We start from the raw sequence: 112942 nt of genomic DNA, 5'->3' as shown, positions 1-112942 counted from the left end.
TTTATCTGGCCCCGGGCGGCCGTTCTTCCGTGACGGCGGGCTGGCCGGCCCACGGATATCCGGAGTTCAGCAGGAATCTCGCGACCCGTGTGCACCCGCTGTCCCAGGCCGGGGCTCTGGACCCGCGCGGCTCCTACTACGTGTTCGGCTCGTCCGCGGACGTGGACCGGTTGGCGGCCGAGTTCGGCCGGCTCGGCCTCACCACGAGCGTGACCCACCCGCTGTCGTACACCGAGCTGACCGACCGGTACGCGGACGACCCGCTGCTGCGGGCCTTCTGGGTGGTCGCTCTCGCGGCGGTGACGACGACCGGCGCGAGCGTGCTGCTCAACGCCAGGACGTACGCGGTCCTGCGGATGCAGGGCATGTCCTTCGCCGGCATCCTCCTGCGCGACCTCCGGCAACTGGCACTTTTCTGGCTCGCGTCGGCCGGCACCGTGACGATGGTGGCCCTGGCCGCGCTCGGCCTCTACAACGGCTTCGCCTGGCTCGGGTTGTTCGCCGCGACGGCCGCGGCGGCCGCGGCCGTCCTGGTGGGCCTGGTGCTGGCGGCCCACGCGGCCGTGCTCGGGCTGACCTACAAGGTCGACGTGCTGCGCGCCCTCAAGGGCGAGCTGCCCGCGCGGGCCGCGTCCCTCAGCGTCTATCTCGTCCGCGTCCCGGCGCTGCTCCTCGCGCTCGCCATCGCCACGAACGTCACCCTCGCGGGCCGGGGCGTGCTGGTGCGCCTGGAGAACCAGAAGGTGTACGAGACGGTGGGCGACGCGGTCTCCATCAGCCTCAGCGGCGCCTTCGCCATGCACACGGAACAACTGGACCAGCACGTGGGACCGTGGCTGCGCCAGGCCGACGGGCGCGGTGAGGTCGTCCTCGCCGGCCGCAGGGACCTGCAGATCTCCGCCCCGGGCGCCGGGCTGCCGTCCGGCGAGTTCCTGATCGTCAACGACACCTATCTCGCCGAGCAGCCGGTACGGGATCCTGCGGGACGCCGTTACCGCTCCCAGGCCGGCCCAGGGAGGGCACCGGACTCACGCCCGGTACGGGTCATCGTTCCCGATTCCCTCGCCTCCCACCAGGCGGTCATCACGAAGGCGGCGTCCGAGATCGTCGACCCCCATCAGAATCGGCACATTCCGTTTGAGGTGCTGAGAGGCAGGTCGGGACAGCGCCTTTTCGGGTACAACACCGGCGCCTACGTCTACAACTCGGCACACGGCCCCGACGAGGACAGATCCATGCTGCGCGATCCGGTCGTCATCGCCGTGCCCAATGGTTCACGGTTTCTCACGGACGACGCATACACCACCTATGCGACCCAGTCGGGAGTCGTTTTCCCCGACCCGGACGACGTACTGAGAGCAATCAGGGCGAACGGGCTCCAGAATTACCTCATCGGAATGAGTCCCGTCGGGCAGAAAACCGCCCTGGATCTCAGGAACGCGGTCGGTGAACTACGGGTACAGGTGTTCAATCTCGTCGTTTCCGCCCTCGTCCTCCTCATCGCCGGTGTCGGTGTTTGCATCATCTACTCCCGCAAAAATGCACAGACGATATTCGCACGCCACATCAGCGGTTGGAGCTATGCCGCCACACATCGTTTTATCCTCGCCGTGGAACTGGCCATCGCGGTTGTGTTCGCCACCCGGGTGCCCTTCGAGGCATGGCAGCAGAACCAGGAGATGAAGAAGTTCGCGGCCGCCGGTGCACCCGCTCCCTTCCAGCCCACTCATGTCACCGCGCTGGATGCCGGTGTCATCACGGCGCTGGTCGCGGTCGAATTCGGAGCCGTGCTGCTCGCCCTCGCGTTCTTCCATCGCCGGGTCGTGAAGGAAGGGGCAAAGTCCGCGTGAACCCCGTCAGCACCGAAATTATTTCCAGCCAGCCGGAGCATATGGTGATCGAGGTCGAGAACCTGTCCAAGGCATTCGAGTCCCGGGTCCTGTGGCATGGTGTCGACTTCACCGTCGACCAGGGCGAGATGCTCGCACTCGTCGGCCCCAGCGGATCGGGCAAGTCGACGCTGCTCAACTGCCTGGGGCTGCTCGACAGACCGACCTCCGGGGCGATCCGGTACCGCGGCAAGGACATCACGCGGTTCGGCAGAGGACAGACCCGGCGCTTCCGCCGCGACAGCCTCGGCTACCTCTTCCAGGACTACGCCTTGATCGAGAGCGCCACCGTCGACGAAAACCTGGAAGTGGCCCTCGCGCCACGGCGCAGGGACGCGGACGACAGCCGCCCGAGCATCGCCGAGGCCCTCGGCAGGGTGGGCCTGGCAGACCGGGGCAAGGAGCGGATCCACCACCTGAGCGGCGGCGAACAGCAGCGCGTGGCCCTGGCCCGGCTGATCGTCCAGCAGCCCGCACTGGTCCTCGCGGACGAGCCCACCGGCGCCCTCGACGACGCCAACACCGCCGTCGTCATCGACATCCTGCGCGAGCTGAGCCAGGCCGGCTGCGCCGTGGTGCTCGCCACCCACGACGTCACCGTCCGGGACGCCTGCGACTCGGTCTTCGCGGTACCCCGGCAACCGGGCAGGCACCTCGTCGCCAACAGGTGACAGAGCAGAGCCAGTCCGGCGAAACGCCGCCCACCCCCGTTCGACGGGAAGCCCTTCCATTGCACGCTGCGGACCGCCAGTCTCTCCCCAACCGGATGTCATGTCCGGAACGAATCGTGGACCGACTGGAGCCCCCGATGTCCCGAACCAGGACCCACCGCCTCGGCCGAGCGGCCGCCGTCGTGGGCAGCGCCGCCGCGCTCACCATCGCCCTGCCGTTCAGCGCCTCCGCGGGCGTGCTGCAGAACCTGCCCGAGAACGCGACGACGTTCCAGAAGTTCTTCGAGCCGCTGTACGACTACGACACGGACAGCTGCTACCCCGCCGCCGCCATCGACCCCGACGGCAACCTCAAGCGGTTCAAGGGCAAGGCAGCAACGATGTTGACCTGAGAAGCATGGCCTGCAACCGGATCGCCGAGCGGGTTGCCGGTCTTCGCGTCCCAGCGCCGTAGAAACCCGGAGTCGACTCCGGACATGATCACGGCTTCCGACTCGGAGACGAACCCGAACCCCACGGACAGGACTGTCGTGGCATGTCCGAGTAGCGGGGGACCGAGTGGTTCACCACTGTCAGTATCCCATCGTTGAACCGCGCCACCGTGGCCGGCTCCCACGAGCATTGCCTGCCCGTTCGGCAAGGTTCCGGCCGCAAGGCTCCAGACAGTCGACTCCGCTGAGTACACGCCGCTCATCGGCTCTCCCGTCAGCGCGTTCCAGCGCTCCACCCCATCCTCTGTCGAAACGGCGAGGATGCACCGACCACGCGTCAGCGAGGCAAGAACGGAGCCGTGGCACCCCGGGAGCTCCTCGACGCTGTCCCAGAGGGAATCGCCACTACCGCTGTCCCAGCGGCGGATTTCCGGCCCGATCCCCCATGTCGAGAGGAGGATGACCCCCTCCTTCGGGTCAGCTGCCACCAGCGGATGCACCGCGTGCAGACATCCAGTACGAAGGGACGCCACCTCTCCAACTCGAACCATGGAAGAGTGTTCCTCTCACGACACGGGAACTCTGTGCCGGGCGTCATTTTTCCGCAGCCTCTTCCGCCGCCTCGACAACTAGTCGTTGCGGGTCAGGGCGTTGGTGACGGTGCATAGTGGTGGGCAAGATTGGTGGCGAGGTCGCGAAGGTGAGCCCTGACTTCGGTGGGGCCGTGCACAGTGATGGCGCTCCCGAACGGCAGTAGTGCTCGCACGTCCTCCAGATGCAGGAAGCGGATTGTCACCCTGCGGCCGGTGGCGGATTCTTCATGGCCGTCCCGCACGAGTCGCAGGCCAAAGATCCGTTGCGCGCGCTCGATCTGGCTCTGGTCGATGGTGGCGCTGACCTCTATCGCGTGGTTGTGTTCCCACTGAGCAATGAGCGCTGCAGCGACGGTGGCCAGGGTCTGGCTCTCACGGATCCGTCGTGGCTGGTCGACTTCTTTCCACGTCGTGATCCGTTCGAGTCGGTACATCCGTGGCACTCGGGCACAGTCGGCGACGAGGTACCAGATGCCGGCCTTGGCGAACAGCCCGTAGGGATCCACGACCAGGTCGCGTGGGTATGACTCGCGTGGGCTGTCGTACTCGATCCACAGCCGGCGACCTCGCCGCACTGCGCCGATCAGCGAAGCCGGAGTCGTGCCGAAAGCTCGTGCCTGACGCCAGGGACGGCTGTCCACGTGCACCACGTCGGTGAGCGGCAGGAGCTCATGAACTCGACGTGACTGTGCAGCGGCGATCTTGGAGAGCGCGCGCCGGCTTTCGACCGATGCGTTGAGTTCCGCACGTTGCTTCTCATCCAGCCCGGTGAGCGACAGATGATCCCGCTCGCCCGGTGTGAGTCGTGTGAGGTCGAGTCCGGATCCGGGCAGCATGGTCACGCCTCCGAGGCGGCCCCGGTGTGCGGTCACCGGCAGACCGGCGTCGCGGAGCCAGTTCAGATCTCGGGTGATGGTTCGAAGGGACACCCCGAGCGCTGAGGCGAGTTCCTGTGTGGTCACGGCATCCCTCGATGTGAGGAGCAGCATCAGGGTGAAGAAGCGGTCTGGGGTCACACACCAATTTTTTCAGGAATTTGCGACACGATGCGGCGCATATCCCGGTCAGGCTGGTGGATGCGTACCTACCACCTGTGAGAAGGAACAGCCATGACCACATCCGTTGTGTCCATCGTCTACGTGAACGCCGCTCCCGCCGCAGCTCGTTTCTACGGCGACCTCCTCGGCATGAGCCCCTCGTTCGAGACTCCGGGATACATCACCTTCGGCCTCGGGCCGGGCGCTGACCTCGGTCTGTGGTCTGGCCAGTTCGAGGATCTGTCGCCGGACGTCCCGCGCACCAGTGAGGTCTGCCTGGCCATCGACGGTGGACCCGACGAGCTCAACGCGACCTTTGAGCAGTGGAAGTCCAAGGGGGGCACGATCCTGCGTGAGCCTCATGATGCGGGGTTCGGGCTGACCTTCCTCGCAGCCGATCCTGACGGGAACCGTATCCGCGTCGCACCGCAAGACTGAAAGGCCGCAATGCGGCAGGCGCGCACGACAGGTGTCGCGCCTGCCGCCGTCCGACTTCGAGAGGACGACGAGTGCCCCACGCGAATGCGCCCCTGAGCCTCGAGGGCCGCAGTCGGCCCGTGAAGCGGTGCCAGACACGTCCCATCGCCGGTGAAGATCACCGCCCGCCGGCCCGGACACATGGTGCACCTGGATGTGAAGAAGGTCTGCCAGATCCCGGACGGCGGCGGCTGGCGGATCCATGGCCGGGACAGCGATCAGGCCAAGGTCGCCAGTCGGGCGAAGTCGGCCGGGGCGAAGCACGGCTACGTCTACCTGCACTCCGTCGTCGATGGTCTCTCACGGCTCGCCTACACAGAACCGCTGGGCGATGAGAAGGGCGCGACGGCTGCTGCTTCGTGAAAACTGACCCTCCAGGATTCCGGGAAAGTTGACCCCGGTCTTGTAGGACGGTCTTGCTGGGAACCGCCGGGGGTAGTGTGCGGCCGTGAGTCTTGAGCACTTGCGCGGCCACTGGTTGACGTCGATCGTCCTGCGCACTGATCTGGAGCCCAGCGAGGCTGTTGTCGTGCTGAGTTCGGAGGGGGCCAGCGTGACCCTCCGCCTTGCCGGAATCGTGCATGCCAGGGCTGACATCGGCACCCCGGACGGCGATTTCGTGGACCAGGCCGTCGTGCGGGAACTGCCTCAGGACGGCCCGTGGCCGGTCGATGCCTATCACCTTCTGCATCATCACAACAACCGTTCCGTGCTGCAGTGGCTGACCGTCACCGGTCCGAGCGAAGTGGAGATCGTCGCCGAGGAGCTCCGGGTTGAGTAGAGCCTGTCTCTTTGATGAGTCGGTCCTCTGATTGACCCCTCTTGAATGCTTGCGGCATCGTGCAGGGAAGCCTGTCCGCATGGACACATTCGCGGACCGATTCGACGGCGGGTGGATGCGGTGGGAAGCCGCCATCGAAGAAGCGCAGGAAGGGCACTGGGTCCGTGACGCCGTGGAACGGCAGGTCATCGAGGACATCGGCGCCGCCACAAACCCTCTATGTGGCGGGCGGATGGCCCCCTTCACCAAGGATTCGTGGCACGTTCGAATCGGGAGGATCGCGAACTGGGCCGCGGTGCTGCGACTCGCAGCCCGGTCAGGCGGATGGGTGCTCCAGCCAGTCGCCGGGCGCCGGCCGCCGCACCCTGCGGGCATGGCTGAGCTGCTGTCTGGCATCTACGCGGTCGGCGAGCAGGGAGAAATCTGCATGCGGCAGCTTCTGACGGGCGAGCTGCCACCGGCAGACGAGATCGCGAGGGCTGAGGGCTTCCTCACCGGGCCTGGATCCATGGAGGACCTAGAGCTCTTCTTCTACAACTGAAAGGCCGTCGCTTCATCGTCAGCGCCGTGACCGGGTGAAGATGGCGGCGAGGTGGAGTGCCGCCTGGTAGGCGATGGCGAGCTTGTCCGTTCACATGGCCAGGCCGCGCCACTGCCCCAGCCGGTTGATGCATCGCCCGACCGCGTTGCGCTGCTTGTACGCCTCGGCGTCGAAAGCCGGTGGGCGACCGCCGACGCGGCCTCGCCGCAGCCGGTGGCCGATCTGGTCGGACGGTTGGGGGATGACAGCGCGGATTCCACGTCGGCGGAGGTGACTCCGGATCGCGCGGGATGAGTGCGCGGTCTGCCAGGACCACATCGGGCCGGGTCCTCGGCCTTCCGGGCCCGCCTCGCGGAACGCGGATGGTAGCCATGACGGTCTCGAAGACCGGGGCGTCGCCAGCCAGACCTGCGGTGACGCGGAGGGCCAGAGGTCGCGCACGGCCGTCGCTGGCGAGGTGGACCTTCGCGCTCGGGCCACCGCGGGAGCGTCCGAGCACGTGGTCCTCGGGTTCGGCCGGGCCTGGAGCCCCTTTTTCCTGGCTCCGGCGGCGTGCTGGTGAGCCCGGCAGACCGAGGAGTCCATCGATGCGGTCCAGCTGATGTCGTCGGCCCTCTCGGCCGCTGCCAGGACCGTGGCAAGGATGCGTTCCCACGTGCCGACCACGGCTCATCTGATCAGCCGTTCATGTGCGGTCTGGAACGAGCCGAGCTTGTCCGGCAGGTCCCGCCAAGGCGAGCGGGTTCGGTACTTCCACGCGATGGCCTGCACGGTTCGGCGGTGATCGGCCCATCGCCGACCACGGACCGGATTGGCCGGCATCAGCGGCTCGATCCGGTCCCACATCGCATCACTGATCACTAATCGAACGGACACATCCGATCAACTGACCACCGATCCAGGAGACACTCTCCAGCTCTCAGTCCCGTCCGGCCCGGTCCTTCGCCAGGAGTTCGCGTCGTTGGCGGGTGCGGTAGGAGTCGCCGGTCAGGGTCAGGACCGCTGCGTGGTGGACCAGGCGGTCGATCATCGCGGCCGCGACCACGTCGTCGGAGAAGGTCTCTCCCCACCGCCCGAAGGGCAGGTTCGAGGTCACCGTCGCCGAGCCCTGCTCGTAACGCGAGGCTATGAGCTGGAAGTACAGGTTCGCGGCGTCCTGGTCGAACGGGTTGTAGCCGACCTCGTCGATGGTGCTCAACTTGTAGCGGCGGATCTTCTCCAACTCCGCCTCCATCCGGCCGGAGTGGCGGGCTTCGCCAAGCCGGGCGATCCAGTTGCGGGCCGTGTCGAACAGGACCGAGTAGCCGGCCTGGGTGGTTTTGACTCCGAGCCCGATGGCCAGGTGCGTCATCCCGATCCCGGGCGGCCCGAGCAGGATCACGTTCTCCGCCTTCCCGACGAACGTCCCCGTGGCCAGATGGGCGAGGACGTCACGGCGAAGCGAGGGTAGGTGCTCGAGGTCGAAGTCCTCCAGCGTCTTGACCTGCGGGAAGCGGGCCGTACGGATCCGCATCGTGGTGTCCTTGCTCTCCCGGTCGGCGACCTGCCGCTGCAGCAAGGCGGCCAGTTACTCCTCGTGCGACCAGTTCCGGTCGCGGGCCTGCTCGGCCAGCTCCTCCCAGAACGCACCGATGGTGGGCATCTTCAGCACCCGGGTCAGGCAGGCCGGCATCGACGGCGGGCCCCCTTCGGCGAGCCCGTCGCGGCCGGCTTGGGCTTGGTGGCTGTGCTCAGGTATCACTTCGCTTTCGTGGCAGGTGGGTTGAAGTCGACGCCGAACAGTGCGTCGTAGTCCGGCAGGGCCCGTAGAGCGACGGCATGGCCGTCCGTGTGCTGGCGGACAGGCGCCTGACGTCGTTGGCGGTCCAGCGCGAGGGCCTCGCGCATCCTCGCGGCGGTGGCCGCGTGGACCGGGTCGGTGACGACCTGGTGCTTGGCCCGGGACCGAGGATGCTCGGCGACGATGCGGCCGTCGCAGAACACAGTGACGGCCTGCGGGGAGGCGGTGACGTCGACGAACCGGACGATGACCTGCGGGTTCACCGAGTAGTCGACCGTGTCGACGCGACGCAGTAGTCCCGGCCGAGCCGGATTCGATGACTGAACCCGATCGGCGGCGCCACCGGCGGCAGCGGCGTCATCGCCTGGTAGTCGATCTCCAGGAGATCGACCGGGCGGCCCTGGACGGCCCGGACGGTTCGTGAGTTCGCGGGGCCTAGCCAGTCGGCCCGCTGCTGGTTGAAGTCGTACGGTGAGGCGAACTGCCGGCCGGGCAGGAACGAGGTCTCCAGATATTGGTTGTTCCGCTCGACCAGCCCCTTGAACTCTGGGTCCCGTGGTGGGGCCAACTGGATCCTGGCGGCCAGGGTTCCGGCGAACGCTGCCGCCGGGGCGGTCACCTTTCCGGTGCCGCCGATCGCAGCCTCGCGGTCCCAGACCGGCGTCTTCGTGACCCGGCCAATGCCGTGGATCAGGGACCACATGCCCGAAAGGATGCCGCCGGCCTGCCAGGAGAGGATCATCGCCGCGGTCATGAAGCGGGAGAACCCGAGCGTCATGACCAGCACCGGAAGAACGCGCTGCTGACCTGCCCCGAACTGCACCTTTGTCTCCGGGAACCACAGATCGCAGTGCGCGATCTGGCCCGGCTCGTAGACGACGCGGTCGACCGGGCCGATGCCGACGCGCTCGGGGCGGATCGGCGCGAGGCGCTTGCGCAGCGGCAGCAGCGAGTAGGGCCACCCGATCCGCTCGGCGATCACCGGCGCCGACATCCGCGGCCACGCCTGCAGCAAGTTCCGCATCTCGGCCCCGTAAGCGCCCGCGACCTGGCCGCGGGCCTTGCGTTCGTACCTCGGGGGACGGTCGGAGTTCAGCGCTGCCGGACCGTGTTCCGGTCCACCCCCAGGCGCCGCGCAATCTCCCTGATCGGCACCCCCTCCGCCCTGTAAAGTCGGCGTATCTCTGCCCAGTCCTCCCCTTCAGCACCCTCCAAGAGTCAGGAGGGGGTCAAGATTCACGGACTGTCTGGGGGTCAGTCTTCAGGAAGCGTCAACACGTGGCTAAGTTGGCGGCACAGATCCCCGCTGACCAGTCTTGGAGCAGTGCATGTCCTCGTTGGATGAGTTGCAGGCCCTGCTGGGCGAGCCCGTCGGCCGGCAATCGAATCCGGGTGAATGGAACGAAGTCGAGCAATACGTAGGTTCTGCTTTGCCCAGCGACTTCAAGACGTTCCTCAATGCCTACGGCAGCGGGTCCATCTCCGGTGAGCTCGTTGTTTTCCACCCGTATGGATCGAGTCCGTTGCTGGAGCGCATGCGCACGACGCACCAGACGTTCACTGAGCGTCGAGACAGAGCCCTGAGCATCGGAGACTCCGAGCATGTCCCGTACCCCTTTCACCCCGAACCCGGTGGGCTGATTTCGTGGGGATACGACCACAGCGGCGACGAGCACTTCTTCCTGCCCTGCGGCCCAGACCCGGACCGGTGGAAGGTCGTCACGATGGTCCATGAAGAGGGCTGTGAGACCTTCGACGGCCCGTTCTCGACCTTCGCGCTCGCGTTCGTGCGGCGGCTGCTCGACGTGGACCGCTACCACGGCATCGACCCGGAAGCCCTGGAGTACCTGGAGCCGGAGGACCTTGAAGAACTGGTCGCCGCCGGAGAGATCGGCCCCGTCCAGCCGAGCTTCGAGCCGTTCTGAACAAGGCGGCCCCGGACGACTTTCCGGACAGCGCATGGCTCTACAAGCGACGGGCCCTCGTCAGCTGGGGCGCTCGGTTACAGCAGTTGGCCTGACAGGCAGGCGAAGCCCCTGGTAGGTGGGTCCTCGACCAAGGAATCCCTCTCCACCAGAGGCTTCGTGTGCTTGTCTCTCCGTCCGGGCTGGACGTGTCCGGCTCCACCCTTCGCTTCCTCGCCGCCCACCTGAGAGAGCGCCGGCAGGCCCCGGCACCCGACGGCGGCGCCTGAGCGCGAGGCGGCAGGCTCTGCCCACCCTCACTCAACTCCGTAACGGCCACCCCTACGCCCAGCTCGGGGACGAGTTCGGCGTCGGCACCACCACCACCTACCGTCACATCACCGAGGCCGTCGGCCTCCTGGCCGAGCTGACTCCGACACTCACCGAGGCGGTCCGGACGGCCTCGATGAAGGCGTTCGTCCTGCTTGACGGCACGCCACTGTCCATCGACCGGATCGCCATCAACCGGCCCTTCTGCTCTGGCAAGCACAAGAAGCACCAAATGAATGTGCAGGGCATCGCCGATCCCTTCGGCCGCCTGCTGTGGGCGTCTCCAGCCCTGCCCGGGGCCGTCCACGATGTCCGCGCGGCCCGCGAGCACGGCATCGTCGACGCGCTCGCCCAGGCCGGACTCCTCCGCAAGCTCCGGTGCTCGACCACCCGCATCACACGTCTCGTTCAGGCTGTCCTCTGCCCACATCTGGCCAGCTCAGAGTGAAGATGGAAAGAGCTCATTCTGTCGTGGTCGGCACGTAGGGTGCGACCATGACTGTGCCTGACCTGGTTCCCATTCGGCATGAGCCGAACTATCGAACGTCCACTATCGGCCAGTGGGACGAAGGCCAGTTCTTCGCCCACGTCAGCGGTGTTTTCGCAGGCCGGGACGTCGATGGCCGGGTACTGCGGCGGTGGTACTCCGTGTTGCACGAGTTCGACGCCGCGGGTCGGCACCTGGACTCCCGGATCCGAGCGGCCGGAACGGTCGCCGACGGGGCGGCGAAGGCGCCGATGGTGGAAGCCGCACAGCGGCTCCTCTACGAGTGGCTGGAGGCGCTGCCCGGGCGGCACTTCACGGACATCGCGATCGCCCCGTTCGCCGTGGAGGTCGACGGCACTCTGTTCGGTCTGGTCAGCGAGTGCCACGGGGAATACCCGGAGGGAGAGGAGCAGGACGACTGGGCCGAGTTCTACCCGAACCGGCTCGGGTTCAGCGCGCCGTGGGACGGTTTGTACGACACATGAGAGGACGTGCGCTGTGTCAGCCGGGGGCGGGTGAGGGCGGTCGAGGACCTGGTCGGGTTGCCGGGCGGCCTCGGGTGAGTCGGCGGACCATGATGCCGATCATTGCCCAGCGGATGATGGTTTCGGAGCGGGCCGCGCTGGTCTCGTAGTCTCGGGCCAGGCGTCGGTGGGCGGTGATCCACGACGGCGTGCGCTCAACCGCCCACCGCTTGGGCTGGACCTGGAAGCCGCGCTGACCGGGGTCATTACGCACCATCTCCAGTTCGCGGCTGAGGACCTGGGCGGGTCCAGTCGACCAGACGGTCGGCGAAGCCCTGGTCGGCTCACATCATCCGCACGCTCGGGTGGTGGAGATGAATCGCTTGCGGCCCTTGACCTTCTTGCCCACGTCGAAGCCCCTGGCGGCAGCCGTGACGGTATCTGCTGTGCGGATGGACTGGCGGTCGATCGACCACGCCCTCGCCGCGGAAGTACGCCCATGGGCCTGCCGGACTCGACCACGCAGGGCGGCCAGTCGACTCTCACAAAGATGGTGCTACGGCTCTCCTCCATCGGGCGCCCAGGGCGCACGAACTGATTGTCAGGCTCTGCTTTCCTCGTATCGAGGAGTGGGGGGCTTTTCTCTTGAGCCGTGCCCAAGGACTCCCGGAAGTCGCCGGGGGCCTTCGTCGTTCTTCGGAGGCCGTTCTTTGCCCCTCCGTCCGCTCTTCCCGGCAGCGCCACTTTCGGCGTACCGATCTCGTTGGCTCTTCTCGGCGCTGTCTCCGTGGCAGTCATCGTTGTGCTGTGTGCTGGTATCGCCGTTGTGGCGCTGAACCGGACCGAGTGGCAGATGTCGCCCGGACACTGCTGGGGCTGAGCCACGTCGTATCGGCCCTGTCCGGGCTGCTGCCGTGGGGGCCGGCCGTCTTCGCTTCGCTCCCTCGCTGCTTATAGAGGGACGGACAGCGGACGGACACAGCAGCGTCCGGGCGGTGGCGGCCGGCCACCGTGCGGGCCGTGGGCGTGGCGCACTCTCCATGGGGATTACGGTTTGGCGATCTCTTGCCGGAGCCGGTGGGTGAAGCGGCGCAGGAGGTCCAACGTCTCCCGGAACTCTGCTCGGCGGTCGTCACTGCCGTCAGTGGGCCGGGTGCTCCAGACTCGACGCGCGAGAGTGTCGGCGAGATCGACGGTGTCGTCGGCGCAGAGCAGGTAGAGAGCCGAGCGTGCCTCCTGCAGCCGGTTCGCCAACTCGTTGGCTCCTGGACCGTCGTCACTCAGCCGTGTTTCCTTCAGGTAGTCCAGCAGCTGGACTACGGCCGTGTTGAAGCCGATGCCGGCTTTGAGCTTCTGTTCGCGGAGCCACATACGGTCCTGACGGCGTGCGGTGAACCACGAGCCGAACAGCACACCTATGAGGCCGGTAGCGGCCCCGATGGCCACGGACAGGATGTTCTCCACGGTCAGCTCCCCCGACGACGGACGGCGACGCCAGGCTACAGAGGCCGTCGGAGGCGCCGCGCTCGATGAGCACGCTCGTGTGCCAGGGGTTGGGTCATCCGAAGCATCCTCGGTCCGTGCCGGGGCAGCAGTCAGCACGGCGACGGTCACGGCGAGGGCCAGGCACCGTCGTGGATGGGCACCTTCCTCTGTGGCCGCCGAGATTCCTGCCTCATCTCCTGCTCAAGCCGGTCGGACGGGTTCCCGTGTGTCCCGGTCATGGGGTCCGGGCACACGGGAACCCGTCGGTCCGAGGCATCCGGGCGGGGCTGTCGACTACCCTCGCCGACGCCTCAGCTCGGCAGTTTCCAGTTCTGGGCCGCCGTACCGTTGCAGGTGTACAGCTGGAGTTGGGTGCCGTTCGTGGTCGAGGAGTTGGGGTCGTCCAGGCACAGGTTCGACTCGGGGTTGACCAGCGACCCGTTGGCGCCGGCGGTCCACTGCTGGGCGCCGGTGCCGTTGCAGGTCCACAGCTGGATCAGGGTGCCGTTGGTGGTGCCGCTGTGATCGGCGTCCAGGCATTTGCCGAGGGCCCGGACCGTTCCGTCGCCGGCGACGATCCAGTCCTGGGCGTAGGTGTTGTCACAGCCCCAGATCTGGACGTGGGTGCCGTCGGAGGTGCCGGAGGACGCGTCGTCCACGCACAGGCTGGAGGCCACCGCGGAGGTGAGCGGTCCGATCCGGGGCGATGCCGGCGCCGTGGTGTCCCCCGCGTACGAGGGCGGTGCCGCGGTGGCTGTGGTCGCCCAGGATGTGTTGGCGGCGGTGCCCAGCGTGAAGTCCAGGGTGCCGCCGGCCGTGATCGCCGTGGTGGGAGCGTAGGCGTTGTTCCACGCCGTGCCGTTCCATGCCGCGGACTGGACGTAGGGGGCGTTGTCGGCGGCGCCGTTGCCGTTGACCGTCAACGTGCTGCCCGAGGGGAGGGTGATGACGGCCTGCGTGAACAGCGGTGATCCCAGGGCGAGATCGGAGGTGCCGGGGGTCTCGGGGAACATGCCGAGCGCCGACCACACGTACCAGGCACTCATCGCGCCGAGGTCGTCGTTGCCGTCGGCCAGGCCGCCCGGGGTGTTCGACCAGATCTGGTCCTGGATCGCCCGCACCGTGCCCTGCGTCGTGTAGGGCTGCCCCGTGTAGTCGTACTCCCACGGCAGTTCGATGCTTGGTTCGTTGCCGACCCAGGCGTAGCCGTTGGCGCCGGTGTAGCTGCGCAGCACGGTGTCCAGGTAGTGGTTCATCGCCGTGTTGCCGCCCTTGGCGTGCGCCAGACCGCCGATGTCGAAGGGCACCATCCCGGTGTAGATCCACGAGTCGGCCTCGACCATGTCGGTGCCGCTGGTGGGGTCGAAGCCGCCGGTCCACGCGCCGTTGGCGTTACGGGGTTCCACGAAGCCGGAGGCGGGGTTGAGCACGTTGCGCCAGTCCTGCGCGCGGTTGGCGTACGTCTTCTGGTTCGCGGTGTCGCCGAGCGCTCCGGCCATCGCGGAGATCGCGAAGTCGGCGGTGTCGTACTCCAGGGTGGTGGCCACCGGGCCGTAGAAGTTGCAGCAGCCGTAGCTGCCGTCGTGCGGCATGTATCCGGGCGAGTTCAGGTAGGCGAGGCCGGGGCGGTCGTTGTTGGTCGTGCTCGCCTGTTTGACCATGTCGGCCAGGGCGGTCGTGGCGTCGAAGTTCCGGGCGCCGAAGGCGTGGTAGTCGGCGAGGATGGCGTCCGCCGGATCGCCGACCATGACGTACGACTCGCCGTTGTTCTCCGACCACTTGGGGAATATCCCGGTCTGCGTGTAGTCGTCGACCATCGACTGCGCGGTGTCGGAGGCGACCTGGGGTGCGACCAGGGCTTCGAGCTGGGCCTGCGAACGGTAGATGTCCCAGCCGGAGTAGTTCGCGTACACCGCGCTGTGACCGGCGTCCACGGTGTGTGTCTTCCCGTCGAAGCCGTAGTACTGGCCGTTGGTGTCACTGATCACGTTCGGGTGCAGCAGCGAGTGGTAGAGCGCGGTGTAGAAGGTCTGCTGCTGCGCGGCCGTCCCGCCCGCGATCTGCACCTTGCCGAGCGCGCTGTTCCACGCGTTCTGCGCCGCGGTGCGGGTCGCATCGAAGTCCCAACCACTGTTCTCCGCAGTCCGGTTGGCGACCGCGCCCGCGACCGACACGTAGGAGATGCCGACCTTGGCCTGTACAACCGGGTTGGTCGTGGTGTTGAAGGTGACGTAGCCGTTCGAGGCGGCGGCATCGGGGGCCGCGCTGTCCTCGGCGGACTTCGAGGACTTCGAGGACTTGGTGGACTTCGAGTCCGAGGTGCTGGGGTTCTTGCCGTGCAGCACCGGCTTGTTCGGCTTCTCGGCGGCGTTCTTCGACGCCTTGCCCGGCGTCGGGGAGGGAGCGGTCGACGTCTTCGCGACCGAGCTGCCCTGCGAGGCGAAGGGCTGGTCGAAGACCATGTCGAAGTAGACGGTGTACGTGTTCGCGGCACCGCAGAAGTGACCGCTGGTCACCTGTCCGCTGACCTCGGTGCTCGACACCTTGGTGAACCGTGTCGACGTGGCGCCGTTCTGACTGCCCGTCAACTTGAAGATCAGATTTGCCTGGCTGGTCGAGGGGAAGGTGAAGCGTGCCATACCGCTGCGCGTCGTGGCAGTCAGCTCGGTGGTCACCTGGTTGTTGAGCGCGACCTTGTACGACCCGGCGGACGCCGACTCGTTGGTGTGTGAGAAGGCGTCCGTCGCACCGGTGTTCACGGCCCCCACCGTGGGCAGCACGGGTATGTCACCGGCCGCGCCGCAGCCGGGTCCGGCGATGTGGGTCAGGCTGAAACCGGTGATCGACGAGTCGTTGTACTCGTAGCCCCCGCCATCGGGGCGCGACGGGGTGTCCGGGCTCCACTGCACCATGCCGAACGGGACGTCGGCGCCCGGGAAGTCGTCGGCCTGGTTCGACGTGCCGATGAACGGATTGACCAGAGCCGCCGGAGCGGTGACGAGCGCAGCCTTCCCGGCCGCCCACGCAGGCGTGCACAGCCCGGCCGCGGCCAGCGCCGCGGCGGCGAGGAGACCGATCGCCGCTGTTCCGGGAGGTCTCGACAGTCGTGTCATCACGGGGGTTTCTCCTCTACTCGGAAGCGAGGGCCGGTCGACAACGTTGTCTCCGCGTCGGGAACGCACCCCGGGCGATGAACGGGCTTGCCAAGATGCCTGGATCAGCGATGCTGACAACGTTGTCTGACCGTGGAGACGAGGTGCCTGGAATTCGAGTGCTTCGATGGGCCCCCTAGCGCTGCGGACGCCGGGGGCGCAGGGGAACTCCTCGCGAAGCTAGCCACGAGACAGGGACATGTCAATGATGTTGGCAAGGGGGCCGCACGAGAACGTGCCGACGGCCCGGATCGCGGACCTCAACCGCCGGGCGGGACACCGGACACCCGGCGGCCACCCGATGCCCAGCGCCTCCGGCACGACGTGCGCGTACTGCGCCGTGTCTGCCTGGGCCCACTCGTTGGGGTGCAGGGCGGGGCAGTCGGCCCAGCGCTGCCGACGACCTCCTGGTCTGTGTGCACATCATTTCTGCGGGCCGGCATCACACGACAGAGAGGACGAACCATGCGACGTGGACTGATCGTGGTGGACGTGCAGAAGGACTTCTGCGAGGGCGGCAGCGTCCCGGTGAAGGGCGGTGCGGACCGCGCGGCGGCCATCGCCGAACTGGTGCGGCGTTCGGCGGGCAGCGCGTACGCGCATGTGGTCGCTACACGCGACCACCACATCGACCCGGGTGGTCACTTCTCCGACCGTCCGGACTTCTCGACCTCGTTCCCGGTCCACTGCGTGGTCGGAAGCGAGGGCGGCGACTTCCACCCCGACTTCGCGCCCGTCGCCGCGGACGGCACCGTCGACGAGGTGTTCTACAAGGGCGCCCACTCAGCCTCGAAAAGCGGCTTCGAAGGCTCGACCGAGGACGGGACCCCGCTCGCCGACTGGCTGCACGCCCGCAAGATCGCAGCGGTGGACGTCGTGGGCATCGCCACCGACCACTGCGTGAAGGCCACCGCGCTGGACGGCGTCCGTGCCGGCTTCGCCGTCCGCGTCCTGCTGGACTACACCGCCGGAGTCGCCCCCGACACCACCCACGCGGCCGTCGACGAGATGAGGCACGCGGGCGTGCATCTGACCGGTCGTCCGGTCGTGTTCGCCTGATGGACGAACACCACGCGCCACCCGACACTCTCCGACAAACCTGACCCCCGCTCCGGGCCGCCCCGAACACCCTGCCACCGCCGCCGACGACGACGCAGCGGCGTCGGCGCGGGCGGTCTCGGGCCCAGTAGCCGAGGAAGAGCGGCATGCGCTTCCCCGGCGAGATCCACCGCCCCGAACGCGTGTCTCGCCGCCTGACCCCACTGACCAGGCCGCCCTCGACGGCACAACCAGCACGCCGGGAGAACGCATCCGCCGGCTCACCTCCGCCTTCGTACGAACCCGGATCACAAGTCGGCCATGACGCTCCACCACAACGAACCCGAGCCGAGCCGGGCCTGGTACGGGCGACATGGGTCTTCGGTCGGGGTCGGGGACGGGACGGGGACGGGGACGGGGACGGGGACGGGGACGGGGACGGATGAGAATGCGGCCGACGGGGCTTTTTCGGACGCCTTGCTCGCCAGGTGCGTGCCAGGGCCGCGGGCACCGCGGCTCCAGCACGCACCCGGTGGCATGGAATCGGCTTGATCACGGGCACTGGGCAGGAGGGGTGGGCTTCCTGCCGATCGTGATCGAGACCGCGGATCCCGGGAGCAGCACGGTGCCCGCACTCGGACTCTGCGAACTCACCCGGTTGATGCTGTCGCAGTCGACAACGCTGCCGACACCACCGAGCACGTACCCGGCGGCGGTCAGTGCCTGGCTCGCCCGTGCCTGTGTGTCACCCAGCACGCTGGGCACCGTCGTGACACCGGTGACCGGAGCCGAGACAGCGGCCAGGTTCCTGCTGAATCCGGTGTCCGACGACAGGTCGACCACCGTAACGCCCCAGCTGACGGTCCCGGTCTGACTGATGAACACGGACTGCGATCCGCCGCCGACCGGGAAGATCGTGGTGGAGGGGTCGAATCCCGGTCCGCTGATCACCAGCGCGTCCTCGGCCGTGTTGGCCACGCAGTCCGCGCTCCAACTCACCACGGCGTTACGGCCGTAGACGACTGGTGAGGGCGTCACCGATACCGAGGCGGTCGCGGTGGCCGCGCAGTTCAGTCCGGGATCGTCCGCGTAGGCGGGCGTCACGGCGAAGGCGGTGGCGACCAGCGCCGCCACGACCAGCACCGCCGTCTTGGGCGAGCGTGCGACACGGGCCACCCGGCTCCACAGCGCTGAAGCTGTCCCGGCAGGCACGCGACGATGTGTCGACTTCGATGCTTCTCTCATGAACTCCCCCATGTGCGTCTTCCCTGGATGCGGAAAGCGTGCGGCGCCGTCCGCGGGCTGTCGCTCACCGGTCCGCTCAGCGGAACCGCCAGCGACGGGCTGCGGTGAACGGCGTGGAGGTGGGCTTGTGGAGGTCGTGACCGCGGACCCGCACCACCACGGCTGCTCCGCGCGGCACTTGGGCGGCAACGTACCGGCATCGCGACATGCGCTTCGAGGATGTCACCGCTTCCGGCACGGGCGCCGGGAGCGCGCCGAGCGAAAGTCCGGTGTCAGAGCGGCCCTCTACGATGCCCGGTCATGACCGATGACACGCTCGACTACTCCCGGCCCGGCCCTCTCACTCGCCTGACTGCTGACCAGTTTAGACTCCTCGATGGGCTGCCGGACGACCCGGTCGGAATCTGTTCCGCCGTACAGAACCTGGTCATTCAACCCGCTGACGCCGTCGCGTTCGGGGTACCTGAAGAGCGGCTCGCGGAGAAGAACATCCGGCCGGTGAGCGAGCTGATCGCTGCGCTCACCACGCTCGACCCCGCGCCGCTCTGCCAGACCCGGGCGCCGGAAAAGCGGGTGGTGGGCACGTGCCGCCACTTCGCGACCATTGCCAGTGCGCTCCTGCGTGCGAAGGGCATTCCCTCACGGGCTCGATGCGGGTTCGGCACCTGTTTCCTCGAGGGACGCGGCGTGGACCACTGGATCACCGAGTACTGGAGTGCCGACGACGAGCGATGGGTGCGCGTGGATACCGAGCATCTCGGCCACGGTTACGTCGACTGTCCCGAGGACCTCGCGCCAAGCGAGTTTCTGACCGGCGGCGAAGCATGGATCCGGTACCGCAAGGGTCTGGTCAACCCGCACATGTTCGGGGTCGCCGGCGTCGACTACGCCTGGGGGCCTGCCGAGATAAGCGGCAACGCCGTCCGCGATCTCGCCGCGCTGTGCAAGCGGGAGATGCTGCCCTGGGATGAGTGGGGCCTGATGACCGACGCTTACGAGGGCAAGACAGGCCACGACTACGACCTGCTCATCGACGCTGTTGCCGAGACCTGCGTGGGAGGAGACGCGGCTGCCCTGACCGGCGTGTACGCCGATGAGAACCTCACGGTTCCGCAGCACATGATCAGCTGACGTATCCGCGTCGTCCATCGGATCGAGGCGATCGCCGCCCGACAGGACGAGTGACACCACCGGACCGGCGGTCCCGGACGCCCTGACGGCGGCCCACTGCGGGGAACAGCTGCACCTAGGGGACTCCGACGTGCATTTCTCTTCCATGGACCGCGCTTGGCGTCAGGTGCGGTTCGACCTCGGGGGTCCTCGTGCCGGCTATGGTTGATCGCACCTTGGTGTCGGCGCGTGTCGCCGTGCAACGGTTGTACCAGGGGGAAATAGCGCGTGAGGCTGCTTCGGTTGCTGTTGAATGAGCTGAGCGAGGCTGCTGCTCTTCGACTCCGTCAGGCCGTCAGGCGCACTCAGGCCGTCACCCGTGAACGTGTCGCCACGGGGCGTGGCTCCGAGGAGGCCGATGACGTCGCCGGTACGTTTGCCACGGACAGGCCGGATTTCGCGGCCGGCAGTACGGCGGTGGAGTCGTAGCGGTCGCTGCCCCAGGCGATGACCTATCCGTTCTTCACGGCGAGGGAGTGCAGGTTAGCCGCCGGAGAGGGCGGTGACGCCGGAGGAAAGCGTGGCGGGTACGTCGGTCTGTTGATAGAGGTCGCTGCCCCGCGCGATGACTGCGCCGTTCTTGACGGCCAGCGAGTGGAAGGCACCGGCGGCGATGGCGCTCGCCCCCTGTTTGGCCGCCTCGGGGATGGTGGTCTGTTCGTAGGTGTTGTCCACCCCCGGGAGTGCGCACCGTGTCCGTCGCGTGGCCAAGGCCCCGCGAAAGCCGCGCACGACCCCGCTCCGAGCATCCCTGAGGCCACCAATTCCCTTACGTGACGGGGCGCGTAGGCCGTCTTGTCCCATCCGTCCGCGACGGGCCGCCACGAAGGTGCACCCCGCACCTCGCCGGCCAGGCCCACGGCGGTGGCCCGGCCGGTTGCCGCTGGGCAGACACCCGACGACCGCGCCATGGAGCTCGCCGCCCTGCAACAGGCCGTTGAGCGGGACCGGACGTGAGCGAACTATGTCACTGCCGCACTCGCGTGGCTGCCGGCGCGAGGACCGCAGAGAACGAGCTACCCGATGGCGCGGCAAGCGGCCGGGGCGGTCGCGCATCAAGCACGACTAGCGCGAACTCGAGCACGGCCTGGGCGTGGACCACTTCGGAGGCGGCTCCTCGCCCGGTTGGTACCACCACGCCACGCTCGTCACATCGAGAAGGGCATCCGCCGGGCGGACGCCCCCTCTCCACCGCGCCCTGACGCCCCGGCGGACCTGTGCGGTCAGAACACCTAGAGTTGCGAAGCCCCTCCGTCGACAGGGAACTCCGTTCCCGTCGAGAAGGTCGCGTCGAACGCCAAGTACGCCACCGCGGCGGCCACTTCCTCGGACGTCCCCAGCCGCTGCATCGGGATGGTGCTCCGGTAGGTGTCCTTCGTCGCCTCGACGACGTCGGCGGGCAGCGAGGAGCGGTCCAGGATGCCCGAGTCGATCGGGCCGGGGCTCACGGCATTGACCCGCACCTTGCGCGGAAGCAGCTCGCGGGCCAGGGTGCGCGTCATCGACCGCAGGGCTGCCTTGCTCGCCGAGTAGACACTCAGCGCGTCGAGGCCCAGGACGTTCACCACCGACGTGGTGAGGACCACGCCGCTTCCCTCGCGCAACAGCGGCGCCAACGCCTGCACTGTGAAGTACGGGCCCTTGGTGTTGATGTCGAACAGCTGATCGTACATTTCCTCCGTCGTCGAGCCGAACGGCGCGGACGCAGTGACGCCGGCGTTGACGAACAGCGCGTCCACCGCGCCGAACCGCTCCTGGACCGTGCCGGCCAGCGTCTGGATGTCCTTCAGGGACGCGGTGTCGCTACGGACGGCGATCGCCTTGTTCCCCAACTGCTCCGACGCGGCGTCCAGGGTGGAGCTGGTGCGGCCGGTGATCAGCACGTGCGCCCCACCGTCCGCGAACAACCGGGCCGCAGCCAGGCCAATACCGCTGCTTCCGCCTGTGATCACGATCTTCTTGCCGTCATAAGTGGTCATGCCCTCCAGTCAAATATCCACCCGTACACCATGTCCAAGACCTGTTCCGCATGCCGCCATGTCCCAGGCGTATGGCGGTGTGCGACGTACCCTGGGCGAATGGACGTCGATCTGCGGCTCGTGCGCTATTTCACGGTCGTGGCGGAGTACGGCAACTTCGGCCGGGCCGCCACCAAGCTGCATCTGGCGCAGCCGTCGCTGAGCCGCCAGATCCAGCGACTGGAAGCTCAGCTCGGTGTCCGGCTTTTCGACCGCTCACCGCAGGGCAGCAGCCTCACCGACGCCGGTCAGGCCTTCCTTCCCAGGGCCCGGATACTGCTCCGGGAGGCCGAGCAAGCCGCTCACACGGCCAGGGCCGCCGTCCAGCCCCGTACCATCACCGTCGGCTACGCCGAAGGACTGGTCATCACCGCCTGTGTGCAGGAACTGCGCCGCCGGCACCCCGACGGCCAGGTCCGCACCCGGCACCTCGACTGGCGGGACACGCATGCCCTCGCCGAGGGGCGGATCGACGCCCTCGTCGCATACAGACCCCTGCCCTTGCCCACGGACGGGTTCCGGGTGACCAAGCTCCATGAGGAGTCGCGGGTACTCGTCACGTCGGCGAGTCATCATCTGGCGAACGAGAACCCCGTCAGCCTGCGGGCTCTGTGGGACGAGGAACTGGTGGCCTGCGTCAGCACTCCGGTCGTCTGGAGCACGCCCAAGCCGGTCGGCGACCGCCCGGCACCGCCCCCACCCGCAATCGACGACAGCTACGAGGACAAGCTGGAACTCATCGCCACCGGCCACTGTGTCGCGATCTTCCCTGCCGGCGATCGACGCGCTGCTGTGCGCGAGGACATCGCCCTGGTACCCGTCATCGACATCGATCCCTGCGAGGTCGTGCTCGTCACGCGCGCTGACGACTCCAACCCGCTGCTCGGATCACTGGAAGACGTCGCACGTACGTTGCTCGGCACAGCCTCCCGACGGGAGAGCTAGGAACTGCCGGTCAGCTGACCCCGCTTGCCTCTGCGAGGTGTTCCGTAGGGCTGTCGCCGCGCTGCCCGCGTCAGCCTGGACCAGCTGGACGATCAACGGCCCCCGGTTCTCGCCGGCGGAGGCCAGCAGCATCATCGCGCGCCGATGGCGAACCGAGCTGGTGCTGTCCCGGCGCACGATCTGCGGCAGCTTCTGCCCTTCCTGCTCGGTCAATCTGCGCACACGGACAGGTTCGGCCACCACAGCACTCCCAGCAGTCGGATCGGCCGTCAGCGCACATCCAACCGCGCCCAGGCCGAGCGCGCCCAGCAGCCATCCGTAGGCGTCGCCGCCGCTCTCGCAGGTGTCTTTGCTCAGGAGTGTCCGTCAAAGCGGATCAAGTCCACTTGCTGAATGGGTGAGATGCAGGACCAGCAGGCTCTGGGCGACGGTCTCGACCCCAGGTGCCGACCAGCGACGGGGCCTGACCGCTCACATGACGGCGGAAGTTGGGAACGGTGAGCGCGGCTCCCAGCTGGTGCAGCCGGCCCGACGGCATCGCTGTTGCCGGCATCAGACGGGTCGCCGTCAGAGCAAGCCTTCACGGCTCGAGGTCCGCGGTACGTCTGGCGCCCGCCGCAAGCGCCGCACCACGACCCGGTCCCGGGACCTGACGCGGTCGCGTCGGCCGGCCGATCGCGGACAGGCGGAGTTCACGCTGGAGCGGGTCTCGCAGCGCCAGGTCACCCGTCGGCCCGACGACTTCACCGTCGAGCACAACTCCGAAGTGCCGTCGCGATTCCCGTCCAGGAGAACAGCTTGCTCCGGGCCGGTAGTTGGGGGCGGCGCCCGCGTGACGCAAAGAGCCTGTCGGGTGCTCGGACGCATGCCCTGATGTCGCACCGTCGCGGGCTACCGGACTCGAACCGGCTCAGACCCTGCGGTCACAATCTCGAAGATTGAAACGGATTTCCCATCACGCCTTTGCCCACGACGGCTGATCACAGCCTACGGGCAGCCACTGCCGATGCAGGGGGAACGGTGCCTGGTGTGGCACCGCGTAGGTGCTGAAGTTCCGCGCGTCCGGCCGCGGTCCTGCCGGGACCCGGCCAAGGTCACCGGGCGGGCCGGAGCTTCGTGGTCTGTGCGAGTCACCGGCGAGTGGGGTGTCGGCACGGGACAGGAGGTCGTGCCGGTCCGTATGCGTTTCCGTGGTGGTCAGCGGCGGGTGGGGACCGAGTGGTGCTTGGGCGGTTCCAGGCCGGTCATCAGTTCCGCGAAGGCCTGGGCGGCCGTCGGGGAGGTGAAGAGCCGGTCGAGGCGGGCGCGCGCCAGATTGCGCACGAACGGGCCGGAGCCGGTGTCGGCGCCGGCGTCGTGGACCGTCCGGGTCAGCCAGTGGGAGAACTCCTGGTCGCTCCAGACGCGTCGCAGACAGCGCTGCGAGTAGGTGCGCAGCCCTGTGTCGTCGTGGTCGCGGATGTGGTCCCGGACGGCGCGGGCGAAGAGATCGGCGTCGTACAGGGCGAGGTTCATGCCTTTGCCACCCATGGGGGACACGATGTGGGCGGCGTCCCCGACGAGGAACAGTCGGCCGTACTGCATGGGGTCGTGGACGAGGCTGCGCAGCCGGAAGGACTCGCGGTCGGTGATCGGGCCCGCGGTGAGGGCGGGGTCGGCGAGTCTGGTGCGCAAGGCGTCCCAGACTCGCTGGTCGGGCCAGGCGTCGGGGTGGTCGTCGGGTGGGCACTGGAGGTAGTAGCGGCTGCTGTGCGGCCCGCGGGGGAAGTGTGCGGCGAAGCCCTGCGGGCTGATGGCAAGCAGCGGGTGAGCGGGGGGTGGGGCGTCGGCGAGGACGGTGAGCCAGCCGATGCCGTGGTCGAGGGTGTGGGCGGCGAGGACGCCGTCGGGGACGGTAGTGCGGGTGACGCCGTGGTCGCCGTCGCAGCCGGCGACGAAGGCGCAGGTGATCGCGTGGAGGGCGCCGTCGGTGGAGCGGTAGCGCACGGTCGGACGGTCGCCGGTCAGGTCGTACAGAGAGACGTCGGCCGCTTCGTAGCGCAGGTCGCCGCCGTCGGTGAGATGGGCGGTGGTGAGCTTCTGGACCAGGACCTGCTGGGGGCACAGACGGGCTCCTGGGCCTTCGGAGCCGTCACTGTCGTCGACGAGGTGGCTTTCACCGTCGACCCGGAACTCCAGGATGCCGTCGTGCGGCGGGCCGCCCAGCACCTGGTCGGCCAGCCCCCAGGACTCGAACATCCGGACAGCGCGGCTCTCCACGATGCCGGCGCGCTGCCGCTGGGCGACGTACTCGCGGCTGCGGCGTTCCAGGACGATGCAGTCGATGCCGCATCGGCGCAGCAGGTTGGCGACGGTCAGCCCGGCCGGTCCGGCGCCGATCACCACGACGGTCGTGGATTCCCGTTCCTCGGCCAATTCCCGTTCTCTCATCGTGACTTGGCACCTCCCTGGTCAGCGTAGCCGAGTGCGGCCGGAGGTGGGGCGGTGCGGTCGTGGCGAGGTCCGCGTTTCAGCAGGACCCAGGTCTCGCGGGCGAACAGCCTCGGTCTGCTTCGGTCTGCTTCGGTTCAGGGCACTTGTGAGGACCGGCAGTCGGAGCCAGGTGATGCGGCCAAGGTCGTGTCAGGTGTCGCCCGTCTGGTGACTCAGCTGTCGCGTGATCGGCGAAGTGCGTTCATCGACCTGCTCAGCAGCCGTTTCGAAGTCAAGGGCGGTACGGCAACGGGGCGGTTCACCGACCCGATGACCTGGGTGTCTCGGTCGAGAGTGTCAGAGGGGGATCCATGTGGCTTCGGGGAGGGCCGTAGCGGTTCGTCGCTCGCCGGCGATACCGATGGTGCCGTCGGGGAAGCGCTGGACCGAGCGCACGCCGGGCAGCAGGTTCAGCAGCAGGCAAGGGGTGGCGATGACTGCCGCGGCGACCAGCAGGGTCGTGCGCATCCCGAGGAACTGGGCGACCGGAGCGGCGGCGGCGTAGCCGGCGGGCATGGCGATCAACGAGATCATCCAGTCCAGCGAGCTGACGCGGGCCAGTATCTCCTCGGGGAAGAGCTGCTGTTGCGTGGTCGCCAGCACCTCGCCGACGAGCGAGGTCATGATGAAGGCCACAGCCACGCCCAGGGCGATGACGAAGAGCGGGGCGGGGGGAGCGAGCAGTGCCGGCGGGAGGATGCCGAGCACCGCGGCCGCGTTCGTGGTGACCAACGGGCGGCGCGGCCGGTAGTGCAGCGCGGCCAGCCCGCCGACGATGGAGCCCACCGAACCGGTGATCATGATGACGCTCCAGGCGGTGGCTCCGCCGTGGCCGTCCTCCATCACGACTGGGCCCAGGACGAAGAAGAACGCTATCGCGAAGTTCCACACGCCCCAGCAGAGCAGGTTGGCCAGATACCAGCGGCGCTGGGCCACGGCCTGCCAGCCATCGCGCAGGTCTGCGAAGAAGTGCTGTTTCTCGGACCGCCGTACCTGCCTGTGCAGGTACAGCCGAGAGACCAGTACAAAGCTCAGCAGGAAGCTGATGGCATTGACGAGGATCGCGGTGCCCGGGCTGGAGACCGCCAGCAGCAGCGCGGCGAGGGCCGGGCCGAGCACTTTGGTGGTGCTGTCGGTCAGACCGAGCAGGGCGTTCGCCGGTTGCAGCTGCTCAGGGCCGACGAGTTCGGGCAGGACGGCCCTGGATGCCGGGGTGAAGAAGGCCATGGCCATGCCGGCGATCGTGTAGGTGACGGCGAACTGCCAAACCGCCGCCTGGTGCAGGAATGTCATCACGGCGAGCAGGCCGTAGCAGACCGCCTGGATGGCGTCGGTCGCCATCAGCACCAGCTTGCGGGACAGCCGGTCCGCCCAGACCCCGCCCACCGGCAGCATCACCACCTGGCCGACCGCATGACAGGTCAGCATCGTGCCGACATCCAGGGCTCTGCCGCCTGAGCGCAAAATAGCGAAGACCACTGTCACCGGTATCAGGGCGTTGCCCATGGCGGAGATACTGCGCGCGGTCCACAGGAGCCGGTAGGGGCGCTCCCGCAGTGTGCTCAACGATTTCGGCAAGGGCATGGGGCCCCTCCTTTCCAGGTGATGGGGTGTCACGGAACTGCCGAGAGCTCGCGGAGAAGCAACACGCCGATGCAGTCGACCGCCACCGGCCGGTGGGGTTCTGGTGGCCCATCTCTGCTTCGTGCGTCGTTTCCGGGCAGGGGGTATCGCCGTCCCGCGTGTGTCGCTCGGGAATCAGGGAGAAATGAGAGTGAGAAAGAAATCGCGAGGAAAAGCCTCAGGCGGTCATGCGGAACCGCCGCCGGTAGGCCGCTGGTGTCGTGCCGATCTGCTTGCGCAGCGCACGGTGGAGCGTCTCCACCGAGCCGAATCCACACGCGGCGGCGACCTGGTCCAAGGACTGGTCGGTGCTCTCCAGAAGGCGGCGGGCCGCTTCCACTCGTGCGGCCTCTATGTAGGCGCCCGGAGTGGTCCCGGTCTCCTGGCGGAAGACCCGGGCGAAGTGACGCTCGCTCAGACACATCCGTGCCGCGAGGGCGGCGGCGGACAGGTCGCCGTCCAAGTGGTCGACGATGAACATCCGCAGGTCGTCGATGTCACGGCGGATCGCGGGCGGCCGGCTCAGCGGGATCGACAACTGGCTCTGGCCGCCCTGGCGTTTGAGGTACATGACCAGCTGCCGGGCCACCGTCAGGGCGACCTCCTCCCCCAGGTCCTCGGCGACCAGGGCCAAGGCCAGGTCCATGCAGGAGCTGATCCCTGCGCCGGTCCACACGCTGCCGCAGCGCACGAAGATCGGGTCGGGATCGACGGTGACCTCGGGATGCTCGGCCGCCAACTGCGCCGCGGTCGACCAGTGCGTCGTCGCCGTCTTGCCGTCGAGCAGCCCGGTGGCGGCCAGCAGGTGCGCGCCCATGCACACCGACACGACCCGCCGGGCCAGTGGTGTGACCCGGGCGACCCATGCCACCACGTCACTGTCCACGCGGGCGGTCTGGCCGCCGAGGCCCGCAACAACCGCCCCGGGGACGAGCAGCGTGTCGAACACGCCGTCCACCTCGTCGAAGGAAAGGTCCGCTACCAACCGCAGCCCCGCCGACGTGACCACTTCGCCGCGGGCCCGCCCCGCGAGCTCGACCCGGTAGCCTGCGGCGCCCGCGGTCTCCCGGTTGGCCAGGGCGAAGACCTCGGCCGGGCCGGTGACATCGAGGAGGTCGACGTCGGGGAAGACCGCGATGACGACGCGGCGGGTGCTGGACATGGGTCCATCCTGGCCCGGGTGACTCTGTGGCGGCAATGACGGTCTGCTGTCAGATCCGGACATGGCAGTCCGGCATAAGCGCAGGTGCCGATGGCCCGTACGGGAGTCGGGCACGGTTCCGGCGTCGGGGACTGTCCCGGCCCCGGGGACTGTCCCGGCCTCGGGGACTGTCCCGGCCACGTCGTCTGGTTCCGTGGGAGCCGGACTCGGGTCACGCTGCGTCGTGGTGCGTGAGGTGGCCGTCGGTGAGCCGCCAGTAGTGTTGATCACGGGAGATCGGAGCGATCCACGCTGCTCCCGGAACGATGGGGTGCCGCTGTCATGCCCGGTGAGGAATCGCAGCTCCTCGACATGGCTCATGGAAGGGCCGAGACACTCGTTGATGTCGGTGGTGGTCAGGGGCCAGGCACGGCGCCGGGGCAGTCTTCGATCTCGTGCGGACATCGCAGGGAGAATCGCAGAGGGTCACCGCCGTCTCGCACGGGATTTGTTCAGCGGCCTGTTCCAAGAGCGTTCGTGCGAAGTCCGCGTAACGGTCACGGCCTTCACATTGCGCATCGCGGTCTTCTCGTCGTGGCCGAAGGCCCCGGCGAAATGCTGCGGTGAGCGACCCGGCATACGCCGCACGGGACAGCGCGGCCTCCGCCCGAGGCACCGGAAGTGGCCTCTCGTCTTCGCAGTACTGGCGCTGCCAGTCCCTCTCGGCGACAAGATCGAGGACCTCCTGCCAGTCCTGCGCCGACGCATCGGGGACACGTATATCCGGCAGCGGCCCCATCAGGTCCGGGTCGAAGAAACACCTCACGTCGTCCCACAGCAGATCAGCCACACCGCCATGCTGCCCGGCACCCGGACTCGACGCACCCCTGTTTGCCTTGGTCAAAGGCATAGGGCCCCGGCTCGTAGCGGCGTACGACACCACCGGGCCAGGACCGGCCAGTTGCTCCGGCGTGCCCGGGTCCCGGTGGTGGTCTTCGTCCTGGCGCACGGTCTGCATTCACAGTTCACGTTCCAGCAGCGCGGCGACCTGCCGATAGCGACTGACGGGCACCAGGTGGACGCCGTCGAACGCACCACTGTCGCGGATGGCCAGGGTCTGTTCACACGCCGCGGCGACACCTGCGTCGCGATCGCGTTCGACGTCGGCGACCAGCTGCTCGGGGATGTCGATGTCGGGGATCTTGGCTGCAAGATCGCGGGCCATGCCCGCGCTGGCCACCACCATCACTCCCGCGTAGACCGGCACGCTCAGCGACACACTGTCACGCCAGCGCAGCAAACTGTCCAACGAGTAGCTGACCTGGACGAACACGAAGTCGGCAGCGTTCTTCCACTGCGGGAACGGGCGCAGCCCGGAGGTCACACCGGTCTCGAAAGGGCCGCAGCCGTCGAACGCCGGGTCCTCATCCGCCGCCTTCGCCTGCTCGATCATGGCACGGACGGTCAGTTCGCTGGTCCGGCCTCCCGCCGCGGGCTTGTCACCGTGGACGAACAGGAACCGGTCCACGCCATAAGCGGCAGCCGTTAGCAAGTCCCGCTGAAAGCCCAGCAAGTTACGGTCCCGCGAGTTCAGGCAGGCGATGGAACGCGCTCCCATGGCCTGCACCTCATGAGCGACCGCGACGCTCGAAACCGTCGCCCGGCCGATGTGGTTGTCGGGGATCAGGAACGAGTCGGCCACCGAACTCAACACGCCGATCTGGTGGCGCACTCGGGTCAGGTCGGGACGAGTCGGCGGCTCGATCTCACAGATCAGCTCGAAACGACGATCAGCCATGCCGGGATCCTGTCGGTGCCTTGAGCGAGACACCGGCGACGGCTCGATCCGTGCGGCGGCAACCGCGAAACAGGACACGACTGCCACCCGGTCCCCCACTCCACCACCGACGCGTGTCCCGGCCCGCCGCTCGGTGACGACCGCAACTGCGTTCCGCGGCACCGTGCAGGGCAGCGAAGATCTCGTCCGCAGCCTCGACCGCTACCGGCACGACCCGGCCATGCTGCGGCCCCTGCAGAACCAGTGGGCCCTGGAGCGGGGCAGGGCTGGGCGGACGGCCGGAACCAAGTTCCGCACCTGTCTCGTCCGGTGGCTCATGTCGTCGGCGAGCAGCCCGCGTCGGTCGCCTGAAAAGCGCTCGTCGCCCGGCGCCCGGCGGCGCTAGCCTCGCCGATCATGGGAGCACGAGCGCAGTACGTGGTGGTCGAGAACGGCGCCTGGCAGAGGTACTACTCGCACTGGGCCGCCGACCGGGTGGTCGACGATCTGCTGCCCGGTCCGGCCGCGGCGACACGCTGCTTCCGCGCCAACCGGGAGATCGACGAGTGGCTCGACGACGTGTGGTGCGAGGGCGCCGCACTCGTCGACCACGACCGCCGGCTCCTGCTCTGGTTCGCCTCCGAGGGCAGCTGGGCCGACCACGTCGCCGCCCGCGCCGTACTGGCCCGGACATGGCCCGGCTGGGACGTTCGCTTCGCGCACGACGGCATGGGTGATCTGACCCACCACCTGGGCCTCGGCAGAGATCTGACCCGTGCGCCGGGCTGGTTCGAGACCTTCGAGCCTTCCGGGTTCGCGGCCACCGAGTACACCGAGCCCTGCTCCGTCGTCTCCCTGCGCCTGCCCGACGGAAGCGTTCACGCATGGGGCAGCGACTGGGAGCTCATCGAGCACCTCGCCGCCGGCCCCGGCCTGATCGACCTGATCGCCGCGTCGCCGGCCACCCCTGCGCTCACCGACATGCCACATGGCGGCGTCCATTTCGACCCGCAGACCCGCACGATCTCGCTCTGGGCGGTGCAGACCGTGGCCGGGGTTCACGACTGGCCGTTGCCGGGCTGGGAGGACTGGGTCCTGGACTTCCGCGGCGACGGCCACACCCGGCAAGGCGGGCTGCTGCCCGCGGACTTCCCCTTCCCCCAGCCCCCGCTCGCGGCCGCACTGCGGAGGCTCGGCGACGGACTCGGCACCCCGCCACCCGACAACGGCGCGCTCCTTGCCCGCGCCACGGCTGTGTCCGGTCCGGAGCGCACCGTCCCCGCGGTGGCCCCCGCTGCGCTGGTGCCGCACCAGCCGGCCGATCCCACCCCGGCCGAACTGGCCGCGCTCCGCACGGAGCTCGATGCGCTGGTCGCAGGGGCGGAGGTCGACTGACCACCACCTCATGGGCTCCCTGTGACCCGGATCAGGAGTGATCCACCGGTAGTGGGCATTACTCGCCACCGCCTACCGGCAATGGACTCTGCTTTCCTGTCAGGGGCGGTCCACGCGGAAGTGGTAGCAGCCGTATTCGACGGCGCGCACGTGTACCTGGACGGTCCTGGGGTCGGCGAACGCCTCGGTCAGTGCGTGTTCGAAAGCGGCGTGGGCGTCGTCGGGAAGCTGCAGCATGCGGCCGCCTGTGATCTGGCCGCTGTGGTCGTAGCGGCGCAGGACGCGCAGGGCGCCGGGCCGGGCCCATGGATAACCGGGGCTCTCGCCGGACGGGCCGCCGCAGTCCTCGGCGTGGATGAAGACCGGCCCCTGTTCGTCGTAGGCCCCGGGGTCGGCGTCCGTCTGCGCGGCCCAACGGCGCAGCGGGGCATAGGAGACCAGGGCGATCCGCTCTCCTTCGGTACTGGACCGGAGACAGCAACGCAGTGGTGCGCCGCCTTCGTCATCCTTGTGGGGGCGTGGCGGCTTGCCGGCGTCGTCACGGACACGGAGTTCTTCGAGTGCCGCGTAGGGGACGGGGACGGGTTGGAAGGCAACGTTCATGCCGTTCAGCGTGGCGCGAGACGGTCCGGGACGCTGGCGGGAACCGGACGCAGTCTTCCGGACCTCGAACCGTCCGTCTCCGTGGGCAGGACCAGAGTGCCGGAGTCTCCGAGGCCCGGGTTCCGCGGTGCCTTGCGAGCTGTCCGAGCCGGCCTGATCGGCGGGGTCTGTGTGTGAGGTGTCGCCCCCGCCCCGGGGGGGACCGAGGAGGGCCATGCCCCGGGGCGGAGCGGGCGGCCGGACCTACTTGGCCGGGGGCGCGTCCTGCAGGCCGCCGGCCATGGACGTGGCAGCCGCGTTGAGACCCGCCACCGCGGCCTTGGGCAACGCCCCCGCGACCTTCGTGGCGAGGTCACGGGAGTGGCCGGGGGCAGATCCGTCCGCGTGGGCAGGGGCGGCGAGAGCCACACCGGTCAGAGCGAGCGCGGCGACAGTGATGATCCTCTTCATGCCCTGAGGAACGACCGTACTCGGCCTGGGACACGCCCGGTAGCAGGTCGCCTCCGAACGCGGCCCCAATGAGCCGGACGACGGGTACTCCGACCGGAGGCCCTCGGCTCCCCGACGATACCCACTGGCTTCGGCGTGTCGGAGTGCTCTCGGGCTGCCACGGGCGACGACGGTGAGCCAGGACGGGCCGGAGGCGACGTGTGCCCGCATGTCGTCGCCCATGTCTCGTGCAGGGAAAGGCAGTTGTTCGCCGAACGTGAGGTGCCATGGGCCTTCCCACCGCCCTGCCCCGCCCCCTGCCGCCTGCCCCTGGCATCCGCTTTGGTCAAGAACCGGATCCCTTGTGTATCCCGTTCAGGAAAGACACTGGATCACCGGACGCGCGCCGCCTTACGGTGACGCCATGAGTGATCACCCCGAAGCACCTGTCGCGCCCGTCGAGGCCTATGAACCCCCGTACTACGTGGCTGTCTTCAGCTCGGTGCGGACCCAGGACCAGAGCGGATACAGCGAGACCAACGCACGCATGGAGGACCTGGTGAAGGACGTCCCCGGGTACCTGGGGATGGACCACGCGCAGACCCCTGGCGGGCTGTCCATCACCGTCGGGTACTTCCGTGACGCCGACGCCCTCACGGAGTGGCGGACCAACGCCGAGCACCGCGCGGCACAGAAGCGCGGGCAAGCCGAGTGGTACCAGAGCTACACACTGCATGTGGCGAAAGTGGAGCGGAGCCACGGGTTCATAAAGCCGTAGGTCCCGCAACGCCCGACAGCCGGCTGCCACCCGCGGGGTGTTCCTCTCCGACGCCCACGGCCACCCCGCGGTCGCACCGGGGAGCGAGGGTTCGGCGGCTCTACGGCACCGCCGTGCTCCGGCTCCGGCCATGCCAGGGGCGAGCGGCCGATGTACGGTCGGTGTACGGCGTAGGTCCGCACCTCTCAGCCGACGGACCGGCCGGTGCCCGTACCCGCTCGGGAGTTCCCATGGCGCAGCGAGCGAACATCGCCGCACAGACCGCTTTCGGAGAGGCCGTCGTCACTGGCGATCTCGACGCCCTCGACGCCGTCGTCGCACCTGATTCCGTCGATCATGACCCGGCACCGGGACAGGCCCAGGGGCCCGAAGGGTACAAGGCCATGTTCGGCGAGCTGCATGCGGCTTTCCCCGACTTGCACGTCGAGGTGGAGCATCTGATGGCCACCGACGACGAGTTGGCCTTCGCCTACAAGATCAGCGGCACGCATCCGGGATCGCTGATGGGGCGGCCGGCGACCGGCAGGCGGGTCAGCTACCGGGGCATGCAGATCAGCCGCTTCGACAGCGACGGCAAACTCGTCGAGCGCTGGGGCAGCAGCGACGAACTCGGCATGCTGCGTCAGCTCGGCCTGGCCGAGGCATGACCTGACCTGTCCGCCGCTCTTCCGTCTGGGGCACGGCGCATGCGTATGCGGCCCACGTCGGCGGTCGTCGCCCCGGCAGCCTCATGGCTCGCCACCAGCTCCGCCCGATGGGCCTCGGAGGGGGTGGCGAGGTCGATGCCGAAACGGGCTTCGCGCATCACAGCCGGCAGGCGTGCATGGCGGTGGTCAGGATCGCCCACGCCCCCAGCTCGTACGGGCCGTCCATGATCCGCTGTGCCTCCTTCCCCGGGACCATCGCGCGGACGGCCGCCCAGCCCTCCGTGTGCAGATCGAGCCTTGGCGTACTCGGCCAGTGCCTCGGCCTGCCGCCCCGAGCGGTACAGCGCGAGCATCAACTGCCCGCGAAACGATTCTCCCAACGGATGGTCGGCGACGAGTTCACACAGATCGCCGATGAGTTCCCGGCTCTCGCCCAACGTCAGCCGCAGCTCCATCAGCTGCTCCACGGCATCCGGCCGACGCTCCTCCAGCACGACGGAGGCCGCGGCGATCACCGACCCGCAGCCTCCCGGCATCACGGGGCCGCATCACAACACGAGTGCGGCGCACAATCGAGCCGCCGGCACTCGCGCTGGGCGAGGAGAGCTCAGTGCGGGAATGCCCGCGGCGGACGCTGACGGGGCAGCGTGGTGCGGAACTCCTCGATCACGGAACTCACCTGCCGCATCAGCGAAGTCCGTTCGAGCAGACCGAGGTAGAGATTGCGGCGGGCCAGTCCGGGCAGGTCCACACAGAAGTACAGCGCCATCAGCGGGTTGACGAACAACTCCCCGTCCTTGGTCCTTTCCGTGAACCGGACGTCGCCGAAGTCACCGCGCACCGCGGCGGCGACGGATCCGTTCACGATGCTCGGGTGGCTCGCGGTGTGGCGCTGGGCGTGCGCCACCGCATCGAGATAGAGCGCGCCCTCCCGTGCCGCCCCGAGCAGCGAGAACGCCCCGAGATAGGCGCCGTCGCGCTCAAGGGCGGCCAGGTTCTCCAGTACGAGTGAGTGGTTCACGCCGTGATACGCGTCCACCCCGAAGCCGAGGCAGGCCACCAGCCGGTGCGGGACCTCGTCGAGCCTGCTCACGGCGGCCAGGCTCGCCATGTCCTCCTCCGGGGTGCCGAGACCGTGTTCGTCGCCGCGCATCAGGATGTCGGTCCCGCCGTCCACCAGCACGACCGCATCGACACCGCCGAGATGCGTGATGAGCGTCCGGTAGGCCGCCCGTAGCGGACCGACCCCGATGCTCGGGAATGCGTACACGGTCGACGGCAGTTCCTGCGTCGCGAGCCACTGAGCGAGCGTCCGTTCGGGGAAGTAGTCGCCGCGCAGAGGGGTGTCGGGCCCGACGGCCGCGACGTCCTGGTCCACCCACACATCGAGGTCCAGGCCGTACAGGTCAGCGAAGGACAGGTTGGCGAGGTGCACCTCCTTGCCCGCCGACCGCAACGCGAGTGCGAGCGGCAGCCCGGCGTACACGTCGAAGCCGCCGCCCGCACCGGCGATGAGCACCCGTCGCGCGTCGCGCAGGCGGGTGAAGAAGGCAGGTTCCCCCAGAGAGATCACCGCAGGACGCTAGCAGGAGGGCGAGCCGGCCCTGGCCGATATCGTCGGTGCGGAGCCCCGCGTACCGACTGGTGCTCGGTGAGCAGCAGACCGTGTTGCCGGGCCGCGGCGGCTCACGCCAGGACGTCCAACGCGTTCGGCGTTCCGACGGGTTCGGCGTTCCGACGGGTTCGGCTGCGGGCACAGGCTCGGTGGCCCGAGGGGATGTTCCGTCTCGCCGGGTGTCTCGACGAGCTTCGACCGCCCGAGGGGGCAACGGAGCGCTGACCGGCGGCAGGCCGATCAGACTTCAGTGAGATCGGTCAGAGTGTGAGTCTCGCGAAGGAGCGTGGGGTTTCCCCCAGGATCGCGGTGCGTCCGTCTGGGGAGTTGCTCGGCGAGTGTCGCCTCATCGGGCTCTCTGTCACGTGCGGTCCTGGCGTGCGTGGATGAGTACGGGAGGCCGCGGCCGGCCGCGGCACGCCGCCCGCTAGCATTCCTCGTATGACCAGGCGGGGGTGGCGACTGGGTGTCGTGGCGGTGCTGGCGGCGCTCTGCGTCTCCGGTCCCGAGCGTCCGGACGTCATCCGCACAGCGTCCGACCTCGGCCCCCTGCCGGCCGACCGCTACGACTACACGCCCCAGGACTACCAGCGATCGCAGCGGGCATCGGCGTTGCTGGTCCGGCAGTGCATGGCGGAGCACGGCCACCCGGACTTCCCGCTCGACCCCCGCTACCCCAGCGATCCCATCGTCGCCACCGCGGTCGGCACCGACTACGGCGCCCTGGATCTCGCCGCCGCCCATCGCTGGGGCTACGGCTGGGACCCGGCAAAGTCCCTGACTCCGCGGCCGAAGGGCCGCCGGATGACCGACGCCGAGTATGCGGACTTCCCGGCCTGCACCGCTGAGGCGAGCCGGCGGCTGCTGCGCGGCATCGACGTCAAGCGGGACTGGCTGTACGCGAGTACACGGGCGGTCGAGGTCGACAAGGCGGTCAGGCGCGACCCGCGCCTGCGCGCGGCTTGGCAGGTGTGGTCCCGCTGTGTGGCAGACCAAGGTTTCACACGTTATCCCGACCCCGTCGCGGCGTACACGGACCCTGCCTGGCAGCGGGGCAGCGACGGCAACACCCGGCATACGCAGCGGGAGCGGGCCACCGCCGTCGCGGACGTCACCTGCAAACGCCGCCACCGTACGGCCGAGCTCTGGCACGCTGCACGTTCGCAGCAGCAGGCCGTGGACATCGCACGACACCGCGACCGCTACGCCGCCGGGCTGCAGGCGCTCCGGACCTACCGGACCACCATCACCGAGGTCCTACGGAAGCTCGGCCGCCGGGGCACCGCCGCAAGGTCCGGGGCCTCGTCCTGACCGGCGCTCTCTCGTCACGTCCAACGGCTTGGCGAGGATGGCTGGTTCGGGCCAGGGATGTGATGTCTCGCCCAGCGCGCTGCCCTGTCGCAGCATAGGCTCTGATGCGCCATGACCGACCCCCACACCTACGGCACCAGCACCCACACCGCCGACGAGCTGGTCCGGCTCCTCAGTGCCCGACTCGGGCTGGTCTTCACCTAGCGCCACAGCGAACACCCTGGGGCCCAGGTGCTGTTGCTCACCACCACCCCGACCCCGGACTCGGCCCTACAAGCCCGCCTGGGCTTCGTCGAAGGGCTCATCCACCTGAACCACGAGACCGCATGAACAGCTGCTGATCCACAGCCTTTGACCATTGCTCGCCCGATGACCCATCGATCGATCCATCGGGAAGATATGCGACCTTCTGTCAGGATGGATCCGGGAGAGAGTCCAAAAATCCTGTGCCTCGGCTCGCGCACCTCTGCGATCATCCCCGAATGGCACAGAGTCTCGAATCGCTGGTCATCCGGCACACCCACCGCCTTTCGGCCCCCAAGGGCTCCGCCGGTGAAGGAGCCGTCGCCGCACGACAGTTCGACGCGGCGCTGGCATCTGTGGGCTTCAAGCTCTCGGCGGAGCTCCTGGAGCGGCTGTCGGAGCTGTCCGAGACCGCGGTCGTGCACACCGCCAGGCGAACGCTGCGTACCGTGAGCGAGATGGTGGGCGACCACGTCCGGCACAACTCGTACTTCATCGACTTCCCGGCGAACGTGCCGGACACCGAAGAGTTCTGGATGCGGTGCGTGGCGAAAGCGCTCAGCGAGGAGAAGTCGCGCGAGAACGTGCTGACGCAGCTGGGGCGCGGGGTGCTGGACCTGCTCAGCCTCCCCGCGTACGGCCGGTACCAGCACACCTACGAGGACATGCTCGCTGCCCAGGACGAACTGATCGCCTCGGCGGGTGACCGGGTCACCGTTCTGCATCTCGGCCGGGACCTGGACGACGAACTCACCGACCTGTACCTGGCCCTGGCAGGCAGCACGACCCCGCTGGGCGAGGACGACCTGCGCGACCTCAAGGCCCTCGCCGAGCGGTGCGCGCTCGGCCCCCAACCGGAGGCGATCCCGGTCCGGGAGAACCGGGCGGTCGTCAACGAGGCCCGGCTCGGCGTCGGGGCGGACCTCCTCCTCGACACCGTCACCGATGTGCTGCGGCTGGCCTGCGCGCTGTCGGGCGGCGACGTGACGCTGCGGGAGCCGACCCGGTTCCGGGCGCTGTCGCGGCCGCTGCGCCGGGGACTGCTCGCGGGTCTCGACGCCGTGGTCGCGGCGAACCCCGCGAAGCTCGCCGATGTGCACGCGCACCGGGAGCCCTTCAAGCGGCTCGGTGAACGCCTCCACCCGCACGAGTACCCGCGCTGGCCGCACGCAGCCGATGTGTTCGCGGTCGCGCGGGGCGAGAAGGAGGCACGGTCCTTCGACAGCCGGATCGAGCAACTGCTCGACGCCTATGACGTCCTCGGTGCGGTGAAACTGCTGAAATCCGCTCCCGGCAAGCTGTTCCGCGCCCTGGATCTCCTGCTGCGCGTCGCCGCCGACCAGGAGGAACGGGACGCGGTGGTGGCCGCCGCGGTGCAGGTCGCTCCCGACGTCTCCGGCCGGGTCGTGCTCTCGGTGCGCGAGCATCTCCGCAATCGGGCACGTGAGAGCGACGAACCCCGGATCTTCGTCAACCGCCGGGGCCGCGCCTGGGTGACCCCCGACTTCCGGCCGCCCCTACCGGCCGCCGACCGCGAGCGTCTGATCGCCGCCCTCGACGCCGAGGTGCGTCGTCGGCTCCCGGCGCCGGGCCGCCTGCTGCTCGACCCCGATGTCCTCGACGTCGCGCTACCGCTGAGCGGCCGGGCGACCACGGCCGGGCTCGGCGTACTGCCCCGAGGGTCGGTCTCCCCGGTCGACGGCGAGCAGCTGCGCTTCTTCGTGTACTGGAAAGAGACCAAGGACCGGACGGACTACGACCTGTCGGCGCTGCTTCTCGACGCCGACTACAGCACCGATTCCTGGCTCTCCTACACGTCCCTCAAAGCCGTCGGGGGCGAGAATTCGGGCGACATCACCGAGGCCCCTGACGGGGCCTCGGAATTCATCAACCTGTCCCTGGACCGAGTACGCAGCACATTCATCGTTCCACAGGTCAACATCTACACAGGCGAAAGCTTCGAGGACGTCGCGGAGTCGTTCTTCGGCTTCATGCTGCGCGACGGTGAACAGAAGGGCCGGCCGTTCGAGCCGCGCACAGTCCGGATGAAGTCGGAGCTGCGTGGTGTGGGCCGGGTGGCGCTGCCGCTGGTGTTCCGGCGCGGAGATGACGGCCGGTGGCGCGCAAAGTGGCTGCACCTGTATCTGAGGGGCATCTCGGCGGCCAACCGGGTCGAGGAGAACCAGGTATCCGTGTCGAAGGTGGTCCGCGCCATCGTGGAACGCGAGCAGTTGACGGTGAGATACCTGATCGACCTGATGTCCGCCGACACCACGACCGCGGACCTGTGGGACGGCAAGCAGGTCCCGGACGAACCCGTGACGTACATCGGCCTCGAACGGCCCGAGGGACTGCACCCGGACTCACGGATCATCACCCCTGAAAATCTGCGCGACTTGATCCCGGGCTGAGTGCTAGCGTTGCCTGCGGCGAGGCCATGAAGGGGCTTCCTTCTCAACTCCTTTCCTGAAACGAGTCCTTTCGCTTTCCTCGCCGTTGACCTCGACCGGGAGGTGCCCGCTGGGCGCCTCCCGGTTTTTGTGTGCGCCGGTAGCCCGACACCCGGGAAGACCTGGATGACCGGGCACCGGGTCGGCCGACCCGCTCACCAGCCGAAGTGCCGGTCTCGGCCCGCTCTACGACACCACCGGTCCGGCCTCACCGGTCCAGGCGGGAGACCTGGTAGTGCGCGATGGACCAGTCGCCCCCGGTGCAGGAGACCAGGACGGAGAGTTTCACGTCCACCAAAGGCCGGTCCGTGAACGAGAACTCGACGGCGAGGTAGCCGAGGACGAGGTCGTCGGCGAGCCGCCGGGTCTCGAGGACCCGGTATTCCGCCTTCATGCCGAGGGGCTGCGAGTCGTAGTAGTCGGCTACGGCCTGGCGTCCGACGCCGTAGGGGTGCAGCCCCTGGAAGACAGCGTCCTCGGTGAAGAGCGCGGCGACACGCTCGGGTCGGTGTGCGTCGACCGCGGCTTTCCACTGGTCGAGCACTCGGGTCAGGATTGCTGTGTCGTCGGGCTTGGTGCCCATGTCCGCTCCTCGCTCCGGAATTTGGCGTGCTGTCAGTGTCCGGCGCTCATACCCCCGTCGACATGCAGGATCTCGCCCGTGACGAACGGTGCCGTCTCCAGGAAGAGCACCGCGTCGACGATGTCGGCGACTTCACCCATCCGGCCGACCGGGTGCAGGGCGGCGAGGAACTCGTGGGTCTCGTCCGGGTGCATGGGGGTCTTGATGGTGCCGGGCGAGACGGCGTTGACGCGGATGCCGCGGGTGGCGTACTCGATCGCGAGGGACTTGGTCGCGGCCTGCAGGCCGCCCTTGGTCAGCGAGGCGAGGACGGAGGGGACTCGGGAGTCCGGGCTGTCGACCAGGCTGGTGGTGATACTGACGATGTGGCCGCCGCCCTGGGCGAGCAGGTGCGGCAGGGCCTGCTGGGTGAGGTGGAAGAAGCCGTCGAGGTTGATGCCGGTCACGGCGGCGTAGTCCTCGGCCGTGTAGTCGGTGAAGGGCTTCGCGACGAAGATGCCCGCGTTGTTGACCACAGTGTCGATACGGCCGAACCGCTCGAGGGCGGCGGCGACGACGCGCTCGGCGGTCGCCGGGTCGGCGATGTCGCCCTGGACGGTGAGGATGTCCGCGTCATCGGCGGGGGCGATGGTGCGCGAGGTGGCGACGACGGCGTGGCCGAGCTTGCGGTAGGCCTCGACGAGGGCGGCGCCGATGCCCTGCGAGGCGCCGGTGATGATCGCTGTCTTCTTGTGCTGCGTGCTCATGCTGGCCTTCTCCGTAGTGGCTGGACCGGTTACTAGCCGACCGGTCGACTATTTAGACCGTAGGTCGGGCCGCCCTGAGACGGAAGGACCTCCTTCCTAGCGCCTGGGAGGATCAGCCTCCCAGCGCACGTCAGCCCTGGTGCGCGTACGGATCGCCGGCGGGCAGCCAGGCATCCGGGGCATGGATTCCCAGATCGCCGACGCCGTCGCACAGCGCGTCGACCACGGCCAGGACTGCGGTGCGGTCCTCGTTCTCGCGCCAGACCAGGGACCAGGTCCAGTACACCTTCGGCGCGACGATCTCCCGGCGGACCAGGTCGGGCGGGAGTGGAGCGGTCTGCCCCTTGGGCGAGTTGAGGACGGGGCGGGTGCAGCGACGGACGTGATCGAAATAGGCGGGACCGGTGATCGCACCGTCGGAGACGCGTACCGCGCGGGCCCCGACGGCGTGCGTCAGTTGCTCGGCGTACTCGTTCCAGGAGGCCCAGGAGGTGATGTCGTCGTCGATCAGGACGTCGGTGTCCCGGGCCGCCACATCCGGGGTGTCGTTGCTGCCGCCGCCCTTCGCGACGGCGTACAGCCGGTCGGCGCCGAGCAGCCGGGACCGCAGTCCGAGCCGCTCGAGATCCTCGGTGCGCACCCAGCAGACAGCGAGGTCCAGACTGCCGCCTGCGACCCGTGCGGCCTGGGTGTGCGAAGGGGCGACCCAGGCGTCCACATGCACCCGGGCGACCGCGGCCGTCCGCGAACTCAGCTCCGGCGGCAGCCAGTTGACGTATCCGAGCCGTACCGGCTGCGAGCCCGACAGACGGCCGGCCTGGCGCTGGAGGTCGTCGGCCCGCTCCAGCAGTTCACGGGTGTGCGGCAGCAGAGCGGCGCCGGCCTGTGTCAGGGCGACAGAGCGACGGTCCCGGTCGAACAGCCGGACGCCCAGGTCCCGTTCGAGCGCCTTGATCTGCTGCGAGAGCGAGGGGCCCGCGATGAGCAGCCGCTCGGCGGCCCGCCCGAAGTTCAGTTCCTCGGCGACGGCAACGAAGTACCGCAGCTGGCGCAGTTCCACGCGTGCCATGTTACGCGCGCTGGGAGGCTGCGCCTATCAGCAGCGAGAGAGCCGGTCGTGGCATCGGTGCTGGTGAGGGGCGCACGATGAGTCACCCGACGACGGATGGAGTACATCGTGCGAGAGTTCCTGGTCGAGATCACCACCACCGTCCCCGAGGGCACCGCCCAGGACGAGGTCGACCGGCGACGGACCGCCGAGGCGGTGCGCGCGAGGGAGCTGGCCGCTACCGGCCAACTCGCCCGGCTCTGGCGCCCCGTGGGCGAGTTGCGCAGTATCGGCGTGTGGCGGGCCGCCGACGAGGAGGAACTCCACGAGAAGGTACTCGGCACCCTGCCGCTGCGCCCGTGGATGAGACTCACCGTCACCCCGCTGGAGTCCCACCCCAACGATCCGGGCCGGGTCGACGGCGCCCGATGACCGCTTCCGCTCCCCGGGCGCATGTCGCCAGGGCCGCCGCCGCACTGGCCGCGGGCATGGGTGTGGGCCGCTTCGTCTACACCCCGATCCTGCCCCTCATGCACGCCCAGGCCAGCCTGTCCGCCGCGGCCGGAGCGAACCTGGCCACCGCCAACTACGCCGGCTACCTGATCGGCGCGCTCGCGGGTGCCCTGACCCCGGCGCTGGTCCGCTCCAGCGCCGTCCTGCGCGGCTCCCTGCTGCTGCTCACCGCAACGCTCGCCGCGATGCCCTTCACCCACAGCGCCGCGGTGTGGGGCGTGCTGCGGCTGCTGGCCGGAACGGCGAGCGCCCTGGTCTTCGTCGTCGCCGCCGCCTCCCTCCTGCACCATCTGCGGGGCCATCCGCCGCACCTGTCCGGGTGGGCCTTCGGCGGTGTGGGCGCCGGCATCGCGCTGTCCGGCCTGCTGGTGCTGACCCTGCGGTCCACCGCCGACTGGCGGGCCGCCTGGTGGGCGGCCGCCGCACTGGCCGGAGTGCTGACCGTGGGCTCGTGGAATCTGCTGCCCGAGGAAGCGCCCACCGTCCAGGCGACGAAGGCCGAGTCCACGGCCCGCACCTACCGCTGGTTCGGCGCGCTGTTCGTCAGCTACACCCTGGAGGGCGTCGGCTACATCGTCGCCGGTACGTTCCTGGTCGCGGCGATCGGCCAGGGCTCCCCCGGCCTGCTCGGCAGCGGCGCGTGGGTGCTGGTGGGCCTGGCCGCCGTGCCTTCTTCGGCGCTCTGGGCCCGGCTCGGGCGCCGGTGGTCGCGTCCCGGTCTGCTGTTCACCGCGCTGACGGTCCAGGCGGTCGGTATCGCTCTGCCGGCGCTGACCGGGGGCACGGCGGCGGCCCTCGGCTCGGCGGTGCTGTTCGGCGCCACGTTCCTCGGCGTCAGCACGCTCGCCCTGGCCACGGGGGCGCATCTGAGGTTCCCGCGTTCCGTGGCCCTGCTGACAGCCGGATACTCCGTCGGCCAGATCATCGGCCCGCTGGCCGTCGCTCCGCTGCTACGCCATGGCTACCACCAGGCGCTGTTCCTGGCCGCCTTGGTGGTCCTGGCAGCGGCCGCGGCTGCCGCCGTACTGCGCATCGGTTTCCCGCACCACGTCGTGGCGGCGGAGCGCGCCGCGGTACCCGTACGACAGCGGTGATCCGTCGAGGACGACGGGCCCGCCACGGTCTGCGCCGACGCGGTGGCGCCGCACTCCCCCGCCCGGCGCGGGCCGCATTCCCCCGCCCCGCACGGTGTCGCCGTTCTTCGCTGCCGTGCGCTCACACAGCCGTACGGTCCCCGGTTCCCGTGGCACCCAGCAGGGCCCGGCAGTTCTCCCACAGGGGGCTCAGCCGCTCGGTGGTGTTGTACAGCTTGGCGAGCATCACCTGGCCCTCCAGCTGGGCCACCACCGCCCGCGCCGCCTCCCGGGTGTCGGTCACGCTCACCTCACCGCGCTCGCGGGCCTCGGCGACGACGGACTCCACCATGTCGACCTGTGCGTCGAAGATCTCCTGCAGCCGTCCACGGACCGTCTCGGTCTGGTTGCTCAGCTCCAGGGTGAGGTTCCCGAACAGACAGCCCGCCACGGTGCCGCAGCCCTGCTGCACGGCGCGCTGGCCGGCCTCTGTCTCCTCGAAAAGCCTCCGCAGCCGCTGCAACGGCTCCGCGTCGTCGGTCAGGGCACGTGTCCAGTCGTGCTTCTGGGCCGCCCAGTGCTCGTCGACGACCGCCAGCGCGAGGGCCTCCTTGGACTCGAAGAAGTAGTAGAAACTCCCCTTCGGCACCCCGGCCGCCTTGCAGATCTCGGCCACGCCGAGCGCCGAGTACCCGCGTGCCTCGATCAGCGAGCGGGCGGCGTCGAGGATCTTCCGCCTGGCATCACTGGTACGTCCCATGCCATCAGTGTACGGAAATAACCGACCGGTCGGCTAGTCTCTCGGTCGTTCTGGTCGGACTCGTGGCGGGCATGCGGACACCACCGTGTTCGTTCCGCGCGGCAAGGGACACGACACGGGGACACCCCTTCTCGCCGCGGTTCGCCCGGGTGCGACGCCGATCAGTCCTGGGCCGGTACGAGCCCCGGGTCGTTCGGATGCTCACTCAGTGGCGTCGTCTCGATGGAGAGCCACGGTGCCTGAGGCAGCGAGTCGAGGATGCTCTGCATCTCGGCGGAGTCCCGGGCCCGCCACAGGCCGAGCGCCCGGTCGTCGGGGATCTGCCACAGCCGCACCAGATGCCCCGCTCCGGCCAGTTCCCGCGCGCGGGCCGCCTCGGCCACAGCCGCGTCCTTCAGCGCCTGGGTCGGGGCGCCCTTGGGGGCGAAGGTGACCAGGAACTCCTTTGTGGCACCCGCCGCTCGCGGGACGGCCGGACCCGGGTCGTTCGGGTGTGGCGTCAGGCGCACGACCACGTCACTTCGCCAGACGCGCAGCGGCATGGCGGAGAGGATCTCCTCCAGGCGTACCGCGTCCGGCGCGGCGAACAGCCCGAGGGTGCGCCACTCGCCGGGCTGCAGCGGTGGCCGCCAGAGCCTGAGCAGTTGGCGCGCCTCGGCGAGCCTGAGGGAGTTGGCGGCCTCGCGGGCGCGGATCTCGTCGACTGCCTCCGGGGAGGTTCCCTCCGGAACATGGGTGGTCATGGTGACGAGGTATTCCATGGACGATCATCCTCAGGCCCGGCGCAGGAGCGAGCGCCGGGCGAAGGTGGGACGGGAGCGGACGGTTGGTGCGAAGGCCGCGATCGAGCCGTGGCTGCACAAGGATGCGCGCGCTGCCGGACCGTGACGGGACCTCCGTGTTCCCGTCCCACCGGATCTTCCCGCCTTGCCGGATCGCTTCGCACCTCGGACGACCCGACATGCGCGGCCGCCTCTTCGACAGGGAGGGGCACTCGTCCCGGTCGACGTGCGCGAACACACAAGCACTACGGTCTCGGCTTTTCTCGACTCGTGCCCACTGTCGCCCTCCTCTCGACGGCCTGGGCGCGTCGGCGCGGTTCAGCGCCGGGAACCACCATCCGGATCCACGTTCTCGTATGCCGAGGTCGGTCGCATCCGTTGGCGGTCCCGGTCACGGCCTCGGGGCAAGCACCGGACCGCAAGGGCCCGTCCGTCGACCCGTGCGGTCGGCTCAGCGGCCTTCTGCGGGTTGGACGTGGAGCAGCGCGGCCGCCCCGGCAGCCTCTGTGGCCACCCGGGCGGCGGCACGGGCTGCTCGTCCCGTCAGGCGCCAGGCGATCATGCGAAGTGCCGTGGGCGGGGCCGGCGGGAAGACGCCGAGCTGGCCGAGCATGGTGATGTCGTCGCGTACCGCTTCGTGGCTCACCACCTTGCCGTCGCGGAGGCCGAGCACATGGATCTGCTCGAAATCGATGTCCCGCCCGGTGGGAGGAACGGCCTGGTCGAGTGCGCCGTCGCGGTAGCGGACGAAGGGCCCCGTGTGGCGGCCCCGCATGCGCAGCCGCACCCAGACCTGGTCGTCGTTGCGCGCTATGCCGACGACGGGGAAGCGCAGGTCGGCGAAGGCGGAGCGCATCCACGCCGCCGAGGCCAGAACCCCGGCCGGGCCGGGCAGGGCACAGGCCGGGGGCGCCACGGCGGCCTCGCGGTTGCGGAAGTCCTCGTGCACCACCTCGGTGGCCAGTGCCGGATCACCTGTCTCGAGGACCCGGAAGAGTCCGTGGGCCAGTTCTGTGGGGTCCATTCCCATGGTGCGGCTGCCTCTCGTGGGCTGTGCGGTCGCGACGGTGACGCGGGCCGGCCGTGGGACCGGCGGCGCAGTCGCGCATCCGGTCCGGATCCGGCCGGTCCGAGATTGAGGTTATAGCACGCCTAATGAATTCATCGCGATAGAATACGATCATGCAGGCGAAGCGCTCCTACGTCTCCCCGCTCCGGGAGCAGGCGGCCGCACGGACACGCGAACTGATCGTGCGTCAGGCCACGGAGCTGTTCGCCGAACGCGGCTATGGGCGGGTGACCGTCGCCGACATCGCCGCGGCGGCGGGGGTGGCCCCGAAGACCGTCTTCGCGAGCGTCGGCAGCAAGAGCGACATCCTGAACCGGATCGTCGACCAGGGCGTGAGCGCCTCCGGATACGAGCACGCCATCCGGGCTCTGCTCGAAGAACGGACGCCGGAGGCGGTGCTGCGGGCGTTGGCACACGGCACGCGGATCGGCAACGAGGGGCAGTTCCGCGTGCACGAGGCGATCCGTAAGGCCCTGCCGGTCCACGAGGACGGCGAGGCGCTGTGGGAGCGCGCCACCGCGGACTACCGCGACGCGCTGCACACGACCGCCCGCCACCTGCACACCCTGGTGCCGCCGCCGTCCTATCCGGTGAAGGAGACGGCCGACCTGCTCTGGCAGTGGTTCGGCCCCGCCGGCTGGCGCACGCTGGTGATCGAGAGCGGCTGGTCCTGGGACCGCGCCGAGGAAGTCCTGTACCGCACGGCACTCGCCGCACTGCGCTGACGCCGCTCGTGGGGCAGTGGCGAGGTGACGGGCAGAGTGCGCAGCCCGTCATCAGGGCGACACCGTCTCCCCTGGCTCGGCCACGCGCCGGCCGACATGTCCGCGAAAGGCCCGTCGGGCGGCACCCGTCCAAGGCGGCACACCCACGCCTTGGACGAGCAGTTGGACGGTCGTTCGTCGTGCCCGCTCCCGGGCGGTCCGAGAGTCTGGGGTTGACCGTCGGCGGCCGAACCGACGCAGGAGCCTCCATGTCCTGGTTTCCGGGCCGGGCACGGGCCGTGGCGGCGGAGCACTCATCGACGAGGTGCGGTGTCGTCGCCGAGATCGCCCGGCGCATGCCGCGGATCCATGTCGCGGTGCTTTTCATGGGGGCGGCCCGTGTGCCGGGCAAGATGCGCGGGCGCCCGCTGACGCTGTCAGCGCAGCGGGCGAGCGCCGGGGCGTCCGTGCTGGGCGTGCCGATCGTGGTTCCCGCCCACTGCGACGGCTGGGCGCACTTCAGCGAGGAACGCGCCGATATCGTGACCGCGTTCGAGGACGCGGGACTGGCCGGGTGCCTGCGCGAGGCCGAGAACGGGTCGTGGATCGACCTGCCCTTCTGACCGTCGATCACTGTGGCCCGGCTGGACGCTGCAGGAAATCACCGAACGCCTGCCGGGCCGGTGATGATGCCCCAGCCTGCGTCGGCATGGGCGTGACGTCGGCCCTGACGCTCCGGCGGCGCAGAGCGGTCGGCGCGCCGGTGGACGGAGCGGGGCGCCTCAACCGCTCCGACCGGCGCTGGGAGTTCACACCTGTCACGTGCGAGGAAACAGGTTCCGCCCCAGGCGCTGTTGGGCTTTGACGCCCCCTGCCCGGCCGCCTACCGTCCAGATAGGTGACCGGTCGGCTAGTTCTCGGGCCGGTCGTCAGATCTCCTATCCGATATGAAGGCGGAACACAGCATGCGCAACACCACCCTGGGCACCCATGGACCGGAAGTCGGTGTCATCGGCCTGGGCGCCATGGGGATGAGCTTCGCCTACGACATGGCCAGCCCACGCGACGAAGCCACCTCGGTATCCGTCATCCACCAGGCCCTCGATCTGGGCATGACGTTGATCGACACCGCGGACGTCTACGGCCCCTACACCAACGAGGAACTCGTCGGCCGGGCCCTGGCCGGCCGACGCGACCGCGCGGTGCTCGCCACCAAGGTCGGCCTGGAGTGCATCGACCCCACCGGCGGCCCGGGCGGCGCCCCCCTGGTCAGGCCCAACGGCCGACCCGAACACGTCCGGGCCGCCATCGACGCCGGCCTGCGTCGCCTGGGCACCGACCATGTCGACCTCTATCAGCTCCATCGCATCGACCCCGAGGTCCCGCTGGAGGACACCTGGGGCGCCCTGGCCGAGGCCGTCACCGCCGGCAAGGCGCGTTACGTGGGCCTGTCCGAGGTCGGCGTCGAGCAGATCCGGCGCGCCCAGGCCATCCACCCGGTCACCACCGTGCAGTCCGAGTTCTCCCTGTGGACCCGCGACGTCCAGGCGGAGGTCCTGCCCTACTGCAGGGAGCACGGCATCGGCCTGCTGCCGTACTCGCCGCTGGGCCGCGGCTTCCTCCTCGGCCGCTTCAGCTCCTTCGACGAGCTGCCGCAGAACGACCAGCGGCGCCGGCTGCCGCGCTTCCAGCAGGACAACCTCCGGGCCAACCTCGACATCGTGGCCAAGGTCCGCGACGTCGCCGACCGGACCGGCGCCAGCCCCGCGCAGGTAGCCCTGGCCTGGCTCGCCGCCCAGGGCGAGCACGTCGTGCCCATCCCCGGTACGAAGACCCCCAAGTACCTCGTCGACAACGCGGGCGGTGCGGACCTCCGGCTCTCCCCGGCCGACCTCGCCGACCTCGACGCCATCCCGGCCCCCGCCGGCGCCCGTTACTGACCGTCGCATGCTGGGACAGGGTGCTCACTTGAGGATCTCGAGCAGCCGATCTGCCAGAATCGCGGCCGAGTGCGGGTTCTGACCGGTGATGAGGTTGCGGTCCTCGACCATGTACGGCTCCCATATCGGGCCGCGGCTGAAGTCGACTCCCACCTTTTCCTTGAGCTCGGTCTCCAGCAGCCAAGGCGCTCTGGGGGCCAGCCCGACGGCTTCCTCCTCCTCATCGGTGAAACACGTGACCCGGTATCCCTTGAACGGCGACTCGCCGTGAATCCTGGTGGCCAGCATTGCGGCGGGGGCGTGGCAGACGATCGCAAGCGGCCTGCCCGAGGCGAGCTGCGCCGTGAGCAATCGGCCGACGTCCGCGTCGAACGCCAGGTCCGCCATCGGACCGTGGCCGCCGGGCAGGTAGACCGCGTCGTAATCCTCGAGGCGGACGTCCGACAGCTTGAGGGGCCGCCGCATCACCTCCGCGGACCGGATGATCGCCTCCAGTTCGAGGGCACCCTCCTCACCGCCCGCCATCGACGGGCGCAGGCTCATCATGTCGACGTTCGGGGTCACACCGCCCGGTGTCCCCACCACGACCTCATGGCCGGCTTCCGTGATCTTCTGGTACGGCATGGCGAATTCTTCGGCCCAGTAGCCGGTCGCGTACCTGGTGCCGTCCTTGAGTACCCAATACGTCGCCCCACTCACTATGAAGAGCACTTTCGCCATAGCACTCGGCCTCCTCACTCACGCCCGACTCGTTGAGGAATTCGACTGCTCCCAAGCCTAGGCACACACATGACGTGACGCATATGAGGAGGATTTCCCCGGCCGTCAGGTGCGATGGCGAATCCAAGAAGCATCAAACTCGTGCTCCTTCAAGAATGAGCCCACCTTGGGGCCGCGGCCCGCAGCTCCCTCACGAACGCGCGTACGGCGACGGATCCGGCCAGTTCGGGGGTGGTGACGTAGCCGACCTGACGAGTCGGGCGCTCGGGTCCGAGATCGGTGATCCGGACCGAGTCAGGCGCTCCGCCCAGGGAGAGCGCGGGCATGATCGCCATTCCGTGGCCTCCGCTCACCAAGGAGAGCACCGCTCCGTCATCCTCGGCTTCGACGGACGCCTCCGGAATCCAGTCCTGCGCGGCCCACCATGCGCGGGTGTAGGAGCCACAGTTCTCGGCCCAGTCGACCAACGGCAGCGTGCTCGGAGCCGCGTGCCCTGCCGCGTGCACCACGGCGTAGGGCTCCTCGAAGAGGACGCTCGCCACCAGCCCCCGCGGCAGGGATACGGTGCCGCCCAGCGTGGCGATGGCGATGTCGGCTTTCCCGTCGGCCACTTCGCCCGCGGTGCCGCGCCCCGTCTCTCGCACGATCCGCACGCGTGGCTCGATCCCCGGATGCCGGGCGCGTAGCGCCTGCAGGACGCGCGGCAGCAGGTGGAGAGCCGCGCTGCGAAAGGCCGCGATACGCAGCGGACCGTCCGCAGGGCCGGACCGGGCCGCATCGCGTGCCTCGGCGGCCAGTACGTCCAGCAGGCGCAGGATGCGCCGGGCGTGTGCCACGGCCTTCTCTCCGGCGGGGGTGGGGCGGGCACCGGCACGGCCGCGTTCGAAGAGGACGGCACCGATCTTGCGCTCGCTGCCGCGGACCGAGTGCGAGACCGCGGACTGGCTCACACCGAGGATCTCGGCAGCGGCCGAGAAGCCGCCCGTGTCCGTGACCGACACCAGGACGCGCAGTTCGTGCGGGGCGAGATCGGAGTCGGTCGTGCGGGCCACAGGGCGCTCACCTCAGCCTATGAGTACTGCTCATGGAACCGGATGTCGCATGAGCCCAACCCGCTGCCCGGCAGGCGCATTCCCTCCCTACGGTCCGGGCATGAAGAAGACCGCGCTCACCGTGCACCAGACCGCCCGCCCCCACGGCTTTCCCACCGCCGGGCACTTCGCCTTCGTGGAGTCCCCGCTTCCCGAACCCGCCGTCGGCAGCGCACTGGTGGAGAACCTCTACTGGTCCGTCGACCCCTATCACCGCGAGATGATGGACGCCGTTCCCGGCGGTTTCGCCCTCGACGCGCCGCTCGAGGGCCGGGCCATCGGGCGCGTGATCGCCTCGCGCGCGCCCGGGCTGGCCGAGGGCGAGATCGTCTTCCACCGCCAGGGCTGGCGCAGCCACGCGGTGGTCACGCCCGAGGAGATCCGGCGGCTGCCCCGCTTCGACGGCGTGCCCCTGACCGCGTACTTGAGCGTTCTCGGTGGCACCGGCCTGACCGCCTATGTAGGCCTCACCCGGATCGCCCGGCTCCGGGAGGGCGAGGACCTGTTCGTGTCGGCCGCGGCGGGCGGGGTCGGCACGGCGACCGGGCGGTTCGCCCGGCTGCTCGGCGCCCGACGGCTCGTGGGCAGCGCGGGCTCGGCGGCGAAGGCCGGCCATCTGACGCGAGAGGTCGGCTATGACGCCGTCTTCGACTATCACGACGGGCCCGCCGCCGACCTGCTCGGCAAGGTCGCACCGGACGGCATCGACATGTTCGTCGACAACGTCGGCGGCGAGCAACTGGCCGCGGCGGTGGGCGCGCTGCGCGAGTTCGGGCGTATCGTCCGCGTCGGCACGATCAGCCAGTACAACTCCCGCGACGCGCCGCCGCCGCGCTTCGACTACGCGGACATCGTGGAGAAGAGTCTGCGCATGGAGGGCTTCCTCGTCAGCAACTACCGTGATCTGCAGGAGGAGTTGTACGCGTTCGCCGTACCGCATCTGCAGAGCGGCCGACTCGCTCTGGACGAGACGGTGGTGGACGGGTTCGAGCACATCGTGGACGCGTTCCTCGGCATGCTGCGCGGCCGGAACACCGGAAAGATCATTGTGCGGGACCGCACACAGGCCCAGGGCGTGGCCTGACGGTCGCACGCTGCCCGGCACCGTGCCGGCGTCCCGCGACGGTGCCACCGTCGCGGGATCCGTCCGCTCCTTCACGACCAGGGTGTGCGCCCGGCGGGAGAACCTAGGCGCACGTCAGGGTCGGCTTCCCCCAGTCGCCGTGGTCGTTGCCGTTGCCGTCGCCCGCGTCGCCGACCTTGAGGTCGACCACCTGGGCGCCGCTGACGTCGACGTCGATCGGCACCGCGGCCTGTTTGCCGCGGATCGTCGGTGTGGTCACCAGGGTCTTGCCGTCGGCGATCACGGAGAACGTCACCGTGCCCGCACCTCCCGTCTCGTCGTCGACACCGACGTCCGCCGTCAACCGCGAGCACTGCCCGGCGAGGTAGAGCTGGACGTCGCTGACGGAGTTGGTGCCCAGGCCCTTGGCGTAACCGACGCCGTCGATGGTGATCGGACGGCCGTCCCCGGCCGCCTGTTCGCCGACGCTGCTGTCACGCTCCACCGGGCCCCATCCGTTGGTGGACGACAGGAACGTCAGGTCGCTGACGTTGCTCTGCCCAGCTGGTGGAGCCGGCGGGATCCCGTCGACGATGCGCTCGTCGGCGCCGGTGGCCTGCCGCCCGCTCTGCCGGTAGCGCACCGTGGCGGTGAGCGCCGAGGCGGAGGGCAGCGTCCCGGCCGGCGGCTGGACCTCCCAGGTGAAGGTGGCCGAACTGCCGGGTCGCAGACGGTCGACCGACGCGGGACTCGCGGCACTCACGGTCCAGCCGTCGGGCGCGGAGAGCGAGGCCGTCAACCGGGTGGCGGACGGCCGGTCCTTCGGCACCCGCACGGTCGCGCGGGCTGTGAAGGCCTGTCCGGGCTGGGCGGTGTCCGGCACGTCCAGGATGACATCCGCTCCCGGGCGCCTCGGCATCGCGTACTTGCGCGCGTCGTAGCGCGGGCTGTCGTTCTGCGCGACGCGCAGGGACGAGGCGTAGCTGCCGTAGTCGGTCAGCGAGACCTTGCCGAGGCCGCCGGTGGTTCCGTCCAGGTTCCAGACGGCGATGGCGATGCTGTTGTGGCCGTTCGGGTCGAGGATCCCGTTCGGGATCGGGAAGGTGTGCTGCGGACCGAGGTAGTTGACGTAGTTGCCGAGCTGCCAGCCGTTGACGAAGATCGTGGCGCGGTACTTGCGGGCCGGGTCGTCGGTGAACGTCAGTCCGATCGAGGTGTCCTGACCGTGCGGCAGGTCCAGGGCGGCGTCGGTGCGGTACCAGGAGACCCCGGGGCGGCTGTCGGTCGTCGGCAGGGACACCCGGTTCCACTTGCCGTCCGGGTAGCCCGGCAGGGACCAGCCGGCCCGCTCGCCGTACAGGCCGCCGGTCGAGAGCGGGCCGCGCACCGTGTCCTGCAGGTCCTCGCCGCCGCGCACTCCCTGCAGCCGCCAGGTGACGGAGGTCAGCGGCGCGCCGACGAGGGAGGCGCTGGTCAGGCCGCGTGCGGTCTTGTTGCCGTTGGTGGAGTTGTAGTCCTCCTCGTGCCCCATGTTCACGGTCAGCACGGAGACGACGTTGTCGCCCTCGGACTTCAACGCGCCGGCCGGGAAGGTGAAGTCGGCGCTGCCCGTGGTGGAGCTGCCGAGGAAGGTGCCGTTGAGCCAGGCGGAGAACGCCTGCGCGTCTCCACCGGAGTCCGAGACCAGATGGAGGCCGGTCTCCTTGCCGGTCGTGCGGAAGCGGCCTCGGTACCAGGTGTTGCCGGTGTGGAAGCCGTAGTCGTCGGCGTAGAGCACCGGCAGCGCGTTGGCGCCGGAGACGCTGTTGGTGGTCGCCTTGTCGGCCACCTGCCAGCTGGAGTCGTCGAAACCGGGGGCGGCTTCGGGGGACTCCTCTGCGTGCTTCCAGTTCGTCAGCTCCGGCAGATGCACCGCGGCGGCCACCGGGATGGTGCCGGTGAGGCTTCCCGTGTCGGTCGCCTTGGCACCCAATGTCCTGCCGTTCCAGGTGACTCGGGCGGCGGAGGAGATCACCTCGATGTTCTTGTCGTCGGCGTTGTCGCCGGTGAGCGCCACGGTGTGGCCGCCGTCCAGGCTGGTCGCCGTGCGCAGCAGATGGGTGCCGCGCACGAGCACCGGGCCGGTGGCCGTGTCCTGGCGCCAGAAGGTCTCCGCCGTGGCCTTGTCGCCCACGAGCAGCAGCAGCGGGCGCTTGCCGCCGCCGCTGATGCTGATGCGGACGAGGCCCTTGTGCGTGTAGTTCAGCCGGAGGTCGCCGGTGGCCGCGTCCCAGGTGGTGGCGGCCGTTCCGTCGCTGGTGACGACGGTCGGCTCGGACGCGTAACGGAGCACGGTCTCGCCGTCGCTGCCCTGGTCGCCGTAGAGCACGGCCACGTCCCGGTCGCCGATCGTCGCGCTGGTCATGATCTCCGAGGTGGAGTACTGCAACTGCGAGTCACCGAGCCGGTAGTTCGCCACGATCACATGCGAGTCACGGCCGTCGAGCGTGATCGCGGTGCCCGGCTGCTGCGGCACGACCGGGTAGGTCGGCTCGGAGGCGTCGGCCGCGGGCACGTCGATGGCGTCGATCGCCACGTAGTTGTCCGTGGACGCCGAGCTGTGGTTCCCGTCGACGACGATCTTCAGTGTGTGCGCGCCGGGGGCCAGGCCGGTCTTCTGGAAGAGCACCGCCTGGCTCTCGCCGCCGGAGTCGTCGACCGTCGCCGCCTTGGTGCCGTCGAGGTAGACGTCGGCGTATCCGTGGTTGCTCGTCTTCGAACCGATCCAGCGGATCGCGGTGCCGTCGAAGGGGACGGTGACCGAGTCGCCGGCCTTGTTGGAGAACGACTCGGTGTGCTTGTAGTCGCCGCCGGTGTAGCTCGTGTTGGCCACGTGCGACCACGAACCGGTGTACTGCAGCGCGGAGTCGGGGTCGTCCCAGGTGTAGGTGGTGTCCGCGGACGGCTGGGCGTTGAAGTCCAGCGAGATGTGGGTCTTGTCGACCGCCGTGGAGGTGGAGTTCCCGTGCCGCAGAACATGGAACTGTGTCTTGGTGTCGGGGTTCATCCGGGCGGTGTCGATGACCGCGGAGTCGTCCGGCGGCGTGGCCCTGATCGCCTCGGTCTTGGTCAGCGGGGCGACGGACTGGGTGAAGTACCCGATCAGCTTGTCCTCGTAGTACTTCGGATCGAGCTGGCGGGTCTCGCGGATCGCGGCCCCGTAGTCGTACGACGTGTAGTTCTCGGGCATGCCCAGCCAGCCCCAGTTGGTGCCGCCGTAGGTCATGTAGAAGCTCTGTGCGGTGGCGCCGACGGCTATGTTCTGCTTGTAGAAGACGTTGGCGAACTGGTCGTTGATGAGCTGGGCGCACTTGTCGTAGCCCGGTCCGCCCCAGGGGTCGAAGGCGCCGCCCTGGAACTCCGGTGAGTACAGCGGCTTTCCGGCGGGGTGGTCGTAGCTGATGTCGGGGACGCCGTTCCACTTCGAGGGGTTCGAGCAGTTGAATCCCTGCGGGTAGGAGTCGGGGCCGTCGACGTCCAGGGCGCCGGTACCGGAGTTGAAGGTGCCGTTGTTGTTGCCGGTCAGCGGGACCGTGATGCCGTCGGCGCGGGCCTTGTCCTCCAGGTGCTGCATGTAGGAGCGGCCGGCGGCCGAGCCGTTGTAGTACTCGTTCTCGACCTGGTAGGCGATCACCGACCCGGTGCCGTTGGTGAGTTGGTGGCGGGCGATGATCCGGTCGATCTGCGTCAGCCACTCGTCCGCGTACTTCAGGAACCGCGGGTCGTCGCTGCGGTTGTTCCCGGCCTTGGTGGTCAGCCAGCCGGGCAGACCGCCGCTGTCCACCTCCGCGTTGATGTACGGCGCCGGGCGGGCGATGACGTAGAGGCCGGCCTCCTGGGCCATGTCGAGCAGCTTGTCGACGTCACGCACGCCGCTGAAGTCGTACACGCCGGGCTTCGGCGAGTGGTATCCCCAGTCGAAGTACAGCGAGGTGGAGTTGAAGCCGGCGGCCTTCATCTTCTGGAAGATGTCACGCCACAGGTCCGGGCTCGGCAGCCGGAAGTAGTGGAACTCGCCGGACCACAGGTAGGTGCGTTTGCCGTCGACGAGGAAGGAGTAGCCGTCGAGACTGACCGTGTGCGCCTGCGGACTGTCGGCCGGCGCGGCGGCAGGTGCCTGCCTGCCGACGTCCCGCGCCGCGGCGGGCGCGGTCATGCCCACGGCCAGGGCGATGGTCGCGGTCGTCGCGAGGACCGCCCTCCACCACCGACGGCGACCGGGTCTGGCCACCTCTGAACGGATCCGTCTTCCCCGCACTGCGGCCTCCATCCGCCTGAGCAATCAGGATCGAACAGACTCAGGCAAAGCCGAACAGTAAGGGGACACAAGGTCCAACACAATGGGGCGGAAGGACATAGTCGAGGCGATCGAGGTCCCGACGTCGTCGCGTCGCCGGGAGGGTGGACCCCGGCAACTCGACTCCACGCAAGCCGCGGCACAGTCGGCCGCCGACAGAGCCTCAGGCGGCCGCGCCCGTCTGCGCCTTGGCCTCACGCACCCCGCGCAACGCGCCGGACCAGGCGAGCACTTGGTCGAGCATGCCGCGAACCGCGGCATCGAGGCCCTCCTGGGGCACGAAGGCGCCGGTGTGGAACGAGGGATGTGTCGAGATGGTGGGCTGGGCGCGGACCGTGGCCACCTGGAGTTCGGCGAGGACGAGCCGGAGCGCCTCGGCGGCCCGGACCCCGGCGGCCCAGCCGCCGTAGCTGACGATGCCGGCGGCCTTGTCGTTCCACTCCCGGTAGACGTAGTCCAGAGCGTTCTTGAGTGCGCCGGGGAAGGAGTGGTTGTACTCCGGGACGAGGAACACGAAGCCGTCGAAGCCGTCGATGAGTTCGGACCAGTCGCGGGTGTGAGGGTGCTCGTACTGCTGAAGATTCGGATTGCCGCCCTCGTCGAGGTTGCCGAGGCGGTGGTCGGCGAGGTCGATCAGTTCGTAGTCGGCGCCGCCGTGGGCGCGCGCCATGTCGAGCACCCAGGAGGCGATCTGGTCGCCCCGGCGCCCGGGTCGTGTGCTGCCGAGGATGATGCCGATGCGCAGTGACATGGTGCCCCTTCCGGTGGAGTTGTCACGTCAACTCTAGGCCGCGCCGAGTTGAAGTGACAACTTCCCTGGTCCGGCTATCCTTTACGGCATGACGGAGACTCGTACGCTGGAGCCCGAGGAGTGGGAACTCTGGGACACCTGGATGCGCGCGCAGCGCCTGCTCACCAGGGAGCTGGAGCGTGGTCTGCAGCGTGACTGCGGCATCTCGAAGGCCGAGTTCAGTGTGCTGGTGACACTGTGGCGGGCCTCCGGCCGCGAACTGCGCGTCGGCGAGCTCTCCGAATCCCTCGACTGGGACAAGAGCCGTGTCTCGCACCAGCTCACGCGCATGGAGAACCGCGGCTTCGTGAAGCGCACCCGGTACGGGGCCGACGGCCGCCGCGCGGGGATCGGGCTGACCCCCGACGGCCGCCGCGCCACCCAGAACGCCATCCTCGTGCATGCCGACAACATTCGCCGCCACTTCCTCGGCCCACTCACTCCGGAGCAGACAGCCGTCATCCGGGCATGGAGCGAGCAAGTGGTCGACCGCATCGAACCGAGCCACGACGAGACCGGCAGCGACGCCACGAGCTAATACGGTTCCCCGCACGTAAACCGACGCCGCTCAACGACGGTTGGAGCGAACGATCGTCCAGGGGCGCATCATGTCGCCGTCTTCGTGCTCGGGCAGGTGGCACTGGTCGACGTACGTCGCCGGAAGTTCGGTGCCACTGCCCGGAATCGACGCGATCGCGTCCGTCGGTGGGATGAAATCCCGGACGATGATCCTGGTCACCATCTCAGCATGGGCCTTGACCGTGTCCTTAGGGAGCAGCGGCACTGTTCGCCGTACTGCCAGTGGCTTTCGGCCCGACCGGCTCCGACGCGGAGCGCGAGTTCACCCGTGGCAGGGCACTGGTCGATGCCGCGGCCGCGGTGGGAGTCGAGCACGTTGTGTTCACGGGCATCGCGTCCACGCCAGGGCGACCGGGCGGCTCCAAGGGGAAGGAACGCATCGTGGACTACCTGCGTGAACAGATCCGGTCGGTGACCGTGCTGCGTCCGGTGCGGTTCATGTCGAACTATCTCGGTCGACGCCCATCGGTCTCGACGGCATCACCCACGGCGTGCACCAGGACATCTTCCCGCCGGACGAACCTGCCCAGATCATCGCGGTGAAGGACATCGCCGAGTTCGCGGCGCCGGCCTTGGATCGGCCGGACCTGTTCGCGGGACGGAGTCTGGAACTCGCCGGGGACGGCGGCTCCTCGAAACCGCCTAGGACGCCAGCGGCCTCAACGGGACGATGTGGCCGGGGACCACACGCCGAACCGCTGTTGGGCGCCGTAGTCCTCGAATCGCTCCACCTCGGCGAAGCCCAGCTTCGCCGCGAGGCGCATCGAGCGCGCTCGACCTCCCCGCCCCTCCGGACGTACCTGGCCCGGACGCTCCGCGCCGCGCCGGTCGAGCAGCTGGATGAGGCCGATCACCGCCCCGTCCAGCTCGACCATGAATAAAGCCGGGGCGCCGCGCGGTCACGCGCCTCGGGCTCACGGAGCACGAGGCGCGCGGTCTTGATCGGAGCGGGTGGCCAGGAGACAGGTTCAAGCTCGGTCATGGCGGGCCGACCCATAGCGCCCCCGCCGGGCAGAGCCCTCGGACGACCGCCGTCTGCAGCCGTCGCCGTCACCGCGATTCGACGGTGGCTCATGATGTCGTGGGGCGGACGGAATTACAGCCGCTGGCGGGGCCGCCGCCTCAGCCGCTGTCCCCGCCAGTGGTGTTGAACACGTCGACGGGCTGGGGAGCTTGGCGGCGGACCAGGTGCCCGACCGGGTGGGTGGCGGTCAGGGCCGGCGAACGCGTGGCACCTCAACTGTGAGCATCCACACCACCTTCACCATTGCGCGGCCCGACCCGACACGGCAGAGTGTTCCAACTGACGGACATCGCAAGCGAGTTGTCTGCATCAGCAGGGCTGCACGGACGAGCCGAAAGGGAAGAACGTGAGTCGGAACCCGGTCAGGGGACTGGCAGTGGTCTCGGCCACGGCGGTGACCGCTGTCGGCAGCGTCGTCGGAGTCGCCTCGGCCGACACCGCGCCGCCGCACGACGCGGAGGCCACGGCACCCGATGCGACGCTGCTCGCGGACATACCGGTCGGCCAGCAGGCCCAGGTGCAGACCGTCTCCCTCAAGCAGCAGGCCGACACCCAGGCCATCGCCGCCGACGCGGGCGCCCGAAAGGACGCGGAGGAAGCCGCTCGCAAGGCCGCCGCCAAGACGGCGATCGAGAAGAAGGCAGCGGCCGCGAAGGAGAAGGCCGGAACCACCGCCTCCCAGGACGCCTCCGGATTCCCGGTGCAGAGCACCTACACCGTCGCGCAGATCCAGGCGATAGCGCGGCAGATGATGGCGGCCGACCAGTACCAGTGCTTCAGCAACATCGTGGAGCACGAGTCCACCTGGAACTACCACGCGGTCAACCCCTCCTCCGGCGCCTACGGCCTCGTCCAGGCTCTGCCCGGGTCCAAGATGGCCTCCGCCGGTGCCGACTGGCAGACCAACCCGGCCACCCAGATCAAATGGGGCCTCGGCTACATGAACTCCGTCTACGGCAGCCCCTGCCAGGCCTGGGCCTTCTGGCAGGTCCACCACGCCTACTGACAGGACCGTCCGCCGCTGCCGGCTTCCGGCGCTTCCCGGCCGAGGGCTGGAGCCGGCTGTGGGCCGCGCGCCCCGTCGGGTCGCTGTTCTTGATGACGGTCATGCTCCATACGGGGTCACCCGGTAGCGCCGACAGCCCTACGCTGCTGTGTCATGCAGGAGACGCGCCTGGACATCGCCCGGATCCGGGCGGCTCGCCGGCTCATCGACCCGATTTTCCTCGACACTCCGCTGTACCGCTGCGAAGCCCTGGAACCGGACCTCGGGTGCACGCTGAGCATCAAGCTCGAAACGGCCAACCCGGTCCGCTGCTTCAAAGCCCGCGGCACCGAGGTCGTCACGAGCCTGCTCGCCGGCAACGGCCCGCGATCCGTGGTGTGCGCCAGCGCGGGCAACCTCGGCCAGGCCCTCGCCTGGTCCGGTCGCCGCCGGGGGCTGGACGTCACCGTCGTGGCGTCCCGCTTCGCGACCGCGGCCAAACTCGATCGCATCCGTGCACTGGACGCCAGGCTGGAACTGGTGGACGGCGACCACGAGTTGGCGCGCGAGCGGGCCGCGGACATCGCGCTCCGCGATGGCATCCGGCTGGTCGAGGACAGCCTGGACATCGAGACCTGCGAGGGCGCGGCGACCATCGGCCTGGAACTGGTGGCAGCCACGCCGTCCTTCGATGCCGTCCTGATCGCCCTCGGCGGCGGGGCACTGGCCACCGGCGTGGGCCATGTGGTGAAAGCCATGGCGCCCGAGGCCGAGGTGATCTGCGTCCAGCCGCTGGGTGCGCCGGCGATGACACACTCGTGGCACAGGCGGCGTGTCGTCACCACCGACTCGACCGACACCATCGCTGACGGTGTGTCCGGCCGGCGCCCCATCCCGGCCGTCCTGGACGACCTGCTCGTGGTCGCCGACGACGCAGTTCTGGTCCAGGAGACGTCGATCACCGCCGGTATGCGGATGCTCCTCGACCACGCCGGCCTCGTCGTCGAACCGTCGGCCGCGCTCGGTGTCGCGGCGGTCCTCGAAGACCGCGACCGCTTCGCCGGCCGGCACGTGGTCACCATCGTGTGCGGCAGCAACGTCGACATGGACGCCTATCACCGCTGGGTCGGAGTGGCGGCTCCCCTCCCCCGGTCCTGGTCACCGTCGTAGGACGGCGTCCCCGAAGTCGCCCGGTCGCCCGTCGTCGGCTGGTGCGCGCGCCGTCTCACCGGGGTCCTGGCGCGCCTCCCTGTCGGCGTCGGGTCCGGATCCGGCTGCCGTCCGTCATGCGGCTGGCGGTCCATTTCTGGCGGGGCGGCCGGGTCTCCCGCAGCGTGGAGGCGTGCGGCCTGGCTGCGCGGGAGCCGTCGGAGAGGTGGGACACATGGACAGGGATGCCTCCGTGCCGAGGGTCGTGGTCGGCGTGGACGGATCGCCGGCCTCGTACGCCGCCCTGCGCTGGGCCGTGCGCTACGCCGGGCTCCTCGGCGGCAGCGTCGAGGCGATCGCCGCCTGGGAGTTGCAGGGGCTGCAGAACTGGTCCGGGCCCGCCGTGGACATGGACGTCGACGAGGACGACGCCCGGGAGCGGATGCGGCAGGAACTGACCGACGTACTGGGGCCGGAGGCGGCCGGCTCGGTCGACTCGCATGTGGTGCACGGAAACGCCGCGGACATCCTGCTGAGGGCCGCGGAGGGCGCCGAGGTGGTCGTCGTGGGCAGCAGGGGGCGGGGCGGGTTCACCCGGGCGCTGCTCGGGTCCGTCAGCCAGCATGTGTCCCAGCACGCCCCCTGTCCGGTCGTGATCGTGCGCTCCGGAACATCCTGACGCGGCGGCCTCGCGGCCGGGCAGCGGACCGCCGCTCGCCGGGTGACGGCTACTGGTTGCTGAACGCGGCGTCGAAGGACGCCTTCGGGGTGGGCCAGAGCAGCGATCGTACGAAGGTGACCGCTTCGGCGGCGCCGTGGAGGCGGTCCATGCCGGCGTCCTCCCATTCGATGGAGATGGGGCCGGCGTAGCCGATGGACTCCAGGGCGCGGAAGGCGTCCTCCCAGGGGACGTCGCCGTGGCCGGTGGAGACGAAGTCCCAGCCCCGGCGCGGGTCGCCCCACGGCTGGTGGGAGCCGAGGACGCCGGCCCGGCCGTTGCGGGGGCGCAGGCGGGTGTCCTTGCAGTCGACGTGGTAGATGCGGTCCTTGAAGTCGGTGATGAAGCCGACCGGGTCGATGTTCTGCCACATCATGTGGCTGGGGTCCCAGTTGAAGCCGAAGGCCTCCCGGTGGCCGATCGCTTCCAAGGCGCGGACGCTGGTCCAGTAGTCGTAGGCGATCTCGCCGGGGTGGACCTCGTGGGCGAAGCGCACGCCCTCGGCGTCGAACATGTCGAGGATCGGGTTCCAGCGGGTGGCGAAGTCCTCGTAGCCCGCGTCGATGACGGAGGCGGGGACCGGCGGGAACATGGCGACGTAGGGCCAGATGGATGAGCCGGTGAAGCCGACCACGGTGTCCACGCCGAGTTTGCGGGCCACCCGCGCCGCACGCTTCATGTCCTCGGCGGCGCGCTGCCGGACGCCCTCCGCGTCGCCGTCGCCCCATACGTACGGGCGCAGGATCGCCTGGTGGCGGAAGTCGATCGGCGCGTCGCAGACCGCCTGTCCGGCCAGGTGGTTGGAGATGGCGTGGACCTTGAGGCCGTGCCGGTCGAGGATCTCCAGGCGTGATGCCGCGTAGGCGTCGTCCTCGTCGGCGCGCTTCAGGTCGAGGTGGTCCCCCGAGGCGGCGATCTCCAGGCCGTCGTAACCCCACTGCGCGGCGAGACGGGCGACCTCCTCGAAGGGGAGGTCGGCCCACTGTCCGGTGAACAGGGTGACGGGGTGGGTGGCTTCGATGGATTCGGTGGATTCGGTCATGTGCGGTCCTCCGTCTCGGGTGAAGTCTCGGTGGCGGTCTCGGGTACGGTCTCGATCCAGGCGCCTTGCTGCGCGGCGGAGGCCAGTACGGCCTCGGTGAGCCGTGCGGCGCGCAGTCCGTCGGCGAACGTCGGCATCCCCTCGGGGTGTCCGCCCTGTACGGCGCTGTAGACGTCGGTGACGAACGCCGTGAACGCGTCCTGGTATCCCAGGGCATGTCCGGGCGGCAGGACCGACATACGGGCGGAGTCCGGGGCGGCGGTCGCGGGGTCACGCAGGAGCAGTTGCGATCCCTCGCGCCTGCCGATCCACAGTTCCTCGGGGCGTTCCTGTTCGAAGCGGGCGCTCTGCCGGGTGCCGTGGAGTTCGAGGGTGAGGCTGTTCTTGCGGCCGGGGGCCAGCTGGCTGACGAGCAGGGTGCCCAGTGCTCCGTTGCCGAGTTCCACGAGGAGTGCGGCCGTGTCCTCGTTGGTGACCTCGGTGTCGGCGCGACGGCCGAAGACGGTCCGGGTGCGCGCGGTGAGGCGGTGGATGCGCTGTCCGGACACGAACTCCACGAGGTCGCACAGGTGGGAGCCGATGTCGGCGAAGGCGCGGGAGGCGCCGCCGGCTTCGGGATCGGCGCGCCAGTTGGTGTCGTCGGGGTCGAGGAGCCAGTCCTGGAGGTAGGCCGCGTCCAGGGTGAGGACGGTGCCGAGCTTTCCGTCCGCGACGAGGGCGCGGGCCTGGCGTGCCATCGGGTGGTAGCGGTACACGAAGGGGACCGCCGCCACCCGGTCGGCCTCCCGCGCGGCACGGGTCAGGTGTTCGGCGTCGGCCGCCGTGGTCGCCAGGGGCTTCTCGCAGATGACATGGGCGCCGGCGGCCAGCGCCGCCAGGGTGTGTTCGGTGTGCAGGCGGTTGGGGCTGCAGACGTGGACGATGTCGAGGTCGCCGGCCGTGGCGAGGCTGTGGGCGTCCGGTTCGGAGCGTTCGACGCCGAGGTCGCGTGCGGCCTGCGCACCGCGTTCCGGCGTCGAGCTCGCGAGGGCGGCCGGATGACCGCGGGCGGCCCGGCTCGCACGGGTGTGAACGGCGGCCATGAAGCCGCCGCCGATGAATCCGGCGCGCAGGGGGCCGGTCACAGGGTGGCTCCGTAGGGGTCCCGGTCCTCGGGGACCAGCAGTGTCTCGGGGGCGGCGCTGGTGACGTGGACGGTCTCGCCTGAGGTGACGGCCTCGTCGATGGACATCATGGTGTCCAGGACGTGGTAGCCGAGGTCTCCGGTGGCGATGTGCGGCTGTCCGCCGCGGATGGCCCGTGCCATGTCCAGGACGCCGAGGCCGCGGCCGGCCTCGATGCCGACGGGTGTGACGGTCTCCCACTCCGGGTCCCGGCCCTGCCGCGGCACACGGGTGATCCTGACGTCTCCGGCGAAGGTGTTGGGATCGGGCAGAACCAGGGTGCCCTCGCTGCCGGTGATCTCGACGAATCCGGTGCGGGTGAGCGGGGAGTCGAAGCTGAACACACTCTGGCCGACCCCGCCGCCCACGAACCGCGTGAGCGCGGAGACGTGGGTGGGTACGGCCACGGTGAACTCGGTGCCCGCCCGGTCGCCGCTGCGTACCGTACGGACCGCGCGGGCGGTCGAGCCGAGCGCGGCCACGCGGGTGACGGAGCCGAACAGGCAGACCAGGGTGGTGAGGTAGTAGGGCCCCATGTCGAAGAGGGGGCCGGCGCCCCTCGCGAACAGGAACTCGGGGTTGGGGTGCCACAGGTCGGGTCCGGCGTACTGCATGACGGTCTGCGCGGACAGCGGGGTGCCGATGTCGCCGCGGGCGATCGCCCTCAGGGCCGTCTGGAGGCCGGGGCCGAGAACCGTGTCGGGAGCGACGCCGATCCGCAGGCCGGCCGCGGCCGCCTGGTCGAGCAGGGCCCGGGCGTCGGCCCTGTCGACGGCGATGGGTTTCTCGGACCAGACGTGCTTGCCCGCGGCGAGGATCGCCGAGCTGACCTCCGCGTGGACGGCGGGGACGGTCAGGTTGACGACGATGTCGACGTCCGGGTGGGCGAGGACGTCCGCCGCGGTTCCCCACTCCTCGACGCCGTACTTACGGGCCTGGGTCTCGGCCCGTGCGGTGTCGAGGTCGCCCACGACGGCCACGTGCACGTCGGGGAATTGTGTGAGATTGGTCAGGTACTGGTCGCTGATGTTGCCGGCACCGATGAGGCCGACGCCGACCGGGTTGCGTGCCGCCATCAGGCGATGCCCCTCCCGTTCAGGTAGGACACGCCCGCCGCGATGCCCTCGAAGATGTCACCGTCGTAGTGGTCGAACTCGATGATCGCGTACTCGGCGTGCCGGGCCGCGTCCAGCGAGGCGTCCAGCCTGATCTGCCCCCGGCCCGCCGCGACCTGGCCGGTGTCGGCCGGGTCGAAGGGCGCGCCCGAGGTGAACGGGTCGTCGATGACGGCACCGTCCTTGATGTGCAGGGCGCGCACCCGCGAGCCCAGCCGGTCCAGCAGGGAGACGACGTCGTAGCCGCCGGCCGAGGCCCAGAACAGGTCGATCTCCAGGGCGACTTCCGGGTTCAGCAGGCCGGCGAAGCGGTCGAAGGCGTTGACGCCGGCGACGGTGTGGACGAACTCCTGCGAGTGGTTGTGGTAGCCGACCCGCAGCCCGTGGTCGGCCGCGCGCTCCGCTGCCTCGTTCAGCAGGGTGGCGGTGCGGGTGATCTCCTCTTCGTCGGCCCACCGGGACGCGGGCACGAACGGGTCGAAGAGGATCTCCACGCCCAGCCGGCGAGCGGCCCGGAACGTCTCGTCCAGGGCGGCTGCGGATGCTCCGTCCGCCGACAGGAAACCGGCGTGTCCGGTGCGCGCGGCCAGGCCGTGCCTGCCGAGTGCGTCGGCGAGTTCGTCGGCACGGTGCACGAAGTCGAAGGCCTCGACGTTGCTCAGTCCCAGCGCGGCCAGGCGAGCGAGGGTCGCGTCTTCGTCGGCCTCCAGAGCCTTGCGTACGGAGTAGAGCTGAACCGACATCTGTGGTGTCGACATGAGGGACTCCTCTCGGTCGGACGGCCGATGGCCCGGCGCCGGAAAACAGAATACCGACAGGGGTGACGGTTTCTAGGGTTGGTTAGCATCTTCGTATGGAAAGGGCGACGGCGCGGCAGGGTACGGCCCCACGGAACTACCCCAAGGGGGAGCGTCGGCGCGCCCAGATCATCGAGGCCGCGTTCACCGCGTTCGGGCAGGTCGGGTACCGCAACGCGAGCATGGTCCAGCTCGCCGCCGCCTGCGGTGTCTCGCGGGCCGGCCTGCTGCACCACTTCCCGACGAAGGAGTCACTCCTGGAGGCGGTCCTCGAGGAGCGCGAGCGCCAGGACGACGAGCACTTCTTCCGGTCGGGGGCGGTCAACCACGACGGCCTGGAGTACTTCGCCAGCATGATCCGGCTCGTCGCGCACAACCAGGCCAACCCGCTGATCGTAAGCCTGTTCGCGGTGCTGTCCAGCGAGTCCACCGCGGCGGACCACCCGGCGCGGCCGTACTTCGTCACTCGCTACGAACGTGCCCGCAGGCAGATGCAGTTGGCCGTCGACGACCTGGCGCGCCGCGGTCTGCTGCGCCCCCATGTGGATCCGTCGGGGCTGGCGGCGGACCTCATCGCCTTCATCGACGGCCTGCAGATCCAGTGGCTGCTCAGCCCGGACGTCATCGACATGCCGGACCATCTGCGGACCATGCTGCGCAGCCTGATCAGCGTCGAACTCCCCCAACCGGACGAACAGGGGCCAGGGCACCGGGGTCCGTGAACGCCCGTGGATCCGTGTGCTTGAATGCCGGCCATGGACGGCACCGCCCGCATGTGGATCGACACCATCCCCTCGTTCGACCCGGACGCCCGTGGCGTGATCCTGGCCGTGGACCAGGCGTCCTCCGACCCGGCCGAGCGCATGGTCTGCGTGCTGCTGAACCGGGGTCATGAGGGCGAGGAGGGCGTGTTCTACCTGCTGCCGCATGATCTCTCGGCCCGTTACGAGCGGACGGGGGAACGGCTCCGTGTCTCCTTGCTGGCCCGCCGGGACGTCCTCGCCAACGATCTGGAGTCACATCCGGCAGCGTTGCGTGCACACTTCGCCGAACTCCCCCGCGACCCCGGACACGACGACCGTGTCGTTCTCGTGCGCCGGGAGACCGTCACCGACTTCGTGCCGCCCGAGCATGACGGTGTACCGCAGCCCGTCGTTCTGATCGACCACGTCGGCGGGCCGGTCGGACTGGCCGAGTTGGTCGGGCTGTTCGACGCGCGGGAGTCGGGCATCGCCGTCGTCGCCGCGACGCCGGGACACTGAGCGCGTCCTCGTCAGACCCGGAACAGCCGTGCCGCGTTGTCGTGGCACACCGCTCGCAGCCACTGCCGGCCGAGGTCCAGACGTTCCAGGGCGTGGAGTTGGTGCACGTAGGGATACGGGATGTTGGGGAAGTCGGAGCCGAGCAGGATGCGGTCGCCGAGGGCGGCGATCCGTGGCAGCGCGCGGGGCGGGAACGGCATGAACTGCTCGGTGAAGTCGGTGAACGCCATGGTCGTGTCCAGCCGCACCTCCTCGTACCGCTCGGCCAGGCCGAGGAAGTCCTCGTACTCCGGCATCCCCATGTGCGCGACGATCAGCCGCAGCCTCGGATGCCGCGCGAGTACCCGCGCGATCGCCTCGGGGCCGGTGTGCTTTCCGGGCGCGGGACCCGAACCGCAGTGGATCACCACCGGGATCCCGGCGTCGGCCAGCAACCCCCAGGCCTGCTGGAGGAGTTCGTCGGCCGGGTCGTACGCCCCGACCTGGACGTGCGCCTTGAACACCCGGGCGCCCGCTTCGACGGCCTCACGGACGTACGTCTCGACGCCCGGCTCGGGGAAGAGGGTCGCGGTGTGCAGACAGTCAGGGGTGCGGTGGGCGAAGTCGGCCGCCCACGCGTTCAGCCAGGTCGCCATGCCGGGCTTGTGCGGGTAGAGCATCGCGGTGAAGGCCCGGACGCCGAACTCACGGAGGAGGGTGGTCCGTTCCGCCTCCTCCCGCCGGTAGGTGATCGGCCATTCGAGTCCGCCGATCAGCGGTCCGTTCGTGTCGAAGTAGTTCCAGACCTTGTGCAGGACCCGTTCGGGCATGAAGTGGGTGTGGACGTCGACCAGTCCGGGGAGGTCGAGCCGCTCCCGAAAACGGCGTACCTCATCGGCCTCCGCGGACGACACCTCGCCGCTCGCGCCTTCCCCGACGCCTCTGGCATCGCCCGGTGTCGCGGAGCCGGCTCGCTGGGCAGAACCGATGGCGGAGCCGTGGGCGGGGGCGGGTTCGGCGGGGCCGGCGGGTGCCGTGCGGTGATCGTTCATACCACCCACGATCGGTGGTGGTGAGCGGCGAGTCCAGTCCCTCTCCGCCGGAGGTGCGTGGGAGACCGCGCCCGTGCGGGAGGACGGGCCGGGCGGCACCCCCTTGTGCGGATGCCGCCCTGTCGGCGCGTCGGGGCCCGTCCGGGTCCCTCAGGACAGGTAGCCCTCGACCTGGGACGCCGGGCGGGCATTGGCCTCGCCCGGGTCCTGTCCCGCCGCGATCCTGGCCCGGCGCTGCCGGAGCAGGTCCCAGCACTGGTCGAGTTCGGTCTCCAGGTGCGCCAGGCGGGCGTGCTCGGTCGCCCCGTCGATCTCCTGCTGCGCCAAGCGGTCGCGCAGGTCCTTCTCCTGGCTGATCATTTCCGTGATGCGGCCGAGTATCTCCTTCTCGGCCTCGGCGTCTGGTCCAGTCATGGCTGCCTCTTTCCGGACGGCGGAGTGGATGAAGACTACGACAGGGCGTTCGGCGGTTGTCCCACTCCTGTTCCACCGCCTTCCCCCACCCGGCCCCCGGCCGCATCGGCCCGGCGAACGAACCACGGTGGCCGTCAAGTGCCGCCGACGGCCGACCTGTTCGCCCGGCAAGCGGGCGGGGCGCCGCCCCAAGTGGCTTCACATGCAGCAGCCTTGAATCGTTGTCACGGCTATTGACCTCAGCTCGAAGGCCAGAATACGGTTCCCGCGCCTGCCATGATTGAATCGATTCAATCATGGCTTGCCCGTGACCACCCTTGGGACCACTTGGGGCTGAACCATGCTCGAATCCCCCTCTCATCGTGGCGGGACAACCCGTCGGTCGGTGCTGGCTGCCGGTCTGTCGACCGGCCTGCTCGCCGCACTCGGGCCGGCGGCCACCGCCGCAGCCACGGGAGCGGTGCCCACGGCGGACTGGTTCGCCGCGCCCCCGAGGACGGTCCGGCCCAGGTTCCGTTGGTGGTGGCCGGACGGGCTGGTGGATCCCGTCGAGATCGCGCGGGAGATCGACCAGATCGCGGACGCGGGATTCGGCGGGGCCGAGATCGCGGCCGTGCACCACAGCATCACCGACACCTCCGTGCTGGACACCGCCCACCATGGCTGGGGCAGCGCCGCCTGGCGCGACGGCGTGGCTGCCGCACTGCGCCAGGCGGCCAGCCGCGGTCTGACAGTCGACCTCACTCTTGGCCCGAGCTGGCCCGTCGCCGTACCGGGTGTCACCCCCGACGACGACGCGGCGGTCAAGGAACTCGCCTACGGCAAGGTCTCGTTGACGAGTGGCGCCACCTACGACGGACCGGTGCCGCCCCCGGTGCGTGCGGCAGCCTCCGGTGTGACCGTGCAGACGCTGCTCGCGGTGCAGGCCGCCCGGGTCAACACCGCCAACTCCAGTGGCAAGGCGACCGGGCTCGACGCGGACAGTGTCACCGACCTCAGCGCCCGGGTGTCGGACGGCAACCTGCGCTGGACCCCACCCGACCAGGCGACCTGGGTGATCCTGTCGTACTGGCAGCGGGGTTCCGGTCAGCAGCCCGAGGCGGGACCGCACTGCTCCCCCGCCGCCTACGTCGTCGACCACTTCAGCGCGGCCGGGACCGCGGCCGTCACCCGTTACTGGGACGGCGAGATCCTCGACCCCGCGCTGCGCAGACTGCTCGGATCGGTGGGCGGTGCCTTCTTCGAGGACTCCGTGGAACTGGAGACCAAGGGGCTGCAGTGGACGCCCGGGCTGCCCGACGCGTTCCGCCGGCGCACGGGACGCGACCTGCTGCCGTATCTGCCGGCCGTCGTCCTCGACAGCGGCAACCAGGCCTTCGCCTTCGAGGCCCGGCTCACCCAGGAGATCCGGCACGACTTCTGGGCGACCGTGTCGGACCTGTTCAACGAGCACCACCTGGGGGCGCTCAAGGAGTGGGCGCACGGGCACGGCATGAAGCTGCGCTCACAGCCCTACGGCCTGCAGACCGACGCGATCGCCTCGGCGGCCGTCCTCGACATCCCCGAGGGCGAATCGCTCGGCTTCAAGAACCTCGACGACTACCGCTGCCTCGCCGGCGGCCGCGACATGGCGGGCCACCGCATCCTGTCCTGCGAGGCGGGCGCGTACGCGGGCGGCGCCTACAACACCACCTGGGACAGGTTCCTGCGCACCATGGGCGGCGCGTACGCGGCGGGCGTCAACCAGACGGTGATCCACGGCTTCTCCTACGCCACCGCGCCGGGCGTGAGCTGGCCCGGGTTCGCCGCGTTCAGCCCCTACGGGGGTGCGCCGGGGTACGGCGAGTCCTGGGGGCCGCGCCAGCCCACGTGGCGGCACGTCCCGGACGTCGCCGGCTACCTCGGCCGCGTGCACCAGGTGCTCCAGTCCGGCACCGCCCGCGCGGACGTCGCCGTCTTCCGGCAGACCGGCTACACCGCGACCGGCATCGGCGCCTCCTGGCTGACCGCCACGGGCGTCCCGCTCGGCTGGACCCACCAGTTCCTCAGCGGGCCCCTGCTCGACCTGCCCTCGGCCAGGGTGTCCGGCAACCGCCTAGCGCCGGACGGGCCCGCCTACAAGGCCCTCTTCCTCGAAGGCGACTTCTTCTACGGCTCCAGCCCCACGCTGGCCGTCGCCGACGCCCGTAAGCTGCTCGGCCTCGCTCAGGCCGGGCTGCCCACCGTGCTGTTCGGCGCCTTCGACCAGGCCTTCACTCCGGGACTCCCCGACGATGGCGAGACGGCCGAACTGCGCGCACTCACGGCGCAGTTGCTGTCCCTGCCGAATGTCCGTCGGGTCAGCGACAAGACCCTGGTGGGCGCGGCCTTCGCGGAGCTCGGTGTGACACCCGACGCCTCCTACGCCACGCCCTCGACCCTGCTCAACGCGCACCGGGTGACCGACGAGGCCGACTTCTACTACCTGTGCAACGGCAAGCACGCCGAGACGGTCAAGCCGCCGGTCGCCGTCATCGACCACGATGTGACACTGCACAGCACGCGGCGCTCGGGTTCCGGCGCTGTTCCCTACCTCCTCGATCCCTGGACCGGGCGGGTCTCCCGGCTCGCCCGGTACACCCAGGACGGGGACGCGTTCACGTTCCGGGTGACGCTCCAGCCCGGCGAGACGCTCGTCGTCGCGCTGGCACGGCCCACCGCGTTCGGGGACCGTTCCGGCGCCCGTCCGCATGTGGTGGCCACCGACGCGGACATCGCGCTGTTCACGGACGGCTCGCTCGCCGTGCGCGCGACAGCGGCCGGCACGTACACCACCACCTTGTCGAACGGCCGCACGCTCACCACGAAGATCCCCGAGGTCCCCGCGGCCGTCACGCTCGACGGGTGGAGTCTCACGGTCGACGACTGGCGGCCCGGCGCCGACGCCACCAGCACCGAGATCGTCGGGCGCTCCCTCACCCTCGACGCGCTGCTGCCCTGGTCGCAGATCCCGGAGCTGGCCGACGTCGGCGGGATCGGCCGCTACCGCACGACCGTCACCCTCCCCCGCACGTGGACGTCCTCGATGGGCGCCCTGCTGCGGCTGGGCACCGTCAGCGACACCTGCCGGGTCTCCGTCAACGGCTCCCGGCTCGATCCCGTCGACCGCCTCAACCCCGTGGTGGACCTGTGCGGGCTGCTCCGCCCCGGCGCCAACATCGTCGAAGTGGAGGTCGCCACACCGCTGTTCAACCGGCTCCGGGTCAGCAACCCGACGGTCTTCGGAGCGGCGGCACGCCAGTCGTACGGCCTCGTCGGCCCGGTCCAGCTCGTCCCCTACGCCCAGCGGACGGTGGCCTGAACCGGCCCGGTCCGGGCTGCCCGGACAGGTGCCGCCGTGAAACGGATCCTGGTGGTGGGTGTCACCGGCGCGGGCAAGTCCACGCTCGCGCGCACCGTCGGCCGTCGGCTGGGGCTGCCGTACCACGAGATGGACGCGCTGTACTTCAGCGGCCCCGGCTGGGCGGTGAACGGCGCGTTCGGCGAGGATGTGGCGCGCTTCAGCGCACAGCCGCGCTGGGTCGTGGACTCCCTCGGCTACCCGGAGGTCCGCGATCTCCTGTGGGGTCGCGCCGACGCCGTGGTGTGGCTGGACTATCCCCGGCATGTGGTCATGCCCCGGGTGGTGCGCCGGTCCCTCCGGCGCTCCGTCCGGCGTGAGGTGTTGTTCGGCGGCAACCGGGAGACCTGGGGCGGCTGGCTGAGCCGGGAACACCCGGTGTGGTGGTCCTGGTCCCAGCACGCGGCGCGGCGCGCGGAGATCGGACGGCGGACCCGTGATCCGCGCTTCGCACCGCTCGAGACCCTCCGTTTCGCCGACCCCGGCGAGACTGCCGCCTGGCTGGCCGATCTCTGACCCGGGCTCGGGCCGCGGTTCCTTGGCGGAAATCGTCCGACGGTCGCGGCAACGCGAAGGGCCCGTCCGGAGTTCGGACGGGCCCTTTCAGCGAGCGCCGGGCAGGCCTTGCACCTGCATTTCCCCACAGGAAGCGGAGCGTCTTTCCTTGGACCACCAACGCGGCACCGGGCGCCGGGACTTCACGGCGACCAGCTCGTGATCAATGGTAGCGCACCCGACGGGTGCCTCACTCCACACCACTGCTCCGCGCCTCGGCAGTCCCTGTCCGGTGCGGTGCGGACTCGGTCGCCCGATGTTCGGGTCTCGGGGCGGGCAGGGCCTGAGGGGCGCCGTCGGCGGTGCCCGGCCCGGCGGTGAGCACCAGGACCTCGTCGGCGGCGCTCCACACGCGCCGTTCGGACCTGCCGGGGCACAACAGGACACGGTCGTAAGGCCGGAGCGCATGCGGATCGTGCACGCGGTAGCCGATCGCGCACTCACCACGCTCCAGCGCCGCCGCGGTCACCGTGGCGAACGCGGCTTCGTGGCCTGGCAGTACGTAGTGGTCGGCCGTGCGCAGGGCCAGGGCGCCGCCGCGCGTGGCGAAGATCTCCTCGAACACGGCGGCCAGTTCGGGGTTCTGCACGATCTGCGCCATCAGCAGGGCGGTGAGTTCGCCCCGGACGACGACATCGGACGTCGGGCCCAGCGGGGCGACCGTACGGCTGCGGTGGTCGCGCATCTCCGCCACGACCGGCAGCACACGACCGGACCGCTGCTCCCACGCCCGCAGGGTCAGCAGTGCCAACAGGGTTCGCTCGTCGGGCCGTTCGGGACCGTTCCCCTCGTCGGTCCCGAGGGCGATGACGCTGTCGTAGGCGGAGAGGTCGACTCCGTGCAGGGCCTCGGGAGCGGCCAGGTCGCGGGTGTGGTGCACGACGGCGAGCGGCTCGGCGGCGGCCTGGGGCGACGGGATCTCCTGCCGCTTGGGGGCGGAGTCGGCTGAGGTCACCACGTCGAGGACGGAGCCGGACCGGGCGGTGCGGCGCAGGGCGTCCACGATCAGCGGGGCCCGACGGTTCCAGCCCAGCAGCAACAGCCGAGCCGGGGTTTCCTGCACCGGCCCGGGCGGTGTCGGAAGCACCGCGCTGTCGACACCGGCCCAGGGGTCCGTGAGCGAGACGGCCCGGTCGTCGTGGGCGACGGTGACCAGCCGGTCCCCCGGTTCCAGCACGGTCTGCGGCGGGGGTGTGAGCAGCGGCCGTCCGTCCGGGCGCAGGATTCCCACCGCGCAGGACGTCTCCAGGCGCAGGGCGACCTCCTCGAAGGACAGTCCCACCGCTTCCGGGACGTCGGCCACATGGAACTCGGCGCCGGAGAAGTCGAGGAGGTCACGCAGCGCCGACGGCATCCCGGGCCGTCGGGCCGCCTGGACGAGCAGCCGTGCCGAGGTCCGGTCGGTCTCCAGGACGGTGCCGCGCGCTCCGGCGGCCAGCCGTGCGGCGGGCACGTAGCGGCCGTCGTGGACGGCGGCGACCACGCGCGGTCCGTTCCGTCCGTCGTCGGCGCCGAGCAGGGCGCGCAGCGCCAGCAGGGTCCGTACGACCGTGAGATCGCCGTCGGAGTCGTCCCCGGGCAGCACCGCCACCGCCCTGGCCGCGCCCGGGGTGACCAGGGCCAGGGCGTCGGGGTCGGTGGGAGCGCCGGTCCGGCAGACCAGCCGGACGCCGTCGGTGACGCCCAGGGCGGCGGTGAGCGCGCTCTCCATGCGTGCCGGGTCCAGGTCGGCCAGCACGGTGATCACGTGTCGTCCCGATCCGCCCCGCCCTCGTGCACCCCGTCCGCTTCCGGCGCGTCCGGCGATCAGTTCGGAGACCAGGGTGAAGATCTGGTCGGTCCAGCCGAGCACCACGTCATGATCGTGCTCCAGCACCCGTGAGCGGCCGCGCCGTAGTTCGGTGAGTCGGTCGCCGAGGCCCGTGGTGACGACTCCGACGACCGTCGACACGCACAGCAGCGCGATCAGGCCGAGCAGCACGGACAGCAGCATCCGCGTGGGCGCGCCCTTCACCGCGCCGAGCCTGAGGGTCTCCGCGCTGGTCCGCCACACCTGGGCGAGCCGGCCCGAAAGGGAACGCGGCGCGCCGGGGTCCGTCCACACCAGCAGGGTGCTGACGGGCACGACGACCGCCAGACAGCACACGGCGAGCCAGCCGAGCAGTGCGCCTGTGCTGCGGGCGAGCGTCCTGTCGAACAAGTACCGCGCCCGGTGCCGTAACGAAGTCCGTTCCCGCCCTCGTTCCATCTCAGCCCCCCCTGATTCCCGCATATGCCTCGGCGATTCGGAGGATGCCGGGTGCGCGGCGCGCGACACGCCGTCCGACCGGGACCTTCATCCTTTCGGGCAGCGTCGGGGAGCCGAAACCCGGGCGGGTCCCGGTGCCGGCGCGGGACCGTGCCGCGGTCATGGCAGGCCCGGCGGAGGGTTGCCCGCACCGCCTGTTCACCCTGCTCACCTGTCACCGGCTCCTGTTCGCCGCCGTGTCCCGTGCGCGTCCTCGCAGGCCGTGGGTGTCGCGGCGGCTCCGAGCCGGTCCGGCACATCCGGTCCACCTTCGCTGACGTTCCATCAAGTTCGGTTGTGTGATGTGGAATTCAGGTTGGACGACTGGCGCCGCACACTTCCCGACGGGTAAGTCATGACCCTGTCACCATCGGCAACTCCTGCCACAGCGAAGGGATTTCCCGTGCGTCTGCGCCCCTTGCGCGTCCTGTGCTGTTCCGCCGTCCTCGCTCTGTCGGCGCCCGTCCTGCTCCCGGGCACCGCCTCGGCCGCGGTCCCCACATCCTCGGTCTATCTCCAGAACTACGTCACCGGTCTCAACGCGGCCGACAGCAGCGGCACCGTCGCGGCCCACAATCCCAAGGGCAACGAGGACCACCAGCAGTGGACCGCCGTCGCGGTCAGCGGTGGGTACCAACTCCAGAACGCCGACGAGTCCGGTACCTGCCTGGGGCGCAACGGAACCACGGCGGTCACCGCCACCTGCGGCGCGGACGGCACCACCTGGGCGATCACCGCCGGCGCCGACAGCACCTACACGGTCGCCGTCCCCGGCACCTCGCAGTACCTGACCGGATCGTCCTCGGACTCGAGTTCCGTGCAGCTGGGCGCCTCGGGCGATCTCGCCCGCTGGTACCTCTCCCCGGTCTCCTACGCCACCTCGGCGATGCCCTCGGCCGACACCCGCACCCTCGACCAGGTCACGTTCCTGACCGCCCACAACGCGTTCGCCAACAGCTCCGACGGCAACTTCGCCTCGTTCCCGGTCAGTCTGTTCCCCAACCAGAACTACGGCATCAACCGTCAACTCTCCGACGGTGTGCGCGGGTTCATGCTCGACGACTACACCGTCTCCGGCCAGGCGGTCCTGTGCCACAACAGCTGCGACGGCGTCAGCAGTCCGGTTCCGCTCGCCACCGACCTCCAGCGCATCGTCGACTTCCTCAAGGCGAACCCCGGCCAGTTCGCGACGGTGTTCCTGGAGGACTACGCCTCCTCCGACGTGCTGAAGTCCTCGCTCGCCTCCGTCAGCGGTCTGTCCGACGTGCTGTACCGGCCCGACCAGGAGGGCGTGGCGAGCAAGGGCTGGCCGACCATGGCCGATCTGGCGGCCCGGGGCAAGCAGTTGCTGATCTTCAGCGACCGGACCCGGGCGAGCGACACCGCCAACGGCTGGACCACGCGCGACACCTTCGGCGTGATGTACCAGCGCGAGTGGACCGTGGAGAACTACTGGTCCATGGGCGCCGGTCTCGGTAGCTCCGACTGGTCCTGCTACAGCCGGTGGGGCACCGACAGGCCGCTCACCACGGACTCGTCCGCCTTCCACCCGCTGTTCGTGATGAACCACTTCCGGGACTACCCCATCGCCTCCACCGCCGCCACCGACAACGGCAAGCTCCTCAACCGCGCACAGAACTTCTGCACGCCCGCCGCCCGGAAGAAGCCCAACTACCTGGCCGTGGACCGCTACGACACAGGCTCGCCGACCCCGCTCAGCTCGGTGGGCACCCTCAACACGTACATCCTCACGCCGGGCCAGTGACCGCCCGCCGGCCGGGGCGGCACGACTGCCGCCCCGGCCGGTTCAAGCCGCGTTCGGCTCGGGCCCCGTCCGGCTCGGGCCCCGTTCGGCTCGGGCCCCGTCCGGTTCAGGCCCCGTCCGTGGAGAGTCGCGGTGCGGCGGTGACGATCGCGTGCACGGTCTCGGTGACGAGCCGCCGGTCCAGGGGTGCGTCGGCGAAGGCGCGGTGCATCGGCCAGCCCTCGATCAGCGCGTCGAGCGCGCGGGACACCCCGGGCGTGAAGTGCAGGGCGAGGCTGTCCCTGCTGCGTTCGAGCCAGGTGCGGGTGGTGGCGGAGACCGCCTCGTTGTGGTTGGCGTAGGCGTACATCTCGAAGATGAGCGTCATGTCGCGTTCCGTGGCGTAGGCCGGGCCGCAGATCAGCTCGACGACGGCCGCCTCGGCCTCGGCCGTCGAGGCGGCGGACTGCAGGGTCTGCCGGTAGAGCCGGGACATGGTGTCCGACAGGCGGGCGAAGGCCTGCGCGAGCAGGTCCGCCATGCCGTCGAAGTAGTACGTCAGCGAGCCCAGCGGCACCTCGGCCCGCGCCGCGATCCTGCGGTGGGTGGTTCTGTGCACCCCGCTCTCGGCGATCACGTCGAGGGCTGCATCGAGAATGCGCTCCTTGCGTCCGGGATCGTTCGGGATCTCGCGTCGTGTGCCGCTCACGTCCTCAATCTGCCATGGGTTGACCGCTCCAGAGTGTGTACAGATGTACAGGCAAGTGTGTACGGTCGTACAGACTCATGCACGGACACCTCTGGAGCCACCACCCATGACCGCCGACCTCGCCCGGCGCCGCACCGCCGTCTTCGTCCTGTTCTTCGCCCCCGGTCTGACGATCTCCTCCTGGGTGACCCGGACCCCGGACGTACGAGACCTGCTCGGCGCGTCCACCGCGCAGATGGGTCTGATCCTGTTCGGGCTCTCCGTCGGTTCGATGATCGGCATCCTGTGCTCGGGCGCGCTCGTGGCCCGTTGGGGTGCCCGGCTGGTCATCCTGGCCGGTACCTCGGCGATAGCGGCCGGTGCCGTGGTCGTCGGTGTCGGGGCCGCCGTCAGTTCGGGTCCCGGTGTCGCTCTGGGCCTCGGACTGTTCGGGCTGGGCATGGGCGGCGGCGAGGTGGCGCTCAATGTGGAGGGCGCGGAGGTGGAGCGGCTGCTGGGCCGTTCCACGCTGCCCGCCATGCACGGCTTCTTCAGTCTCGGCACGGTGCTCGGCGCGGTGGTCGGTATGTGCCTGACGGCGGTCGGCTTCCCGGTTCTGGTGCATCTCGTCGCCGTCGCCGCGGTGGTGCTGGGTGCCCTGGCCCTGGTCATCCGGCGGGTCCCCGTCGACGTGGGCCGGCAGCACGACCCGGGCGGGAGCCGCGAACCGGGCGCGGCGCGTGCCGCGGTGTGGAAGGACCCGGCGCTGCTGCTGATCGGGGGCGTCATCCTCGCCCTCGCCATGGCCGAGGGCACCGCGAACGACTGGCTGCCGCTGGTCATGGTGGACGGGCACGGCTTCGACGCCGCGCTGGGCTCGGCCGTGTACGCGGTGTTCGCCGCCGCGATGACCGTCGGGCGGTTCGTCGGCGGGCGGTTCGTGGACCGGTTCGGGCGGGCGGCGGCGCTGGGCGGGAGCGCGATCGTGGGAGCCGCCGGACTGGCTCTGGTGATCTTCGTGGACAACCAGGCGGTCGCGGCCGCGGCCGCCGTCCTCTGGGGCCTCGGGGCATCCCTCGGGTTCCCCGTCGCGCTCTCCGCGGCGGGCGATTCCGGCCCGGACGCCGCCGCGCGCGTCTCGCTGGCCGCGACCGTCGGTTATGTCGCCTTCCTGGTGGGCCCGCCGTCGCTCGGTTACCTCGGCGAGCACTTCGGGCTGCGGCACGCCCTGATCCTGGTGCTCGTCCTGGTGGTGGCCGCCGTGTTCGCCACACCTGCCGCCCGTTCGCCCCGGGCGGTACGGGACACGGAACCGGCCGGCGGGTGACGTCGGGCGCCGGGGCCGGGCGTGCCCCTGTGGACGCCCCGCGCGGAGCCGATGTGATGCCCGGCTGTGAGTACGTTCATTGCGTCCGCAGGAGCGAGGTGCCGGTCCGCCGATCGCAGTGGGACACGGCTTCGGTCCCGCACCTCGGTGTCATTCGGGGCGGCTGAAGCGGTGGGCGGCCCAGAGCAGGGCCAGGACTCCGCCGGCCAGCAGGAGGCCCCCTTCCAGGAGCAGGGGCGGTTGCCAGCCGGACCATTCGATGCCCACGGTGGCAGCCTTGTCCGGCACCCGTAGCTCGATGCAGCGGCGGAGCAGGTCCACTCCGTAGGCGAGCGGATTGACGGCGGCGAGGGTATGGGCCCAGCCCGGCAGGTTCTCCAGCGGGAAGAAGCCGCCGGAGAGGAACAACAGCGGCATCATCACGAGGCCCAGCAGCATCTGGAAGATCTCGGGCCGGTTGAGGCTCACGGCCAGCAGCAGGGACAGAGCCGTGATGGTGAAGGAGGCGAGGACCATGCCGGCGAGGAGCAGGGCCAGCAGGAGCGGGTCGTAGGGCAGGCCGACGACGCCGCCCAGGCCGAGCAGGACGGCACCCTGGACCGTGGAGACGATGGTGCCGCCGGCGCAGCTGCCGAGCAGGAGGGTGGGCCGGCCGACCGGGGCCATCAGGAGTTCGCGCAGGTAGCCGCTCTGCCGGTCGGTGATCAGGCGGATGCCGACGACGATGGCCGGCGTCTGTACCGTCATCATCAGCATGCCCGGGAAGAGGTAGGTCTGGTATCCGACACCCAGCGATGACTTCGGGATCAGGTCGGCGAGACCGCCCCCCAGGATGAGGAGGTAGAGCACCGGCTGGAGCAGCATCAGGGCGGTGTGGGTGGGCTGGGTGGCCAGGCGCAGCAGATCGCGGTGGACCAGGGCGTGGACCGCGCGCAGTTCGTGGCGCAGGGGGCGCCTCGGCTCACGGCCTGTGCTGCCGGAGTCGCCCTGGTCGTCAGGGGTACCGGAGGTGTCCGAGGCCGGGAGAGCGGGTGCGGTCACGGGGCCTCCTCGGTTGCGGTGGTGGTCGCGCCCGGAGCCGGAGCGGCCGGTGTCGGGTGGGACCGGGGGGCGTGGATGCTGCGGCCGGTGTGGTGGAAGAAGACGTCGTCGAGCGTCGGCGGGGTCGCGGACGCGGCGTGCACCGCGATGCCGTGGGCTTCCAGTGCCGCGCACAGGCGGGGGATCCAGGCGCTGCCGTGGGGCAGGCGGAGTGACACCCCCTCGGTGTCCAGGGTGACGGCGCGGCCCGACGGCGCGGTCCGGCCCACGACCTCTTGTGCTGCCGTGTCGTCGCCGGTGCGCAGCACCACCCGGTCGTCCCCGATCGCGGCCTTCAGCGCGAGAGGCGTGCCCTGGGCCACGAGCCGGCCGTGGTCGAGGATGCCGAGGCGGTCACAGTTCTCCGCCTCCTCCAGGTAGTGGGTGGTGACGAAGAGCGTGCTGCCGTACTGGTCGCGCAGTACGCGCAGGTGTTCCCAGACCTGGGCACGGGCGTGCGGGTCGAGTCCGGTGGTCGGCTCGTCGAGGAACAGCACCTGGGGCGCGTGCAGCAGGCCACGCGCGAGTTCCAGGCGGCGACGCATGCCTCCGGACAGGGTGCGTACCGGGGAGCGCCGCCGGTCGGCCAGTCCGACCGTTTCGAGCATCTCGGTGACACGCACGCGGGCGTGGCGGCGGCGCAGTCCGTAGAGACGCGCGTGGATGTGCAGGTTCTGTTCGGCTGTCAGGTCCGGGTCCAGGGCGCTGTGCTGGAAGAGCATCCCGACCATTCTTCGTACCTGGTCCGGCCGGCTGAGCACGTCTGCGCCCGCCACCACGGCCTGTCCGGCGGTGGGGCGGGCCAGGGCACACAGCAGGGCGAGGGTGGTGGACTTCCCCGCGCCGTTGGGGCCGAGGAAGGCGAACACCTCGCCTTTGAGCACGTCCAGGTCCAGGCCGCGGACGGCGTGGGTGGCGGTCCCGTCCGGGCCCGTGTAGCTCTTGACCAGGCCGCGCGCGCTGATGGCGTACACCGGCCGGGCGGCGGGCTGCGCGGTGTCCGGGCTTGTGAGGTCGGCGGTCGGTGGGGTTGCTCGGCTGCGAGCGTCGTCACCGGCAGGTGGCTGCATGGTCGGGTCCTCGTCGACGGGGGGTCTTCCGCAGGCCTGCCGGTCGCAGCGGCCTCGGCTCCGGCCGGTGGCCGCCCGAGGGCGACCACCGGCCGGAGGTTTTCGACTAGGCGCAGCTGATGCCCACGCAGACGGTGTTGAGCAGCGTCAGCAGGCCGACGCACGCACACGTACCGCTGAACTGGTCTCCTTCGACGGCGACCGGCTCGGTCTCCGGAAGGGCGTGCAGGTGGGCCAGCACTTCGAGGGCCTGGTTGTTCTCCATGAGATTCTCCTTCTGTGAGCGGTTGCGACAGGTGGGTGGCCTGTCGCTCACCCCGGCTGCTGGACGGTCCAGTGCCGGGAGTCTGTGTGGCGAGTCCTCAGGAGGAACGCCAGGATTCCTGCGGACCCGTCGCTCCAGCTCGTCGAGACCTCCCCGTACTCGTTGGGGAAGACGACGTGGCTGTCGCGGTGGGCCCGTTCGGAGACGATGAGGCGGGCCAGATCCTCGGCCATCGCCCGGTAGTCGGGATCCCCGGTGGCCTCGGCCATGTCGAGGAGGAAGTCGCCGTTGCCCGCCTGTCCGTGGCACTGGGCGAGGGCGGCCCTGGATGCGCGCTCCAGGACGGCGTGTGCGGCGCCGCGGGCGAGATCGCCGAATCGTTTGTCCCCGGTCCGCTGCCAGAGTCGGATCAGGAAGGATCCGATCCCCGCCGAACCGTGGCACCAGTACGGGGCCGTGGGCAGGTCCGTGGCCTGGGCCGGCCATTGGGCCGCTTGGCCGACCATCACGACGTTGGCCACCAGATGCTCTCCCGCCGCCAGAGCCAGCTCCAGGTGTTCCGGCCGGTCGGAGACGGCCGCGGCGGTGAGAAGGAAGGAGCCGATGCCGGATGTTCCGTGCGCGAAGCCCAGATAGCGTTTGCCGGCCTCTTCGGAGACTGCTTCCGCGGGGACGGGCCAGCTCACGCCCGACGGCTCGGGCTGTGCGGCGGCGGCCAGCCGGTCGGCCGCGTCGACGACCAGTTCGGCCAGGCGTGGGTCACCGGTACGACGCCACAGGTGGGCGGCGGCGAGTCCGCTGCCCGCGGAGCCGTGGGTGATGTCGTGACTGAGCGTCGACTCCAGCGGGGCCAGTGCCAGGGCCAGGGCGTGGTCCGTGAGCGCGCGGTCGTCGACGGCGCGTCCGGCGTCGTACAGCGCCCAGGCGATTCCACGGCCGCCGAAGTGCAGGCCCGGACGGATGGAGCGGGTGTCGGTACGCGCTGCGATCCAGTGGCCCGCGGTGGAGATCAGGTCCGGCAGGCGTGGGTCGCCGGTGAGCTCGAAGTACCTTGTCAGGACCGCCAGTACACCTGCCGCGCCTTGCTGTACGGTGCAGGGGTCCGCCTCCCCGGCCAGGGTGGAGACGGGCCACAGCCTCCGGTCGTCGGCCGGGGTCATCGAATCGACGAGGTGGTCCACCATCCCGGTGACCGCAACCTGCGTCGCGTCGTCCGGTCGGTCGGCCCGCTCGGGTGCGGCGGCGGGGTGCCCCGGCCGCGCCGGGTCATTCCGCTGGAGGGCCGCACGCGCTCTGGCGGGGTCCCAGCGCTCGCCGGGATCGTCTTTCGTCAGCCCGAGGATCATCTCCGGCAGACCGTCCGGCAGGTGCAACGTTCCGGCACAGGCGGTCAGCCACTCGGCGAACCGCTGCTCCTCACCTCTGGTGGCCGGCTCCTCGGGCAGCAGGTTCGGTACCTTGCCGGCGAGCACGAAGCACACGGTGGCGCCGAGGCTGTAGTAGTCGGCCGTCGGGGAGACCGCAGCGCCCACCAGGCGCTCGGGGGCGCTGAATCCGGGGGTCCCCACTGTGGTCGGGAGCGGGACGTCGTCCTCCAGGACGGCGAGCTCCAGGTCGATGAGGCGCAGTTCTCCGTCGGGGCGGACCATGACGTTGGCCGGCGTGAAGTCCCTCAGTACGCAGCCGCGGTCGTGGGCCGCCGCGACCAGTTCCACCAGACGTCCGACCTGGGCGAGCGCGTCTGCTCGGTAGCGTTCGCTTCCGACGTCACGGAAGCGCTCGGCGACCCAGTTGCGCAGGGGCACGCCCGGCACTTCCTCCTGGGCGAGGAAGAGGTGTCCGCCCGTCTCGAACATGGCGAGCGGTTCCGGTGCCAGCCCGGTGCCCTTGAGCTTCTCCAGTGTCCTGGCCTCGGCCCGCAGCCAGTCGCGGACGTCGGAGCCGGACGCGTCGCCCTCGACATGCGGCCTGGCCTCCTTGATCACCACGGGTGCGCCCGTGGTGACGTCGGTGCCCCGGTAGACGCCGCCCTTGTTGGTGTGCCGGATCGCTTCCCGTACCGAGAACCGGCCGCCGAGCAGCACCGGGCTGCTCGCCGCCTTCTCCTGTTGCGGTGGCAGCGGTACCGAGGCGGGGAACGGGCTGACCGCCCAAGGGGGTGGGGAGTACCGGCCGGTGCGCTTGTCCTCCACGGGATTGCCGTCGGGGTCCTCGATGAACCACACCAGCAGACCCTGGTCCGACAGCCGCCGCCGGCCGACGAAGGCGCCGTAGCGGTAGTGCACCAGACTGTGCGGGGCGTACGGCTGATCGGACAGGATCCGGGGACCGGCCAGACCTGCCGTGGCCTTGTGCAGCGCCAGGGCGATCCGGGCCGCGTCGCCGTCGGAGGGCGGGTATACGGTGATGAACTTGCCCGAACTTCCGCGCGGAGTGGCACGGGAGTTGAGCGCGCCCACCTGTTCGAGCGACCGGACGAACTTGAATCCGGCCTCCTCGATCAGCAGCACGTCCAAGGCCTTCACGAGGACTTCCGGCGCGGAGGCGGACGTCGCGGACACGTGCAGTTTCCAGCCCTGCCGGCGTCGAATTCCGGACTGGGATGTAAGGCGGCACCACATCTCGTCCGCGTCGGTCGTCCAACGCTCGCTCGTACCTGTGGCCTGTAACCTCTGGCGTAGCAGACTTTCGAGGTCGACTTCGGTTGCGTGGCTAGTCATGCGTGTCCCTCTCAACGGTGAGAACCGCTGGCTGGAATTTGTTTTCAGCAAGAAGAAACGTACAACCCGCACCCGGCGAAAGTCACTTGATTCGGCGAGCGCACGGTGTTGTTACGGCGATGGATGGCGCAGTCCGGCGCAAATACAGGCGCACGGCTGTTACCCGCCAGAAATACTCCGCCTGTTCGATGACACGTCATCCCGCACGCAGGAAGAATAAACAACTGAGTGAATTCATTCCGAATCTTACCCCGGCTATACAGATTCAGGAGAATCGCCGCGACACGCTGTCCCCAAGTCCCCCAGCAGTCCCCTTCCAATCGGCGGCCAAGAGCACCGTTCTCACGCGCGTCATCTGCCGGCGCCCGGCTTCCACCAAGCGGTGAATTGAGCACGAATAGCGGCCATGACCACGGCGAACGAACGCCATCGGTGCGGCGAATCACCCCATTCGAATGGAGGCTCGATTACAAGCAAGGGGTGCCTCATGGCCCGCCTGCCCTCCTGTCCGCCCGAGACGCGCAAACGTGCGGTGCCACCTCACCCGGGCGCGCGCCAAGGGCCGTCGCACGGGCTTTACCAGGACCGGCTGCCGCCTCGCTCAGCTCGGCGTCGTCGCCTTCAAGATCTCGTTCGCGCGGCCCGGTTCCGCACAGGCGAATCGAAATCCATACCGCATCCATTGCAGCCTATGACCGTTCTCGTGACGTATCCGGGCCAGCGCTGCTCGTGCATTCGCGGCAGTTCGAGGCGAAGTACGCCGTGCCGAGCGAGCTTCCTTCGCGGACATGGACGAGTCCCGACGTACGCCAGGACGACACCGGTGATGCGCAATTGCCGGCGGTTTCACCACCCGGAGCAGCCGCGGTAGAGGCGACCACCGAAGCACCGGGCGAGTTTCACGCCGATGCCGTGGCAGAAGCCCCAGAACCTGCCGTCGAGATCATAGAGGCGTACTCCTATTAGGGTGGCGCCGACCCCTCAAGAGCAACGGCCGATCTCACCAGTCCTACCCATCAACGAGGCGGGCCAAATTCGTCAGCCGGACAGGCCAGATACGACCGAGAAATCGCCACAGAGAAACAAAAATGATACGGAAAGCGCCGTAGGGTTCGGGTTCGACATGCCCCATCGAAATCCTGATCTTCATCGGGTTGGCGGGGCGGCATACCACAGCTGCGCACCGGTCGTGCTCTGCTCCGCCGGTGACGGGAGTCCGACCGCAGACAATGAATGCCCCGGCGACGACGCGGTTCAAGTGGATCGTGGTCTTCATGTTCGAGTGGCCCGCAGAACTGGTTCAGGGCGCGCGTTTCGAGTACGCGGCGCAAGTCGGCATCTCGCCTGCCGCCTTCAGTGGATGGCGTCGGCCGGCGTCGAGGGAGTGTCCATGCCCTGTCTGACCAGGACGACGAGTCGTCCGGCTTGAGTGACGTCGGTGGCGGTCAGTGTGATCCCGTCGGCCAGGGCGAGCAGCTCCGATGCGTCGAGGTCGGCACGGACGGCACCGGCGCTTTGCGCCCGGGTCAGCAGTGCGGACGCGGCGGTGCGCACCTGCTGCCGAGGTTGACCTGGTGATGTCGGGCGTCCGGGACCGCCGACAGAACCACGACGGTCTGTGACCGTCGAGGAGCATGACCGGGTCGGGCCCCGCGCCGGCCGGGCCGCCACACGGATGTTGTCCGATGGAGTGTCATAGGCGGCGGTTAGGGTCTGCGCCATGACTCAGATGTTCGACGTCCGCAAAGGCCTGGAGTATGCCCGCGCGGACCGCGAAGCCGCGTGGCGGTTCGTCCGCGACTTCACGCACGCATGGGTGGAGCCGCTGGCGGACGGCGACGGCTTCACCGAGGAGGACCTTGCAGCAGCGGAGGAACGTCTTGACGCAAGCCTGCCGAGCGCCCTCCGCGAGATGTACCGGCTGCTCGGGCGGCGCCAGGATCTGACGAGCAACCACGATCGGCTGCTGCACCCGGACCAGCTCTACATCGACACTCGCGGCGAAGCACTGGTCTTCCGGGAGGAGAACCAGGGCGCCTGCTCCTGGGGCGTACTGCTCAAGGACCTCGACCAGGCTGATCCGGGAGTCCATGTGCTTGCGGACCTGGCCGACCGGCAGGCCCAGCGGTGGGAGCCGTGGATGGAACACCTGTCGTGGATGGTGGTCGAGATGGTCCTGGCCGAGTCTTTGCACGCACCGGAGCACCTGAGCGACTTCCTGTACGAGCCCGACCCCGAATACACGCGGATCATCGAAGAGAGCTGCGAGCAGCTGCCGTTTCCGGTCTATTCGGCCAGGGGTTTCGAGGGCACCCGCTGGTTCCTCGGTGCGGACGTGCTGCTGCGGGATGAGGAAGGCTGCGTGCCTGTGAGGGCTCGGACCGAGGAAGCACTGGAGGCGGTCCGGGCCCTGCTCCCAGGGGACTGGCTGAACGGCTAGTGCTGCGACCTGCCGTGACCGAGAAGGTTGGCCGGGGTAGCGCCGGCTGTCGATCGCTCTGTCACAGCCTGCTGACATGATCGTCCGAACGGTGCGGACGAGAGGGCGGGCATGGACCTGACGGTGGAACAGGCGGCACGGCAGATCACGGCGGAGGTCGTAGCGCAGGCGCCGGAGGGCTGGACGGAATGCGTGCTGCGAGGGCGGGCGAGCCGGTCCGGCGTCGGCCTGGCCGGCAGCGGGTACGTGGTGCCGAGCCATCCGGGCTCCTTCTTCCACGTGCCGTTCCCGGGCGACAGTCTCTCCTCGCTGGCGTGCCGGTTCCGGGACAGCCACGGCTGGGAGGCCATTGCCCTGGAGATGATCTGCCGGCCGTCGGGTGCCTTCGAGCTCGTGGTGTTCCGGGAAGCGCTGCGGCCCGGGGGCGGCCCCGAGGACGGCTGGACACTGACTCTCGACCTCGGCTTCGAACCGTCCGAACCGGGCGCGGCCGACGGTGCAGAACCGTCCGCGCTGCGCCCGGCCGGGGACCGGGCCGAGGCGGTCGAGCGGCTGCATGCCGTACTGCGGCAACACACCGAACGCTCCGGCGCGGAACCGGAGATGCCGGCGCCCGTCACCGAGGAGCAACTCGCCGCCGCCGAGCGCCACCTCGGCCGGGCACTGCCGGCGGACCTGCGGGCGCTCTACCTGGAGGCCGACGGGGATGGCGACAACGAGGCGCTGGCCGGGTACGGCTGGCTGTCGCTCGACCGGGCCCTGGCCGAGCGCAACGACTACATAGGCGTGCCGACCTGGTTCGGCTGGGAGCTCGGCTGGCAGCAGGTGATCTTCGACGCCGATCCGCCGAACACGGTGCGCCGTTGCTCCGGGCATCCGGGCTGGCTTCCGTTCGCCACCTGGTTCGACGGGAACTTCTTCGCCGTGGACCTGGCGCCGGCCGCGGACGGCCGCCCCGGTCAGGTGATCGAGGTCGGCCGGGACTTCGACGACGGCCCACGCTACGCCGCCTCCTCCGTCACCGCCTGGCTCGGCCAGGCCCTGGGCCTGCCGGATCCTCACGCCCCACAGCAGTCCGGGGACGGCTCGAGCGAGTTGGTGGTCTCAGCCCTGGACGAACGGCTCGCGCCGGGCGTCCAGGCGATACACCTCAATGACGCCCCCTCACCCGTCGACCTCGTCCCGCTCTCCGCCACCCCGCACCTGCGGCGCCTGCACCTCAACCGCTGCGCCACCACCGACCTGTCCCCCATGGCAGCACTCCCCGTCGAGGACCTGGCCGTCGGCCTCGCGGCCGAGGCCGATCTCGTCCCGCTCACCGGCCACCCGCACCTCACCTCACTCGCCGTCGGCTCCGAGACCCCGATCGACCTCGCCCCACTGCGCACCCTCCCTGCGCTGCGCGCCCTCGACCTGTCCCGTTGCCCCACGCCGGACCTGACGTTGCTGGCCGATCTCCCCAACCTGCGCTACCTCGCCCTCTCCGCCGGCCAGTGGACCGCCCTGATCGCCGCCGGCCGCCTCCCCGCCCACCTTGCCGCCGCCCGTCTGGCCGGAGCTCCGCCCTTCACCGCCGCCCTCGACCTGCTCGCCGCCCTCGGTGTCGACACCTCCACCGCCTACCGCCTCTCCGGCACCGTCGAGGATGCCTCCTGACGCTGTGACCACATCGGTCAATCAGGTTGCCGCTGTCGTGACCTCGGCCGACGAGGACACCGTCCGCCACGTGATCCACCGGTTCAACGAGAGCGGCCTGGCCTCTCTCGGCCCTCGGTGGGTGGGAGGCCGTCTCCGCCTTCTCAGCACTGACGACAAGGACTTCGTCGTCCGGACGGCCACCACTCGCCCGACCGAGCTCCGCCGGCCGTTCAGCCGCTGGTCGATCCGCGAGCTCGCCGCCTGCCTGCGGACAGTGCACGGCCGCGTGATCCGGATCGGCCGTGAGACGTCACGATGCCTGCTCGCCCGCCGTGATGCCGCCCTTCCGGAAGGCGTCCCCCCGGCCCCGCCCTGAGGCACCTTGGGCTTGCGAGCAGACGCGGAGTGTGTCTCGCACTATGTCCGGCTTCCCCCTTGCCGATGAAGTGGACCGTCGAGAGGGTGAGGATGTGATCTTCCCCTTTGTCCATGACGGTGCAGCTGGAACCGTGACGGTGGCCGTGGAGCTTGTTGACGCGCCCGAAAAGGTCGGCAAGCCGCCGGGCGCGCGCGGGTTCCCGTCCTGCAGCGCCAGTGTTGAGCACCCTGCCCAGGGCTATCGTGCGATGTTCGGCTGGGTCCAACTGGTCCAGTCGACGGACAGCCCCTCGAACGGGACTGCCTTCGAGACGGACCCGTTCTTCCTGTTCGAGGACGCGTCGTCCCCCTATGCCTTTTTCGGTGTCAGACCGACGCTGTTCGACGCGCCGTCAAGGGTTGAGCGCACGCCGCTGGCCTGGCTCGCTCACAGCTTTCTGGCCTGGACTCCGTTCGAGGAGACCAAACGGAGTGTCGTGCCGTTGACCGGCTTCTCCTGGGGATTCGACATCGACGACACCGGCCGGATCACTCCACGGCCTGTGCGCGCACTGGCACCTGACGACTGGGACACGCACCGTCCCTACCTGGGCGCCTGCCATCCCGGTTGGTCCTTTGAGCAGTGGTAGCCGGGAGGCCGTTGAGTCACCCGGGCGTGGTCAGGACGCTGCGGTGGCCCGTTGACGGGCTTGGGTGTGGGCAAGTCGTGGAAGTCACTGCCTGCCTCGATGATGGCGGGACTTCCTCAACACCCGGCCCCTCGTCGTGTCCCGCCCGGTTAGGTGGTCCGTTGCCGTACTCGCCGCAAGTGGGTTGAACAGCGCCGTAGCGATGGCAGGTCCTCAACCGGCGGGCGACCGCAGCCTGTTCGCTGCAGTCGCCGGCCGGTGTGAGCGCGTGCTGAGGTCCGCCCAGGTGAACTCGCCTCTTCCATGCGCCGAGTGCAGGAAGCGGCTGTGCCGTCTCACCAGGCGACTCGCTACGGTGAAACCCCCACGGCTTGACCCTCGACGGCAAGCTCCGACGTGTCGCCGTCATTTGAGGTAGATGACCACGCCGTTCCTCCCGTTCCGCCCTCTCCTGCCGTTGCGCCCCCGCTCACCGAGATCGCCCTCTCTCCCCTCCCGCCCCGGCAGACCCGTCGGACCGGTTGGGCCCGGTGCCCCGGAAGGGCCGGAGGGGCCAGGCGGGCCGGGCAGACCCTGCCGGATGCCGTTCCCCTGGAGGGCCATGCGCCGGGCTTGAAGTTCGTCGATCTGCTGCTGGTGGGCAACGAGCACAGCCGCCTGCGCGACGAGCGTGACGGTCAGCGCCGCGCCGAGCGCGAGGCGGCGTTGCTGACTACGCCACACCGCTTTCACACTTCTCACATCATTCCTCACGCTATGTGATGTCAAAGAGTTGAAGGAAAGGCCGCGACCGAAGGCGGACCTCCAGGCCGAGCACCCTTTCCTGGGCGACCGGACCTCCGCCTCCTGCCGATCGCTGCGCGGAGGCGCTGGATCACGTCACGGGCGAAGCACCGGCGGGTATGCGGAACGATGTTCGCCCGCTCCGGGGAAGCCCAAGGTGCTCACGCGCTTCGGCGGCCGCCTTCAACAGCCCAAGGCGGCCGACCGACGTTGCTGCCGCCCGTCCGGGAGTTCTCCGCAACTCCGATCGCACCTGTCCGCACTGGGCAAGGATGGATCACCGTTCAGTGCACGAAGGAGGAGACGGCCGGTGCGGCCCGGGGTCTAGCTCTTCGCCGGCGCCGGCGGGGCGACAGCGTCCTTGCCGTCCTTCCCGTTCGTGCCGTCCTTCCCGTTCGCGCCCTCCTTCCCGTCCTTCCCGTCCTTGCCGTCCTTGCCTTGCGGGCCGATGGGACCTGCGGGACCAGTGGGACCGGGTGGGCCGGACGGCCCGGGAGGGCCGGGCTCAAGGCTCTCCTGGATGTCGACGGGCTGCATCTGCAGGTCGTCGATCTGTACTTGCTGGGCGATCAGCAGAGCTGACTGCACGACGAGCGCGACGGTCAGCACCGAGCCGAGGACGAGGGGGCGCCGCGGACTACGCAGCGCTTCAATCACGCTTCTCACATCATTCCTCACGCTATGTGACGGCGAAAGCGTAAGGGACGAGGACGTGGCAGGGGTGGAACTGCGCGTCGAGTGTCTTTCCCGGGTCGGCGGCGGAGCATGAACGAACACCCGGCGCCGGCATCACTTCCGGAAAAGATCCAGTTGAAACCGGCGTAGTGATGCTCGATCAGTGTGATCGCGCCGCCGACATCGGACAGGCATCTCCCGATCTCCTCCTTTCCGGTGGCGAGACCCCACTTCGGAGAGCAGACCTGGGCATCATCGGCGAACAGGTCCAGGACGCTGCCACCGTTGGATGTCACTCCGCCGCGATCGAATGCCTTGAGATATTCCAGGGCAACGGACTTGCGCTGCTCGTCAGTCATCGTCTGATGTGTCAGAGCCATTGCTTTTCTGATCCTCCGTCCCGCCCCGGCCGATGGACCCTCGTCAGCGCGCGCTCGGCGAGGGAGGGGGTGTGGCGGTTCACTGGTGAATCCGCCAGGAGCAGCGCCGTTACTCAAGGACGCCCTCATGGAGCTGAGCGAAGAGCTCCGTGTCGCGGGTGTGATCGACAGGGATATCGACGACGGTGACGTCGGCTGGACGCGCGCCTCGCGCGACAGGGCCTCGCCCGACCCGCCCGGGTCCCATACTGCCTTCGTCCACACGGCACGCAACCCCGGCTACCAGCGCCGCGACACCGAACCATTCGCAGGTATTTCCCGGACCGTTGAGCAGATCCCCTCCCGCCCGGCCGAACTCGCCCTGCCGTCCGCGCTGCCTGTGCCGTACGCAGATGCCTTTCACCGGTCAGGACGAGGAAGTGCAGGCCGTGACGGCGGTGATTGCCTGAACAGTCCCGACAGCTGGTCCTTCGGCTCTCCGCACGCCGGCATCCACCCCGACCATCGCGCCGGCCCGGCGGGCCATGACCGGCGCGGCTGTCTGCCGCACGGCCGGGAGGATCCGCTGACAGTCCGATGGGACCGCGCTCTCCTCCACACCCGCCGCGCGGTGCGGGATCATCATCGCCGCACGTGCCCCTGCCGAGAGTGTGGCAGGGGTACGTGGGGTAGCGAGCCGAGGAGAGCCGGGAGCTGTCCCTGGACGAGCAACATCCTGGCCGACACGGCTACCGGCGGCTGGTGGCCTGACGGCCCGGCGTCACTTCAGGTGTCGGGTGAAGAACTGGGCCGCGGCGTCCCCCGCGAACTGCGGGACGCCGGTGTGCCCGCCCATATTGGCCTGCAGCGTCTTCTCCTTGGAGCCGAAGGCGTCGAACAGGTCCAGTGCCGCCTGCCGGTCGTTCCCTTCGTCGTCCCACTGCAGCAGGACGTGCAGCGGAATGGTGACCCGGCGGGCCTCCTCGAACATGGCGGCGGGCACGAGACTCCCGGCGAAGAAGCCGGCGGCCACGATGCGCGGCTCGACCACCGCCAACCGGATGCCGATGGAGATCACACCCCCCGAGTAGCCGACCGGGCCGCCGATCTCGGGCAGCGAGAGCAGGGCGTCCAGGGCGGTTTGCCATTCCGGGACCGACTTCTCGACGAGCGGGAGGACGAGGGCATCGATGATCTCGTCGCCGACCGGCTCGCCGGCCTCCATCACCCGGCGCAGGTCGGCGCGTGCCTGCTCGATGGCGGCCCAACGGGGCCGGTCACCGCTGCCGGGGAGCTCGATGGTGGCCGTGGCGATGCCCTCCGCCGCGGAGTGTCGGGCCCGGGCCACCAGCCGGGGGTACATCTTGCGCAGTCCGAGCGGGGGGTGGCCGAGCAGGATCAGCGGGGCCGGGGCGGATGCGGACCCGGACGCAGGCGTCCACAGGATGCCGGGGATCTCATCGAGGGTGAACTCGCGCTCGAGGACGCCGTCGTCGAGGCGTTGTTCGGAAGTGAATTGCATGGTCGTGCCTTTCGGGAGTGCTCTTGAACGGCGCTCCCGGACGACCTAGCGTCCGACCGTGACCCCGGAGGGGAGCACCCATGTCGATACTGCGTTCACGGGTACCACCTCCTCGCTCTCTTGCACGGCTTCCGGAAACCTAGCAGTGGTCGCCATGGTTCCGCCAACGGGTTTTCACAGGACCGGATCGGAGAGACCGACGTTCGTCCTCAAGGGCGGAGGACCAGCTTCCCCTTCGTGCGACGGCCAAGCAGGTCCTCGTGCGCGTCGCGGGCCCGCGCCAGGTCGTACTCCGCGCCGACCAGGGGCCGCAGGCGGCGCCGCGCCGTGAGATCGAGCAGCTCCGCGAGCTCCGCACCGCCGGCGCCGTTCCTGGCGATGAGCGGGATGACCCAGAAGCCGGCGACGGCGATGCTGTCCACCGCCAGTCGGCTCGGCGCGATCGCGAAGGCTGTCTGCCGGGACGAGGCGCCGTAGGTCAGCGGTCCGGCTGACGACCTCCATGCCGGGAATCCGGGGCAGCGGGCCTTGGGGGGCGTACGGACCGTCGGTGTGCTCGCCCGCGATCTGCTTGATGTCGCCGAAATTGACGCCCGCGGCCTCCACCTGGACCAGAGTCTCGCCCGGCCCCGCCGACGGATCCGGCACATCGGCCTCCTCCAGGACCTCGGGGCCACCGAACCTCCCGAACCGCACGGCACGCATGAACACCCTCCCGCGAGATCTGTCTCCAGCCCGTCCGGAGAGCTGTCCCGCAATGCTGGTCAACGGCCAGGTATGAGCGGACTGCGGTCACCTGGCCGGGAAGCGGGCGCCCCAGGGTTCCTCTTCCAGCAGGAGGCCGTTGGCCAGGTAGCTGATGGTGCGGTACCAGCCGGCCAGAACGAGGAGTTCGAGCAGCTGGCCGTCCTCGTAGTGCACGCGCAGGGCGTCCCAGGCGGTCTGCGAGAGCCGCGCCGTGTCGTGCAGTTCGTCGACCGCGGCGAGCAGTGCCGCATGGTGGGGCGGCCATGGGACGTTCACCGCGGGATCGGTGTCGGTCGTCGCCTGGAGCTGTTCGGGGCCGAGCCCGGCCTGCCGGGCGAGGCCTGCGGCGTGTACGCCCCACTCGTAGGCACAGCCGGTGCGCGCGGTGACGCGGGCGATGACGAGTTCTCGGTCGATGGCGGGGAGGCTGCCGTGTCCCAGGAGCCCGGCGCCCAGGGCGAACATGCGCGAGGCCAGTTCCGGGTTGCGGTGCAGGACACGGAACAGCGTGAGCGGCTCGTGCGGCACGTCGGGGGGCATCCACCGGCGGAGTGCCTGGTCGACAGGGGCCGGGTACGGCGGGGTGAGCGGTTCGATGCGCGGCATGTGATGCCCCTTGCTTCGATTTTCGAATCAGTATCATGCTTCGAGAAGCGAAGCGCAAGGAGTGGGTATGGAAGCCAGGGCGCCACGGCCGGGTGTGCCGGTGCGGGGGTCCGAGTCGGGCCGTCCGGTCATGGCCGCGCTCGATCTGCTCGGGCGGCGTTGGACGATGCGCGTCCTGTGGGAACTGAGTCAGGCACCGGCAGGTTTCCGCGAACTGCAGCGCCGGTGCGAGCGCATGTCCTCCAGCGTGCTCAGCACCCGCCTCGACGAACTGACCGGCGCCCGCCTGCTCACCCTGCACAGCGACGGCTACCGCCTCACGCCACTCGGTCAGGACCTTGTCGAGGCGCTGAGTCCACTGGACGCCTGGAGCCGACGCTGGGCAAGGGAAATGGACTCCGCTACGGCCGAGGACTGACCTGGCCGCAGCGAGACTGGTGCGGCTGGGCCGAGGACTCGCGTCCCGACGTGACCGTGAGGATGCCAGGGTGCCCCCGTGAAGCAGCGGGCTCCCTGGCCTCGTCCGAACGTACTCGGTGAGGTGTGGACGAACGTTCTCAGTCATAGACGTGTTGAGGCGGCACGCGGCCTGGCAGCGGCAGACGCCACTCGCCCAGCCGGGCGACGAGGCTCCGGCGCGCCAGAGTTCGCACCTCGCTCCAGGGCATATCGGCAGTCAACGCGTCAGCCCACCGTCCTGGGCGACCACGCACGTCCATCTCGCCGAGGAACCGGGCGATTTCCCTGAGGTCCTGAAGGACCTCGGGTTCGAGGGTTCCCCGCTCCGCCATTCCTTCGGCCAGCTGCAGGATGAATTCGACGTCATCGGCTACGGCAGCCGTCCTCACTTGATGCTCGCTCGCCCAGGTCAGCTGGTCAGAAGGATCAGCGGCAAGGACGGCCAGCAACCTCGCTATCCAGCGCTTCCAGTAGTCGTTGTCGTCGACGCCCATGCGAGCAGGGTCGCACTGGACCATTTCGGCCCACCAGCCTGGGCACGTTCATCGGCACGTACGCGACGCACCAACCAGCAGCGGGACGCTGGTCATTCGCGCCGGCTCGCTGTTGCTGTGGCGCGTGGCTGCACGCAGCTCGGCAGGATCCGCCACAGGCCGGGCTTCTTGTTTCATAGTACATCTAGATGCATAATGACATTATGGAAAGTCGGGTCGAGGATCAGGCCGTCGGTGATGCAACGGCCGGCGCGGAGGGTCCGGGCGGCGCGTCGGAGCAACTGATGGTTGCCGTGGAGCAGTTGGTGCGGCACGTACGCCACAGCGCCACCGCCGGCGGTCTGAGCACCGCGGCCTCCTCCGCGTTGGCCCGGCTGGGCCGGGAGGGGCCGCTGCGGCTGACCGAACTGGCCCGCGCCGAAGGCGTCTCGCAGCCGGGGATGACCCAGCTGGTCGGCCGGCTGGAGCGCGCAGGGCTGGTGGCCCGCGGCGCCGACAGCACCGACGGACGGGGAGTCCGCGTGGAGATCACCCGAACCGGACTCGACGTCTTCCGGCAGCGGCGCGCCGAACGCGCCCACGCCCTCCAGGAACTGATCGGGGAGCTGACCGAGCCCGAACAGCAGGCCGTGCGGCTTGCCCTGCCCGCCCTGGCCCGCGCGATCGAGGACCGCCGAGCCCGCGACTGAACCCCCTCCCCCGGCAACGCCGCCCCCGTCGGGGGCCGCTCGTTCCGCATCCGGAAAGAGGACCGTTGATGAGTGCTCCGCACCCGAGGGCCGCGAGCCCTTTCAGGCAGCCGAAGGCCGTGTGGGCCGTGGCGTTCGCCTGCGTGATCTCGTTCATGGGCATCGGCCTCGTGGACCCGATCCTGCCCGCACTGGCCGAGAGCCTGCACGCCTCGCCCAGTCAGGTCTCGCTGTTGTTCAGCAGCTATCTGATCGTCACCGCGGTCGCCATGCTCATCGTCGGCTGGGTGTCCAGCCGGATCGGCGCCAAGCGCACCCTCGTCGCCGGCCTGGCGGTCATCGTGGTGTTCGCCGCGCTCGCCGGCGCCTCCGGTTCGATCAACGGCATCGTCGGCTTCCGCGCCGGGTGGGGACTGGGCAACGCCCTGTTCATCGCGACCTCGCTGGCCGTCATCGTCGCCTCGGCGAGCGGCGGCTTCGGCGGTGCGATCATCCTGTACGAGACCGCCCTCGGCCTCGGCATAGCCGTCGGCCCCCTGCTCGGCGGCGAGTTGGGCGCCATCAGCTGGCGCGGACCGTTCTTCGGCGTCGCCGTCCTCATGGCCGTAGCCCTCGTCGCGACGCTGGCCTTCGTACCGGAACTGCCCCGGCCGGAACGCCGTACCTCACCACTGGCGCCGATCACGGCGTTGCGCCACCGTGGTCTGCTGACCATGGGCATCATGGCCCTCCTGTACAACTGGGGCTTCTTCACCATGCTCGGCTACGCGCCCTATCCGATGGAGCTGAACGCCCATCAGCTGGGCCTGGTCTTCACCGGCTGGGGGCTGCTGGTGGCCGCGTTCAGCGTCTTCTTCGCCCCGCGTCTGCAGGCCCGCTTCGGCACCGCGCCCGTGCTGTACGCCAACCTCGTCGGCCTAGGCGCGGTGATGGCCGTCATCGCCGCGGGGGTCGGCACGCCCACGGTCGTGATCGTCGCGGTGATCGTGAGCGGTGTCTTCATCGGCATCAACAACACCCTCACCACGCAGGCGGTGATGGTGGTCTCGCCCGTCGAGCGTCCGGTGGCCTCGTCCGCGTACGGCTTCCTGCGTTTCATCGGCGGCGGTCTGGCTCCCTATGTCGCCGGGAAGCTCGCCGACGCCACCGATCTGAGCGTCCCGTTCTATCTGGGCGCCGGCACCTTCCTCCTCGCGATCCCGGTGCTGGCGAGCGGGCACCGGCTGCTCAGGGACGCGGAGTCCCGTCTCGACGCCGGCGAGCCGGTCGTCCCGACGCTCACCCCCGTGGGGCGGCGTGTCGTGGCCGGCACGGGCCCGATCGTCGTCGCCGTCGGCGGCCATGAGCGGGCCGCCGCCGTCGTGGACACCGCCGCCCGGCTGGCGCAGGACACCGGCAGCCCGCTGGAGGTGGTGCACGTCCAGCGGACCGCCGTCGTCGAGGAGCAGGCGGCGGACACCGAGACCGCGGCCCAGGCCCGGGCCGCCGTCACCGCCCACCTCGACCGGCTCGCCGCCCAGGGGTTCGCCGCCACCGGTCAGATCCTGGACAGCGTCGGCGATCACGCCGCCGCCGGCCGGGTGCTGGCCCGGCATGCCGCAGAGGTCCATGCGCGTGCCGTGGCCGTGGGTCGTTCGCCGCGCGGACCGCTCGCCCAGTTCACCGACGGCAGTCTCACCACCGCGCTCGCCCACGCCGCGACCTGCACGGTCGTCCTGGTCGACCCGGCCGAGGAACCTCTGCGGCTGACCGCGGCCACGCTCGTCCGACTGCGCGACAGTGCTGCCTGATCCTCGGCAGAGCTGTCGGTCGAACCGGATTCCGCAGACACCCGAGCGCCGCTCACCACGAACAGACGGAATTTGACGGGGATTTCAGGTTAGGGGTTCGGTAAGGGAATCTAAATCAACGCTCAACTCCGCCCTTGAATGGGGGTAGTCCCGTCCTCGTATTCATGGACGTACCGCGCTCGGTCGAATGTGAGCGCCTTCCTAGGCCCCTTTGCGGGTCGCGACAAAGGAGGAACGTCCATGTCCTTCGCGAAGATCACACTGGCCAAGAAGGCCAAGAAGAAGGAAGTGGGTGCCGCCAAGGAGGCGCATCACAAGCACCACCACAAGAAGCACCACCGCAAGCACAAGAAGCACGCCAAGTAGCACGACCGCCGGACGGTGCCGGGGCCGGACCGCCTTCCCTCGGAGGCGGGCCGCCCCGGCCCGCCCGCAATCCGGGCAGCGCCCACGGAGTCAGGGAGTACCGGCCGGCCATGGCTACCGCCGCACCGCTCGACATGTCCGTCCCCGCGAACCCCACCGCCGCCCCCTCGGCGCGGCTGCGGCACGCCAGGCTCTCGCCGTGGGCCGCGTTCCGTACCTTCTGGCCGCTGGTCAGCGGCAATCGCACCGCCGTACTGGTGTCGGCGCTGCTCCTTGTGGTGTCGGCGGGATGCGACGCGGGGGCGATCGGGATCGTGGGGCAACTCACCGACGACGTGCTCACGCCCGGCGACCTCTCCGCGTTCTGGGATCCCGCCGCGCTGTGGCTGGGTCTCGCCGCGGTCGGCGCCGTCACCTCCGCCGCCGGCGGCTACCTGTCCGGCTGGACGAGCGAGCACTTCCTTCTCGGACTGCGCGACCGCGTCTTCCGTCATCTGCAGCAACTGCCGCCGGACGGCCTGGACCGCTACGGCACCGGTGACCTCGTCTCCCGCCTCACCGGGGACGTGGAGGTCGTCGAGACCCTGGTCGCCTCCGCCCCCGTCGAACTGCTCACCTCCGCCGTCGGCGCCCTGGTCTTCGCCGCCGCAGCCCTGCGCACAAGTTGGCAGCTGGCGCTGATCACGTTCGCCGCCGCCCCGCTGATCTGGATCGGCGCCCGGGTGTTCGGCACGCTGATGCGCAGCGCGACCCGCGAGGAACGTGACAGCAACGGCCGGCTGGCCTCGCTGCTGGAGGAGAGCCTCGCCAACATGCCCGTGGTGCAGGCGTACAGCCGTCAGGAGGCCGAGCGCGCCAAGGTGCACCGCGAGGGGCGGCACTGGATGCGTGCCGGGCTCCGGCAGATCCGGCTGTCGTCGGTGTACGGCCCGCTCGGCGAACTCCTGGAGACGATCAGCGTGCTGACGGTGATCGGGGCCGGTGCCTGGCAGATCTCCGCACACCACCTCAGTGTGGGCGGACTGCTCGCCTTCGCCGCCTACCTGGGCTATCTCCACCCGCGCCTGCAGGAACTCGGCGAGCTGGTCGTCGGCGCCTCCTCCGCGACCGCCGCCTGCGAACGCCTCATCGAGGTCCTGCGCACCACTCCGACAGCCACCGACACCGCTCCGCGTCCCGATGTGCCGCTGCCGACCGGGCCGGTGCGCGGCGCCGTGACCTTCGAGGACGTCGGTTTCGCCTATCCCGGCGGGCGCCGGTCCGTACTGCACGGCGTGCGCCTCGATGTCCCGCCCGGTCTGCTGGTCGCGGTGACCGGGCCGAGCGGTGCGGGCAAGTCCACGCTGGTCGGTCTGCTGCTGCGGTTCTACGAACCCTCGCGGGGCCGCATCCTGCTCGACGGTCTGGACATCGCCGCGCTCCCGGTCGACGAGGTGCGTCGGCACATCACCCTGCTGCCCCAGGAGAGCATGCTCTTCGACGGCACGGTCCGGGAGAACATCGTCTACGGCCGGCCCGACGCCACCGACGCGGACGTGTGGGCCGCCGCGGCCGCGGCCGACGCCCACGACTTCGTGACGGCGCTTCCCGACGGCTACGACACGCCCGTCGGCAGACGCGGCAACAGTCTCTCCGGCGGCCAGCGCCGCAGGATCGCGCTGGCCCGCGCCATGCTCCGCACCGCGCCCGTGCTCGTCCTGGACGAACCGACCGCGGGTCTCGACGACGGCGCCACGGCCCGGGTGATGGCGCCCCTGCGTCGGCTGGCCGCGGGCCGTACGACGTTCCTCATCACCCATGACCTGCGTCTGACCGCCCAGGCGGACCTGATTCTGCACCTGGCCGACGGGACCGCGACCAGCACGGTGCCGGGCGGCGACGTGGCCCGCGGCGCCTGAGGGGAATTGCCGGAGGGGCGGGGTGCGGCTCAGTCCCGGTCCGGCTCGATGAACCCGCCACGGCCGAGGCGCGGCTCAGCCGAGGTTCGGCTCGGTCAACCCTCGACGGCCGAGGTGCAACTCATCCGCGCTTCGGCTCGGTCAGGCCCTCGGCGCCCGCGGAGGCCTGCAGCGGCTCCGCGGTGCCCTGTGAGATGACCACCTTCGAGGGGCGATTGCCACGGTCCAGGTAGCCGCCCGTGACGGCCAGCCCGAGGCCGGCCACGGCGAGGGCGGCGCCGACCAGGTTGGGCGCGGCCCAGCCCCAGCCCGCCGAGATGACCAGGCCGCCGAGCCAGGCGCCGGACGCGTTGGCCATGTTGAAGGCGGAGTGGTTGGAGGCCGCGGCCATCGTCGGGGCGTCCTTCGCGTTGATCATGAGCAGCATCTGGACGGGCGTGGTGATGAGCGCGCCCGTCGCGCCGATGAAGAGGACGGTGATCAGGGCCGGGACCGTGCTGTGGACGGTGAAGTAGAACGTCACCAGCGAGGCGGCCAGCAGGACGATCCCGCCGTAGAGCGTCGGGCGCAGGGCGCGGTCGGTGAGCGGGCCGGCGAGCAGGGTGCCGACGGTCATGCCGACGCCGTACAGGGCGAGGACGACGGTGGTGGAGGAGTCGGAGATGCCCGTCAGGTGGGTCAGCATGGGGACGAGGTAGCTGTAGACGGCGAAGAAGCCGCCGAACCCGACGACGGCGGTGGCCAGGCCGATGAACACCTGAAGATTGCCCATCGCCCGCAGTTCCTGCCGGATGCCGGCCTGCGGGCCGCGCGGCTGGTGGGGCACGAGGAGGGCGAGTGCGGCGAGCGCCACGAGACCGATGACGGCGACCGCGCAGTAGGCGTACCGCCAGCCCAGGTGCTGGCCGAGGGCGGTACCGGCGGGGACGCCGATGATGTTGGCGATGGTGAGGCCGAGGAAGATCCGGGAGACGGCGCGTGCGGCGCGGTCCGGAGCCACCAGGCGGGAGGCGACCACGGCGCCCACGCCGAACAGCGCGCCGTGCGGCAGTCCGGCGAGGAACCGGGCGGCGAAGAGCAGGCCGAAGTTCGGGGCGAGCGCGGACGCCGTGTTGCCCACCACGAACAGCCCGGTGAGCAGGAGCAGCAGCCGCTTGTGGGGCACCCGCGCGCCGATGCCGGTCAGCACGGGGGCACCTACGACGACGCCGAGGGCGTACGCCGAGACGAGGTTGCCGGCGTGCGGCACCGACACACCCATCCCGTCCGCGATCTGGGGCAGCAGGCCCATGGTGGCGAATTCGGTGGTGCCGATTCCGAACGTGACGACGGCAAGGGCCAGCAGAGCCAGAGGCATGGCGGGTGAGAGAACCTTTCAGCGACGGTGGTCAGGAGGGGACGAGCGGGACGGCTCCAGAAGGTGTCCCCACACTCCGTGACCGGCCGCGCCGAGCACCCTTGCCCAGCACACCCCAAGAACGCTTCAGCGGAATGAAGCCCGCGCGCATTCCGGGATCGGCCCGCGAAATGGGGTGACCTGCGTCACCAGGGCTTCGCACGGGCCGCCGAAGCCGGCCCATCACCACGCCCGTCTCACGTACCGTGGCTGCGCATGACCGACTCCAAGATCGAGATCACCGCAGAGCTGGTGCACGATCTTCTCAAGGACCAGCATCCAGACCTCGCGGGGCTGCCCATCCGCGAGGTGGCGGGCGGCTGGGGCAACCAGATGTGGAGGCTCGGGGATGAGTTGGCCGTACGTATGCCGCGCACGGAAGACGCCCCGGATCTCCTGCGCAAGGAGTGCCGGTGGCTGCCTGTCGTGGCGCCGCGTCTTCCGCTCCCGGTTCCGACGCCGGTGCGGATCGGCGAACCGTCCGCGCGCTTCCCGAGGCCGTGGAGCATCATGACGTGGGTTCACGGCGAGCCGCTGGACTACACCTCGATCAGTCGCGGCGACCACGCGGCCGACACTCTGGCGGGCTTCCTCAGAGCGCTCCATGTGGAGGCGCCCGCTGAGGCACCGGACAGTTCGGACCGCGGCGCCCACCCCAAGAACTGCACGGACGGCTTCGAGAACTTCATGCAAGCCATCGCCCCCGGTGGCCTTGCCGCCGACGCCCAGGCCGTCCGGAACGTCTGGGACGATGCCGTCGCGGCCCCCGAGTGGGAGGGCCCGCGGATATGGCTGCACGGCGACCTCCATCCGGCGAACGTCGTCGTGTCTGACGGGACCCTCTCGGGCGTGATCGATTTCGATGCCATGTTCGCCGGCGACCCGGCGTGGGACCTCGCGGCCGCGTGGCTGCTTCTTCCCGAGGGCGCGGCATCACGGTTCTTCGAGGTCTACGCGCACGCGGACGAGGCGACGGTCCGGCGCGCCCGAGGGCTGGCTGCCATGAAGAGCCTTTTCCTCATCCTCATGGGCCAGGCCGGGGAACGGGGCCTCCCTGGCGGCAAGCCGACATGGGGCCCCGCAGGCCGGGCGGCGCTCAACCGTGTTCTCACATCCAGCCAGGACCGACTCTCTCCGGCGTAGACCAGGCAGAACGGACAGGCGAGCCGGGACGGCACGGCTGCCGGTCCCTACAGGTCCGCGAACACATGATCGGGCAGGTACGGCGAAACACCGGTCACCAGCCAATACTGAAGGTCTCGCAGCCTGGTGAGAGCCGCCTCGTAATAGGCCGGCGTCTCCGGCCGCGGAAACCGCGGATGGGCTGTGTGATCGGGAAGCCAGTCGACACACACCCAGAACCCTTCCACCAGCCACCGCGGCAATTCCTGCTGATCACGCTCCTCGAACCCCGCACACAGTCCCCGCATGGCCCGCTCGAGACGAGAGAAAGCCGCCTTGTCCCACCTGTGATCACGGATCAGGATCGCAAGAAACCCTTCCTCGTCCTCCGAAAACTCCTGCCGCAGCACAGCGAGATCATCCACCACGCCATCATGACGTAGCCCACTGACACCGCGCCGTAGAGGGCACTGAGCTGGTCAAGTCATCCATATCGCGCGACTCACCACACTCGATACGCCTGCTGCTCTCGCATCAGGCTCTTTCCCGGGGCCACCGAGCAGCGTCAAAACCGTGCCCGACCCGGACGGGGTGTGAATCGAACCGCCGGTCGGCGGCCTCTTCATCATCTTCATCGACATGGCCCTGACCTTCGGCCGAGAGGCGACTGTCTCAGGTACAGCCAACTTCGTGATCAGGCAGTGGACTTGGCCACGATCCTGGGGGGTCAGTCGCGGGCCGGGGGGACTGTGAGTTCGGTTTCCACGAGGCGGTTCAGATGGTGGCGGGCGTCCTGTGTGCTGAGCGGGGGTGACTGGCGCAGCCGCTGCAGGGCGAGGCCGTCGGCGAGGGCGGCGAAGCGGACGGTGAAGCCGTCGAGGTCGTCGCCGCTGAACTCGCCGTCCGCGACGCCCCGTTCGGCGAGGGTGCGGATCTGCCGGTGCCAGGCGGCGTAGCGCTCCGTCTGGCCGCGGGCGAACGCCTCGTCGGTGTCCGGGTCGCCCGCGTTCCAGTAGTCGAACCACATCCGCCAGTGCCGGTCGGTGTCCTCGGTGAAGAGGGCGTCGACGAGCAGCCGCAGGGCCTCCGCACCGCTGCCCGCCCGCTCGGCGGCCTCGCTGAGTTCCGCGTAGTACCGCTCGATGTGCAGCACCATCGCCTCGGACAGGATCTCCTGGACACTGCCGAAGTGATAGGTGACCGTGCCGACGGAGACCCCGGCCGCGGCGGCCACGTCCCGGACGCCCACCGACGCGTAGCCGCGTTCCGCGATCAGCGGGATGGCCGCCTCGACGATCAGCCGGCGCCGGACCTCGGTGGGCTGGCGGGTACGGTCGGCCGCCGCGACGGCACGGCGCGGGGCCTTCGCGGAGCGCGGCGACTCTGCGGCGCTCATCCCGACGTCCTCGCGCTGGTGTGGTGCCAGGACCGCTTGACCACTGTCTCTCCGTTCGCCCGTGCCTCGATACGGCTGTCCATGACGAAGTCCGCCGCCGAGGCGCGCAGCTCCGTACGCGCCATGATCTCAGCGTCGAAGTCCTCGCCGCGCCGCAGCCGGATCCGCCACTCCGACACGGCGCTCGCGGACAGCGGGTCGTCACCGCGGACACGGTACGTCTCCCGTGCGCTCTCCTCGTAGCGGAGCCCGTCCGGGTACGTCCGTGATCCGCCGTAGTTGGGGTCGACCTCCAGAGTCCACTCCCCCGCCGCGACGTCGTGGGTGACCAGCCGTTCGGGCCTGGGCTCGGCGGGCCGGTCATAGGTGACCGGCAGGGGTGGCGCCTGCTCCGGCTCCTCGAAGAAGATCGGCGGCTCCTCGCCGGCCGCCCGCACGGGCAGGAGTACGGCGCTGTCCGCGGGTACGACGCGCAGCTCCCCGCGCTCGCCGTGCGGCCACACCCACGGCCAGTAGGCGTCGGAGACGGCGACCCGGACGCGGTGGCCGGGCGGGAAGGCGTAGCCGATGCCGGTGAGTTCGACCTCGACATCCTCGTACGTCCCCGGGGTCCACTCCACGGCCTGGTCCCGGCCGTTTCTGCTCAGCAGGTTGAGCACACCACGGGTGACGAGTGTCGAGGCTCCGTCGGGTGCGACGTCGCACAGCCGGACGATCACGTTGGCCCGTGCGGTGGCACTGTCCAGGCGCAGGCGGACGCGGGGCCGGCCGAGGATCTCGACGCGCTCGGTGAGCGGCTCGGAGTCGAAGCAGACCGAACGGCCGTCCTCCTCGCGCTGGTCGGGCGGCAGGTCGCTCGCGTTGCCGAAGGGGAAGAAGCGGCCGGCGTCGAGGCCGGTGTGGAGCGGGGAGCGGACGAGGACCGGGGCATGAGCGCCGGGTGCCAGGGTGCGCTCGCTCCAGGTCACCTTCGGGGAGGGCCAGTTGTCGTCACCGACCCAGCGGCCGGGCATCACGTCGTACGAAGTGGCGGGCGGCACCCGGTCGTTGATCCAGGCGCGCAGCAGCGGTTCGCGCATCACACCCGTGTCGGTGCCCTTGAGGTGCTGGTCCCACCAGCGCAGGGTCTCCTGGAGGAAGCCGATCGCCGGGCCGGGCGGCAGCCCCCGGTCGGGGTACTGGTGCGACCAGGGGCCGATGAGGCCGCGGACGCGGTCGGTCGGGAGGTGCTCGACGAGACGGAGGACGGTGTCCCGGTACGGGTCGTTCCAGCCGCCCACCGCGAGGACGGCGGCGTCGATGGCGGTGTAGTCCTCGCAGACGCTGCCGTGCTTCCAGTAGGCGTCGCGCTGCTGGTGGTCGAGCCAGGTGTGCAGGAAGGGCACGAGGGAGTCGAGGCGCTCGCGCCACATCGGCAGCCAGCGGTCGGCGCCGACGTTCGCCGGGTCCGGCGGCCGGGAGGCGAAGGCCAGCATGGTGCCGGCCCAGGCGAGCATGTCGATGCCGAGGACCGCGCCGCCGGTGTAGTGGACGTCGTTGTCATAGCGGTCGTCGGTGGAGCAGACGGTGACGACCGCCTTGAGCGGTTCGGGGGCGAGGGCGGCGATCTGGAGGGAGTTGAAGCCGCCCCAGGAGATGCCGAACATGCCGACCTTGCCGGTGCACCAGGGCTGGGCGGCGAGCCAGTTGACGACGTCGACGCCGTCGGCGAGTTCCTGGGCGTCGTACTCGTCGCCGGGGGTGCCCTCGCTGTCGCCGTGGCCCCGGATGTCGACGCGGACGGAGGCGTAGCCGTGTCCGGCGTACCAGGGGTGACGCTGGGTGTCCCGGGGCGCGGTCCAGTCGCTCTTGCGGTACGGGAGGTATTCGAGCAGCGCGGGCACGGGGTCGGACTCGGCGTCCACGGGCCGCCAGATGCGGGCGTGCAGGCGGGTCCGGCCGTCTCGGGTGGGGATCCAGACGTCCTCGTGCACGACCTGGCGCTCGAACTGTTCGCGGTACTTCACGAAACTCCTTCGGCCACAGGGGCGTTGAGGGTTGTCCAGCGGCGGACGCGGTGGCCGTCGCCGAGGTCGTTCCAGATGCCGTCCGGGTCGGCGGCATCCGTGTCGGTGGCATCCGCCCAGTCGGGGGCGTCGTCGGTCAGGGGCGGCGCGTCGGGGTCGGGTTCGAGTGCCGCGGCCATCAGACGACGGGTGTAGGGGTGGCCGGGCGCGTCGAAGACGGCCTCGGTGGGCCCTTCCTCGACCACGACCCCGTGCCGTAGTACGACGACCCGGTCGGCGATCCCGCGCACCACGGCGAGGTCGTGGCTGATGAACAGGCAGGCCAGGTCGCGTTCCCGGCGCAGGTCGTCCAAGAGCCGCAGCACCTCGGCCTGGACGGAGACATCCAGCGCGGTGGTGATCTCGTCGGCGATCAGGACGTCCGGTTCTCCGGCCAACGCCCTGGCGATGCCGATGCGTTGGCGCTGTCCGCCGGAGAGCTGGGCGGGCAGCCGGTCGGCGAGGGCCGGATCCAGGCGTACGTCCTCGATGAGTCGGTGGGCGTGCGCTGCGGCTTCCGCACGACTGGTCACGGTGCCGAAGAACCGCAGCGGGCGGCGGACCGCGTCACCGACGGAGCGGCGGGGGTTGAGGGAGGTGTCGGCGTTCTGGAAGACCAGTTGGACCCGGCGGCGCAGCGAGAGCGGGCGCTTCGGCGCCGATCGGGCCAGGTCGCCGGCCTCGTGCGTCATGGTGCCGCCGGAGGGGGTGCGCAGTCCCGCCAGCGTCCAGGCCAGTGTGGACTTCCCGCTGCCCGACTCGCCGACGAGGGCGAGGACTTCGCCCCGGCGGACGTCGAAGGAGACGCCGTGCACGGCGCGCGTACTGCCGTAGTCGATGGTCACGTCGCTCGCTGCGACCGCGACCGGTGCGCTGTCGGGGACGGCGGCCTTGGCGCGGACCGTGCGCTCCCCCACCTCGTCGACGACCGCGAGTCCGGCGTCGTCGAGGCGCGGCACGCTCGCCAACAACCGCTTGGTGTAAGGGTCCCGGGGTGCGGCGAACAGCCGACGAGTGGCCGCCGCCTCCACCACCCGGCCCGCCTTCAGGACGCACACCTCGTCGGCCATGTGCGCGACGACGCCGAGGTCGTGGCTCACCAGTACGGCGGCCAGGCCGAGTTCGTCGCGCAGGGCGGCGATCAGGTCCAGGACGCTGCGCTGGGTGATGACGTCCAGGCCGGTGGTGGGTTCGTCGAGGACGAGGACCTTGGGGCGGGCGGCGATGGCCATGGCGATGGCGACGCGCTGCTGCTGGCCGCCGGAGAGTTCGTGCGGGTAGCGGCGGGAGAGTTCGGCGGGGCGGGGCAGCCGGACCTGTTCGAGCAGATCGACGACCGGCACCTCGCCGCCCGCCTCCTCGATCTGCCGCCCGATGCGCATGGTCGGGGTCAGCGCCTGTCCGGCGTTCTGGCCGACCATGGCGACGGTTCCGCCGCGCAGCAGCCGCAACTCCCGTGCGGGCAGGGCGAGCACATCCCGCCCGTCCACCCGGACGCTGCCGCCGGTGACACGGGAACCGTGCCGCAGATGGCCCAGCAGGGTGGCGGCGACGGTGGACTTGCCGCTGCCGGACTCGCCGACGAGGGCGAGGGTACGGCCCGGCTCCACCTCCAGGGACACCTCGTGCACGACCGGGACCTCGCGGCCGCCCGAACGGTAGGCGACGGAGAGGGAGTCGACGGAAACGACAGAGGTCATCAGGAACCCTCCCTGATCCGGTCCACGCCCCACGCCTTGGAGAGGCCGTCGGCCGCGAGGTTGAGCCCGACCACGAGGGTGGCCAGGGCGATGATCGGCGCGAGGCTCGCCATCGGGACGACGGTGATGGCGGTGCGGTTCTCGGCGACCATCAACCCCCAGTCGGGGGTCGGCGGGTCGGCACCGAAGCCGAGGAAGGACAGCGAGGAGATCAGCAGCACCACCCAGGAGGCACGCATCGCGAACTCCACGCACACGACGTCGGTGATGTTCGGCAGCACCTCCCGGCGCAGGATCGCCCAGGTGCTCTCGCCGCGGGCGCGGGCGGCGGTGACGTAGTCCATGGGGACCACCGCGAGGGCGGCGCCGCGTACGACGCGGACGACCTGGGGGACGTAGACGACGGCGATGGCCAGGACGATCACCGCCGGTCCGGTGCCGAGGGCGGTGACGATGACCAGCAGGGCCAGGATCGACGGTACGGAGAGGATCGCGTCCAGTACGCGGCCGAGCACGTCGTCGAACCAGCCGCCGCGCAGGGCGGCCGCGCAGCCGACGACCGTACCGAGGGCGACGGTGATCAGGGTGGCGGCGACGGAGACGCCGAGGCCGTACCGGCCGCCGTACAGCACCCGGGCGAGGACGTCACGGCCGTACTGGTCGGTGCCGGCCCAGTGTTCCCAGCTCGGGCCGAGCAGGGCGTGCGAGGCGTCGTTGGCGATCGGGTCGCAGGAGGCGAGCAGCGGGGCGAGCAGCGCCACGAGGATGTGCACGGCGACGACGACGAGGCCGACAAGGGCGGTGCGGGACGAGCGCAGGCCGCGCCAGGCGCGGACAGCGGCGTGCGGGGCCGCGGGGGCGGCGGCCGTGGTGGCGGGGGTGGTGTCGAGTGCGGTCACCGGGTCCTCCCTCGGGTGCGGAGCCTGGGGTTGAGGGCCATGGCGCCGAGGTCGGCGGCGAGGTTGCAGACGACGTAGATCACGGCGCTGACGAGGGCGATGGCCTGGATGACGGGCAGGTCGCGGTTCTGCACGGAGGAGAGCATCAGCTTTCCGATACCGGGGTAGTTGAAGACGTTCTCGACGACCGCGACCCCGCCCGCGAGCCAGGCGACGTTGAGGGCGATGACGTGCAGGGTGGGTAGAAGGGCACTCGGCAGTGCGTGCCGGGTGACGATCCGCCAGGTGGAGAGGCCCTTCAGGCGGGCGGTGGTGACGTACTCGCCTGCCATCACGTCGATGACGGAGGTGCGGGCCATCCGCACGATGTAGGCGGCCATGACCACGGCGAGCGCGAACGCGGGAAGCCATACGGCGGGCAGGAGTTGGCCGACGCTCGCCTCGGGGCCGTAGAGCACGACCGCCGGGAACCAGGGCAGCGCGACCGAGAAGCACAGCACCAGGACGGTGGCGACCACGAACTCGGGGACGCTCATGCCGACGAGGCTGACGGTGGAGATCAGGTGGTCGGGCCAGCGGTCCCGGTACAGACCGGCGAGGACGCCGAGGAGGAGGGACCCGGTCACCGCGAACAGCACGGTGACGGCGGCTATGAGCGCCGAGTTGCCGAGGTACAGGGCGACTTGGCCGCCGACGCCCTTGCCGGAGACGAGGGAGGTGCCGAAGTCGCCGTGCAGGGCGCCCTTGATCCAGTCGAAGTAGCGTTCCCAGGCGGGCCGGTCGAGACCGAGCTGCTCGCGCAGGGCGGCCACGGCGTCGGGGGTGGCGTCCTTGCCGAGGATCTGGGTGGCCACGTCGCCGGGCAGTGCCTGTACGGCGAGGAAGACGAGTACGGAGGAGAGGAACAGTGTGCCGACGGCCGAGGCCAGCCGGCGCAGGGTGAACGACAGCATGCTCAGGCCCCCTTCACACCGATGTTGAGGTAGTCGAACTCGAAGCCGTGCTCGGCGTAGCCGCGGACCTTCCGGGAGATGCCGACGAGCCGGTCGGCGAACATCGGGGTCATCGCCCCGCCCCGCTCGATCACCAACGTCTGTGCCTCGCCGTACAGTTCACGGCGTCTCGTGTCGTCGGTCTCGGCGCGGGCCCGGTCCAGGACGGCGTCGAACTCCTTGTCGGACCAGGCGGTCTCGTTGTAGGAGGAGCCGCTGCGGAAGATCTGGGTGAAGAGCTGGTCGACGGGCCGCCCGGTGAACCAGTAGGTGGCCATCAGGGGCTTCTTCATCCAGATCTGCGTGTAGTACGAGTCCGCGGCGGCCGTCTTAACCCGGATCCGGATACCGGCCCGCTTGGCGGAGTCCTGGTAGGCGAGGGCCATCGGCGTGAACAGCGGGTCGTAGGAGGAGGTGTAGAGGTCGACTGCCAGCCCCTCGTGTCCGGCCCGCTTGAGGAGGTGGCGGGCCTGCTCGGGGTCGTGCGCGGGGTGGGCGGAGATGTGGGCGGGGTCGCTCGGCGGTACGGGGTTGTCCCAGCCGGCGGTGCCCGCGCCCTGGAGCGCCACCTTCACGACGTGCTCGGGGTCGTAGGCGAGCTTCATCGCCTGCCGGACGCGGACGTCGGTGAAGGGCTTCTCGGTGGTGAGCATTGGCAGCACGTACCACTGCGCGTCCTTCACCCGGGCGACGGTGGCCCGGTCGGAGGCGGCGACCACGCGGGCGGTGGCGAAGTCGAGGTTGGTCTGGGAGAGGAGGTCCACCTGTCCGGCGAGCAGGGCGTTGGAACGGGCGGACATGTCGGCGACCGAGTAGAAGGCGACGGCGTCGAGGACCGGGCGGCCGGCCCAGTGGTCCTTGTTCGCGGTGACCCGGCCGGGGCCCGCCGGGGCGAACGACTCCAGCTTGAAGGGGCCGGTGCCGATGCCGGTGCGCCCGATGCCCTTGGCACTGCCGTCGGGGATGACATAGCAGTTGTAGTGCGTGAGGAGGCTGGGGAATTCGGCGTTCGGGGTCTTCAGGGGGACGACGAGGGTGTGGGCGTCCGGGGTGCGCAGCCTACTCGGGTCGACGAGCGGGGCGAGGACGGCGGCCTGGGGTGAGGCGGTCGCCTTGTCGAGGATGTGCCGCAGCGTGTAGGCGGCGTCGGCGGAGGTGAAGGCGCGTCCGTCGTGGAAGGTGACGTTCTTGCGGAGCCGGAAGGTCCAGGTACGGGCCTTGGCGTCGGACTCCCAGGACTCGGCGAGGTCGGGGGCGAGTTCGCCGTCCGTGCCGACCCGCACCAGCCGGTTGTAGAGGGCGCCGAGGTATTCGTACGCCGACAGGGAGCTCGCCGGATCGAGGGTCTCGGCGTCGGAGGCGGGGGGCCTGGCGATGCGCAGGGTGCCGCCGGGGTCGGGGGTGCCCTTCAGGGCGGCAGCCGTCAGATCCGGGGTGGCGGCTGCCCCCGTACAGCCGGTGAGCAGCCAGGACGCGCCGAGCGAGGCCGCGCCGGCCGCGCCCGCGGCGAGTACCGAACGGCGCCCCGGGAGGTGGATGTCGGGCATGGACCGACCGTCTCTCTCGCTATTCGTTCAGCGGAACGATTGAGTGAAGTTCGTGAACGATAACCAGACGACGGCTTCCGGCCAACCCTTCGAACGCGGAAATTAACGTCGGAAATGGATCAGTAACGGGGTGACGGACGACGGGAGCGGGACGCGGACACAACGACACCCCGGCCGTTGCGGCAACCGCGGGCGTAGCGGGAACCGCCGCCATAGCGGGAACTGCGGGCATAGCGGGCAACCCGGCCGCCGCGGATACCACGCGCACGACGGGCACCTCGGACACCGCAGACACCACGAACACGACGGACGCCTCGGGCACGACGGGGGCCTCGGGCACGACGGGCACGGCGACGGGCGGTTACCGAGCCCGCTTCATCCCGGGAACGGTGCGGCCGTCACATCGGGCGGCAGATTGAACGGTGTGACCACCTGGATCGCCGACGGCAGGGTCGGGCCGTCGTCCGGCAGGGCCTTGTTGGCGCGCATGACGGTCTGACAGGCGCGGCGCACGTCCTGTCGCAGGTCGTGGTGGAGGACGGCGGAGATGCGGCGCTCGCGCAGCAGGCGCGTGTTGTCGTGGTCCAGGTCGTGCGCGACGAAGACCGCACACCGCCTGCCCAGGGTGTCGAACGCGTCCAGTGTGGCGAGGTTGCCGCCGCCCATGGAGTAGACGGCCACGATGTCCCCGTCGCGTTCGAGGGCCTCCAGCACCAGATCGCGCTGGGCGGCGTCCAGGCCGTCACTGTCGGTGACCTCCACCAGGGACCGTCTGGGGTCGGTGAGGCGCATCGCGCTGCGGAAGCCCATCTCGCGCTCCTCCTCGCCACGGAAGGAGCCCCGGCTGATGGTGGTGAGCACATCGCCGGGGCGGTCGCCGAGCCACTGTTCCAGGAGGTAGGCGGCGGTGGCGCCGGCGGCTCGGTTGTCGATGCCGACGTACGCCAGGCGTGCGCTGTGCGGGAGGTCCGTCACCAGGGTGACGACGGGGACGCCGGCCGCGGCCAGGCGTCCGACGGCGGCCGCGATCTCCGGTACGTCAGGGGCCTTGAGGATCACGCCCTGCGAACCACGCCTGGCGATCTTGTCCAGGGTGTCGACCAGGTCCTGGGGCGGGCCGGTCTCGCGGAAGTGGAAGCGTGAGCGCACCACGGCGGGGTGCAGGGAGGGCAGTTCGGCCTCCAGCGCCTCGCGTACGGCGGTGGAGAACCGCTCCGGCGTCTGCATCACGATGTCGATCATGAAGGTGCGGCCGCCGATACGGACCTGGGCCTGCTGGCGGTCCAGGTCCTTGATGGCCTCGTGCACCTCACGGACGGTGCTGTCCCGCACATTGCCCCGGCTGTTGAGGACGCGGTCGACCGTGGCCGTGCTCAGCCCGGACTGACGGGCGATTTCCCTGATCGTATAGGGATGGCGCATGAGGAATCCCAGGTGGTGATGATGCACTTTTGATGTGCTTCTGAGGATTGAATGATGGGTTTGAGTTATCAAGACTGGCAGAAAGGCAGGCACTGCGAAAGGACCGGAATGCCCTCCATCGCCACAACCGGGCGGACTTGGCTGACCGAGGCCGACTGCGATCTCGACACGTTCCGCTCACTCGTCGAGAAGGAGACCGACACCGCCGACTACCCCTCGGCGGAGGGTGTGCAGCAGAACGTGCTCCTCTACGACAGCGACCGGCTCCGTGACCTCGCGGCAACCGCGGACGGCCGCCGCGACGTGCAGAGCGAGCTGATCCGGGCGCTGCTCGACGGCCCCGGCATCGTCGTCCTCAAGCGCGCGTTCACCGACGCTCGTATCGTCGACCGGGCCTCCGAGGCCTTCGCCTCGCTGATCGAGGAGGAGCGCGCAAGCGGTGCCGGGCGCGGCGACCACTTTGCGAAGCCCGGCGCCAACGACCGGGTCTGGAACGCCCTGGACAAGGTGGCCGTGCGAGCCCCCGAGGTGTTCGCCGACTACTACGCGAACGACATGCTGGAGCTGATCTCCGAAGCCTGGCTGGGCCCCGCCTACCAGGTCACCTCGCAGGTCAACGTGGTCAACCCGGGCGGCGCGGCGCAGAACGTGCACCGCGACTACCATCTCGGCTTCCTCACCCAGGAGCGCGCCGCCGCCTACCCGGCGCATGTTCACCGCCTGTCGCCCGTGCTCACCCTTCAAGGCGCCGTCGCCCACTGTGACATGCCGGTCGAGTCCGGCCCGACGCTCTACCTCCCCCACTCGCAGAAGTTCGAGCCGGGCTACCTCGCCTGGCGACTCCCGCGGTTCGTCGAGTACTTCGACGCCCAACACGTCCAACTCCCCCTGGCCAAGGGCGACGCGGCCTTCTTCAACCCCGCGCTCTTCCACGCCGCCGGGCACAACCGCTCGGCCGGCATCCGGCGTATGGCCAACCTGCTCCAGGTCTCCACCGCCTTCGGGGGGGCGATGGAAACCGTGGACCGCGAGGCGATGGCGAACGCACTGTTCCCGGTACTCCTGCGCCGCAGGGCCGAGGGGGTCTCGGAGGACTGGCTGCGCCGGGTGGTCGCCGCCACCGCCGAGGGCTACCCCTTCCCCACCAACCTGGACCTCGATCCCCCGGTCGACGGTCTGGCGCCGCCCTCGCAGGCGGACACCGTCTGGCAGGCCGTGACCGAGGGGTGGACCCCCGACCGGCTGCGCCAGGAACTGCGGGACGGCGCCCAGCGCCGCCACGGCTGAAAAGGACAGAGCACTCATGACACTTCTTCAGGACAAGGTCGTCCTGGTCAACGGCGGCAGCCAGGGCGTCGGCGCCGGCATCGTGCAGGCCGCCGTACGCGAGGGCGCGACCGTCGTCCTCACCGGCCGCCGCGCCGAGGTCGGCGAGCAGCTCGCCGCCGACACCGGGGCGCTCTTCGTAAGGGCGGACCTCGCCGATCCCGCACAGGCCCGCGACTCCGTCACACGGACCGTGCAGGCGCACGGCCGGATCGACTGCCTGGTCAACGCGGCCGGGCTGACATCACGCGGCTCGCTCCTGGACACCACACCGGAGCTGTTCGACCAGCACATCGCGATCAACCTGCGGGCGCCGTTCTTCGCGATGCAGGCCGCGGTGGCCGACATGAAGGGCCGCGAGGCACCCGGCACCATCGTCAACATCATCTCCAACTGCGCCCACGGCGGACCCCCCTACCTGGCCCCCTACTCCACCGCCAAGGCCGGACTGGCGGGACTGACCGTCAACGCCGCCCACGCCCACCGCTGGGACCGCATCCGGATCAACGGCCTGAACATCGGCTGGACGGACACCGAGGGCGAGGACGCGACCCAGCGCGCCTTCCACGGCGCGGGCGACGACTGGCGCGAGAAGGCCGCCGCGGCCCAGCCGATGGGCAAGCTCGGCCAGGTCGACGAGATCGCGGACTTCGTCGTCTTCCTGCTGTCCGACCGCAGCGGTGTGGTGACCGGCTCGGTCATCGACTGGGACCAGAACGTCTTCGGCGGAATGGACTGAACCGCCCCGTGAACTCAAGGAACAGGATGCGCATGCCTACCGGCGTGATGGGCCTTGGCCGCATCGGCGCGATCCACGCCGAGACCCGTTCCGGGCGGGAAGCCGTGGGCCACCGGCCGGCACGGTTGGAGGATGTGCGCAAGGGATGACGGACGAGCCGCTGCGGATCGGTGTGCTGGGCGCGGCCCGGATCGCCGGACTCTCCATCGTGGGGCCCGCGCGTGCGGGCGGCCACCGCCTTGTGGCGGTGGCCGCCCCCGGCCGCGGCCGGGGCGCGGGGGGCGCCCCCCCCCCCCCCGGGGGGGGGGGGGTAGGCACCCCCCCCCATCTTGTCGCCGATACCCAGAACGA

99 protein-coding genes and 12 pseudogenes (1 of these 111 cut by a window edge) are annotated in these 112942 nt (G+C 69.9%); 50 read left to right on the top strand and 61 right to left on the bottom strand.

All coding sequences use genetic code 11. The features are described 5' to 3' along the window. The 3 genes from ACIRR9_RS43630 to ACIRR9_RS43620 all read left to right on the top strand — a co-directional run. Window positions 1–1850: the 3' portion of a hypothetical protein gene (locus ACIRR9_RS43630; protein ID WP_403764311.1), read on the top strand. 253 nt of this gene lie to the left of the window's left edge; the window shows 1850 of its 2103 coding nt (coding positions 254–2103); its start codon lies off the left edge, out of view; its stop codon occupies window positions 1848–1850. Between the two features lie 41 nt (window positions 1851–1891). Further along, a complete protein-coding gene (locus ACIRR9_RS43625; RefSeq protein WP_403764309.1) occupies window positions 1892–2560 on the top strand; it encodes an ABC transporter ATP-binding protein in 669 nt (222 codons plus the stop codon). 137 nt (window positions 2561–2697) lie between these two features. Beyond that, window positions 2698–2952 (top strand): hypothetical protein, encoded by a 255-nt coding sequence (locus ACIRR9_RS43620; protein WP_403764307.1) that lies wholly within the window; start codon window positions 2698–2700, stop codon window positions 2950–2952. Window positions 2953–3634: 682 nt separating this feature from the next. Here ACIRR9_RS43620 and ACIRR9_RS43615 read toward each other — a convergent pair. Next, window positions 3635–4600: a helix-turn-helix transcriptional regulator gene (locus ACIRR9_RS43615; RefSeq protein WP_403764305.1), complete on the bottom strand. Its 966-nt coding sequence runs from the start codon at window positions 4598–4600 to the stop codon at window positions 3635–3637. 93 nt (window positions 4601–4693) lie between these two features. Here ACIRR9_RS43615 and ACIRR9_RS43610 point away from each other — a divergent pair, with 93 nt between their 5' ends. The 4 genes and pseudogenes from ACIRR9_RS43610 to ACIRR9_RS43595 all read left to right on the top strand — a co-directional run bounded on the left by ACIRR9_RS43610 (window position 4694) and on the right by ACIRR9_RS43595 (window position 6420). Then, window positions 4694–5059 (top strand): VOC family protein, encoded by a 366-nt coding sequence (locus ACIRR9_RS43610; protein WP_403764303.1) that lies wholly within the window; start codon window positions 4694–4696, stop codon window positions 5057–5059. Window positions 5060–5212: 153 nt separating this feature from the next. Next, window positions 5213–5434, top strand: a pseudogene (locus ACIRR9_RS43605) (IS481 family transposase); the annotation flags it as partial. Window positions 5435–5546: 112 nt separating this feature from the next. Beyond that, window positions 5547–5879, top strand: coding sequence for a hypothetical protein (locus tag ACIRR9_RS43600; protein WP_403764301.1), 333 nt, complete (start codon window positions 5547–5549; stop codon window positions 5877–5879). Window positions 5880–5958: 79 nt separating this feature from the next. Next, the gene (locus tag ACIRR9_RS43595; RefSeq protein ID WP_403764299.1) at window positions 5959–6420 is read left to right on the top strand and encodes a hypothetical protein; all 462 of its coding nucleotides are present in this window, start codon (window positions 5959–5961) and stop codon (window positions 6418–6420) included. An 18-nt stretch (window positions 6421–6438) separates the two neighbouring features. Here ACIRR9_RS43595 and ACIRR9_RS43590 read toward each other — a convergent pair. The 3 genes and pseudogenes from ACIRR9_RS43590 to ACIRR9_RS43580 all read right to left on the bottom strand — a co-directional run bounded on the left by ACIRR9_RS43590 (window position 6439) and on the right by ACIRR9_RS43580 (window position 9415). Then, window positions 6439–7296: pseudogene (locus tag ACIRR9_RS43590) on the bottom strand (IS5 family transposase). 43 nt (window positions 7297–7339) lie between these two features. Continuing rightward, complete coding sequence (gene istB, locus ACIRR9_RS43585) at window positions 7340–7978, bottom strand: IS21-like element helper ATPase IstB (RefSeq protein ID WP_403764297.1); 639 nt, start codon at window positions 7976–7978, stop codon at window positions 7340–7342. Window positions 7979–8157: 179 nt separating this feature from the next. Continuing rightward, window positions 8158–9415 (bottom strand): annotated as a pseudogene (locus ACIRR9_RS43580) (transposase). 113 nt (window positions 9416–9528) lie between these two features. On the opposite strand from ACIRR9_RS43580, the gene ACIRR9_RS43575 reads away from it, so the two are divergent. The 3 genes and pseudogenes from ACIRR9_RS43575 to ACIRR9_RS43565 all read left to right on the top strand — a co-directional run bounded on the left by ACIRR9_RS43575 (window position 9529) and on the right by ACIRR9_RS43565 (window position 11406). Next, window positions 9529–10125, top strand: coding sequence for an SMI1/KNR4 family protein (locus ACIRR9_RS43575; RefSeq protein ID WP_403764295.1), 597 nt, complete (start codon window positions 9529–9531; stop codon window positions 10123–10125). 161 nt (window positions 10126–10286) lie between these two features. Beyond that, window positions 10287–10882: pseudogene (locus ACIRR9_RS43570) on the top strand (transposase family protein). 47 nt (window positions 10883–10929) lie between these two features. Next, window positions 10930–11406, top strand: coding sequence for a hypothetical protein (locus ACIRR9_RS43565; protein WP_403764293.1), 477 nt, complete (start codon window positions 10930–10932; stop codon window positions 11404–11406). Window positions 11407–12432: 1026 nt separating this feature from the next. Here the strand turns inward: ACIRR9_RS43565 and ACIRR9_RS43560 are convergent. After that, complete coding sequence (locus ACIRR9_RS43560; protein WP_403764291.1) at window positions 12433–12849, bottom strand: hypothetical protein; 417 nt, start codon at window positions 12847–12849, stop codon at window positions 12433–12435. Window positions 12850–13181: 332 nt separating this feature from the next. Continuing rightward, the gene (locus ACIRR9_RS43555; RefSeq protein ID WP_403764289.1) at window positions 13182–15983 is read right to left on the bottom strand and encodes a lectin; all 2802 of its coding nucleotides are present in this window, start codon (window positions 15981–15983) and stop codon (window positions 13182–13184) included. 504 nt (window positions 15984–16487) lie between these two features. On the opposite strand from ACIRR9_RS43555, the gene ACIRR9_RS43550 reads away from it, so the two are divergent. Continuing rightward, complete coding sequence (locus tag ACIRR9_RS43550; protein ID WP_403764287.1) at window positions 16488–17081, top strand: isochorismatase family protein; 594 nt, start codon at window positions 16488–16490, stop codon at window positions 17079–17081. A 531-nt stretch (window positions 17082–17612) separates the two neighbouring features. On the opposite strand, the gene ACIRR9_RS43545 is transcribed toward ACIRR9_RS43550, so the two are convergent. Further along, a complete protein-coding gene (locus tag ACIRR9_RS43545) occupies window positions 17613–18236 on the bottom strand; it encodes a PASTA domain-containing protein (RefSeq protein WP_403764285.1) in 624 nt (207 codons plus the stop codon). Window positions 18237–18605: 369 nt separating this feature from the next. Here ACIRR9_RS43545 and ACIRR9_RS43540 point away from each other — a divergent pair, with 369 nt between their 5' ends. Then, complete coding sequence (locus tag ACIRR9_RS43540; protein WP_403764283.1) at window positions 18606–19436, top strand: transglutaminase-like domain-containing protein; 831 nt, start codon at window positions 18606–18608, stop codon at window positions 19434–19436. A gap of 522 nt (window positions 19437–19958) precedes the next feature. Here ACIRR9_RS43540 and ACIRR9_RS43535 read toward each other — a convergent pair. Beyond that, a complete protein-coding gene (locus ACIRR9_RS43535) occupies window positions 19959–20150 on the bottom strand; it encodes a hypothetical protein (protein ID WP_403764281.1) in 192 nt (63 codons plus the stop codon). Between the two features lie 557 nt (window positions 20151–20707). Continuing rightward, on the bottom strand, window positions 20708–21454 hold the full coding sequence (locus tag ACIRR9_RS43530; protein WP_403764279.1) for an SDR family oxidoreductase: 747 nt from the start codon (window positions 21452–21454) through the stop codon (window positions 20708–20710). A gap of 99 nt (window positions 21455–21553) precedes the next feature. Here ACIRR9_RS43530 and ACIRR9_RS43525 point away from each other — a divergent pair, with 99 nt between their 5' ends. Next, on the top strand, window positions 21554–22438 hold the full coding sequence (locus tag ACIRR9_RS43525; RefSeq protein WP_403764277.1) for a LysR family transcriptional regulator: 885 nt from the start codon (window positions 21554–21556) through the stop codon (window positions 22436–22438). 65 nt (window positions 22439–22503) lie between these two features. Here the strand turns inward: ACIRR9_RS43525 and ACIRR9_RS43520 are convergent. From ACIRR9_RS43520 to ACIRR9_RS43495, 6 genes and pseudogenes are all read right to left on the bottom strand, one after another. Further along, a pseudogene (locus tag ACIRR9_RS43520) lies at window positions 22504–22678 on the bottom strand (IS630 family transposase); the annotation flags it as partial. A gap of 957 nt (window positions 22679–23635) precedes the next feature. Further along, the gene (locus ACIRR9_RS43515; RefSeq protein WP_403764275.1) at window positions 23636–24868 is read right to left on the bottom strand and encodes a 4-hydroxybenzoate 3-monooxygenase; all 1233 of its coding nucleotides are present in this window, start codon (window positions 24866–24868) and stop codon (window positions 23636–23638) included. Window positions 24869–25207: 339 nt separating this feature from the next. Beyond that, window positions 25208–26494, bottom strand: coding sequence for an MFS transporter (locus tag ACIRR9_RS43510; RefSeq protein WP_403764273.1), 1287 nt, complete (start codon window positions 26492–26494; stop codon window positions 25208–25210). A gap of 217 nt (window positions 26495–26711) precedes the next feature. Beyond that, window positions 26712–27695 (bottom strand): GlxA family transcriptional regulator, encoded by a 984-nt coding sequence (locus tag ACIRR9_RS43505; RefSeq protein WP_403764271.1) that lies wholly within the window; start codon window positions 27693–27695, stop codon window positions 26712–26714. A 613-nt stretch (window positions 27696–28308) separates the two neighbouring features. Continuing rightward, window positions 28309–28524: pseudogene (locus ACIRR9_RS43500) on the bottom strand (hypothetical protein); the annotation flags it as partial. Between the two features lie 168 nt (window positions 28525–28692). Then, window positions 28693–29472 (bottom strand): methylenetetrahydrofolate reductase, encoded by a 780-nt coding sequence (locus tag ACIRR9_RS43495; RefSeq protein ID WP_403764269.1) that lies wholly within the window; start codon window positions 29470–29472, stop codon window positions 28693–28695. Window positions 29473–29605: 133 nt separating this feature from the next. Here ACIRR9_RS43495 and ACIRR9_RS43490 point away from each other — a divergent pair, with 133 nt between their 5' ends. Together ACIRR9_RS43490 and ACIRR9_RS43485 are read left to right on the top strand one after the other, a co-directional pair. Beyond that, window positions 29606–29857 (top strand): hypothetical protein, encoded by a 252-nt coding sequence (locus ACIRR9_RS43490; RefSeq protein WP_403764267.1) that lies wholly within the window; start codon window positions 29606–29608, stop codon window positions 29855–29857. An 11-nt stretch (window positions 29858–29868) separates the two neighbouring features. Then, a complete protein-coding gene (locus ACIRR9_RS43485) occupies window positions 29869–30846 on the top strand; it encodes a hypothetical protein (protein ID WP_403764265.1) in 978 nt (325 codons plus the stop codon). Between the two features lie 99 nt (window positions 30847–30945). Here ACIRR9_RS43485 and ACIRR9_RS43480 read toward each other — a convergent pair whose 3' ends face one another. Continuing rightward, on the bottom strand, window positions 30946–31449 hold the full coding sequence (locus ACIRR9_RS43480) for a DUF1203 domain-containing protein (protein ID WP_403764263.1): 504 nt from the start codon (window positions 31447–31449) through the stop codon (window positions 30946–30948). Between the two features lie 243 nt (window positions 31450–31692). After that, window positions 31693–31899, bottom strand: coding sequence for a hypothetical protein (locus tag ACIRR9_RS43475; protein WP_403764261.1), 207 nt, complete (start codon window positions 31897–31899; stop codon window positions 31693–31695). A gap of 403 nt (window positions 31900–32302) precedes the next feature. On the opposite strand from ACIRR9_RS43475, the gene ACIRR9_RS43470 reads away from it, so the two are divergent. Both ACIRR9_RS43470 and ACIRR9_RS43465 read left to right on the top strand, forming a co-directional pair. Further along, window positions 32303–32656 carry an antibiotic biosynthesis monooxygenase family protein gene (locus tag ACIRR9_RS43470; protein WP_403764259.1) on the top strand — a complete coding sequence of 118 codons (354 nt, stop codon included), beginning with the start codon at window positions 32303–32305 and terminating at the stop codon, window positions 32654–32656. Window positions 32657–32886: 230 nt separating this feature from the next. Next, window positions 32887–33303 (top strand): ester cyclase, encoded by a 417-nt coding sequence (locus ACIRR9_RS43465; RefSeq protein WP_403764257.1) that lies wholly within the window; start codon window positions 32887–32889, stop codon window positions 33301–33303. 157 nt (window positions 33304–33460) lie between these two features. Here ACIRR9_RS43465 and ACIRR9_RS43460 read toward each other — a convergent pair. The 3 genes and pseudogenes from ACIRR9_RS43460 to ACIRR9_RS43450 form a co-directional block, all read right to left on the bottom strand. Next, a pseudogene (locus tag ACIRR9_RS43460) lies at window positions 33461–33592 on the bottom strand (ATP phosphoribosyltransferase); the annotation flags it as partial. 58 nt (window positions 33593–33650) lie between these two features. Continuing rightward, window positions 33651–33839, bottom strand: a pseudogene (locus ACIRR9_RS43455) (BTAD domain-containing putative transcriptional regulator); the annotation flags it as partial. 71 nt (window positions 33840–33910) lie between these two features. Further along, window positions 33911–34876, bottom strand: coding sequence for a DUF1152 domain-containing protein (locus ACIRR9_RS43450; RefSeq protein ID WP_403764255.1), 966 nt, complete (start codon window positions 34874–34876; stop codon window positions 33911–33913). Between the two features lie 483 nt (window positions 34877–35359). Between ACIRR9_RS43450 and ACIRR9_RS43445 the strand changes: the two genes are divergently transcribed. Further along, window positions 35360–36229 carry a hypothetical protein gene (locus ACIRR9_RS43445; protein ID WP_403764253.1) on the top strand — a complete coding sequence of 290 codons (870 nt, stop codon included), beginning with the start codon at window positions 35360–35362 and terminating at the stop codon, window positions 36227–36229. Window positions 36230–36711: 482 nt separating this feature from the next. After that, window positions 36712–38883, top strand: coding sequence for a TerD family protein (locus ACIRR9_RS43440; RefSeq protein ID WP_403764251.1), 2172 nt, complete (start codon window positions 36712–36714; stop codon window positions 38881–38883). 247 nt (window positions 38884–39130) lie between these two features. Here the strand turns inward: ACIRR9_RS43440 and ACIRR9_RS43435 are convergent, their stop codons facing one another. From ACIRR9_RS43435 to ACIRR9_RS43425, 3 genes are all read right to left on the bottom strand, one after another. Beyond that, complete coding sequence (locus tag ACIRR9_RS43435) at window positions 39131–39505, bottom strand: SgcJ/EcaC family oxidoreductase (RefSeq protein WP_403764250.1); 375 nt, start codon at window positions 39503–39505, stop codon at window positions 39131–39133. Window positions 39506–39537: 32 nt separating this feature from the next. Further along, entirely contained in the window at window positions 39538–40251 is a 714-nt protein-coding gene (locus ACIRR9_RS43430; RefSeq protein ID WP_403764247.1) for an SDR family NAD(P)-dependent oxidoreductase, read from the bottom strand. A gap of 130 nt (window positions 40252–40381) precedes the next feature. Beyond that, complete coding sequence (locus ACIRR9_RS43425; protein ID WP_403764245.1) at window positions 40382–41320, bottom strand: LysR family transcriptional regulator; 939 nt, start codon at window positions 41318–41320, stop codon at window positions 40382–40384. A gap of 108 nt (window positions 41321–41428) precedes the next feature. Here ACIRR9_RS43425 and ACIRR9_RS43420 point away from each other — a divergent pair, with 108 nt between their 5' ends. Both ACIRR9_RS43420 and ACIRR9_RS43415 read left to right on the top strand, forming a co-directional pair. Beyond that, window positions 41429–41731, top strand: coding sequence for a muconolactone Delta-isomerase family protein (locus tag ACIRR9_RS43420; RefSeq protein ID WP_403764243.1), 303 nt, complete (start codon window positions 41429–41431; stop codon window positions 41729–41731). Beyond that, complete coding sequence (locus ACIRR9_RS43415; RefSeq protein ID WP_403764241.1) at window positions 41728–42906, top strand: YbfB/YjiJ family MFS transporter; 1179 nt, start codon at window positions 41728–41730, stop codon at window positions 42904–42906. Before ACIRR9_RS43420 ends, ACIRR9_RS43415 begins: the two co-directional genes overlap by 4 nt. Before the next feature lie 121 nt (window positions 42907–43027). Here the strand turns inward: ACIRR9_RS43415 and ACIRR9_RS43410 are convergent, their stop codons facing one another. From ACIRR9_RS43410 to ACIRR9_RS43400, 3 genes are all read right to left on the bottom strand, one after another. After that, window positions 43028–43645 (bottom strand): TetR/AcrR family transcriptional regulator, encoded by a 618-nt coding sequence (locus tag ACIRR9_RS43410; RefSeq protein ID WP_403764239.1) that lies wholly within the window; start codon window positions 43643–43645, stop codon window positions 43028–43030. A gap of 161 nt (window positions 43646–43806) precedes the next feature. Further along, complete coding sequence (locus ACIRR9_RS43405) at window positions 43807–44406, bottom strand: muconolactone Delta-isomerase family protein (protein ID WP_403764237.1); 600 nt, start codon at window positions 44404–44406, stop codon at window positions 43807–43809. A gap of 472 nt (window positions 44407–44878) precedes the next feature. Next, window positions 44879–45451: an ester cyclase gene (locus tag ACIRR9_RS43400; protein ID WP_403764236.1), complete on the bottom strand. Its 573-nt coding sequence runs from the start codon at window positions 45449–45451 to the stop codon at window positions 44879–44881. 158 nt (window positions 45452–45609) lie between these two features. Between ACIRR9_RS43400 and ACIRR9_RS43395 the strand changes: the two genes are divergently transcribed. From ACIRR9_RS43395 to ACIRR9_RS43385, 3 genes are all read left to right on the top strand, one after another. Further along, window positions 45610–46221 (top strand): TetR/AcrR family transcriptional regulator, encoded by a 612-nt coding sequence (locus ACIRR9_RS43395; RefSeq protein ID WP_403764234.1) that lies wholly within the window; start codon window positions 45610–45612, stop codon window positions 46219–46221. A 248-nt stretch (window positions 46222–46469) separates the two neighbouring features. Beyond that, window positions 46470–46823: a hypothetical protein gene (locus ACIRR9_RS43390; protein ID WP_403764233.1), complete on the top strand. Its 354-nt coding sequence runs from the start codon at window positions 46470–46472 to the stop codon at window positions 46821–46823. Between the two features lie 342 nt (window positions 46824–47165). Beyond that, window positions 47166–48140, top strand: a complete 975-nt coding sequence (locus tag ACIRR9_RS43385) for an aldo/keto reductase (protein ID WP_403764231.1) — start codon at window positions 47166–47168, stop codon at window positions 48138–48140. A 24-nt stretch (window positions 48141–48164) separates the two neighbouring features. On the opposite strand, the gene ACIRR9_RS43380 is transcribed toward ACIRR9_RS43385, so the two are convergent. Together ACIRR9_RS43380 and ACIRR9_RS43375 are read right to left on the bottom strand one after the other, a co-directional pair. Beyond that, window positions 48165–48860: a type 1 glutamine amidotransferase domain-containing protein gene (locus ACIRR9_RS43380; RefSeq protein ID WP_403764319.1), complete on the bottom strand. Its 696-nt coding sequence runs from the start codon at window positions 48858–48860 to the stop codon at window positions 48165–48167. A 149-nt stretch (window positions 48861–49009) separates the two neighbouring features. After that, window positions 49010–49912: a LysR family transcriptional regulator gene (locus tag ACIRR9_RS43375; RefSeq protein ID WP_403764229.1), complete on the bottom strand. Its 903-nt coding sequence runs from the start codon at window positions 49910–49912 to the stop codon at window positions 49010–49012. Between the two features lie 100 nt (window positions 49913–50012). Between ACIRR9_RS43375 and ACIRR9_RS43370 the strand changes: the two genes are divergently transcribed. Next, a complete protein-coding gene (locus ACIRR9_RS43370; protein WP_403764227.1) occupies window positions 50013–51035 on the top strand; it encodes an NADP-dependent oxidoreductase in 1023 nt (340 codons plus the stop codon). Between the two features lie 103 nt (window positions 51036–51138). Here ACIRR9_RS43370 and ACIRR9_RS43365 read toward each other — a convergent pair whose 3' ends face one another. Both ACIRR9_RS43365 and ACIRR9_RS43360 read right to left on the bottom strand, forming a co-directional pair. Beyond that, window positions 51139–55209: a beta-galactosidase gene (locus tag ACIRR9_RS43365; RefSeq protein ID WP_403764317.1), complete on the bottom strand. Its 4071-nt coding sequence runs from the start codon at window positions 55207–55209 to the stop codon at window positions 51139–51141. A 304-nt stretch (window positions 55210–55513) separates the two neighbouring features. After that, window positions 55514–56101 (bottom strand): NADPH-dependent FMN reductase, encoded by a 588-nt coding sequence (locus ACIRR9_RS43360; protein WP_403764225.1) that lies wholly within the window; start codon window positions 56099–56101, stop codon window positions 55514–55516. Between the two features lie 88 nt (window positions 56102–56189). On the opposite strand from ACIRR9_RS43360, the gene ACIRR9_RS43355 reads away from it, so the two are divergent. Next, window positions 56190–56678, top strand: coding sequence for a MarR family winged helix-turn-helix transcriptional regulator (locus ACIRR9_RS43355; protein WP_403764223.1), 489 nt, complete (start codon window positions 56190–56192; stop codon window positions 56676–56678). Window positions 56679–56708: 30 nt separating this feature from the next. Here ACIRR9_RS43355 and ACIRR9_RS43350 read toward each other — a convergent pair whose 3' ends face one another. Then, on the bottom strand, window positions 56709–56882 hold the full coding sequence (locus ACIRR9_RS43350; RefSeq protein ID WP_403764221.1) for a hypothetical protein: 174 nt from the start codon (window positions 56880–56882) through the stop codon (window positions 56709–56711). Window positions 56883–56941: 59 nt separating this feature from the next. Between ACIRR9_RS43350 and ACIRR9_RS43345 the strand changes: the two genes are divergently transcribed. Beyond that, window positions 56942–57262, top strand: coding sequence for an NmrA family NAD(P)-binding protein (locus ACIRR9_RS43345; RefSeq protein WP_403764219.1), 321 nt, complete (start codon window positions 56942–56944; stop codon window positions 57260–57262). Between the two features lie 116 nt (window positions 57263–57378). Here ACIRR9_RS43345 and ACIRR9_RS43340 read toward each other — a convergent pair. Continuing rightward, window positions 57379–57701: pseudogene (locus ACIRR9_RS43340) on the bottom strand (hypothetical protein). Between the two features lie 388 nt (window positions 57702–58089). On the opposite strand from ACIRR9_RS43340, the gene ACIRR9_RS43335 reads away from it, so the two are divergent. The 3 genes from ACIRR9_RS43335 to ACIRR9_RS43325 all read left to right on the top strand — a co-directional run bounded on the left by ACIRR9_RS43335 (window position 58090) and on the right by ACIRR9_RS43325 (window position 60556). After that, window positions 58090–58749, top strand: a complete 660-nt coding sequence (locus ACIRR9_RS43335) for a transglycosylase SLT domain-containing protein (protein ID WP_403764217.1) — start codon at window positions 58090–58092, stop codon at window positions 58747–58749. 153 nt (window positions 58750–58902) lie between these two features. Then, entirely contained in the window at window positions 58903–59898 is a 996-nt protein-coding gene (locus tag ACIRR9_RS43330) for a threonine/serine dehydratase (protein WP_403764215.1), read from the top strand. A 214-nt stretch (window positions 59899–60112) separates the two neighbouring features. Further along, a complete protein-coding gene (locus tag ACIRR9_RS43325; protein ID WP_365346250.1) occupies window positions 60113–60556 on the top strand; it encodes a universal stress protein in 444 nt (147 codons plus the stop codon). Window positions 60557–60605: 49 nt separating this feature from the next. On the opposite strand, the gene ACIRR9_RS43320 is transcribed toward ACIRR9_RS43325, so the two are convergent. Genes ACIRR9_RS43320 through ACIRR9_RS43305 form a run of 4 tightly spaced genes read right to left on the bottom strand, consistent with a single transcriptional unit; the run spans window position 60606 to window position 64673 of the window. Further along, window positions 60606–61637: a sugar phosphate isomerase/epimerase family protein gene (locus ACIRR9_RS43320; RefSeq protein WP_403764213.1), complete on the bottom strand. Its 1032-nt coding sequence runs from the start codon at window positions 61635–61637 to the stop codon at window positions 60606–60608. Then, window positions 61634–62761 (bottom strand): Gfo/Idh/MocA family protein, encoded by a 1128-nt coding sequence (locus ACIRR9_RS43315; RefSeq protein ID WP_403764211.1) that lies wholly within the window; start codon window positions 62759–62761, stop codon window positions 61634–61636. The genes ACIRR9_RS43320 and ACIRR9_RS43315 overlap by 4 nt, the downstream gene beginning before the upstream one ends. Continuing rightward, window positions 62758–63876 carry a Gfo/Idh/MocA family protein gene (locus ACIRR9_RS43310; protein ID WP_403764209.1) on the bottom strand — a complete coding sequence of 373 codons (1119 nt, stop codon included), beginning with the start codon at window positions 63874–63876 and terminating at the stop codon, window positions 62758–62760. Before ACIRR9_RS43310 ends, ACIRR9_RS43315 begins: the two co-directional genes overlap by 4 nt. After that, a complete protein-coding gene (locus ACIRR9_RS43305) occupies window positions 63876–64673 on the bottom strand; it encodes a sugar phosphate isomerase/epimerase family protein (RefSeq protein ID WP_403764207.1) in 798 nt (265 codons plus the stop codon). Before ACIRR9_RS43305 ends, ACIRR9_RS43310 begins: the two co-directional genes overlap by 1 nt. Window positions 64674–64768: 95 nt before the next feature. On the opposite strand from ACIRR9_RS43305, the gene ACIRR9_RS43300 reads away from it, so the two are divergent. Next, window positions 64769–65434 (top strand): TetR/AcrR family transcriptional regulator, encoded by a 666-nt coding sequence (locus tag ACIRR9_RS43300; RefSeq protein WP_403764205.1) that lies wholly within the window; start codon window positions 64769–64771, stop codon window positions 65432–65434. A 33-nt stretch (window positions 65435–65467) separates the two neighbouring features. Then, window positions 65468–65974, top strand: coding sequence for a hypothetical protein (locus ACIRR9_RS43295; protein ID WP_403764203.1), 507 nt, complete (start codon window positions 65468–65470; stop codon window positions 65972–65974). 11 nt (window positions 65975–65985) lie between these two features. Here ACIRR9_RS43295 and ACIRR9_RS43290 read toward each other — a convergent pair whose 3' ends face one another. Both ACIRR9_RS43290 and ACIRR9_RS43285 read right to left on the bottom strand, forming a co-directional pair. After that, a complete protein-coding gene (locus ACIRR9_RS43290; protein ID WP_403764201.1) occupies window positions 65986–67005 on the bottom strand; it encodes an amidohydrolase family protein in 1020 nt (339 codons plus the stop codon). A gap of 150 nt (window positions 67006–67155) precedes the next feature. Beyond that, complete coding sequence (locus ACIRR9_RS43285; protein ID WP_403764199.1) at window positions 67156–67419, bottom strand: DUF2630 family protein; 264 nt, start codon at window positions 67417–67419, stop codon at window positions 67156–67158. A gap of 340 nt (window positions 67420–67759) precedes the next feature. Between ACIRR9_RS43285 and ACIRR9_RS43280 the strand changes: the two genes are divergently transcribed. Together ACIRR9_RS43280 and ACIRR9_RS43275 are read left to right on the top strand one after the other, a co-directional pair. Continuing rightward, complete coding sequence (locus ACIRR9_RS43280) at window positions 67760–70759, top strand: glycosyl hydrolase (protein WP_403764197.1); 3000 nt, start codon at window positions 67760–67762, stop codon at window positions 70757–70759. Window positions 70760–70795: 36 nt separating this feature from the next. Further along, on the top strand, window positions 70796–71314 hold the full coding sequence (locus ACIRR9_RS43275; RefSeq protein ID WP_403764195.1) for an adenylate kinase: 519 nt from the start codon (window positions 70796–70798) through the stop codon (window positions 71312–71314). 229 nt (window positions 71315–71543) lie between these two features. Here the strand turns inward: ACIRR9_RS43275 and ACIRR9_RS43270 are convergent, their stop codons facing one another. Then, on the bottom strand, window positions 71544–73601 hold the full coding sequence (locus ACIRR9_RS43270) for an NAD-binding lipoprotein (protein WP_403764194.1): 2058 nt from the start codon (window positions 73599–73601) through the stop codon (window positions 71544–71546). 448 nt (window positions 73602–74049) lie between these two features. Here ACIRR9_RS43270 and ACIRR9_RS43265 point away from each other — a divergent pair, with 448 nt between their 5' ends. Next, the gene (locus ACIRR9_RS43265; protein WP_403764315.1) at window positions 74050–75405 is read left to right on the top strand and encodes an RICIN domain-containing protein; all 1356 of its coding nucleotides are present in this window, start codon (window positions 74050–74052) and stop codon (window positions 75403–75405) included. Between the two features lie 106 nt (window positions 75406–75511). Here ACIRR9_RS43265 and ACIRR9_RS43260 read toward each other — a convergent pair whose 3' ends face one another. After that, window positions 75512–76093: a TetR/AcrR family transcriptional regulator gene (locus ACIRR9_RS43260; RefSeq protein WP_403253372.1), complete on the bottom strand. Its 582-nt coding sequence runs from the start codon at window positions 76091–76093 to the stop codon at window positions 75512–75514. 106 nt (window positions 76094–76199) lie between these two features. Between ACIRR9_RS43260 and ACIRR9_RS43255 the strand changes: the two genes are divergently transcribed. Then, the gene (locus ACIRR9_RS43255; protein ID WP_403764192.1) at window positions 76200–77399 is read left to right on the top strand and encodes an MFS transporter; all 1200 of its coding nucleotides are present in this window, start codon (window positions 76200–76202) and stop codon (window positions 77397–77399) included. A 150-nt stretch (window positions 77400–77549) separates the two neighbouring features. On the opposite strand, the gene ACIRR9_RS43250 is transcribed toward ACIRR9_RS43255, so the two are convergent. The 5 genes from ACIRR9_RS43250 to ACIRR9_RS43230 form a co-directional block, all read right to left on the bottom strand. Next, window positions 77550–78440: an ABC transporter permease gene (locus tag ACIRR9_RS43250; RefSeq protein WP_403764190.1), complete on the bottom strand. Its 891-nt coding sequence runs from the start codon at window positions 78438–78440 to the stop codon at window positions 77550–77552. Further along, window positions 78437–79549, bottom strand: coding sequence for an ATP-binding cassette domain-containing protein (locus ACIRR9_RS43245; RefSeq protein ID WP_403764188.1), 1113 nt, complete (start codon window positions 79547–79549; stop codon window positions 78437–78439). Before ACIRR9_RS43245 ends, ACIRR9_RS43250 begins: the two co-directional genes overlap by 4 nt. Window positions 79550–79655: 106 nt before the next feature. Beyond that, window positions 79656–79814, bottom strand: a complete 159-nt coding sequence (locus tag ACIRR9_RS43240) for a VenA family class IV lanthipeptide (protein WP_385670579.1) — start codon at window positions 79812–79814, stop codon at window positions 79656–79658. 47 nt (window positions 79815–79861) lie between these two features. Next, window positions 79862–82534: a class IV lanthionine synthetase LanL gene (gene lanL, locus ACIRR9_RS43235; RefSeq protein WP_403764186.1), complete on the bottom strand. Its 2673-nt coding sequence runs from the start codon at window positions 82532–82534 to the stop codon at window positions 79862–79864. A gap of 1353 nt (window positions 82535–83887) precedes the next feature. Further along, window positions 83888–84088 (bottom strand): hypothetical protein, encoded by a 201-nt coding sequence (locus tag ACIRR9_RS43230; RefSeq protein ID WP_403764184.1) that lies wholly within the window; start codon window positions 84086–84088, stop codon window positions 83888–83890. A gap of 166 nt (window positions 84089–84254) precedes the next feature. On the opposite strand from ACIRR9_RS43230, the gene ACIRR9_RS43225 reads away from it, so the two are divergent. From ACIRR9_RS43225 to ACIRR9_RS43205, 5 genes and pseudogenes are all read left to right on the top strand, one after another. Then, a complete protein-coding gene (locus tag ACIRR9_RS43225; RefSeq protein ID WP_403764183.1) occupies window positions 84255–84974 on the top strand; it encodes an SMI1/KNR4 family protein in 720 nt (239 codons plus the stop codon). 111 nt (window positions 84975–85085) lie between these two features. Continuing rightward, window positions 85086–86630 carry an SMI1/KNR4 family protein gene (locus ACIRR9_RS43220; RefSeq protein ID WP_403764181.1) on the top strand — a complete coding sequence of 515 codons (1545 nt, stop codon included), beginning with the start codon at window positions 85086–85088 and terminating at the stop codon, window positions 86628–86630. Beyond that, window positions 86620–86946, top strand: a pseudogene (locus ACIRR9_RS43215) (helix-turn-helix domain-containing protein); the annotation flags it as partial. The gene ACIRR9_RS43220 and the pseudogene ACIRR9_RS43215, both read left to right, overlap by 11 nt. Before the next feature lie 85 nt (window positions 86947–87031). After that, window positions 87032–87619, top strand: a complete 588-nt coding sequence (locus ACIRR9_RS43210) for a hypothetical protein (protein ID WP_403764179.1) — start codon at window positions 87032–87034, stop codon at window positions 87617–87619. Between the two features lie 612 nt (window positions 87620–88231). Then, a complete protein-coding gene (locus ACIRR9_RS43205) occupies window positions 88232–88381 on the top strand; it encodes a hypothetical protein (RefSeq protein ID WP_403764177.1) in 150 nt (49 codons plus the stop codon). A 345-nt stretch (window positions 88382–88726) separates the two neighbouring features. Here the strand turns inward: ACIRR9_RS43205 and ACIRR9_RS43200 are convergent, their stop codons facing one another. From ACIRR9_RS43200 to ACIRR9_RS43175, 6 genes and pseudogenes are all read right to left on the bottom strand, one after another. After that, a complete protein-coding gene (locus ACIRR9_RS43200) occupies window positions 88727–89059 on the bottom strand; it encodes a hypothetical protein (RefSeq protein ID WP_403764175.1) in 333 nt (110 codons plus the stop codon). Window positions 89060–89076: 17 nt separating this feature from the next. Then, on the bottom strand, window positions 89077–89436 hold the full coding sequence (locus ACIRR9_RS43195) for a hypothetical protein (protein ID WP_403764173.1): 360 nt from the start codon (window positions 89434–89436) through the stop codon (window positions 89077–89079). A gap of 781 nt (window positions 89437–90217) precedes the next feature. Further along, the gene (locus ACIRR9_RS43190) at window positions 90218–90958 is read right to left on the bottom strand and encodes an alpha/beta hydrolase (protein ID WP_403764172.1); all 741 of its coding nucleotides are present in this window, start codon (window positions 90956–90958) and stop codon (window positions 90218–90220) included. A gap of 209 nt (window positions 90959–91167) precedes the next feature. Then, on the bottom strand, window positions 91168–91380 hold the full coding sequence (locus ACIRR9_RS43185) for a zinc-binding dehydrogenase (protein WP_403764170.1): 213 nt from the start codon (window positions 91378–91380) through the stop codon (window positions 91168–91170). 127 nt (window positions 91381–91507) lie between these two features. Further along, window positions 91508–91663, bottom strand: a pseudogene (locus ACIRR9_RS43180) (NADPH:quinone oxidoreductase family protein); the annotation flags it as partial. Between the two features lie 87 nt (window positions 91664–91750). Further along, window positions 91751–92311 carry a carboxymuconolactone decarboxylase family protein gene (locus ACIRR9_RS43175; RefSeq protein WP_403764168.1) on the bottom strand — a complete coding sequence of 187 codons (561 nt, stop codon included), beginning with the start codon at window positions 92309–92311 and terminating at the stop codon, window positions 91751–91753. A 67-nt stretch (window positions 92312–92378) separates the two neighbouring features. Between ACIRR9_RS43175 and ACIRR9_RS43170 the strand changes: the two genes are divergently transcribed. Continuing rightward, complete coding sequence (locus ACIRR9_RS43170) at window positions 92379–92729, top strand: winged helix-turn-helix transcriptional regulator (protein WP_403764166.1); 351 nt, start codon at window positions 92379–92381, stop codon at window positions 92727–92729. Between the two features lie 139 nt (window positions 92730–92868). Here ACIRR9_RS43170 and ACIRR9_RS43165 read toward each other — a convergent pair whose 3' ends face one another. Next, entirely contained in the window at window positions 92869–93264 is a 396-nt protein-coding gene (locus tag ACIRR9_RS43165) for a hypothetical protein (RefSeq protein WP_403764164.1), read from the bottom strand. 284 nt (window positions 93265–93548) lie between these two features. Between ACIRR9_RS43165 and ACIRR9_RS43160 the strand changes: the two genes are divergently transcribed. From ACIRR9_RS43160 to ACIRR9_RS43145, 4 genes are all read left to right on the top strand, one after another. After that, window positions 93549–93953, top strand: coding sequence for a MarR family winged helix-turn-helix transcriptional regulator (locus ACIRR9_RS43160; protein ID WP_260328662.1), 405 nt, complete (start codon window positions 93549–93551; stop codon window positions 93951–93953). Between the two features lie 68 nt (window positions 93954–94021). After that, entirely contained in the window at window positions 94022–95743 is a 1722-nt protein-coding gene (locus ACIRR9_RS43155) for an MFS transporter (protein ID WP_403764162.1), read from the top strand. A gap of 240 nt (window positions 95744–95983) precedes the next feature. Beyond that, window positions 95984–96109 (top strand): hypothetical protein, encoded by a 126-nt coding sequence (locus ACIRR9_RS43150; RefSeq protein WP_260327453.1) that lies wholly within the window; start codon window positions 95984–95986, stop codon window positions 96107–96109. A gap of 110 nt (window positions 96110–96219) precedes the next feature. After that, window positions 96220–98007, top strand: coding sequence for an ABC transporter ATP-binding protein (locus tag ACIRR9_RS43145; protein WP_403764160.1), 1788 nt, complete (start codon window positions 96220–96222; stop codon window positions 98005–98007). A 121-nt stretch (window positions 98008–98128) separates the two neighbouring features. Here the strand turns inward: ACIRR9_RS43145 and ACIRR9_RS43140 are convergent, their stop codons facing one another. After that, window positions 98129–99364, bottom strand: a complete 1236-nt coding sequence (locus ACIRR9_RS43140; protein ID WP_403764158.1) for an MFS transporter — start codon at window positions 99362–99364, stop codon at window positions 98129–98131. 255 nt (window positions 99365–99619) lie between these two features. Between ACIRR9_RS43140 and ACIRR9_RS43135 the strand changes: the two genes are divergently transcribed. Continuing rightward, window positions 99620–100546, top strand: a complete 927-nt coding sequence (locus tag ACIRR9_RS43135) for an aminoglycoside phosphotransferase family protein (RefSeq protein ID WP_403764156.1) — start codon at window positions 99620–99622, stop codon at window positions 100544–100546. A 47-nt stretch (window positions 100547–100593) separates the two neighbouring features. Here ACIRR9_RS43135 and ACIRR9_RS43130 read toward each other — a convergent pair whose 3' ends face one another. The 8 genes from ACIRR9_RS43130 to ACIRR9_RS43095 form a co-directional block, all read right to left on the bottom strand. Then, window positions 100594–100950, bottom strand: a complete 357-nt coding sequence (locus ACIRR9_RS43130) for a hypothetical protein (protein ID WP_403764154.1) — start codon at window positions 100948–100950, stop codon at window positions 100594–100596. A gap of 302 nt (window positions 100951–101252) precedes the next feature. Continuing rightward, window positions 101253–101921 carry a TetR/AcrR family transcriptional regulator gene (locus ACIRR9_RS43125; RefSeq protein ID WP_403764152.1) on the bottom strand — a complete coding sequence of 223 codons (669 nt, stop codon included), beginning with the start codon at window positions 101919–101921 and terminating at the stop codon, window positions 101253–101255. Further along, complete coding sequence (locus ACIRR9_RS43120; RefSeq protein WP_403764150.1) at window positions 101918–103927, bottom strand: CocE/NonD family hydrolase; 2010 nt, start codon at window positions 103925–103927, stop codon at window positions 101918–101920. Before ACIRR9_RS43120 ends, ACIRR9_RS43125 begins: the two co-directional genes overlap by 4 nt. After that, window positions 103924–105666: a dipeptide ABC transporter ATP-binding protein gene (locus ACIRR9_RS43115; RefSeq protein WP_403764148.1), complete on the bottom strand. Its 1743-nt coding sequence runs from the start codon at window positions 105664–105666 to the stop codon at window positions 103924–103926. Before ACIRR9_RS43115 ends, ACIRR9_RS43120 begins: the two co-directional genes overlap by 4 nt. Beyond that, window positions 105666–106565, bottom strand: a complete 900-nt coding sequence (locus tag ACIRR9_RS43110) for an ABC transporter permease (RefSeq protein WP_403764146.1) — start codon at window positions 106563–106565, stop codon at window positions 105666–105668. The genes ACIRR9_RS43115 and ACIRR9_RS43110 overlap by 1 nt, the downstream gene beginning before the upstream one ends. Then, a complete protein-coding gene (locus tag ACIRR9_RS43105) occupies window positions 106562–107518 on the bottom strand; it encodes an ABC transporter permease (protein WP_403764144.1) in 957 nt (318 codons plus the stop codon). Before ACIRR9_RS43105 ends, ACIRR9_RS43110 begins: the two co-directional genes overlap by 4 nt. A gap of 2 nt (window positions 107519–107520) precedes the next feature. Then, on the bottom strand, window positions 107521–109104 hold the full coding sequence (locus ACIRR9_RS43100; protein ID WP_403764142.1) for an ABC transporter substrate-binding protein: 1584 nt from the start codon (window positions 109102–109104) through the stop codon (window positions 107521–107523). A 375-nt stretch (window positions 109105–109479) separates the two neighbouring features. Next, complete coding sequence (locus tag ACIRR9_RS43095; RefSeq protein ID WP_403764140.1) at window positions 109480–110526, bottom strand: LacI family DNA-binding transcriptional regulator; 1047 nt, start codon at window positions 110524–110526, stop codon at window positions 109480–109482. Between the two features lie 108 nt (window positions 110527–110634). Here ACIRR9_RS43095 and ACIRR9_RS43090 point away from each other — a divergent pair, with 108 nt between their 5' ends. The 3 genes and pseudogenes from ACIRR9_RS43090 to ACIRR9_RS43080 form a co-directional block, all read left to right on the top strand. After that, window positions 110635–111813, top strand: coding sequence for a phytanoyl-CoA dioxygenase family protein (locus ACIRR9_RS43090; RefSeq protein ID WP_403764138.1), 1179 nt, complete (start codon window positions 110635–110637; stop codon window positions 111811–111813). Between the two features lie 16 nt (window positions 111814–111829). Beyond that, complete coding sequence (locus ACIRR9_RS43085; RefSeq protein WP_403764136.1) at window positions 111830–112591, top strand: SDR family oxidoreductase; 762 nt, start codon at window positions 111830–111832, stop codon at window positions 112589–112591. A 145-nt stretch (window positions 112592–112736) separates the two neighbouring features. Continuing rightward, window positions 112737–112942 (top strand): annotated as a pseudogene (locus ACIRR9_RS43080) (gfo/Idh/MocA family oxidoreductase); the annotation flags it as partial.

It is taken from the genome of Streptomyces sp. NPDC101234, from assembly GCF_044767525.1.
GTDB classification, from domain to species: domain Bacteria; phylum Actinomycetota; class Actinomycetes; order Streptomycetales; family Streptomycetaceae; genus Streptomyces; species Streptomyces sasae.
The sequence above is the reverse complement of the archived record's forward strand: the minus strand, read 5'-3'. Positions and strand labels throughout refer to the sequence as shown.

Bases quoted from the DNA above. Each gene is read 5' to 3' on its own strand.
- ACIRR9_RS43625 (WP_403764309.1), top strand. From the start codon at position 1,892: ATGGTGATCGAGGTCGAGAACCTGTCCAAGGCATTCGAGTCCCGGGTC.
- ACIRR9_RS43620 (WP_403764307.1), top strand. From the start codon at position 2,698: ATGTCCCGAACCAGGACCCACCGCCTCGGCCGAGCGGCCGCCGTCGTG.
- ACIRR9_RS43610 (WP_403764303.1), top strand. From the start codon at position 4,694: ATGACCACATCCGTTGTGTCCATCGTCTACGTGAACGCCGCTCCCGCC.
- ACIRR9_RS43595 (WP_403764299.1), top strand. From the start codon at position 5,959: ATGGACACATTCGCGGACCGATTCGACGGCGGGTGGATGCGGTGGGAA.
- ACIRR9_RS43575 (WP_403764295.1), top strand. From the start codon at position 9,529: ATGTCCTCGTTGGATGAGTTGCAGGCCCTGCTGGGCGAGCCCGTCGGC.
- ACIRR9_RS43565 (WP_403764293.1), top strand. From the start codon at position 10,930: ATGACTGTGCCTGACCTGGTTCCCATTCGGCATGAGCCGAACTATCGA.
- ACIRR9_RS43555 (WP_403764289.1), bottom strand. From the start codon at position 15,983: ATGACACGACTGTCGAGACCTCCCGGAACAGCGGCGATCGGTCTCCTC.
- ACIRR9_RS43550 (WP_403764287.1), top strand. From the start codon at position 16,488: ATGCGACGTGGACTGATCGTGGTGGACGTGCAGAAGGACTTCTGCGAG.
- ACIRR9_RS43540 (WP_403764283.1), top strand. From the start codon at position 18,606: ATGACCGATGACACGCTCGACTACTCCCGGCCCGGCCCTCTCACTCGC.
- ACIRR9_RS43530 (WP_403764279.1), bottom strand. From the start codon at position 21,454: ATGACCACTTATGACGGCAAGAAGATCGTGATCACAGGCGGAAGCAGC.
- ACIRR9_RS43525 (WP_403764277.1), top strand. From the start codon at position 21,554: ATGGACGTCGATCTGCGGCTCGTGCGCTATTTCACGGTCGTGGCGGAG.
- ACIRR9_RS43515 (WP_403764275.1), bottom strand. From the start codon at position 24,868: ATGAGAGAACGGGAATTGGCCGAGGAACGGGAATCCACGACCGTCGTG.
- ACIRR9_RS43510 (WP_403764273.1), bottom strand. From the start codon at position 26,494: ATGCCCTTGCCGAAATCGTTGAGCACACTGCGGGAGCGCCCCTACCGG.
- ACIRR9_RS43505 (WP_403764271.1), bottom strand. From the start codon at position 27,695: ATGTCCAGCACCCGCCGCGTCGTCATCGCGGTCTTCCCCGACGTCGAC.
- ACIRR9_RS43495 (WP_403764269.1), bottom strand. From the start codon at position 29,472: ATGGCTGATCGTCGTTTCGAGCTGATCTGTGAGATCGAGCCGCCGACT.
- ACIRR9_RS43485 (WP_403764265.1), top strand. From the start codon at position 29,869: ATGGGAGCACGAGCGCAGTACGTGGTGGTCGAGAACGGCGCCTGGCAG.
- ACIRR9_RS43480 (WP_403764263.1), bottom strand. From the start codon at position 31,449: ATGAACGTTGCCTTCCAACCCGTCCCCGTCCCCTACGCGGCACTCGAA.
- ACIRR9_RS43475 (WP_403764261.1), bottom strand. From the start codon at position 31,899: ATGAAGAGGATCATCACTGTCGCCGCGCTCGCTCTGACCGGTGTGGCT.
- ACIRR9_RS43470 (WP_403764259.1), top strand. From the start codon at position 32,303: ATGAGTGATCACCCCGAAGCACCTGTCGCGCCCGTCGAGGCCTATGAA.
- ACIRR9_RS43465 (WP_403764257.1), top strand. From the start codon at position 32,887: ATGGCGCAGCGAGCGAACATCGCCGCACAGACCGCTTTCGGAGAGGCC.
- ACIRR9_RS43445 (WP_403764253.1), top strand. From the start codon at position 35,360: ATGACCAGGCGGGGGTGGCGACTGGGTGTCGTGGCGGTGCTGGCGGCG.
- ACIRR9_RS43440 (WP_403764251.1), top strand. From the start codon at position 36,712: ATGGCACAGAGTCTCGAATCGCTGGTCATCCGGCACACCCACCGCCTT.
- ACIRR9_RS43435 (WP_403764250.1), bottom strand. From the start codon at position 39,505: ATGGGCACCAAGCCCGACGACACAGCAATCCTGACCCGAGTGCTCGAC.
- ACIRR9_RS43430 (WP_403764247.1), bottom strand. From the start codon at position 40,251: ATGAGCACGCAGCACAAGAAGACAGCGATCATCACCGGCGCCTCGCAG.
- ACIRR9_RS43425 (WP_403764245.1), bottom strand. From the start codon at position 41,320: ATGGCACGCGTGGAACTGCGCCAGCTGCGGTACTTCGTTGCCGTCGCC.
- ACIRR9_RS43415 (WP_403764241.1), top strand. From the start codon at position 41,728: ATGACCGCTTCCGCTCCCCGGGCGCATGTCGCCAGGGCCGCCGCCGCA.
- ACIRR9_RS43410 (WP_403764239.1), bottom strand. From the start codon at position 43,645: ATGGGACGTACCAGTGATGCCAGGCGGAAGATCCTCGACGCCGCCCGC.
- ACIRR9_RS43405 (WP_403764237.1), bottom strand. From the start codon at position 44,406: ATGGAATACCTCGTCACCATGACCACCCATGTTCCGGAGGGAACCTCC.
- ACIRR9_RS43400 (WP_403764236.1), bottom strand. From the start codon at position 45,451: ATGGACCCCACAGAACTGGCCCACGGACTCTTCCGGGTCCTCGAGACA.
- ACIRR9_RS43395 (WP_403764234.1), top strand. From the start codon at position 45,610: ATGCAGGCGAAGCGCTCCTACGTCTCCCCGCTCCGGGAGCAGGCGGCC.
- ACIRR9_RS43390 (WP_403764233.1), top strand. From the start codon at position 46,470: ATGTCCTGGTTTCCGGGCCGGGCACGGGCCGTGGCGGCGGAGCACTCA.
- ACIRR9_RS43385 (WP_403764231.1), top strand. From the start codon at position 47,166: ATGCGCAACACCACCCTGGGCACCCATGGACCGGAAGTCGGTGTCATC.
- ACIRR9_RS43380 (WP_403764319.1), bottom strand. From the start codon at position 48,860: ATGGCGAAAGTGCTCTTCATAGTGAGTGGGGCGACGTATTGGGTACTC.
- ACIRR9_RS43370 (WP_403764227.1), top strand. From the start codon at position 50,013: ATGAAGAAGACCGCGCTCACCGTGCACCAGACCGCCCGCCCCCACGGC.
- ACIRR9_RS43365 (WP_403764317.1), bottom strand. From the start codon at position 55,209: ATGACCGCGCCCGCCGCGGCGCGGGACGTCGGCAGGCAGGCACCTGCC.
- ACIRR9_RS43360 (WP_403764225.1), bottom strand. From the start codon at position 56,101: ATGTCACTGCGCATCGGCATCATCCTCGGCAGCACACGACCCGGGCGC.
- ACIRR9_RS43355 (WP_403764223.1), top strand. From the start codon at position 56,190: ATGACGGAGACTCGTACGCTGGAGCCCGAGGAGTGGGAACTCTGGGAC.
- ACIRR9_RS43350 (WP_403764221.1), bottom strand. From the start codon at position 56,882: ATGGTGACCAGGATCATCGTCCGGGATTTCATCCCACCGACGGACGCG.
- ACIRR9_RS43330 (WP_403764215.1), top strand. From the start codon at position 58,903: ATGCAGGAGACGCGCCTGGACATCGCCCGGATCCGGGCGGCTCGCCGG.
- ACIRR9_RS43325 (WP_365346250.1), top strand. From the start codon at position 60,113: ATGGACAGGGATGCCTCCGTGCCGAGGGTCGTGGTCGGCGTGGACGGA.
- ACIRR9_RS43320 (WP_403764213.1), bottom strand. From the start codon at position 61,637: ATGACCGAATCCACCGAATCCATCGAAGCCACCCACCCCGTCACCCTG.
- ACIRR9_RS43310 (WP_403764209.1), bottom strand. From the start codon at position 63,876: ATGGCGGCACGCAACCCGGTCGGCGTCGGCCTCATCGGTGCCGGCAAC.
- ACIRR9_RS43305 (WP_403764207.1), bottom strand. From the start codon at position 64,673: ATGTCGACACCACAGATGTCGGTTCAGCTCTACTCCGTACGCAAGGCT.
- ACIRR9_RS43300 (WP_403764205.1), top strand. From the start codon at position 64,769: ATGGAAAGGGCGACGGCGCGGCAGGGTACGGCCCCACGGAACTACCCC.
- ACIRR9_RS43295 (WP_403764203.1), top strand. From the start codon at position 65,468: ATGGACGGCACCGCCCGCATGTGGATCGACACCATCCCCTCGTTCGAC.
- ACIRR9_RS43290 (WP_403764201.1), bottom strand. From the start codon at position 67,005: ATGAACGATCACCGCACGGCACCCGCCGGCCCCGCCGAACCCGCCCCC.
- ACIRR9_RS43285 (WP_403764199.1), bottom strand. From the start codon at position 67,419: ATGACTGGACCAGACGCCGAGGCCGAGAAGGAGATACTCGGCCGCATC.
- ACIRR9_RS43280 (WP_403764197.1), top strand. From the start codon at position 67,760: ATGCTCGAATCCCCCTCTCATCGTGGCGGGACAACCCGTCGGTCGGTG.
- ACIRR9_RS43270 (WP_403764194.1), bottom strand. From the start codon at position 73,601: ATGGAACGAGGGCGGGAACGGACTTCGTTACGGCACCGGGCGCGGTAC.
- ACIRR9_RS43255 (WP_403764192.1), top strand. From the start codon at position 76,200: ATGACCGCCGACCTCGCCCGGCGCCGCACCGCCGTCTTCGTCCTGTTC.
- ACIRR9_RS43245 (WP_403764188.1), bottom strand. From the start codon at position 79,549: ATGCAGCCACCTGCCGGTGACGACGCTCGCAGCCGAGCAACCCCACCG.
- ACIRR9_RS43240 (WP_385670579.1), bottom strand. From the start codon at position 79,814: ATGGAGAACAACCAGGCCCTCGAAGTGCTGGCCCACCTGCACGCCCTT.
- lanL (WP_403764186.1), bottom strand. From the start codon at position 82,534: ATGACTAGCCACGCAACCGAAGTCGACCTCGAAAGTCTGCTACGCCAG.
- ACIRR9_RS43225 (WP_403764183.1), top strand. From the start codon at position 84,255: ATGACTCAGATGTTCGACGTCCGCAAAGGCCTGGAGTATGCCCGCGCG.
- ACIRR9_RS43220 (WP_403764181.1), top strand. From the start codon at position 85,086: ATGGACCTGACGGTGGAACAGGCGGCACGGCAGATCACGGCGGAGGTC.
- ACIRR9_RS43210 (WP_403764179.1), top strand. From the start codon at position 87,032: ATGTCCGGCTTCCCCCTTGCCGATGAAGTGGACCGTCGAGAGGGTGAG.
- ACIRR9_RS43195 (WP_403764173.1), bottom strand. From the start codon at position 89,436: ATGACTGACGAGCAGCGCAAGTCCGTTGCCCTGGAATATCTCAAGGCA.
- ACIRR9_RS43190 (WP_403764172.1), bottom strand. From the start codon at position 90,958: ATGCAATTCACTTCCGAACAACGCCTCGACGACGGCGTCCTCGAGCGC.
- ACIRR9_RS43175 (WP_403764168.1), bottom strand. From the start codon at position 92,311: ATGCCGCGCATCGAACCGCTCACCCCGCCGTACCCGGCCCCTGTCGAC.
- ACIRR9_RS43170 (WP_403764166.1), top strand. From the start codon at position 92,379: ATGGAAGCCAGGGCGCCACGGCCGGGTGTGCCGGTGCGGGGGTCCGAG.
- ACIRR9_RS43165 (WP_403764164.1), bottom strand. From the start codon at position 93,264: ATGGGCGTCGACGACAACGACTACTGGAAGCGCTGGATAGCGAGGTTG.
- ACIRR9_RS43160 (WP_260328662.1), top strand. From the start codon at position 93,549: ATGGTTGCCGTGGAGCAGTTGGTGCGGCACGTACGCCACAGCGCCACC.
- ACIRR9_RS43155 (WP_403764162.1), top strand. From the start codon at position 94,022: ATGAGTGCTCCGCACCCGAGGGCCGCGAGCCCTTTCAGGCAGCCGAAG.
- ACIRR9_RS43150 (WP_260327453.1), top strand. From the start codon at position 95,984: ATGTCCTTCGCGAAGATCACACTGGCCAAGAAGGCCAAGAAGAAGGAA.
- ACIRR9_RS43145 (WP_403764160.1), top strand. From the start codon at position 96,220: ATGGCTACCGCCGCACCGCTCGACATGTCCGTCCCCGCGAACCCCACC.
- ACIRR9_RS43140 (WP_403764158.1), bottom strand. From the start codon at position 99,364: ATGCCTCTGGCTCTGCTGGCCCTTGCCGTCGTCACGTTCGGAATCGGC.
- ACIRR9_RS43135 (WP_403764156.1), top strand. From the start codon at position 99,620: ATGACCGACTCCAAGATCGAGATCACCGCAGAGCTGGTGCACGATCTT.
- ACIRR9_RS43125 (WP_403764152.1), bottom strand. From the start codon at position 101,921: ATGAGCGCCGCAGAGTCGCCGCGCTCCGCGAAGGCCCCGCGCCGTGCC.
- ACIRR9_RS43115 (WP_403764148.1), bottom strand. From the start codon at position 105,666: ATGACCTCTGTCGTTTCCGTCGACTCCCTCTCCGTCGCCTACCGTTCG.
- ACIRR9_RS43105 (WP_403764144.1), bottom strand. From the start codon at position 107,518: ATGCTGTCGTTCACCCTGCGCCGGCTGGCCTCGGCCGTCGGCACACTG.
- ACIRR9_RS43100 (WP_403764142.1), bottom strand. From the start codon at position 109,104: ATGCCCGACATCCACCTCCCGGGGCGCCGTTCGGTACTCGCCGCGGGC.
- ACIRR9_RS43095 (WP_403764140.1), bottom strand. From the start codon at position 110,526: ATGCGCCATCCCTATACGATCAGGGAAATCGCCCGTCAGTCCGGGCTG.
- ACIRR9_RS43090 (WP_403764138.1), top strand. From the start codon at position 110,635: ATGCCCTCCATCGCCACAACCGGGCGGACTTGGCTGACCGAGGCCGAC.
- ACIRR9_RS43085 (WP_403764136.1), top strand. From the start codon at position 111,830: ATGACACTTCTTCAGGACAAGGTCGTCCTGGTCAACGGCGGCAGCCAG.